A 113,831-nucleotide genomic window follows, 5' to 3' on the forward strand; every position below is an offset into this window, starting at 1 on the left:
CAAAGCGCACAAAACCCCCTTCCTTCCGGACGGCCAGCGCGCTAGAAGCGGGCCAACTGCCCAGCCGGTGGACGCCAACGCGCGCCGGCGCCGACTTGCGGAGACATCCCCCGATGAAAGCACGTGTGACCGTCACCCTGAAATCCGGCGTTCTCGACCCTCAGGGTCAGGCGATCGAGGGCGGCCTCGCCGCGCTTGGCTTCGCCGGGGTCGACAGTGTCCGCCAGGGCAAGGTGTTCGACGTGCAGCTGTCGGGCCGCGACGCGCAGGCCGCGCGCGACGATCTCACCGCCATGTGCGAGAAGCTGCTCGCCAACACGGTGATCGAGAATTACGCCATCGAGATCCTCTGAGGGGATCGCGGCCACGCACGACGACGGAGCACCCATGGACGACGACAGCGCCCGGGCGATCCGCTTTCTGCTGATCAAGGCCGCGTTGTTCATCGTTCTGCCGGCCGCGCTCGCGCTCGCCGCCGCGATCTTTCTGGTCTGACCCGTTTCCGGCCCGCGCTCCAAGGGAGACAAGACGTCATGAAGTCCGCCGTCATCACCTTCCCCGGCTCCAACCGCGAGCGCGACATGATGCATGCGCTCAGGCTCGCGACCGGTGTCGAGCCCGTCTCCGTGTGGCATGCCGACACCAGCCTGCCCGACGTCGACCTTGTCGTCCTGCCCGGCGGCTTTTCCTATGGCGACTATCTGCGCTCCGGCGCGATCGCCGCACGCGCGCCCATCATGAATGCGGTGCGCGACTTCGCGGCGAAGGGCCGCCTGGTGCTCGGCGTCTGCAACGGCTTCCAGATGCTCACCGAGGCCGGCCTGCTGCCCGGCGCGCTGATGCGCAACCAGGGACTGACCTTCGTCTGCCGCGAGGTTCTGCTGGAGACCGCCTCGACCGCGAGCCCCTTCACCCGCAACCTGACGAAGGGCGACGTCTGGCGCTGCCCGGTCGCCCACCACGACGGCAACTATTTCGCCGACGCCGAGACGCTGAAGGCGCTGGAAGACGCGGACCGCATCGCCTTCCGCTATGCGAAGGGCACCAACCCGAACGGCTCGGCCCATGATATCGCCGGCATCGTCAACCAGGCCGGCAACGTGCTTGGCATGATGCCGCACCCGGAAAACTACGTCGACAGCCTGCAGGCCTCGACGGACGGTGCCGCCTTCTTCGCCGGAATCGCCGGGGCGCTGGAGACGGCGTAGCGCTCTCCGCGGCCGCACTCCCGGAGGTCCATGCCACATGGCAAAACTCGAGCTGTCCCGCGACGAGACCACGGCCATCGCCGACTGGCTGCGCACAGCACTTGAGGAAGAGACCGGCTCCGCCATCGGCCCGTTCGAGGCCGAGACGCTGGTCGGCGCCCTGGTGCGCGACGTCGCCGGCCACTTCTACAACCGCGGCCTCCACGACGCCCGCGCGGCGATCTCCGCCCGCCTCGACGAGGTCGGCGAGATCGTCTACGCGATGGAACAGGCAAACGTTCTGGAGCGTGGGCGCTAGCCTCTCAGCCGGTCACAAAGCGGATCGCCCCCGGATCAACCTCGATCTCCAGCACTTGCGCCGCCATCGGCTCGCCGTCGAGATTGACCGCGAGGTCCTCGTCCGCCTCGACCGTCAGCCGCGTGAAGCGATGGGTGCGCGCGTAGCCCTGAAGGCCCGTCTCGCTCTCCTTCACCAGGCTGGAAAGAAGCGCCATCATGTGATCCGCGTCGGGCTTGGGAAACAGCGAGAGATCGAGCTTGCCGTCATCGACGCGGGCGTCCGCGCACAGCGCCACGCCGCCGCCGGCCAGTCGACCGTTGCCCACCGCCAGCGCCATGAACTCCCCGTCGAAGGAAAAGCCCTCGCCCGAGATCCGCGCCCGCGTGGGCGTGAGCTCGGCGAAGCGGCTGGCGCCGGCGATCAGATAGGCCGCCCCGCCCAGCAGCCGCTTGGCCCGCGGATCGGCCTCGCGGGTGATTCTCGTCACCGCCCCGGCGCTGGCGACATTGACGAAGACCCGCCCGTTGATCCGCCCGACATCGATCGGCTTTGCCGCCCCCCGGGCGCACAGCAGCAGCGCCGAGCCCATGTTGTCCACCGGAAGGCCGAGGCCGGCGGCGAAATCATTGGCCGTCCCCAGCGGCAGCACCGCGAAGGCACAGGGCGGCGCGGGCCGCGCCTCGAGTGCTGCCGCCACCACCTGATTGAGCGTGCCGTCGCCGCCACCGGCGACGACCACATCGGGCAGGTCATCGCCCTCGCGCCCGACCACCTCGCGCGCGAAACGGGCCGCATCGCCAGCATCATAGGTCACCCGCACCTCCACCCGGTGCCCGCGCCCGCGCACCGCCTCAACCGCCGCGCGCACATCCTCGCGTTGCGCCGACTTGCCATTGAGGATCAGATGCAGATGCCGTTCGTCCTGCGCCATGGTGTCCGTTTTCCTTGCTTGCGAGAGGCCGCGAAATGCCGCGGATGAATGTCTGCAATTCCATTTGTGCGCCCGGTTTGCTAAACGGGCGCATCTTCCGTTTCCGAGGTCCGAACCGAACATGATCCCCAACGACATCGCGATCACGCCCGAGCTGATCGAGGCCCACGGCCTGAAGCCCGACGAGTACGAGCGCATTCTGGCGCTGATCGGGCGGACCCCGACCTTCACCGAGCTTGGCATCTTCTCGGCCATGTGGAACGAGCACTGTTCCTACAAGTCCTCCAAGAAGTGGCTGAAGACGCTGCCGACCACCGGCGAGCGCGTGCTCCAGGGCCCGGGAGAGAACGCGGGTGTCGTCGACATCGGCGACGGCGAGGCGGTGGTCTTCAAGATGGAGAGCCACAACCACCCCTCCTATATCGAGCCCTATCAGGGGGCGGCAACAGGCGTCGGCGGCATCCTGCGTGATGTCTTCACCATGGGCGCGCGTCCCGTGGCGGCGATGAACGCGCTGCGCTTCGGCGCGCCCGAGCATCCGCGCACCCGCCACCTTGTCTCCGGCGTCGTTGCCGGTGTCGGCGGCTACGGCAACTCCTTCGGCGTGCCGACGGTCGGCGGCGAGGTCGAGTTCCACGCCCGCTACAACGGCAATTGCCTGGTCAACGCCTTCGCTGCCGGCATCGCCCGCACCGACGGCATCTTCCTCTCCAAGGCCGAGGGCATCGGCCTGCCCGTCGTCTATCTCGGCGCCAAGACCGGCCGTGATGGCGTCGGTGGCGCGACCATGGCCTCGGCCGAGTTCGATGAGACCATCGAAGAGAAGCGCCCGACCGTGCAGGTCGGCGACCCCTTCACCGAGAAGTGCCTGCTGGAGGCCTGCCTGGAGCTGATGCGCACCGGCGCCGTTGTCGCGATCCAGGACATGGGCGCGGCCGGCCTGACCTGCTCGGCGGTGGAAATGGGCGCCAAGGGCAACCTCGGTATCGACTTGGACCTCGACAAGGTGCCGGTGCGCGAAGAGCGCATGACCGCCTACGAGATGATGCTCTCCGAGAGCCAGGAGCGCATGCTCATGGTGCTGAAGCCGGAGAAGGAGGACGAGGCCAAGGCGATCTTCCGCAAGTGGGGCCTCGACTTCGCCATCGTCGGCGTCACCACGGACACGCTGCGCTTCGTTGTCCGCCACCAGGGCGAGACCGTGGCCGACCTGCCGATCAAGGAACTCGGCGACGAGGCTCCCGAGTATGACCGTCCCTGGGCGGAAACCGTGAAGCAGCCGACGATCCCGGCCTCCGAGATCGCGGAGCCTGCCGACTACGCCGCTGCCTTGCTGACGCTGGTCGGCAACGCCAACGGCGCCTCGCGCCGCTGGGTCTACGAGCAGTATGACACGCTGGTCCAGGGCAACACCATCGCCTCCCCGGGCGGCGATGCCGGCGTCATCCGCGTCGGCGACACGGGCAAGGCGCTCGCCTTCGCGGTCGACGTCACGCCGCGTTACGTCGAGGCGGACCCCTTCGAGGGCGGCAAGCAGGCGGTCGCCGAATGCTGGCGTAACCTGACGTCCGTCGGCGCGGAGCCGCTCGCGGCCACCGACAACCTCAACTTCGGCAACCCGGAGCGCCCGGAAATCATGGGCCAGCTCGTCGGCGCCATCAAGGGCATCGGCGCGGCCTGCGAGGCGCTCGACATGCCCATCGTCTCGGGCAATGTCTCGCTCTACAACGAGACCAGCGGCGAAGGCATCCTGCCGACCCCGGCCATCGGCGGCGTCGGCCTGCTGGCGGACGTGACGAAGCGCGCCACCGCCTCCTTCAAGGCCGACGGCGACGTCATCGCCGTCATCGGCGGCAATGGCACCCACCTTGGCCAGAGCGCCTTCCTGCGCGACATCCTGGGCGCGGAGAAGGGCGCACCGCCGCCCGTCGACCTCGCCGCCGAGCGCCGCCGCGGCGACTTCGTGCGCGACCTCATCCGCGAAGGGCGGGTGACGGCGGTGCATGACATCTCCACCGGCGGCCTCGCCGTGACGCTCGCCGAGATGGCCATGGCCGGCCGGCGCGGCGCGCGCGTCAAGGTCGAAGGACCGGCCCATGCCGCCCTCTTCGGCGAGGACCAGGGCCGCTACGTGCTGACGCTGAACGCCGAGGAAGCCGACAGCGTCGTCGAGGACGCCCTCGACGCCGGACTGGAGATCGCCGAGATCGGCCATGTCGGCGGACAGGATTTGACGGTTGAGGACATCCTCACCATATCCGTTGCAAAGCTCGCCGAGAGCCACGAGACTTGGTTCCCGGACTACATGGAAAAGACGCGCCAGGACTAGGCGCACGGAGCCGGCGGCCGATGAGGGCGCCGGCGGGCACAAGGACAGCACTATGGCAATGCAGGCACGCGAGATCGAGGCTCTGATCAGGGAGACATTTCCCGATGCCCGGATCGAGATCCGCGACCTCGCCGGCGACGGCGACCATTATGCCGCCGTCGTGGTGTCGGAAGCCTTTCGCGGCAAGTCTCGGGTGCAGCAGCACCAGATGGTCTATCAGGCGCTGAAGGGCAACATGGGCGGCGAGCTTCACGCCCTCGCACTGCAGACGAGCGCGCCGGACTGAGCGCCGGCCGACAGCAGGAACGAAACGCCGGACCTTGGACCCGGCGGAACGAAAGGACTGACCATGAGCATTCAGGACTGGATCAAGAACGAGGTCGGCGGCAATGACGTCGTCCTGTTCATGAAGGGCACCCCGGCTTTCCCGCAGTGCGGGTTCTCCGGACAGGTCGTGCAGATCCTCGATTACGTCGGCGTTCCCTACAAGGGCATCAACGTGCTCGAGGATGACGAGCTGCGCCAGGGTATCAAGACGTTCTCCAACTGGCCGACGATCCCCCAGCTCTACGTCAAGGGAGAGTTCCTCGGCGGCTGCGACATCATTCGCGAGATGTTCCAGAGCCAGGAGCTTCAGCAGCACTTCACGGACAACGGCATCGAAATCCGTCAGTCCGCGTAAGGCAGAGGTTAACAAATTGTTAACAAGGGGCGGGTCGCAGTCGATCCGCCCTTTTATTTTGCAATTTTTACGAACTAGGAAATTTTTGCCGAATCAGCCTAAGATGAACACAGAATGAATACCCGTTTCAGCTACCACTCAGCGGATACGGGGTAGTCCTCGGTCGTACCAGGGGTTCCCGGCACCGAAAGGATTGACAGATGCGGATCGCGAAACTCGCCGTCACCGGTATTGCGCTCAGCCTTGTTCTGGGTCTTGGGTCAATGGCTCAGGAATCGGATGCGGGCCTTCGCCGCATCTCCTGCGTCAAGCTCATGGTCTTCGCACCCGCCAACGGCATCAGCGACGCGGATACCTGCCGCGCCCATGGCGGGCTTGCCGAGGCCGGCGCCGCCGCCGCCCCCGCTGCTCTCGTCATTCTCGTGCGCAACCGGCCGGCCGGCTCCGACCGCGGCCTTACCGCAAAAACCGGATCGTAAGTCCCGCTCGGCGGTTCACGCCGGGCCGTATTTGCGCACCGCGTCGAGTGCAAGCCCCGCGCCGACGCTTCCAAACACATCGCCCTGCACCACACGCGCACCGGGAAACAGCCCGGTCAGCCGCTCGCGCACGAAGGGAATGGATGCCGAGCCGCCGGTAAGAAACACCGACGAGATCGCCTCCGCCCCGACGCCGGCCTGTTTCAGGCAGCCGGCAAGCGCGCCCTCGATGCCGCCAACGGACTGCCCGATCGCCGCGACCAGATCCGCGCAGGCCACCTCGATGTCGAGATCGGTGTCGCGCAGGGGAAACCGCAGACGGTGGAGATCCTCATCGGAAAGCGCGATCTTCGCCTCCTCCACCGCACCGGCGAGCGCGTGCCCCTGACGCTCGGCGACCAGTTCCATCAGCCGCTCCACCAGTTCGGGCCGCGCGGCATCCTGCCTCAGCGCGCGCATCCGCGTATCGACCTGCGGCGCGTAGAGAAAATTGATCCGGTGCCAGGTGGCCAGCTCGAAATAGGCCCAGTTCGGCAGGTCGCGTCTGGCATCGCGCGACGGCGTTCCGTAGCCAAGCGCAGGCATCACCGTCCGCAGGCTGAGCAGCCGGTCGAAATCGGTACCGCCGATATGGATGCCGGTGCTGGCCAGGATGTCATCACGACGGTCGGGCTTGCCGCGACGCTCCGGTGACACCCGCACGATGGCGAAGTCGGAGGTGCCGCCGCCGAGATCGACGATCACGGCGAGTTCCTCGCCCGAAACCGAGCGCTCATAGTCGAGCGCCGCCGCGATCGGCTCAAACTGGAAGGCAACGGAGCTGAAGCCGGCGGCGCGGGCAATCGCCTCCAGTTCCCCCTCCGCGCGCAAGTCGGCCTCCTCGTTGTCATCGACGAAATGCACCGGACGGCCAAGCACGACGGCATCAAGTTCCCTGCCGGCGGCGGCTTCAGCGCGGTGCTTCACCTGCCCCAGATAGAGGCCGATGATTTCCGAGAAGGTCCAGCGCTGCGCCTTGATCATGGTCTTTTCGGCCATGGTGCTGGATCCGAGCACGCTCTTCAGCGAGCGCATCAGCCGGCCTTCGACGCCCTCGACATAGGCACTCACGGCCTCCCGGCCGAAGCGGACATGCGTGTCCTCGAAAGAAAAGAACAGCGTGCTCGGCAGCACCACGCTCTCGCCCTCCAGGGGAAGAAGATGCGCAGCCCCGGCACCGTCGAGGATAGCGGCGGTGGAATTGGACGTGCCGAAGTCGATGCCGCAGGGCATTTGGGTGGTCATGGTCGGGCTCCGGAAGAAGAGGCGCCGGGGAGGGCGGCGCGAGAAACACGAAACCGGGGAAGGTGCGCCCTCCCCGGCTCCAGCGGCTGGTCTGATATGGAAGGGTCTATTCGGCGGCGAACATCGCCTGCGTCATGGCAAGGCCGGCGCCGCAAGGATCCGCGTCCTCGCGCGCATCGGCCGGCGTTGCGGAGCCTTCCGGCACAAGGCCGGCGAAATCGAACAGGCGCGGATCGTGGAGATGCGAGGGACGCACGTTCGCAAGCGCCCGCGCCATCACCGAAAGCCGCCCGGGGTGGGCGCGCTCCCACTCCTGAAGCAGCTTCTTCACCTCCGCCCGCTGCAGCCCGTCCTGGCTGCCGCACAGGTCGCAAGGAATGATCGGAACATCAAGCGCCTTGGCGAAACGGGCGATATCGTCCTCCGCGCAGCCGATGAGCGGGCGCAGCACCATGAGATCGCCGTCGTCATTGACGAGCTTCGGCGGCATGGAGGCGAGCCGCCCGCCGAAGAAGAGGTTCATGAACAGCGTCTCCAGCGCGTCCTCCCGGTGGTGGCCGAGGACGATCGCCTGGCACCCCTCCTCGCGCGCCGTGCGGTAGAGCAGACCGCGCCGCAACCGCGAGCACAGCGAGCAATAGGTCTTGCCCGCCGGGATCTTGTCCGTGACGATGGAATAGGTGTCCTCGCGCACGATCCTGTGGGCAATGCCGTGGCGCTCGAAGAACTCGGGCAGGATATGCCCCGGAAACCCCGGCTGGGCCTGGTCGAGATTGCAGGCCAGCAGGTCGACCGGCAGGAGGCCGCGCCACTTGAGATCGAGCAGGACGGCAAGCAGCGTATAGCTGTCCTTGCCGCCGGACAGGCAGACGAGCCATTTCGGCGTGGCGCCGCTCGCCTCCACCATGGCGGCGGAAGAGATCGTCTCGCGCACCTGCCGGAGCAGGCGCTTGCGCAGCTTCTTGAAGCCGACCGACGAGGGTGCATCGCGAAACAGCGCCGGACAATCGCCCTGCGGCCCGTCCATGTCGTCCCGCACGCCCGGCTCGTCGGGGGCGATCTGTACGGTCTCGAGGCTCGTCATCGCGCTGGCACCATGGTCCTTGGGGCGGAAAGTCGCGGCAACATGCCAAAGGCTGCGCGCCGAGGCAAGGACGGCCGCGCGGCCGTCCCCGTTCCCATGCTCCGATTGCGCGGCATCGCTCCCGCGACGGCCTCATCCCTCGGCGATGTACCGCCAGGCGTTGCCCCTCGCCTCCACACGGCCGACGCCCGGCCAGGGCAGATGGTAGCCGATGAGAAGCAGCCCATCGCTCGCCGCCCGGTCGAGCAGGGCCCTGCGCGTCTTCACCGCGACCTCCGGCACCTGATCCGTCGACGGCTGCCAGTCCGGCCGCTCAAAGGAGACCGCCGGATGGGTCAGTGCGTCGCCGGTGACGACGAGTTGCTCGCCGCCATCCTCGACGAGAACCGACATGTGTCCCGGCGTGTGCCCGGGAGTGGCTATCATCGTCACGCCGGAGACGACGGCGTGGTCCGCGTCGACGCGGGTGACCTTCTCCGCGACCGCGCCGAGATTGCGCTGCGCCCCCAGGGCAAAGGAATGGATCTGCTCCGGGTTGTTGGCAAGGAAGTCCGGATCCATCCAGAAGTCCCACTCCACCGCACCCATCAGGTATTCGGCGTTGGGGAACCGCTCGCTCTCGTCGAAGTCGTCGATCACGCCCCAGACATGGTCCGGGTGGCCGTGGGTGAGCACGACATGGGTCACCGCCTCCCGGTCTAGCCCGGCCTCATCGAAGCTGTCGGCGAGCTGCCCGGCCTCGGCGAAGAAGTTCATGCCGGCGCCCGTGTCGATCAGGATCAGCGCATCGCCCTTGCGGATCAGCGTGATGTTGAGAGCGCTGTGCCGCACGGCGCTGTCGAAGCCGGCGGCGGTCAGAAACGCCCCCCGCTCCTCCTCGCCGACATTGGCGGCAAGCGTCGAGGCCGGCAGCACCAGCGCGCCGTCGCTCAAGACGGTGAGCCGCGTGTCGCCAAGCGTCAGCGAGTGTGCCGCGTCCGCCGCCCGGGCGCCAGGCGCCACCAGCGGCAGCCCGGCTGTCGCGCCGCCCATGACAAGGCCGGCCCGCGCAACGAAGGGCGCGGCAAGCCCCGCCCCCAGCACCTGACGCCTTGAAACCCGCGGGTTTCCGCTTCGATCCATCCTCGACATCGCATCCTCCTCCCCGGCCTTGCGGTCGACTCGTTCCACCCATCATATTCGACTTGGCGAATATCAAAAGCCCGCATCCGTGAAAGGCCGCGCGACGCGAAACGAAAAAGGGGCGCATCCTGCGATGCGCCCCTTCGGATTTCGCTTCGAGAAGCGACAGATCAACGCGAGTAGAACTCGACGATGAGGTTCGGCTCCATCTGCACCGGATAGGGCACATCGCCCAGACCCGGAACACGCTGGAACGTCGCGGTCATCTTGCCGTGGTCGGCGACGACGTAGTCGGGAACGTCACGCTCGGCGAGCTGAGTCGCCTCGATGACGATCGCGAGCTGGCGCGACTTCTCACGAACCTCGATCACGTCGCCGGGCTTGCAACGGTAGCTACCGATGTTGACGCGGCGACCATTGACCTTGATATGGCCGTGGTTGACGAACTGACGAGCGGCGAAAACGGTCGGCACGAACTTGGCGCGGTAGACCACCGCGTCGAGACGGCACTCGAGAAGACCGATGAGGTTCTCCGAGGTGTCACCCTTCATCCGCGAGGCTTCCACGTAGGTACGGTGGAACTGCTTCTCGGAGATGTTGCCGTAATAGCCCTTGAGCTTCTGCTTGGCGCGCAGCTGCACGCCGAAGTCGGAAAGCTTGCCCTTGCGGCGCTGGCCATGCTGGCCCGGGCCGTATTCGCGGCGATTGGCGGGAGACTTCGGACGACCCCAGATGTTTTCGCCCATCCGGCGGTCAAGCTTGTACTTTACACCATGGCGCTTCGACATGCGCGGTTCCTTCGCTAAAGGCGTCTAAAGGAAACACGCCCTCCTTTCCTGCTGCCTTCCGGGCTGCAGGCGACAGGACTCCCGGCCAAACAGCGCCGGCGCGGGTGTCCACGGGTGTGTGAAATGCAAAGCGGGCCACCAAGGCCCGCAGAGCCCGGTCTGCCTAGCCCAAAGCCGGGGGTGAGTCAAACGAATGTCGCTGGAAACGGGCATTTGACCGCCCCCGGGGGGCCGCGGAATTCCGCCGCCCCTCAGCCCTCCCGCGCGAGCAGTCGGGCCAGCAGCCCGGCGAGGTCGCGCCCGTCGGTCGAGACCGCCGCGTCGCCCCCGCCCTTCCGCCTGCCGCCGACCGCTCCCGGGCCGCCGAGCACATCGACGAGACGCCGGGCAATCGCTGGCGCCGGGTCGATCCACTCCACCGGCCAAGGGGCCAGTTCGGCCAGGACATCGACCAGAAGCGGATAGTGCGTGCAGGCAAGCACCACGACATCCGTGCGCCGCCCGTCCTTCTCGACGAAACAGGGGGCAATCTCGGCGGCGATCGCCGCCCGGTCCGCGATACCGCCGGCGAGACGGTCCTCGGCGAGTGCGGCAAGTCGCCTGGAGCCGACGAGCGTCACCGCCACCTCGGAGGCGAAGCGATGGATCAGGTCGAACGTGTATTCCCGCTTCACGGTGCCCGGCGTCGCCAGCACGCTGACAAGACCGCTGCGGGTGCGCTCGGCCGCCGGCTTCACCGCCGGGACCGTGCCCACCACCGGAATGTCGAGCACGGCGCGCAGCGGCGGCAGAACCAGCGTCGAGGCTGTGTTGCAGGCGATGACCACCGCACGCGGCCGGTGCGCCTCGACAAGCCCGCGCACCAGTGCGACGCAATGCGTCGCAAGCGCCTCCGGCTGCCAGTCACCATAGGGAAACCCGGCGCAATCGGCAGCATAGAGAAGCGGAAGCTCCGGCGCTGCGGCGCGGATCGCCCGCGCCACGCTCATGCCTCCGACACCGCTGTCGAAGACCAGCACGGGCCGTCCGTCGGCCCGGTCCGGGCCGGCCTTGCCTGCGGTCTGCGGGGTGTCTGTCATGACATCCCTCCTCGCCGCCGATTGCGGCGGATGCGTGTCAGCTCTCGCCGGCCTCGCCGTCGACGCCCGCATCCTTGCGCGGTCGCGTCTTGCGGCCCTCGAGCGCGGCGATGACGCCGCGCAGGGTCTTCACCTCCTGATCGGTCAGCGAGGCCTTCTGCAGGATGTTGCGCAGGTTGCGGACAATCGAGGGACGTTTCTCGCGCGGACGGAAGAAGTTGACCGTGTCGAGCGCGCCTTCCAGATGCTCGAAGAGACGCTGCAGGTCATCCTTCGAGGCCGGGGGATTGGCCTCCACGTCGAGGCGGAACGGCAGCGCCCCGCCATTCGCCTTCACCCGCCACTCATAGGAACACACCAGAACCGCCTGGGCGATGTTGAGCGAGGCGAAATCCGGATCGACCGGCAGCGTGACGATCTCGTCGGCGAGTGCCACCTCGTCGTTGTTGAGGCCCCACCGCTCGCGGCCGAACAGGAAGCCGACCTTCGTCCCCTGGACGCCGAGGCGCACCGACGTCGTCGCCGCCTCGTCCGGCCCGCTCACCGGCTTGGCGATCTCGCGCGAACGCGCCGTCGTGGCGAAGACGAAGCCCAGATCGGCAACCGCCGCCTCGACACTGTCGAAGACCTGAACGGCGTCGATGACATGGTCGGCACGGCTCGCGGCCGCGCGGGCCTTCTCGCTCGGCCATCCGTCACGCGGATTGACGATGCGCAGGTCCGAAAGGCCGAAATTGGCCATGGCGCGGGCGGCTGTGCCGATGTTCTCGCCAAGCTGCGGTTCGCACAGGATGACGCAGGGCGGAACGGGCGCGATGTCGCGCGCGGCCGGATCGATGTTGGCATTGCGTGTCATGGCGCGCAAATAGCCCAAGCCGCGCCGTTTTTCCAGTGCCCAGAACGCAGGACATCCTCGCGGACAAACAGCGCGTGCTGTAAGCTTTTGTTACGCCTTGTCGAAGAGTCTCGCGGAGCCGGAGTTTCCGTCCCGGTCTCGACGTCCGCACAGTCTGCCACACCGCAAGGAAATCAAACATGACGACACCCGCCGCCCCTGTCTCCGTTACCGATACCGTTCGTGCCAAGTGGGGCTGGTTCCTCGCGCTCGGCATTGCCCTGGTCATCGGCGGCGGACTGATGATCGCCCTGCCGCTGGCAAGCTCTATCGCCGTGACCCTGGTCATCGCCATGGTCTTTGCCGTCGCCGGCGTCCTGCAGATCTGGCACGCCTTCTCGGTCAAGGCCTGGTCCGGATTCCTGTGGAGCATCGCCACCGGCCTGATCGCGCTGATCGGCGGCGCCGCCGTCTATTTCAACCCGCTGGTCGGCACCTTCACGCTGACCCTGGTCGTCGCCGGCATCCTGCTGGCCCAGGGCATCACCCAGATCCTGCTCGCCCTCAAGGTGCGTCCGCACGACGGCTGGGGCTGGCTGCTGGTCGCCGGAGTGATCTCGCTCGCCGCCGGCCTGTGCATCTGGTTCGAGTTCCCCTCCTCAGCGCTGTGGGCACTCGGCTTGATGGGCGGCATCGCCGTTCTCATGAACGGCTGGAGCTATATCGCCATCGCGCTCGCCGCCCGCCGGCTCTCCAGCATCTGACACACACCGCCCCGGCAGCCTTGCCGGGCCGGAGAAGATCAGGAACGGCCGTCCGCCTCGCGGGCGGCCGTTTCCGTTGCGGCGGGCGGATCGAAATCGATGGTGAACCGCGAGCCCTCCCCGGGGATGCTGTCCGCATCGAGTTCCCAGCCGTGGCGCCGCGCGATGGCGGCGCAGATCGCCAGGCCCATGCCGGTGCCCGCATAGCGCTCGCGCGGATGCAGCCGGCGGAAAGGCTCGAACACAAGTCCCTTGTGGCGCATGTCGAAGCCAATGCCATTGTCGCTGACATGAACCTTCAGCGGCTTCCCCCCCTCCGCCCTTTCCACCTGGATGCGCACATGCGGCGGACGGTCGGGATCCGCGAACTTCACCGCGTTGCCGATGAGATTCTGGAAAAGCTGCTCCAGAAAGACCGCATCGCCCGCGATCTCGCCGGCCTGCGGATCGACGTCGATCTTCGCATGGCGCTCGCGGATAAGCTCCGACAAGCTGTCGCAGACCCGCTCGACGAGCGTGTCGATGCGCACCGTTTCCGCTTCCAGCGGCCGTTCGGACGCGGCGGAATAGGTGAGAAGATTGGAGATCAGCGCCCGCGCCCGACCGGCGGAGGCACGCATCACGCCGGCCGCGTAGCCGATCATCTCCTTGTCGCCGCTTTCCACGCCCTCCAGCAGCAGGTCGCTGAAGACCGCGATCTTGCGCACCGGCTCCTTCAGGTCATGGGAGGCGAGATTGTTGAACTGGCTAAGCCGCTCGTTGGCCGCCCGCAGCTCCATGTTGGCGCGGGCAAGCTCGGCCGTGCGTTCCGCCACCCGCCGCTCCAGTTGCTCGCCAAGGCGCAGCAACTGCTGGCGCTCGCGCACGAGCAATCCCCCCATCGACGCGCCGGCGACGAGAAGGCCGATGATGAGAAAGAGCACGAGATTGACGGTCTGCCGCAACTCCTCGCGCTGCTGCGTCGCCGCCGCCAGTTGGAGCCGGTAGACGGAGGAGCGAAACGAATCGAGAATCGGCTGAAGCGCAAGGAAGTCGGCGCGGATCTTCTCGGCCATCGCCACATCGCCGGAGACCGCCTCCGCCAGCCGGTCGTCGGCAGCACGAAGGGCCGACGCCAGCGCCGACATGAGTTCGGGTGCGCCCTCGACCTCGCCGAACTCGCGCCCGGCCTCGCCTTCGTCCAGCCGGATCGCCCGGCTCCAGAGAATGTCGAAACGCGCAGAGACCTCCTCTCCATCGGCCGGGCGTCCGCCGTGGACGATGAAGGTGTCGAGCGCCTGCAGCAGATCCTGGAACTCGACGACGAGCTGGGCCGTGTACCAGATCATGCTCTGCCGGTATTCGGAGCGGTCGTCGTTGTTCTGGCCGTTGAGGATCGACAGCACGAAGAACAGCGAGCCGGTAATGATCGCCACCCCGACAAGAAGCGACAAATAGAGCGCGCGAACCCATCTCTTGCCGTGATCCATCGCGATGCGGGCCCGTGTTGCGGGCGCCGGGACGGCGCCTCCAGTTCCGGCGGAGGGCGAAAGACCCTCCGGCCGGCTGAACCTTACAGGCCGCTCCGGAACGAGAAAAGGCCGCGCATGCGCGGCCTTGCTGCAGAAAGACGGGACCCTCGCAGGGCGGAGAAAGAGCGCCTGGCCAGCGCGAACGCGTGCCTCAGGGTTTGACGATCACTTCCTTGAGCTGCCAGATCGCCCGCGAATAGTACAACTCGGAGCGCATGTCCTCGCGCGTGTCCCAGGGATAGATCACCCACAGCGGGCCGCGCTCGCGCACGCCGATAGACTTGCCGTCGACCCTGAGCGCCAGAATCATGTCGGACGAACGCGGGTCCTCCATCGGAATCTCGACCCGGTAGTCGTTGAGCGCCACGGCCTCGATCCGCGTGCCTTCGGCGCGCGCGGCGTCGAGCACGTCGCGCAACAGCGGTCCCTCGAACAGGGTGGCGGCATCCGTCCAGGGGGTATCGGCGCGAACGGAATGAATCCCCAGAGCGACCAGATCCTCGCGGGTGAAGACCACCGGCGTGCCGCCCGGCACGTTCCCGCTCACCACAAGGATCTCCTGCGCGGCGCGAGCATCGCGCGTTGCAAGCGGGGAAAGGACGAGCGTCAGGGCGAGAAAGCCAAGGAGCATGAGCCGCATCGACAACGACACGGGTGACTGCAGGCAGAGCGCGGCCTTGCGTTTCAGGGCTGGCATGACTGCCTCCTATCCGAATTCTTGACAGTATGACCTATGCGCCGAATTGCCATATCTGGCAAGCATGACGCGTCCGTCATCCTCAATCGCGTAGAATGACGAAAGGCCGACTTTGCGTTTGGCCGGCCCTTTGCTATAGGGGCCGCACGGCATTGTCGGCGGCGGTTCGCGCTGCCTGACAGGACGAGCGGAATCGGGCGCAGAAGCTGCGCACGCCACCCCAGACGCGAGGTCATCAGCACATGGCGAAGATTAAGGTTGTCAATCCGGTTGTCGAGCTCGACGGCGACGAGATGACGCGGATCATCTGGCAGTTCATCAAGGACAAGCTGATCCATCCCTACCTCGACATCGATCTGAAGTATTACGACCTCGGCATCGAGAAACGCGACGAGACCAACGACCAGATCACCGTCGACGCAGCCAACGCGATCAAGAAGTACGGCGTCGGCGTCAAGTGCGCCACGATCACGCCGGACGAGGCGCGCGTCGAGGAATTCGGCCTGAAGAAGATGTGGCGTTCCCCGAACGGCACGATCCGCAACATCCTCGGCGGCGTGATCTTCCGCGAGCCGATCATCATCTCCAACGTTCCGCGCCTGGTGCCGGGCTGGACCCAGCCGATCATCGTCGGCCGTCATGCCTTCGGCGACCAGTACCGCGCCACCGACTTCAGGTTCCCCGGCAAGGGCAAGCTGACGATCAAGTTCGTCGGGGAAGACGGTGCCGAGATCGAGCACGAGGTCTTCGACGCGCCGTCGTCGGGTGTCGCCATGGCGATGTACAACCTCGATGATTCGATCCGCGATTTCGCTCGCGCCTCGTTCAACTACGCCCTGCAGCGCGGCGTTCCCTGCTATCTGTCGACCAAGAACACCATCCTGAAGGCCTATGACGGCCGCTTCAAGGACCTGTTCCAGGAAGTCTTCGACGCGGAGTTCAAGGAGCAGTACGAGGCCGCCAAGATCTGGTACGAGCACCGTCTCATCGACGACATGGTCGCTTCGGCGCTCAAGTGGTCGGGCGGCTACGTCTGGGCTTGCAAGAACTACGACGGCGACGTGCAGTCGGACATCGTCGCCCAGGGCTTCGGCTCGCTCGGCCTGATGACCTCGGTGCTGATGTCCCCGGACGGCAAGACCGTCGAGGCGGAAGCCGCTCACGGCACCGTCACCCGTCACTATCGCCAGCATCAGCGCGGCGAGGAGACCTCGACCAACCCGATCGCCTCGATCTTCGCCTGGACCCGTGGTCTCGCCCACCGCGCCAAGCTCGACGACAACGCCGATCTGGCGAAGTTCGCCCTGACGCTCGAGCAGGTCTGCATCAAGACCGTCGAGGATGGCAACATGACCAAGGATCTGGCGCTGCTCGTCGGCCCGGACCAGAAGTGGCTCACCACCAGCGGCTTCCTCGACAAGATCGACGAAAACCTGCAGAAAGCGATGTCCGCCTGACGGCCACGCCGAGACGTGAACCCGGAAAAGGCGCCCGTGTGGCGCCTTTTTCATGTCCGCCCGGCAGCATCGGGTGGACGGATTTTCTTCCTGGAGGACACCCCGTTGCACTCGTTCACGTCATTGCTTCCGCGGATCGCGCCGGTGCGCGCGGCCCTGGCGCTTGTCGCCATGCTTGCCCTGTGCGCTTCCCCTGCCCTTGCCCAGAGCGCGCGCGAGCCCGCCCGCGGGTCGGCCGAGCGATCCGCGATCATGGACGCCATCCGGCCGCTGGTGGAGGTGCGTGTCGGCGCCCCGGTCGAGTTCGTCGTCGACCGGCTGAAGGTTGCCGGCCCCTGGGCCTTCGCCATCGTCAATCCGCAGCGCCCGGGCGGCGGGGCGATCGACCTGGCCACCACCACCTTCGCCGAGAACGCGGAATACATGGACGGCCTGACGACCTACGTCCTGCTCTATCAGGCCTATGACCGCTGGAACGTCGTCGATCAGGCCATCGGCCCGACGGACGCCTTCTGGTATGGCGACCCGCTCTATGAGCGACTGCCCGCGGGCCTCGTACCAAACTGACAGGCGAAAGCCGGACGGCACGCGCCCCCCGACGGCCTCAGGCAGGCCGGGTCCGGTCGCCCGGCACCGTGTCGTCCGGCAGATCGTCATCCGGCGTTTCTTCGTCCCGCGCCTGGGCGTCCTGCGCGCCGTCGTCCTCTCCGGAAAGGTCCGGCTGCGGGTCCTGCGCGAAAAGATCGGGCATGGTCTCCTCGACCTCCGGCATCGCCGCCTCGGTCGCGGGCTCTTCGCCGTCCCCGGCATCGCCCGCGCCTCTCCTGTCGACGGTATCGGCCTGCGCGGCGACGATTTCTTCCTCCAGCATGTCGCCCCCCGAAGCATCGCGCCGGCGCATGACCTCATCGAGAACATGGCGGGCAACCGCGGGCTTGCGCCGCATCAGGCCGCGCAGATCATGAGAGTCGAGGACAAGAAGCTGGGTCGGGCTCACCGCAGATACGGTTGCCGTACGCCGCCGCTCGGCAAGCAGGGCCATCTCGCCGAAGAACGCCCCCTCCTCAAGCCGCATGCGCGATGTCTCGAAAACCGCCTCGACCGCTCCCGAGGCGATGAAATACATGCTGTTCGCAGGCTCGCCGCGCCGACTGATGACCTGCCCGGGCGCGGCCGACTGGGCCCGCAGCAGCTTGGTGATCTCGGCGATCTCCGCCGCCTTGAGGTCCTGGAACAGCGGCACGCGCGCAACCATGCCCCAGGTGATGGCGAAGTCGCGCGAATGAATCTCGCGGGCAAAGGCGGTGGCGACGATGCCCACCGGCAACGCGAACAGCCCATAGCCGAGCAACATCACCAGCCCGCCGATCATCTGGCCGATGCGCGTCACCGGCACCACATCACCGTAGCCGACGGTCGTGACCGTGGTCAGCGCCCACCAGATGGCGGCGGGAATTGTGCCGAGGCTGTCCGGCTGAACATGCCGCTCCGCCATGTACATGGCGGTCGCCGCCACCATGACCACGCCAAAGATGATGATGAGGCTGGCGCCGATGGCATGCCGCTCGGCAAAGACCGCGTTGGCGAGCGAGCGCAGCGCGGGCGAGTAACGCGCGATCTTGAAGAACCGCGCAAGGCGCAGGAAGATCAGGACCTTGAAGTCGCCAGCGGACAGCAACGGCGCAAGCAGGAAGGGCAGAACGGCCAGCAGGTCGATGAGCGCCACCGGCTGCAGGGCGTAGCGAAGGCGCGCACCCAACGGCGTGTAGCGGCGGAAGGGCGGATGCAGGTCAGCGATCCACAGCCGCGCCAGATACTCCACGAGGAACACCGTGCCGATACACAATTCGGCAAACGCGAAGAGGTCGCCCCACTGCTTCTCGAAGTCGGGCTCGGTCTCAAGAGCAACGAGAAGCACGGCCGAGATGACGAGCGCAATCAGCAGCCGGTCCACCCAGCGTCCCTGCGCATCACCGGCGGGACCGACCTCCAGCCAGCGGTAGACGCGGCGGCGCAGGCGCTGATAGGCCGACAGCCGCGTCTCGGCAGGCCGGGCGTGGTCCGTCGGGCGGGCCGGGTCGTCCGCCGCCTCCAAGCGAGGCTCGCGACCCGGCGCCACGCGTCAGGCTCCCGCGGGGCTCGCGGCGGCCTGCAGCCCCGCCTCGATGGCCGCGAAGGCCTCATCGGCGCGCGAGGCGTCAGAGCCGCCGGCCTGGGCCATGTCCGGCCGGCCACCGCCGCCCTTGCCGCCAAGCTGTTCGGCGGCAAGGCGCACGAGGTCAACCGCCGAAATCCGGTCGGTCAGGTCTGCCGTCACCGCAACGACCACGGCCGCCTTGTTCTCCTCGCCACGGTTGACCAGCACAACCACGCCGGATCCAAGCTGGCCCTTCGCCTCATCGGCAAGCCCCTTGAGATCCTTCGGGTTTAGCCCCTCGACAACGCGGGCGAGCAGCTTGATGCCGGCGATATCCCTCGGTGCACCGGCCTCGCCGGCGCCGCCACCGCTCATCGCGAGCTTCTTGCGTGCATCGGCAAGTTCGCGCTCCAGACGGCGCCGCTCCTCGACGAGCGTAGCGACACGCGCCGCCACATCCGCAGGCGCCACCTTGAGCGCACCGGCGACGGCGCGCAGCCGCTCGTCCTGGCCGGAGAGATACTGGCGCGCGGCAGCCCCCGTCAGAGCCTCGACGCGGCGAACACCCGCCGCGACCGCTCCTTCCGAGACCACGGTAACAAGACCGATGTCACCGGTGCGCGCGACATGGGTGCCGCCGCAAAGCTCCAGCGAATAGGTCTTGCCTGCCTTGTCGCCCTCAATCGCGCGGCCCATCGACACAACGCGCACCTCGTCGCCGTATTTCTCACCGAAGAGCGCCATCGCTCCCTCCTCGATGGCCTCGTCGACGCCCATCAGGCGGGTGGAGACCTCGCCGTTCTGCAGCACGATGGCATTGGCGAGATCCTCGACCCGCTTCAGCTCCTCCGCCGACATCGGCTTGGGATGTGAAAAGTCGAACCGCAGGCGCTCGGGGCTGACCAGCGAGCCCTTCTGCGCCACATGGCCGCCGAGAACCTCGCGCAGCGCCTCGTGGACAAGGTGCGTGGCGGAGTGATTGGCGCGAATTCCGCTGCGGCGGCCTCCGTCGACCAGAAGCTCCAGCGCCACGCCGACCGCAAGCGTGCCAGACACGACCTTGACCTCATGAACAAAGAGGCCGTCGGCTTTCTTCTGCGTGCCCGTGACCTCTATCTCGACGCCCTCGCCGCGCATCCAGCCGGTGTCGCCGACCTGACCGCCGGACTCGCCGTAGAAGGGCGTCTGGTTGAGCATAACCAGACCGGTGTCGCCGGCCGCGAGCGTCGCGACCTCGGTCCCGTCGCTGACCAGCGCGGTGACAACGCCCTCGGCCGTCTCCGTGTCGTAGCCCAAGAAGTCGGTGGCTCCGAGCCGGTCCTTCAGCGCGAACCAGACCGTGTCGGTCGCCGCCTCGCCGGAGCCCGACCATGCGGCGCGCGCCTCGGCGCGCTGACGCTCCATGGCGGTGCGGAAGCCATCGGTGTCGACACCGATGCCGCGGGCACGCAGCGCGTCCTGGGTCAGATCCAGCGGGAAGCCGTAGGTGTCATAGAGCTTGAAGGCGGTCTCGCCGTCGAACTCCGCGCCCTCTCCCAGATCGGCACTCGCTTCGTCGAGCAGCGACAGGCCACGTTCCAGCGTCTTGCGGAAACGGGTTTCCTCGAGCCGCAGCGTTTCGGTGATCAACGCCTCGGCGCGGCCAAGCTCCGGATAGGCCCGGCCCATCTCGCGCACCAGCGTCGGCACCAGCCGCCACATCAGCGGATCGCTGGCGCCCAGCAGGTGCGCGTGGCGCATGGCGCGGCGCATGATGCGGCGAAGCACATAGCCGCGCCCCTCGTTCGAGGGCAGCACGCCGTCGGCAATCAGGAAGCTGGTGGAACGCAGGTGATCGGCGATCACCCGGTGGCTGGCGCGCGCGTCGCCTTCGGCCTCGACGCCGACTGCATTGACGGAAGCCGCGATCAGCGCCCGGAACAGATCGATATCGTAATTGTCATGAACGCCCTGCAGAACGGCGGCGACGCGCTCCAGTCCCATGCCCGTGTCGATCGAGGGACGCGGCAGGTCGACGCGCTCGCCGGGAAGCTGCTCGTACTGCATGAAGACGAGGTTCCAGATCTCGATGAACCGGTCGCCGTCCTCTTCCGGCGAGCCCGGAGGGCCGCCCCAGATGTGCTCGCCATGATCGAAGAAGATCTCGGAGCACGGCCCGCACGGGCCGGTGTCGCCCATCGCCCAGAAATTGTCGGAGGTGGGGATGCGGATGATCCTGTCGTCGGAAAGCCCCGCAATCTTCTTCCACAGGGCATGCGCCTCTTCGTCCTCGGAGTAGACGGTGACGAGAAGCTTGTCCTGCGGCAGTGCGAACTCCTTGGTGATCAGGTTCCAGGCAAGCTCGATGGCCCGGTCCTTGAAGTAGTCGCCGAAGGAGAAATTGCCCAGCATCTCGAAGAACGTGTGATGGCGGGCGGTGTAGCCGACATTGTCGAGGTCATTGTGCTTGCCGCCGGCGCGCACGCATTTCTGCGCCGTCGTCGCGCGCTGGTAGTCGCGCTTCTCGAGCCCGGTGAAGACGTTCTTGAACGGAACCATGCCCGCATTGGTGAACATCAGGGTCGGATCGTTGCGCGGCACCAGCGGCCCGGACGCCACGATCTCGTGACCGTTCTTGGCGAAATACTCAAGAAACGCCGACCGGATTTCGTTTACACCGCTCATGAAGCCGCCCATTGCTCGCTGGCGAAACGCGGACCCGCAGCCTCCCTGTCGGCCGCCCCTGACCCGCCTTGCGCCTTGTCTGAAGATCTTCGGCCGCTTTTATCCGCCGGGAACCGACAAGTCCAGCGCGCGCAGGACGTTCAACCCGACGTCGAAAGGCCGTGACCGGCGCGTCCAAAGCCATGGACAGGGCGCGGCTCCGTCAATGAAAACGCCCGCGGTCTCGTCTGCCGCATGTCACGGCGCGAGAACGCGGGCGCTTCGATCACAAGCCCGGACCAACCGCGAGCACGGGGCCCGCCGGCCTTACGCGATCCGCCAGACAGGGCAACGCCGGGCGATCACTCGCCGACGACGCCGTCCTCGTCCGCCTCGGTCTCCGAGAAGGGCTCGGTGATCCGCTCGGCGATGAGGCCGGCGTTCTGGCGGATCGCCAGCTCGATCTCATTGGCGATCTCGGGATTGTCGCGCAGGAACTGCTTGGAGTTCTCGCGGCCCTGCCCCAGACGCTGGCTGTTGTAGGAGAACCAGGCGCCGGACTTCTCGACCATGCCGCCCTTGACGCCAAGGTCGAGCAGCTCGCCCATCTTGGAAACGCCCTCGCCGTAGATGATGTCGAACTCGACCTGGCGGAACGGCGGAGCGAGCTTGTTCTTCACCACCTTGACGCGGGTCTGGTTGCCGACCACCTCGTCGCGGTCCTTGATCGCGCCGATGCGACGGATGTCGAGACGAACCGAGGCATAGAACTTGAGCGCGTTGCCGCCCGTCGTCGTTTCCGGCGAGCCGAACATCACACCGATCTTCATGCGGATCTGGTTGATGAAGATGACCATGCACTTTGAGCGCGAGATCGAGGCCGTGAGCTTGCGCAGCGCCTGGCTCATGAGGCGCGCCTGCATGCCCGGCAGGCTGTCGCCCATCTCGCCGTCAAGCTCGGCCTTTGGCGTCAGCGCGGCGACCGAGTCGACCACAAGCACGTCGATCGCGCCCGAACGGACCAGCGTGTCGGCAATCTCGAGCGCCTGCTCGCCCGCATCCGGCTGCGAGATCAGCAGGTCGTCGATGTTGACCCCGAGCTTGCGCGCATAGATCGGGTCCAGCGCATGCTCGGCGTCGATGAAGGCACAGATGCCGCCCTTCTTCTGGGCCTCGGCGATCGTGTGCAGCGCCATCGTCGTCTTGCCCGAGGATTCCGGGCCGTAGATCTCGACGACGCGCCCGCGCGGCAGGCCGCCGATGCCAAGAGCGATGTCGAGCCCGAGCGAGCCGGTCGAAACAGTCTGCACCTCGACGACCTGGCCCTGGCCCATCCGCATGATGGAGCCCTTGCCGAACGCCCGTTCGATTTGCGAAAGCGCGGCGTCGAGCGCCTTTGTCTTGTCCATCTTAATGCCTTCGACCAAGCGGAGTGAATTTTGCGACACAGGAGCATCCTTATTCCACGCCGGGGACGGCGTTTCAAATCGCGCGTTTGTACCATTTTTGTTCTCACCCCGCAATGCAAGCTGAAGTATTGAAACAGAACGTTGATTTGGCTCGTGTTCGAGCTTCGTTCACGTTCGGTGGACAACTTGCGTCACGCCGGAATTACGGTCCCGCCTGACAGGTGGCGGGCAGCGGGAGAATCACCGCGCCGCCACTTCCCCCCATGCCGGGCGGCGTGCGATGTAGTCGTCAGCTCGAAATCCGCTCAGGTTCCCCAGCCATGTCCGTCTGCTGCTTCGGCGCGATCCATCTCGACACGCTCGCCCACGCCACGCGCGAGGTGCTGCGGGAAACCTCGACGCCGGCGGCCTTTTCCAGCCGCCCCGGCGGTGTCGCGACCAATGTGGCGCGTGCGTTGCTCAGGCTCGGCGTGCCGGTCTCTCTTGTCGGTGCCCTTGGCGACGACGCCGAGGGGCGCACGCTGCTCGAGCGCCTCGCCGACGAGGGGGTCGATGTCCGCCCCGCAATTTGCCCCGGCGTCCCGACCGGCCGCTACATCGCCATCCATGATCCCGACGGCTCGCTGCCCGCCGCCGTCGTGGACGGACGCATCACCGACGGACTGGCCGTCGACGCACTCGACGAAGCCCTGCCGGCCGCCGCTTCGGCCCGCCTGTGGTTTCTTGATGCCAATCTGCCGGCACCGCTTCTGGAGCGGCTGGCCTCGGCCGCGGGTGAGCGGCGCCTTGCCGCCGACACCGTGTCCCGGGCCAAGGCAGGCCGGCTTCGCGCGCTGCTGCCTCGTCTTGACCTTCTCTTTTGCAACCGCGCGGAAGCAGCGGCGCTGACCGGCCACGACGAACAGGAGCCGCTTCCCGATCCGGAAGTGCTTGCGCGGACGCTGCGCGCGGCCGGGCTGCGCGCCTGCTGCCTGAGCGACGGCGCCGCGCCGCTGCTGCTGATGGAAGGCGGTGACATCGCCCGGCTCGACGTGGAGGTGGAGCCCGGCGCGGTACGCGACGTGACGGGCGCGGGCGACGCACTCATCTCCGGAACGCTTGCCGGTCTCGATCATGGCCGTGACCTGAGGGGGGCCGTTGCCGCCGGCTTGCGCGCGGCCGCGCTGACCCTGCGCTGCGACGGTGCCGTCGCCGCGACGCTGTCCTGGCCGGCGATCGCCGACGGCTGAGGGATGCGCCCGGATGGCACACCCGCGACCGCGCGCAGGCGCTCGACTCGGCCTGCCCCCGCCCCTATAAGCGCGCCTGGGAACACGTCTTGCGAATGTGACTGTGGGGAGACACCGGGGGAGAGGCACCCCGTCCGCGCCAAAGGCCGGGCGGTCCGACGAGAGGATCTGAAGAGCGCATGAGCGAAGCGGCAGAAACAGGCACGAACGCGCCCATCGTTTTCGGCGAGGAAGTGGCAGCGGCCCGCGCCGCCGGCAAGCCCGTCGTCGCACTGGAATCAACCATCGTCACCCATGGCATGCCCTGGCCGCGCAACGTCGAGACGGCCCGCCAGGTCGAAGCCGACATCCGCGCCCATGGCGCGGTCCCCGCCACCATTGCAATTCTCGACGGCGCTCTGCACGTCGGCCTTTCCGACGCGACGCTCGAACGCCTCGCCCGTGCCGAGGGCGTGATGAAGTGCTCGCGCGCCGATCTTGCCTTTGCGCTGGCCACCAAGCGCCCCGGCTCGACCACCGTCGCCGCGACGATGATGGCCGCCCACGCCGCCGGCATCGAGGTCTTCGCCACCGGCGGCATCGGCGGCGTCCATCGCGGCGCGGAGACGACATTCGATGTTTCCGCCGATCTGGATGAACTCGGGCGCACGCCGGTCTGCGTCGTCTCCGCCGGAGCCAAGGCGCTGCTCGACCTGCCCAAGACGCTCGAGGTGCTGGAAACCAAGGGCGTGCCCGTCATCGCCTATGGCACCGACGTCTTCCCCGCTTTCTGGTCCCGCGACAGCGGCCTTGCCGCGCCCTACCGGCTCGACACGCCGCAGGAGATAGCGCGGCTGATGGCCATGCGCGACGCCTTCCCGGGCCATGGCGGGCTGCTCGTCGCCAACCCGGTTCCAGCGGAAGCCGAGATCCCCGCTGGCGAGATGGCCGGCGCCATCGAGCGCGCCGTGCACGAGGCAAGCCGGCGCGGTGTCAGCGGAAAGGACGTCACGCCTTTCGTGCTGTCGTTCATCCTGGAGCTGACACAGGGCCGCAGCCTGGAAACCAACATCGCGCTGGTGCGCAACAACGCCGGCCTGGCGGCGCGCATCGCGGTCGCGCGCGCCGGCTAGAGACGGCCAGGCGGCGGCCACGTATTCGGACCGCTCGTGAATGGTGCCACCGGCGGCGCGAATGTGTTTAACTCGCCCTGGCCGCGGCGCGCCACCTTCGTCACGATGCGGTCGCGTTTGCCGTCGAAAAATCGGGCGTAACACGATTGCCACCGGAACCTGGATGCGCGTTCGCACCGCCGGGGCAGGGAAACAGAGGACGGACTATGGCGGATACGACACCTGCAACCGCGCTTTCCCCCATACAGTATCTGGACCGGGCCATGGGCGCGCTGCGCGACATGGGCCTGATGCCGGGCAGCACCGCCGAGGCGCCGATCAACGCGCTGCTTGAGAAGATCTCCGACCTTTCTCCGGACAAGATCGCCGTCATCACGCGTACGCTCGGCCAGTCGCAGACCTTCAACGAGGTGGTGCGTAACGAGATCCAGGCGATGAGCATCGGCGAGCGCTACGAGGGGATCACCGAGGCGTTCAACTCGATCCGCGACGACGCCAAGGGCATGGTCGACCAGCTCGCCGACGGCAAGATCTCCTTCATGGAGAATATTTCCAACAAGTGGCGCGACATGACGCGCGGCACCATCTCCGACCGCTTCGGCAAGATCCGCGAGACCTATCTGGACGTCGCCCGCGACACCAAGGACCAGATCGAGCGCGAGCAGCGCATCCTCGAGGCCTATCGCGACTTCCGCGGCGCACTGAAACAGGCGGAGGTTCTGGCGCTGGAAGTTCTCGGCTCCGCCTCGGACCGTCTCGACGCGGCCAAGGCCGCGCTTGAGAGCGCCAACGGCAAGGTCGAGGCCTATACCGGCGACGACGCGGCCGGCAAGGCCCGCCTGGAGCTTGCCCGCGACGAGACCATGCGCACCATGCAGGACGAGGAAAAGCGCTACCAGATCGCCAAGGACCTCTCCGACAACCTCACCATCGGCTACAACACGTCCGAGGTGATCATGGCGCGTCTGATGCAGACGACAAACGCCAAGGAGCGGGTCTATTCGCAGGCGGTCAGCTTCTTTTCCACCAACGACTCGGTGCTGACGGCGCTCAACGCCTCCTTCACCGGCCTTCAGGGGCTGCACGAATCCACCGAAACGCTCAACGCCATGAAGGAAGGTGTGTCGAAGTCGCTGGAAACGCTTGCGGAGATCGGCGATGCGGTGCAGGAAGCGGCGCTGAAAGCTGGCTATGGACCGACCGTCCAGGCGGCCGCAGTCAAGAAGCTCGTCGATTCCGTGATCAACTTCCAGGTGAACTCTCGCGAGATCATCCAGGAGATGCGGAAGATGTCGACCAAGAACTCCGAAGAGATCCGCGACGCGGTGGAGGACGGCAAGCGCCGGCTCGCCCGCCTCGCCGCCCAGGGCAACGCCCTCGGCGCCTAGGCAATGACGTCACCCGGCGGCCACCGACGGCCGCCGGGCGCTTGCGCCGACCTCCCGGCCGGCCACATATGACAAGCGAGTCCGGCGTCACCGGGTTCGCCCGACCGGCCCCAACGGGAACGAAAGCATGCCCCCCGAAAGCGCCTCCCCGACCAAGGCCCCGCTCGACGACCTGATGATGGCGATGGATGTCGTCGACACGCTGCGTCATGACGAGCGGATCGCGGTCAAGGAACTCGATTCCGACCAGCGCGACGCGCAGATGATCGAGCGGCTGCGTCAGATCTACAAGAGCCAGGGCATCGAGGTTTCCGAGCGTATCCTCGCCGAGGGCGTGGAGAACCTGAAGGCCAACCGCTTCGTCTACACTCCGCCGGCTCTCGGTTTCCAGCGCACGCTGGCGACGCTCTATGTCACCCGGGGCCGTTGGGGCAAATGGCTGGCCATCGCCCTCGCCCTTGCCCTCGCCGCCGGTCTTGCCTGGCATTTCCTCGTGGAAGTGCCCCGCCAGCGCGCGGCGCAGGACCTGCGCATCGAGCTGAGCGAAACGCTGCCGCAGACCTACGACACACTGGTCGAGCGCATCGCCGCCGTCGCCGAGGAGCCCCAGGTCGCCGAGGACGCGCGCGCCATCGCCGCCACCGGCAGGGCAGCCGCATCCACGGGCGATGCGCCCGCGGCTCGTCAGGCCGCAGATCGGCTGCGCGCGCTCGAGGCCAGGCTGCTGCAGACATTCCAGGTCCGCGTGGTCTCGCGACCGGGAACGCCCTCGGGCGTCACCCGCATTCCCCAGGCCAACCGCGCGGCGCGAAACTATTACCTCATCGTCGAGGCCATCGGCCCGGACGGGAAAGTCGTCTCCCAGGACGTCACCTCGGAAGAGGACGGCGAGGTCAAGCACGTCGACATCTGGGCCCAGCGCGTGTCGAAGGGCACCTTCGACGCCGTGCGCCGGGACAAGGAGGACGACGGCATCGTGCAGGATCCGGTGCTCGGCGCCAAGGCGCGCGGACGCCTCGAGCCGGACTGGTCGAAGCCGGTAGAAACGGGGGCGATCACCAAATGGTAGGCCAGCCGAAGACGCATGACAGGTCGAGGTGGACACGGGAATGGTGAGCGGACGGCAGACCCTGGGCTCTATCGAGCGCACGCTCAGCGAGCTTCGCCGGGAGGAAGCCTCGGTCAAGCGCACTGTCGAACTGGCGATGAGCGACATCGCCGACCTGCGCCGCGCGGAGCTCGATGCGTTCCGCGAACTGGCGCGCTTCCGCCTGCGCGACGCGGGCGAGCACGCCTTCGGCCAGCGGATCGACAAGGACGAGGCGGAGGCCCGCAAGCGGCTCGAGCAGCGCGACCTCGCGCAGTCGTCGCTGCGCGCCGAGCATGACGCGCTCACCTCCGAGATCACCGAGCTGACCGAGGCGCGGCGCAAGCTCACCCGCGACCGCGACGCGGCCAGCGACCGCCTTGATGCCATTCTGGACGAGGTCGACACACGGCTGGAGGCAAACCCCGAGTATGCCGGCCAGCGCATCCGCGCCGAAGAAGCCCGCAAGACAGCGGACGCGGCCCGCGAGAAAGCGAAGCTCGCGGCAACCGACCGCGCCGAGAAGGGTCGGGCCTACGAGCGCGACCCGCTCTTCCTCTATCTGTGGCAACGCGGCTTCGGCACCCCCGCCTACCGTCACGGCGGGCTGGTGCGCCTGCTCGACCGCTGGGTCGCCGGGCTCATCCGCTATCAGGACGCGCGCCCCAACTACGCCATGCTGGTGGAGATTCCCGAAAGGCTCGACGGCTATGCCAGCGACCGCGAGGCGGAAGCCGCCACCGAGCAGGCGCGCCTGGGGGAATTCTCCCGCAAGGTCGCCGCCGAAATCGCCGGCTCGGATCTGGCCGGCATCATCGAGACGGCGGAGACCGGCATCGAGGAAACAACGGCGCGGCTGGAGAAACTCGAGACCGAACTTGAGGACGTCACCCGCAGGGAACAGCCGTTCCTCGCCGGCGAGGATGCGGACTACCGCAGCGCCGAGGACGCCCTGCTTCGGTCGCTGCGCTCCGAGGAGCTGTCCCAGCTCTGGAAGGAGGCCCTTGCCACGCCATCGCGCGAGGACGAACAGATCGTGCGCCGCCTGCAGGACCTCGAGGCACGGATCGATCAGGCCACGGGCACGCTCGAGAGCGAGCAGCGGAGCCTGCGCGACCTTGAACGCCGGCGCGACGAGCTGGTCAAGGTAACCCGCCAGTTTCGCCGCAAGGGGTATGACACCTGGGATTCGACCTTCAACGATGACAGCCTCACCGGCGTGCTCCTCGGCGAACTGGCCAAGGGCGCATTGTCAGGTGCCGACTACTGGGCCAAGGCGGAGAAATCCCGCCGCAAGCGCAGCCGCCACGGGCGCGACATCGGCTTTCCCAGCGGCATCGGCCTGCCTGGCTCCATGGGCGGTGAACGGGGCGGCGGCTCGTTCGGCGGAGGCGGCTTTTCCGGCGGTGGGTCCTTTGGCGGTGGCGGCTTCGACACAGGTGACAGCTTTTAGGCTCCACTCCCCTCCTGAACGAACTGCCAAGGGTGCCACCTCACGCAGGGTCTGTTAACTTGCGCGGGCGCATCCTGATGGATGCCGGACCGGAAGCAGGGCCGGGCCGAAGGAACCGTTTTCCGTGACATCCGTTGTGATCGTACCGGAAGGCAGAAAATCCGCTTGTCCGATTGCATGCGCAATGCCGCAGAAGGATGGATTTGAAATGTATCTTCGATTGACCGTTCTCTTCGTCGCCGCCCTCGCTCTTGCGGCCTGCGACACAGGACGGAGAACCAGCCGCCCGACAACGCCGGACGCCCCCGTTCTGACCGTGCCCGCGGGCGCTCAGTCCCTTCGCGTGCGCGCCCAGCCGGAGACCGTGCGCCAGACCATCGTCGCCAATGCGGTCGAACGCGGCACGGCCATCGCCCAGAACCAGCCGAACATGGTGGTGCTCGAGCGCACCGTCACCCAGGCCAACCCTGCCCTCGACAGCGAGTTCGGCCCCTCCGACAACGGTCCGCGCAAGTTCCGCATCCGCGTCCGCTTCCAGGGCGCGAACTGCGACACGCTTGTCGTTCAGGACGTCGCCGTGGTCAACAACGCCGGCACCGCGCTGGAGCAGGTCTTCACGCTCACCCAGCCGCAGTACAACAACCGCGAGAGCCTGGTTGGGCTCAAGACCAAGGCCGAGGCGGCATCGACCTGCAACTAGGAAGCCCGGCCCTTATGGGCCGGACACTGTCGTTTCTTCCCCGCAAAACGAGAAAGGCCGCCGGCTGATGCCGGCGGCCTTTTTTGCTTTCTTTCGTTGTCCCGGTTCCAACCGGTTCCCATCCTCGCCCCCTTGCGCGCGGGCCGCAAAGCCCGCCGCGCATCAGCTGGACAGGACGTCCTTCACCACGGTCGCAAGCTGCTTCAGCGTGAAGGGCTTCGGCAGGAAGGAGAACTTCTGGTTCTCCGGCAGGTTCTTCTCGAAGGCATCCTCGGCATAGCCGGAAACAAAGATGATCTTGAGGTCCGGCCGGGTCTTGCGCAGCTCGCGCAGAAGCGAAGGACCATCCATCTCCGGCATGACCACGTCGGAGACGACCAGATCGACGTCGCCTCCCGTCTCTTCCATGATCTCCAGGGCTTCCGCGCCGCTCGAGGCCTCGTGCACGGTGTAGCCGCGCGAGGTCAGCGCACGGGCGGCGAAGGCCCGCACCGCCTCCTCGTCCTCGACGAGCAGGATGGTGGCCGAGCCGGTGAGATCGGTGAGCGGCGTCTGTTCGACCGGCTTCACCTCCACCTGCTCCGCCTCGTTGCGCACATGGCGCGGCAGGAAGATCCGGAAGGCGGTGCCGACATCAATCTCGCTCGAGCAGAAAATGAAGCCGCCCGTCTGCTTGACGATGCCATAGACCGTCGAAAGGCCGAGCCCGGTGCCCTTGCCCACGTCCTTGGTCGAGAAGAACGGCTCGAAGATCTTCTCCATCACCTCCGGCGTCATGCCGGTGCCCGTGTCGACCACCTCGATCAGCACATAGTCCGAGGCCGGCATGCCGCGGGTGTTGTCGTAGGAGCGCGACTGTTCCTCGTCGACGTTGAGCGTGCGGATGGTGAGATGCCCGCCCCTGGGCATGGCGTCACGCGCGTTGACGGACAGGTTGACGATCACCTGCTCGAGCTGATTGAGGTCGGCCATGATCGGCCACAGATCGCGGCCGTGCACGACGCTGAGCTCGACCTTCTCGCCCAGCAACCGGTCGAGCAGGATGGAAAGATCCGCGAGAACGTCGTTCAACGCCAGTTCCTTCGGCCGCAGCGTCTGGCGGCGGGAGAAGGCAAGCAGCTGACGCACCAGGCCTGCGGCCCGGTTGGCGTTCTGCTTGATGTTCATGATGTCCTGGAAGGACGGGTCGCTCGGCCGGTGGCTGGCCAGCAGCAGGTCGGAAAAGCCGATGATCGCTGTCAGGACGTTGTTGAAATCATGCGCGACGCCGCCGGCGAGCTGGCCGATGGCCTGCATCTTCTGCCCCTGCGCGAACTGCACCTCGAGCGCGCGCTGCGCCGTCGTCTCCAGCACGTAGACGATGGCGACGTCGCCATCCTCCTCGCCGTCGCGCACCGCCGAGACATAGACGGTCGCCGAGCGCCCGTCCTCGCGCTCATCGAGCCGAACGTCGAGCGGCAGGATCTCGCTCTGCCCGTCGGCCGCGGCGACGAGAAGCTCGCCAAGGCGCTGGCGGGAAGGCGGCGCCACGAGGTCGACCAGCTTGACGGCCGTCTCCCCGCCATCCGAGGTGCCGAACAGCCGAACGAAGGGGGCGTTCGTCTTGCGAATGTCGCCGCTGCGCGAGATCGAGGCGATGGCAATCGGCGTATTGTTGAAGAAACGCGCGAAACGAACCTCGGAGGAGCGCAGCGCCTCGGCCGAATCTTCTCCCTTGGAGCGATTCAGCACAAGTGTCCGGCTCTCGCCCGCCCGGCCTTCGGCGTCGAAGGGCACCCGGTGCAGGATGCGCACCGGCACGCCGCGCCCGTTGCGCGCGACAAGGTCCAGGTCGAAGGTCTCGCTCTTGACCTCGCCGGCACGTCCCTGAAGCGACAGCAGCAGCCCCGCCCCGTCGCCCCTGATGAAGTCGGAAAGGCGCAGGGTCCCGGCCTCGAACTGGACCAGATCGTAGCCAAGCCAATCGGCAAGCGTGGCGTTGAGATAGACCACCCGACCGCCGCCGTCGCAGGAGAAGAAGCCCGCCGGTGCATGGTCGAGGAAGTTGATGACCCGCTGCAATTCCTGGAATGAGGTTTCCTGCTCGGTGCGGTCGCCGCTGATGTCGGCAAGCTGCCAGACGGTGGCGGCCGGGCCGCGTCGTGTTCCGCCCGGCAGGTCGATCGGACGCACCTTGACCCGGTACCAGCGCGGGTCGCCGTCGCTGTGCCCGAGCGGATGCGGCAGACGGACCTCCTCCTCGCCGCTGCCTTCCTCGGCAACCGCGCGCGACAGGCGGAAGATCGCGTCGGTCGCGGACGGATCGGAGGAGAAGACCCGCTCGACGCCGCGCACCTCGGCCGGGGTCTCCGCGCCGATCAGTTCCGCATAGGCACTGTTGGAATAGACGATGCGCCCGTCGCGCTCGCAGATGAGGACGCCATCGTCGAAGGAATCGAGAAAGGCGGCCGGCAGCGGACTGGCCGACTGGCGGGCGCTGAAGCGCACAAGCCCGATGGCGCCCGCGAACAGCGAGAACACGCCGACCACGGCCAGCACCCCGAGCAGGGCAAGCACAAAGGGTTCCGCCGCATCATGCGGCAGAAACGCCAGACCCGCCGCAGCCGCCACGAGCCCGAGCGCCAGGACGATCAGAAGGCCGATGCTTCCCGAGCGCTCGGGCCGTTCCACGACCGCGCCACGGGACATCGGTTCGATCTCACTCATTCCAACCCCCGAAGGACGCCCGGTCAGGCTCCGCGCTCCCGACACTGGACGATGGACAACCGGTCACTGGCAATCAACTGCGCCAGGATCTGCGTTCCCGCATTCGATAAACGAATCCGATGACTTCCGCCACAGCGCGATACTGATCTTCCGGCACTTCCTGATCGATGTCGATGGCCGCGAACAGCGCCCGGGCGAGTGGCGGGTTCTCGACCACCGGCACCTCGTTCTCCCGCGCGAGCTCGCGGATGCGCAGTGCGATCCGGTCCGAACCCTTGGCAACGCAGATGGGCGCCTGCATTCCCTGCTCGTATTTCAGCGCAACGGCGAAGTGCGTCGGGTTGGTGACGACCACCGTCGCCTCCGGCACCGCGGCCATCATGCGCTTGCGCGACCGCTCCATGCGCAACTGCCGGATCTTGCCCTTGACCAGCGGATCGCCTTCCGTCTGCTTGTATTCGTCCTTGATGTCGCGAATGCTCATCTTCTGCTTCTCGAACCACTTCTGGCGCTGCCAGAGGAAATCGAGCGCGGCCACAACCGTCATGACCGACAGCAGGGCGATGATGAGCTGCAGCACCAGCCCGCGCACTTCCTCCAGAAGAACGCCGGTATCGCGCATGATCATCGTGTCGATCTCGTCACGCCGGGGCCACAGAACCGCGGCCATCAGCCCGCCGACGACAAAGATCTTGACCAGCCCCTTCGCGAAATTGACCAGGCTTTCGGACGAGAACAGCCGCTTGAAGCCGGCGGCGGGAGAAATCTTCTCCATCTTCGGCTTCATCCGCTCCGTGGTCCAGATGAGGTTGTGCTGAACCATGTTGCCGGCCACCGCGAGCACCAGCAGCATCAGCAGCGGCAATGCCAGAATACCGGCGATCTTCAGTCCCGTGTCGCGCCACAGCAGTGTCAGTCCGGCGCCGTCGACCGGGATTTCATGCGCATGGACCAGATACCCGCGCAACGCCGTGTAGACCCCCTCGGCCGCTCCCGGCGCCATGATCGCGATGACCAGGCCGGTGCCGAGCATGGCGAACCAGGTGGAGACCTCCTGGCTCTTGGCCACGTCGCCGCGTTCGAGCGCGTCGTCGAGCTTTTTTTGCGTGGGGTCTTCTGTTTTTTCGGAAGCGTCTTGCTCGGACATCGCCCTATCCCGCGATGAACCGGCCCAGGGCCGTTTCGAAGTGCGACAGGTACCACATCATCATCGTCACCAGCAGGGCGAAGAGCATGAGCCCGCCAATGGCGATGTTGAGCGGCATGGCGATGAAGAAGATCTGCATCTGCGGCATCAGCTTGTTGAGCAGGCCGAGACCGAAATAGAAGACGAGACCGACGACAAGGAACGGAGCAGAGATGCGCATGGCGATGCCGAAGATCTCGCCCACCATATCGGTCGCCATCTGGGCGAAATCGCCCACCGGCATCATGCCACCTGGCGGAAACAGGCGAAAGCTGTCGTTCATCGCCGCAATCGTCAGATAATGCAGGTTCGTCGCGAAGATCAACGTCACCGCGAGCAGGCTGAGGAAAGCACCGATCACCGCACCCTGCTGTCCGTCCATGGTCGGGTCCGTGGCCATGGCGAAGGCAAGGCCCGACTGGTTGGCGATGATCAGGCCGGCGATGGAAAGCGCATAGGTGATCATCCGCGCGCCCAGCCCGATGAAGAAGCCGATACCGAATTCCATGGCGAAAAGCTGAAGGATGCGCGGCATGCTCGAGGCCGCGTCGACCTGATACAGCGGCTGCGCCATGGGGAAGAACACCATCGTCAGGATCAAGGCCAGCGACAGGCGGACCCGTGAGGGGATCGAACCTTCGCCGAGCGCCGGCATCAGCATCAGCATCGTGCCGATACGTGCGAAGATCAGCATGAAGACCAGGGCGACGCCGGGAAGCATCTGGACGGAGAACTGCATGATGCTAGCCGCCCGCGATGATCAGATTGGCGACCCGTGCCGTGAAGGCAGACAGCACCTGACCCATGAAGGGCAGCGTGATCAGCAAGGTGAGGAAGATAGCCAGGATCTTGGGAACGAAGACGAGCGTCATTTCCTGGATCTGGGTCAACGCCTGGAAGAGCGCGATGACCACGCCAACCAGCAGTCCGACGACCATCGGCGGGGCCGATATGATGATCAGGGTCCAGACCCCTTCCCGCGCGATATCCAGAACTTCAGGTCCGGTCATGCTCGCATCCGTCTTGTCCGGCTCGGCCCGCAGCGTGGTCCGTCGGCATTTCGCCGTGAGCCCCGCGCGCCCGCGCTTCCGTCGCCGCGCCGGCCAGCCGATCCGCGCGGTGCGTCAGATCGGCATGCGCATGATCTCCTGGTAGGCGGAGATCACCCGGTCACGCACGGAGACCAGCGTCTCCATCGCGACCTCGGTCTCGGCGACCGCCGTCACCACATCGACCACGTTGGCCTTGCCCTCGGCAAGCGCCATGGCCTGCTGGTCGGACTTCTTGCCCTGGTCGACGACGTTTTCCACCGCCGACTTTACCATGCCGGCAAAGTCGGGGGCACCCATGGAGGTGGCCTTTGCCTGCGTATCCTGATTCGCGCCGGAAAGGGCCGACGTGATGCGATAGGCATTCGCGGCGATCGACGGGATGGACATGGCTGCGGCTCCGTTGGCTCAGAATTCTTGTGACGTGGACAGCGCCGATCAGGCGCGCAGGATCTCGAGGGTCTTCTGGACCATGCGCCTTGTGGCGCTGATGAGATTGAGGTTCGCCTCGTAGGAGCGCTGCGCCTCGCGCATGTCGACCATCTCAACCAGCGTGTCGACATTCGGCGTCCGCACGGTACCGCTCGCATCGGCGGCCGGATGACCGGGCTCATAGCGCGTCTTGAAGTCGCTCTTGTCGACCTCGACGGGCCCAAGCTCCACGACTTCCGCCTTCAACTCGCGATCGAGCGTGGCGTGGAACGTCGGGATCTTGCGCCGATAGGGATCCTCGGTCGGCGAGCGGCCGGTCGAATCGGCGTTGGCGATATTCTCCGCTATGATGCGCATCCGCCCGCTCTGGGCCTTCAGGCCGCTCGCAGCGACGAAGATCGACTTGACGAAATCCATGTCTCACTCCTTCGGACCCGGCGGGCGCAGAGACCTGCGCCCGCCCGACTCGCGGGGATTAACCGTTGCGCGACAGCGCGGTTCGGATGAGGCCGAGGCTCTTGGAATAGAGCGAAGCGACCGCCTGATAGTCGAGCTGGTTCTCGGTCACCTTCATCATCTGCTCCTCGAGGGTCACCGAGTTGCCATCCGGCGTGACCTCGAAACCGCCGACGGGCTTGACCTTCGACCCGCCTGTCTCATGCACCATCGAACCGGCCAGATGACCGGAAGAGGTTCGCGCCGTTTCGAGGCCGATGCTTCCGTGCTGCATCGCGTCATCGAAACTGAAGCTCTTGAGATCGCGCCCCTCGTAGCCGGGCGTATCGGAATTGGCGATGTTCTCGGCGAGCACGCCCTGCCGCGTCTGATGCCATTGCATCTTCGACTTCAGCATCTGGAAGAGAGGCAGGTTCGTGACCGACATGGCCGGGCTCCGTGGGCGATTTTTCGAACTAGGCAGATCCTGCCGCCCATATGGTTAACACCGGGTTAACGATTAACCGACTGGTAAGAATTGAATGGCGGATCTCCTGCGCCAGCCAGGACACCTCGGCCGCAAGATGGCAGAATGCAAAGCGATATCGGCACTTTTTGCCCGGATTCGATCCTGCTTGCAGCTTCCCTCTTTGAGGGAATCGCGCAAAACGGATAAAGAAGAGCGTTAATTGAAGGATTCGCACCGCTTGCGAAGAACCGTCACGGGCATCTTGCTCGGGCGCCTCGCAAGCGGCATGCACAAGAAGGAAGGAGGCGCCGCCCGCCGGCGCTTTCACAAACCAGGGTACGGACGCGCGCACCGGCGCCGATCCGCCGCCGAGAAGAAAAGGCCGTTGGGCATGACAAGTTGGCTGGTCGATACCTTCCAGATGGAGCCGGGCTGGGCGCGCGGCATCGGCTTCTTCATCGCCGTGATTATCGTCCTCGCGCTCATCTCCATCTTTGTCTGGGTGCTGAGACGCATCGCAAGCACGCGCGCGCTCGGCGGACGCTCTCGGCAGCCGCGCATTGCCGTGATGGATGCGGCCGCTCTCGACGCCCGGCGCCGTCTGGTGCTGATCCGGCGCGACAATGTCGAACACCTGATTCTCGTCGGCGGGCCGAGCGACGTGGTCGTCGAGCAGAACATCGTGCGCGGCGTTCCCGTTGCCCAGGCCTATCCGCGCCAGCAGAACGCGGCCTTCGTTCCGCCCCCGATGGAAACCCCGGCGGTTCCCGTCGAGCCGGCGACCGCCCCGCAGGCCGCAACACCCGCGCCCGTCCAGATGGCACCTCAACAGCCCGCGATGCAGCCGGAAGCGCCGTCGGCACGGATTGCCACGCCGCAGAGCGCGCCCGTCCGGCCCGCCGCCGCGCCGCAGGCTCCGGCTCAGCCGCGCGCGCCCGTTGCCGCGCCGACCCAGCGCCCGGTGACGCAAACACAGCAGCCGCGCGCACCGCAGCCGGCAGCGGGCGAAGCAGCCACCGCCGCGCTGCGCCGCACCGGCGCACCGCCCCCCGCCGCGGGATCGGCGGTTCCCCCCGCCGGCGCCGCCGTTGCCGGCCTGGCCCGGCGTGCGACAACCCGCGCCGACACCCCTGCGACGGGCGAGGCCAAGGCGCCCGAGCCGGCGCGCCCGGCACCGGCCGCAGAGCCGTCCTGGCGTCGCGATCCCGCTCCCATGCGCCGCACGATCACCCCGCCGTCCTCGGGACCGGCGGCCAATGCCCGCACCGCCTATCCGCACGCAAGCAATCCGGCGCGCGACGCCGACGGTGCGGAGGCTGGCGCTGAAAAGCCGGTGGAGCCGTCCACCGAGAAGCAGGACGACACCACCTCGGCGCGCGGCAGTCTCGCCGGCGTGAGCCCGACCTCCACACGCCCCGCCGCACCTGCCGCCAGCAGCTTCTCCAGCCTCGGTGGTGCATCGCGCCCCGCCCCGAAGCCGGCTGATAGCGCCCCTGCCCGCCCCGAACAGGCCACCGCGCAAGCCGCCGCCGAGGTGAAGCCCCCGGTTGCTTCCGACCACGCCCTGGACAGTTCGCTCGAAGACGCGCTTCTCGCCGAGCTCGGCAGCTCCGTCGAAAAGACAGAGCCGGCCCCCAGGCAGCCGGTGGAAGAGGAGCGGAAAGCTCCCTCCGTCACCGAGCCCGCCGCAAGCCAGGACAAGCCGGATACACCGGCCGCCGCCGCGACCGAGGCCAGCTCGGAGAAGGGCGACGACGCAACGCCGGACGCGGCAAAGGACGAAGCGGCACCCGCCCGTACCGGTCAGGCCACTTCGATGGATGCGATCGAGGAAGAGATGGCGCGCCTTCTGAGTGAAATCAGCGGACCGCGCAAATCATGAGCGAAAGCCGCGGAGCCCCGGCAGAGGGATCCGGTCCCCGGACCGGGCTCCGCGCACGCCGTATGAAGGTCGCCGCGCTGGCAATCGGGCTGGCGACCGTTGGCCTGGCCGCGCCGGCCTTCGCCCAGGACATTTCCATCGGCTTCGGCGAAGGAACCACGCTGACCGAGCGCGCGGTGCAGCTCGTCGCGCTGCTGACGATCCTCAGCCTCGCTCCGTCCGTGCTCGTCATGGTGACGAGCTTCACCCGGATCGTCGTGGTGCTGTCGCTGCTGCGCTCGGCCATCGGCCTGCAGACCGCACCGCCCAACGCCGTCATGACGTCTCTGGCGCTGTTCCTCACCGCCTTCATCATGATGCCGGTCTTTGAGACGGCCTATAACGAGGGCGTCCAGCCGCTGGTCGACGGAAACATCGAGCTTAGTGAAGCGTTCGAGCGCGCCTCGGTTCCGTTCCACGCCTTCATGCGCGCCAATGTGCGCGAAACCGACGTGCGGCTGTTCGTCGAGATGTCCGGCCAGCCAGCCCCCGCCACGCCGGAGGAGCTGAGCCTGCGCATTCTCGTGCCCGCCTTCATGATCAGCGAGTTGCGCCGTGCCTTCGAGATCGGCTTCCTGCTCTACCTGCCGTTCCTGATCATCGACCTTGTGATCGCCTCGGTGCTTATGTCGATGGGCATGATGATGCTGCCGCCGGTGGTGATCTCCCTGCCGTTCAAGCTCATCTTCTTCGTGCTGGTTGACGGCTGGAACCTGATCGCGGGAAGCCTCATCCAGAGTTTCGCCACCGGATAAGACGCGACACGCGCACGCGCCGGCCACCTTCCGGCTCTGTGCCGGGGGAGCTCAGGCCTCGGGCGGGCTTCAGGTCTTGCCGGCTGCCGCGGCGACCATGCCGCCGTCCGCGCCATTGTCGACCGTCTTGTCCTGCGGGCTCTCGAGCGGCGTACCATCATCGACGCCCGGCACGCTCGGATGCAGGTACTTGCGCTGGTATTCGGCCAGGAACACGTCGAGCGAGTCGATCCCGTTGAGGTTGTCGAGAACCGACAGAAATTCGGTGCCGCGCTCATCAGCCGGACGCGTCACGACGCTGAAGGCCTTCGCGTCCGGGCTGTTGCTCATCTTCTCCCCGAACTTCGACTGCAGCCTGCTCAGGCTGAAGGCATCGTCGGCGAGCGAATAGGCGATTGCCGCGCGCAGGATGTCCGTGCGCTCCTGGTCGGCCAGCGGCACGTCGTCGGACCAACGCCCACCGAGAAGACCTTCCAGCTGCTCGCCCGCCTCGCGCCAGCTTTGCGCCGCCCAAAGCGTGTCGGCCCGCAGCCGCTCGACATCCTCGCCGCGCATGTTGCGCACGATCTCGAGCGCAAGATCGGGGCGGCCGTTCTCCGTCAGGGCTCGCGCCTCGACGATGTTGCGCTGGCGCTCCAGCTCGCGGGGAAGCTTGGCCTGGCGGGTCTGGTTGAGAATGCGCAACGCCTTCTCCGGCTTGCGGTCCATCAGGTAGACCACCCCAAGGTCGGCAGCGACCTGAGCGCGCGCCGCGCCCTTGAGCCGGTGATCGATCTGATGGCGCAGCAACTCGCCCGCCTGGTCGAGCAGATCCATCGCAACCAGTCGGTTCGCAAGGCGACGCACCATTTCATCGCCGCGTCGTCCAACTGGCGTCATCTCGCGGAAATCGTAGAACAGCGCCAGCGCCTTGATCGGCTCCATCTTGTCGGCCCCGCCCCGCAGGAACAGGTTGCTGAAGACAGCCCCCATCTCATCCTGCAGCAGCCGTGTCGTTTCTGCTCCCGCGTTCGCCTGCAGGGCGGACTGCATCGCCTCGAAGGCCTCGCGATAGTTGCCCGCCTGCGCCTCAAGCTGAGCAAGGAACCGCAGTGTCTTCAGCTCGGTCTCGTCGCCGCGCCAGGACGTGGCGAGACCGCCGAGCTGATCGATGGCATCGGCGGTGTCGACCTCTCCGTCGCGATGACGGATGCGCAGCGCCCGATAGGTCGCCTCGGCGGCGAGCGGGCGCACGTCCGAGCGCTTGACCAGATCGAACGCGGTCAGCGCCTCGCGCGAGCGGCCGGAGGCATCGGCGATCTGGCCGCGAATGATGTCGTAGCGCGCCGCCTGCGCGTGGGTGGCAAGGCTCGGGTCGATCTCCGCGAGCACCGCCGCCGCCTGGCCATAGTCGTTGATCTCGACCATCGTCTGCGCTGCGGCGAGATTGAACTCGGTCTGGATGAAGACGGGATAGTTGCCAACGACGGCACGCCCGCGCGGCAGGGACAGGCGGGCCTCGTTCCAGTCGCGCTGCCCCGCACTGGCGATCGTCCGCCAGATCGCGGCATCGGGGCTGTTGAGAAGCGCCGGCTTGTTCAAAAAGGCAAGCGCCTCCTTCGGACGGGCGGCAAGCACCTGCGCCGCGCCCATCAGCAGGTTGAAGGTCGCATCGCGTTCGAGCAGCGGATCCTCCTCGGAGGCAAGCCGCATCAGTCCCAGCGCCTCATGCGCGAACCCGTGGGCCAGGTAGAACCGAGCCATGTTCATGCGCGGCACGCGTCGGGCGCTCTCCGGCGTGTTGGCGATGTTGAACTCCATCGCCTTGATCTTCAGCAGAAAGTCCTTGGTGTCGCTCGACATGATCTTGCCGAGGTCGATGTGGCTCGCCGCATTCGGATCAGCCGTCGGCTTGAGGACCCGCGTTCCTTCATCGAGGCTGCCATGCGACACATACAGTCCGCGCGGCCTCTCGAGCACGATCGTGTCGCCCTCCGTCGCGACCGAAAGATCGTCGGTCTTGCGCACCACGGCGACGCCATGCGCCGACATCAGAGCGTCGAATTCGACAAACCGCTGCGGCTTCAGAACACCGCGCGCCGGCCCGAAGCCGGTGACGACCGTGACCATGTCGCCAACAAAGGGATCGTGAACCTCACGAACCTTGCCGGGCTCGCGGAAAGGAATGGTAATCACGGTGCCGCCGTCGCCGCGCACCGTACGGTCAAGCGTCAGCGGGCGCGACGGCTCCAGAATCGTGTCGCCGATGGTCATGATCCAGGAACTGCCGTCGACGCCGACCGTCGCCAGCGCATCCTTGCCGAGATCGATGCGGATCGTCTGCCAGCCGTTGCCGCCGTCGCCATCGACCTCCACCGCATCGACCATGTCCGACAGAACGGAGCGCATGCCGCGTACGTCGATGGGATCGCTTGTGTCGAAAACCAGGAAGAAGCTCTGGTGACGACGGAACACAGCGGAGGAAATGCGCTCCGAGAACGGGAAGACCACACGAACCATGTCGCCGATGCGACGGGCCTCGACCGCAACGAAGCGACGGCTCTCGTCGTCATATCCCACCGGCGGACGCTCGGGCGAGGCAGCGGGCGGCGTTGACGAGGCATTAGCATCCGCCGGCGAGGCGCCACCGATCTTCGTCAGGTCGATTGCCGGAGGCAACGCGCCGCCTCCACGCGCCACGCTCTCTCCCGCGGCCGGGGCAGCAGGCGGCGCCACCATGACATCGGCGGTCGAAATCGGTGTAGCCGGAGGGGGTGCCTCGGCGACGGTCTCCGGCGCGGGGTCGGGAGCAGGCGTAGGAGGAACCGGCAGCGCCGAGGCTTCGGCGGGTGCCGGCTGCGGGGCGCGCCTGGCTGCGGCATCGCCGGCCGCCGGCGGCGCGGTCTCGATATCAGGACCGGCAACCTGGCCCGCCGGAGCCGTCACCGCCGGCGCCCTGCCCGGTGCCTCGATGACACCGGTCGGTGCGCTTGCAACACCGGCGTCGGCGTTCAGCGCCTCGTCTATTGCCGCATTCACCGGATCCTTGGGCATCTGCGGAGGCGTCACGTCGACGACATAGCTGTCGCCCTCGCGAAACGCGCGGATATCGACCGCGGGCGCAACCCTCAGAAGAAACTTGAGCTTGCCCTGATCGCTGAAGGACGTTGCATCGATCACCCCGGGGGGGAGATGCGCCTTGAGATCGGACAGATCGAGGGGGGCATCCTGATTGAAGGTGAGCTTGACCATGTCGCCCTCGCGCACGAAGGCGGAATCGAAGTTCACGTTCCAGTCGAAAGACAGCCTGGTGAACGTCGGATTCGTGCCGACGGACAGCTCGACGGTCGGCTCCTCCTGCCCCTTCAGGCGCGCCTGCTCGAGCGCGCGGGCGCGGCGGATGGCTTCCTCCGCCCGTCGGGCGAGCTCGCGCACCACGTCGTCTGGAAGACCTGGAGGCAGGCCCTGCCAGCTTGCGGGCAGAAGATCGATAAAGAGCTTTTCGCCCGCCTCCATGGTGTTCACGCGGAAGTCGCGCATCAGCGCGAAGCGGATCGCGGATCCGTCCGGGTCGCGCCGGGCAATGGAGACATACTGCGGCATGTTGACCGGCACGCTTTCGACCTGGGCCATGACCACGTCGCGAAAACGGATGCGCAGCACGCCATTAGCCGAAAGAGCGTCATACTCGGGAAGCAGCGCCCGGTCCCGGAAGGTGATGACGATCCGACCGTAGCCCTTCTCCTCGCTCGCCACGATATCGGCGTTGAGCGTCTCGGCGGAGGCTATGGCCGGAACCAGCACGAGCACGACCGCAAGGATCGAAAGAGCCGCCCGGACCGGCGACAGGCAGGCACGCCAAAGCCCCGCGGCGGCGATGCCGCCGGCGGAACGAAGTGTCTGCGTTCTCCGGCCGACTGTACTCACCGGGCTCCTCATCGCGCATGAAATGAAGCCGCATCCTATCGGCTTCGGCTTAACGCCCTCTTTAACCGATGGCAGGAAACAAGGCTCAACGCCCGACGCGGTATGGCGGCGAGCGGAGCGGACGGGACGCGTTGCGGCGCCCTCAGTTGCCCATGATCTTGGGCAGCGCCTGGGTCATAGGCGCCTCGGTCTTTTCCTCGGGCAGATGCCCGGTGACAAGCGCGACGGTGAGCCGTTCGCTGGCATCGGGTGACATCTTCGCCATGACGTCGGCAAGCTTGCGCGGCTTCATCTGACGGGTCACCTTGAGCAGGATCTCGAGATCGAGGCGGTCGAAGATGCGCGCGGCGTCCTTCGGCTTCATCGCCTCATACATGACGATGAGCCCCTTGAGTTCCTCGTTCTTCTTCTTTTCCTGCTCGTCGCGCATCGACTTGATGCTCTGCTCGAGCGCGGTCATCTCGTCGACCTTCTTCTGCAGCCGGTCCTCGGTCGCCTTGAGAAGCTGCTGGCGCAGATCCGCCTGCTTCTCGCGCTGGTCGAGTTCGCGGCGCCGGCCGGAGAGGGATTCCAGAACCTTGCGCTCGGCGATCGAGCTGCCGACCTCGAGCCCCTGTGGCAAAACCTCGCCATCGGCGCCGACCTGGCCCGCGTCGCCCTGCATCATGTCGCCGGCCGCGGAATCGAGCGGCGTCGGCGTTCCTGCGGTGGCCGCCGGCGCGCCGGCATCAGCCGAGGCAGCGCCCGCGGCGCCTGTTTCCTGCGCCATCGCCATGCCGATGGAAGTCGGATGCCCTCCGTCCAGCACGAAGGCAAGCAGCTTCACGCCCAGAAGGGCACTCGCCGCAAGCAGAAGTGTGGGAAAGAGACGCAGGCTTGTCATGCAGCCTGCTCCGCTGTGCGCTTGCGGAAGTGCTCGAGACGCGCCGTCGCCTCGATTGCGGCGGAGCGGATGTCGCTGGCCCGCATCGCAGGGGCCGGGCGCGCCGGCTCCGCCGGAGCCTGCACGGACGCGGCGGCGGCAGCGGCACTCTGGACGGGCTTCGCCGCCTCGGTGATCTGGGTGATGCGGTCAAGCACAACATTGCCCTTCGCGACCTGCTCGGCGAGATCGTGCGACATGCGCTCGGCGTCGACCAGCCGCTGTCCGAGGGTCCGGTCGGCCTCGCCAGCCGTCGCCTTGAGCCCGAGAATGGCGCGTTCGGCGATTTCCGACGCCGTGATCAGCTCGGAAATGGTGGCCCGCAGCGCTTCCTCGTCGGCACGCAGCCGCTTCAGGCGCTTGTTGAGCACGACGCAATACCCGATCGTGACCATCAGCAGCACGGCAACGAGGGTTTCGATGATCAGTCCGAGGGGCAGCGTGCTCATGTCGGATCCATTTCCTTTTGCATCGCGCGCTCGAAAGCGGCCAACGTCATTTTCGGTTTTTGCAGGCCGCGGTCGACGCGAATGGCAATCGAATCCTCGTCCTTGCCCATCGTACCCTGAGTGAGCGGGATGCCGCCGCACTTGATCGACACGGGATCGTTCGGCGACACGTCGAAAAGCAGGGTTTCCCCAACCTTCAGGTCGAGAACCCGGCCGAGCGGCACATGCGTCTCGTGCAGCACCGCATCGACGTTCACCTCGGCCGAGAAGATCTCGGTCGCCAGATGGCCTTCCCAGATCGGATCGCGGCCGAACTTCTCGCCCATGAACATCTGCAGGAGCAGATCGCGGATCGGCTCGAGCGTCGCGTAGGGCATCATGATCTCGATCTTGCCGCCCCGGTCCTCCATGTCGATGCGAAGCTCGACAAGGATGGCCGCGTTGGCAGGACGGGAGATCGCCGCGAAACGCGGATTGGTCTCCAGCCGTTCGAGATTGAAGTGGACCGGAGACAGTGGCGAGAACGCCTGCTCCATGTCGTGCATGATGATCTCGATCATCCGGCGCACGAGATTGCTCTCGATCGTCGTGTAGGGACGCCCCTCGACGCGCACCGCCGACATGCCCCGGCCACCGCCGAGCAGGACGTCGATGATCGAATAGATCAGGCTCGATTCCACCGTGCAGAGACCGAAGCCGTCCCATTCCTCGGCCTTGAACACGCCGAGGATCGCCGGCAGCGGGATCGAGTTCAGGTAGTCGCCAAAACGCACCGACGAAATCGTGTCGAGCGACACCTCGACGTTGTCCGAGGTGAAATTGCGCAGGCTCGTCGTCGTCAGGCGAACCAGACGGTCGAAGACGATCTCGAGCATCGGCAGACGCTCGTAGGAGACCATCGCCGAGTTGATCAGCGCGCGGATGCCGCTCTGGTCGGCGGCAATCGTGTCCTCGATGTTGAAGCCGAGGAGGTTGTCGATCTCTTCCTGGTTGAGGATACGGTCGGCGCCGCGCGTGGCGTTCTCGAGCTCGGGCTCGTTGTCGTCGATCATCGCCGCCCATTGGGAGGCCATGTCGTCGCCGGCGGCGACACCCTGCTCCTCCAGCGCGGCACCCCACGCGGCGGCAAGATCGTCGTCTTCCTCGCCTTCGTCGCCCATCTGCTCGGCAAGCGCCTCGCCCCAGGCTTCGTCGATGTTGTCGAGATCGTCGTCTTCGGCCATTGACCCAAAGTCCTACTGAACGAGGATTTCCTTGAACAGGACGCCTTCGACCCGCGCCGGATAGACAGCGGTGTTGATGCGTCGCAGCAGCTCCTCCTTCAACCGGAAGAGCCCAGACGAGCCCTCCAGGTCCGCCGGACGAAGCTCGCGCAGATAGACCTGGAACGCATCGAGGATGCGCGGCAGATACGGCTCGATCTTCGACAATACATCCGAGTCTGCAACCTCAAGAGCGATACGTACCTTCAGGTATGTCGCGCGACCGCCGGTCGAGAGGTTCACGGTCATCTCGGGAAGGTCGTAGAACACCGCCGGCTTCTGCGCCGGGGGAGCCTCCGCTCCCCCTTCCGCCGGCACCGCAGCCGGCGTGCCGCCGCCCAGGAAGCCGAGAAAGTAGGCCGCTCCGCCACCCCCGCCCAGGAGCAGGACCAGACCGGCCGCGGCAATGATGATCAGCTTCTTCTTGGACTTGCCACCGCCTTCGGTGGCCTCGGCCTCGGCCGCATCAGCATCAGCTGTCATCTTGCTATCTCTTCCGCTGCGCATCCCTCCCGCGCGTATGCTTAATTTCTAAAGCGGAAATGGTTAACGAGAAGTTACCAAGCCCCTGGCGTTTTGCACGACAAGGCAAATTTTGCCGCCCGGCAAGCCTACCGGCTCGAAACTGCCGTGCACGACCAGCCCCACCGAGGCGAAATCGGCAGAATTCCGCGAATCCTCAAACTGGCACGATGTCTGCTTCATGGTTAACGGCATCTGATCTGGGGAGACCAGATGCTCGCTGGGGAGCATAGGAACAAACGTCATGGAGAATTCACTCCTGATCGGACTGTCGCGTCAGGCGGCACTTCGAAACCAGTTGAATGTGGTGGCCAACAACCTGGCCAACTTGAACACCAACGGCTTCAAGGCCCAGCGGCTCCTGTTCGAGGAGTACCTGATGCCTGTGGCCGAGGCCTCGAACTTCGAGCAGCCGGACCGGGAGCTGTCCTACGTTCTCGACTATGGCGCAGCGTCGAACTTCGAGCCCGGCGACATCTCGTTGACCGGCGGCACGCTCGATCTGGCGCTTGAGGGTGACGGCTTTCTCGCCGTGCAGACGCCCGACGGTGAGCGCTACACCCGTGCCGGCTCGCTTCACCTCGACAACACCGGCCAGTTGGTGACCGCCGACGGCCTGCCGGTTCTCGGCGAGGGCGGCCCGATCGTTTTCGATGCCAACGAGACCAACCTCACCTTCGCCAAGGACGGCACCATCAGCACCTCGGCTGGCGTGAAGGACACTCTGCGCGTCGTCGCCTTCGAAAATTACCAGTACCTGAAGCGGATCGGCGACAATCTCTATTCCGGTGAAAACCCGCAGCCTGCCCAGCAGGTCCGCGTTCTCCAGGGTGCCATCGAGAAGTCGAACGTCTCCGGCGTCGTCGAGGTTTCCCGGATGATCGAGATCACCCGCAGCTACACATCGATCTCCAAGATGATGCAGGACGGCGACGACCTGCTCCGCAAGGCGATTGAACGCCTCGGCTCCCTACAGGCCTGACGGCAGCGAGAAGGAAGGATCCCACCATGAAGGCACTTCACATCGCGGCGACCGGCATGCGAGCCCAGGAGCTCAATGTCGAGGTCATCTCGAACAACATCGCCAACATGCGCACCACTGGCTACAAGCGCCAGCGGGCCGACTTCCAGGATCTGCTCTACCAGAACCTGCGCCGCATGGGCACCAACACCTCGTCCACCGGCACCATCGTGCCGACCGGCGTGCAGATCGGCTCGGGCGTCAAGACGGCCTCCACCGCCCGTATCATGACCCAGGGCAATCTCAGCGAGACCGGCAAGGACCTCGACATCGCCATTCGCGGCGAAGGCTTCTTCCAGATCCAGATGCCGGACGGCACCACCGCATACACTCGCGACGGCTCGTTCGAGCGTGATGCCAACGGCCAGCTCGTCACCGTCGACGGTTACGCCGTCGCCCCGGGCATCGTCATCCCCCAGGAAGCGCGCGACACGACGATCTCCGCCGACGGACAGGTGCAGATCATCGACGCCGCCGGCGCCGTGCAGCAGCTGGGCCAGCTCCAGACCGCCCGCTTCATCAACAAGTCGGGCCTCGAAGCCATCGGCGACAACTTGTTCCTCGAGACGGAATCGAGCGGCGCGGCCGTTGTCGGCGTTCCCGGCGAGGACGGGTTCGGCGATCTGATGCAGAAGCACCTGGAAATGGCCAATGTCGAGGCGGTCTCGGAGATCTCCGACCTGATCGCCGCCCAGCGCGCCTACGAAATGAACTCCCGCATCATCAAGGCAGCCGACGAGATGTACGGCACGACCTCGAACCTGCGCTAAGGAGGCCGGATCATGACCAGCCTTGCCACAACCGCGGCCCGCCGCATCGTGCTTGCTGCAGCCATCGTCGCGCTCACCGCCGTTCAGGCCGTTGCCGCCGGTGCGCTGCGCTCCGAGATCCGCGTCACCGGACCCGTCGTCACGCTCGGCGACTTCTTTCCCGACGCCGGTCGCCATGGCGCCACCCCGCTCTTCCGCTCGCCCGATCTCGGCACCCGCGGCAACGTCCCCGCCTCGCTCGTCGTCGAGCGTGCCCGCGCCGCCGGCTACGAGGAGGCCGACACGGACGGCCTGCGCAGCGTTTCGGTCGAGCGACTGGCCATCACCATCGGCGCCCGTGAACTCGAGGAAGCCCTGCGGGAGCGGATCGTCGAGCGCTATCCGAACGTCGACGCCAAGGCGCTGGAGGTGAATGTCGCCGGCATGCACGCTCCGGTTCTCGTCGACGCCAGCGAGACCACGCCCGTGCGCGTCGACATGCTCGACTGGAACCCGGCCTCCGGCCAGTTGCGCGCCACCGTCCGCGTTCGCGGCGAGCACAGCCGCACCCTGACTCTCACCGGCTCGGCGATGGAAACCATCGAGATCTTCACCGCCACCCGCCCGATCGACCGCGGCGCCATCATCTCCGCGTCCGACCTTGCGGTCGACCGGATGCCGCGCCAGCGCCTTGCTCCCAACCAGGTCACGGACCGGGAAACGGTCGTCGGCCTTGCCGCGCGGCGCAGCATCCAGCCGGGCCGTCCGATCTTCCGCAGCGATTTCGAGGAGCCGATCCTCGTGCGTCGCGGCGAGCGCGTCACCATGATCTACCGCGTTGCCGGCATGACGCTGACGACCGTCGGCCAGGCCATGGAAAGCGGCTCCGCCGGCACCATGATTGACATCCTCAATCTCCAGTCTCGCCGCACCATCACCGCAACCGTTCGCGGGCACGACCAGGTCGAGGTGGGCTTCTCGCCCCGCCGCCTCGCCCAGCTCCAGGAGACGAACTGATGACCTTCCGCACATGCGCCCTTCCGGCGGCACCGCGCCTGGTCCGCCCCCTCCTTGCCCTGACGCTCGCCGCGACGCTCGGCGCCTGCGGCTCGGCAGACCGGCTCGCCAACGTCGGCAAGGCCCCCGCCCTGTCGGCCATCCAGGATCCGACGACGACGGCCGGCTACCGCCCCGTGCAGATGCCGATGCCGACGCCCCAGTCGGTGCACTACAACTCCAACTCGCTGTGGCGGTCCGGCGCGCGCGCCTTCTTCAAGGACCAGCGCGCCGCCCGCGTCGGCGATATCCTGACGGTGCTGGTGACAATCTCCGACAAGGCGGAGTTCGACAACGCCACGGAGCGCAAGCGCGAGGGATCTGAGAGCAGCGGCACGGGCGGCGCCGTCGGCGCGGCGATCAACACCTTCATTCTGCCCGCCGGCACCGCCTCCGACAACATCGCCTCGGCCAATGGCGCATCCGCCTTCAAGGGCAGCGGCAAGGTCGACCGCACGGAAAAGCTGACGACAAAGGTTGCTGCGGTCGTCACCCAGATCCTGCCCAACGGCAACATGGTGATCGAAGGGCGCCAGGAGGTTCGCGTCAACTTCGAGGTGCGCGAACTGATCGTCGCCGGCGTGGTGCGGCCGGAAGACATTTCTGCCAGCAACACCATCGAGAGCGAGAAGATCGCCGAGGCCCGCATCGGCTACGGCGGACGCGGCCAGATCACCGACGTGCAGCAGCCGCGCTATGGCGCACAGGTGCTCGACATCGTCCTGCCCTTCTGAAGGGTGCGGGCAGCTCCCCTGCCCGCCTCCTCGACGCCCGAGCACTCCCCAGGCAAAGGCGTCGGAAACTCCCCAGGCCGTTTGCGCTCCCCAGGCAAGAACGGCAAGCGGGCACGGTCCCTCCGCTCCCCGGCGGGCCGTGCCCGTTGCTTTTTCCGCAACCCTCGGGAAGACGAGGGAACCTACGCGCCCATTCGTCGAAGCGCCGTCGGCTGGCTCCCCCGGTCGAGCGGATGCAGCCCGATGCGCAGGCTCGCGCAGCCGGACCGGGCCCGCTCTTCGCGCAGGGAGCGGCTGGCGGCGAACGCCGGCTCCAGGATCATCTTCCGGAACTCGGCCAGGAGCCGCTGGTCAAGCCGCGTCTTCATCTTGGCCAGCTCGGCAATCGCAAGGCGCGGCGTCATCGCCTCCTTGTAGGACCGCTTCTCGGTCAACGCGCTGTAGATGTCGATGATCGTCAGCATGCGCACCAGCGGGTTGATCGCGTCGCCCGATAGCTTGTCCGGATAGCCGGTGCCGTCGAGATATTCATGGTGCGAACGGGCGGCCGAAATCAGGATGGGATCCGTCACCCCACTCTGGACCAGTGCCTCCGCGCCGCGCTGGGGATGCAGGGTGATCAGCGCCCGTTCGGCATCCGAGAGCGCTCCGGGCTTCTCGAGTACGGCAATGGGGATGAAGAGCTTGCCCACATCGTGGAGCAGGCTGCCCTCGGTCATCAGCGCCCGGTCCGCGTCGTCAAGCCCCAGATGATTGGAGAAACTCGCCGCAAGGCCGGCCACGTTGAGGACGTGGCGCAACGTCTGGCTGTGATGCGACTGCACGGCGTTGAGCCAGGTGGCAAGCCCGTCCCCGAGCACCGCTTCGTTGATCGCCGCGCTGCAGCTGAAGAGGCCGTCGAGGCGCAGCGGCTGGCGTCGCCGCATGGCGATGCCGATGCCATTGAACAGCGTGTCCGTCGCCTTCACCGCCTTGGTGATCCCGCTTCGGAAGCTGACAAGACGCACGCTGAGATCGTGGTTCAGGATGTCGCGAATGGCCGCGCGCACATCGTCAAGCGAACGGTGGGAAGGCAGAATGCGGCCAATGCCGCTCGCCTCCGCCTGAACCACTCCGACGCGCTCGGCCGTTGGCGCGACATAGACGACATTCGCCAGCCGCCAGTCCGCCGGAATCGCCTCGCTGATGCGCGCGAGATCCTGCGGGCGCCTGAGCTCGGAATAGATCACGGCGGAGCGCACTTCACCCAGCAGCGTGCCGTCGAACTCCGGAAGCGACTGCACGACACAGGTAAAGGATGCCGCCATCGTCCGGACCAACTCGTCGGCGCTCGTGGTCGCGTCTTTCAGGATCAACACGTCGTACATGCCTGATACCCGAACCTTCCCTGACAAACCTCGTTCTTCGTTCCGGGAATGATAGACGGCGTGTGTTTTTCAATTCTTAAATGGATCCTCCATTGCGGCTTAATGGTTCCTTTCCCGAATACCCCAGGGGAAGGCAAAACACCGGAAAGGACTTAAAAAACAAAGACCCGGGCAAAACGCCCGGGCCAGGAGAAAACCCTGATAATTTTACCAAGTGCCGATCAGGGAACTCAATCGTCCCTGTATACCTTCTCACGGCGCTCGTGCGCTTCCTGCGCTTCAAGCGACAGGGTTGCAATCGGACGGGCTTCCAACCGCTTCAGAGAGATCGGCTCTCCGGTCTCGACGCAGTAGCCGTAAGATCCGTCCGCGATCCGCTCGAGGGCAGCATCAATCTTTGAGATCAGCTTGCGCTGCCGGTCGCGCGCGCGCAGTTCGATCGATCGGTCCGTCTCCGAGGACGCGCGATCAGCAATGTCAGCGTGATTCTGGTTTTCTTCCTGAAGGTTCGTCAGCGTCTCGCGACTCTCCTTCAGGAGATCCTCTTTCCACCGCAACAGCTTGTTCCGGAAATACTCACGCTGACGCTCGTTCATGAAAAGTTCGTCCTCATTCGGACGATACTCGGCATCCAACTCAACCGTCATGTTCCACTCCGGCTCCCAACTAGGCCGCGCGGAATATAGCCCTCAACCGGCCAACGGACAACGCCACCGGGCAGGAAAATACGATCAAATTTATGGCAGAATATTCAGCTAGTTACGCAGAGGATTGCGCCATTCTCGGACAAATTGGTGACATCACCTACATCGCGGATCAGTAGTGACCGAGCTTGGCGAGTTCCACCCGGGCGCGCAATTCGATCTCGTCGATGACCTGCTCGAGATCGGGATTTCCGCTGTCCTCGCGCCGCGAGAGCAGCAGCGCGATCCGCCCGAGGCGGTCGGTCGACACCTGGCCGGCCAAGAGGTCGGTCTTCAGATTCTCGAGCGTGTCGAGCAGGTCGTTTCCTCGCCGCGTGGCCTTGCGGCGACCGGTCAACGGGTCATCGACCTCCTGAAGCGCAAGCAGCCCGCCGATACCGAAGACACCACCGGCCGAGCCGGTCGCCTCCGAAGCATGCGACTGCTCGCTCGAGCCGACATCGAAAGCGCCTCCGGTTCCCCCGGCACGCTTCTTGGACTTGCCCCCCGACACGCCGGAGAGCGGGCTGTAGCCTGAGATCCTCATAAGGACGCCGATCCTGGTCGAGTGCAGCACATCATGGGCTACACAATTTTCCGAGTTGGTAAATGAAGCGTTAACACGCCGGCAATTCTTGCCGGGCAGGCCTGCCGAAAAACCGCAGGCGAACGCTAGCTTAAAAAATATATCGATAAATTTCAATGATTTGCAAAATTGCGCGCTGCCTCAAAAAAACTGGCACGCCAATCGCATTCCGCGATCATGTCACAGACCCGCACGCGGACCATTCGACATGATGCTGGCACGAACCATCCTCGCTCTGCTGCTGTCCCTCATTGCCGCGAGCCTCGTCGTCCCCTCGGCGCAGGCCGCTTCGCGCATCAAGGACATCTCCGATTTCGAAGGCATTCGCGACAACCAGCTCATCGGCTACGGTCTCGTCGTCGGCCTGCAGGGTTCGGGCGACAGCCTGCGCAACGCGCCCTTCACGCGTCAGAGCCTTGAAGCCATGCTCGAGCGCCTCGGCGTCAACACCCGCGGCTTCGACCTCAACACCAACAATGTGGCCGCGGTGATGGTGACGGCGAACCTGCCGGCCTTCTCCACTCAAGGCACGCGGATCGACGTATCCGTCAGCGCCCTTGGCGATGCCAAGAGCCTGCAGGGCGGCACGCTTCTGGTCACCCCGCTGCTCGGCGCCGATGGCGAGGTCTACGCCATCGCCCAGGGGCCGCTGGCCATCGGCGGCTTCTCCGCACAGGGCGACGCGGCCACCGTGGTACGCGGCGTGCCGACCTCGGCGCGGATCGCCAACGGCGCGCTGGTCGAGCGCGAGATCGACTTCAAGCTGGCCTCGATGACCAGCCTGCGGCTGGCGCTGCGCAACCCGGACCTGACGACGGCGCGGCGCATGGCGCTCGCCATCAACGAACTTATCGGCCTGCCGACGGCGGAGCCCCTCGATCCGGCGACCGTTCGCATCGACCTGCCGCGCCAGTTCGAGGGCAACATCGTCGACCTGTTGACCGACATCGAGCAGCTCATCGTCGAGCCGGATCTGCCCGCACGCATCGTCATCGACGAGAATTCCGGCATCATCGTCATGGGCCAGAACGTCAAGGTTTCGACCATCGCCATCGCCCAGGGCAACCTCACCGTCACGGTCGCAGAGACGCCGCAGGTGGTGCAGCCGCTGCCTTTCGCCAACGGCGAGACCGCCATCGAGCCGCGCACCAGCATCCTTGTCGACGACCAGTCCGACAACAAGCTTGCCGTGGTCCCCGAGACCGTGACGCTGCAGCAGCTCGTCGACGGGCTCAACGCCCTCGGCATCGGCCCGCGCGATATGATCTCGATCCTCCAGGCCATCAAGGCCTCCGGGGCTCTCCAGGCCGATATCGAGGTGATGTGATGAGCGCACTTTCCATCGACACCGCCCTTGGCGCCGCCCAGAACCGCACGCCCGCGGCCAGCGCCTCCTCGCTCATGAGCCAGGCGCGCGGCGAGGCCTCCGCCCGCGGCTCCTCGATCCAGGACACCACCCGCCACAGCGCGGAGCAGTTCGAGTCCGTCTTCATCAACACCATGCTCCAGTCGATGTTCGCCGGCCTTGAGGACAGCGCCGGCACCTGGGGCGGGGGCACCGGTTCCGACGCCTGGCGCGGAATGCTGGTGGAACAATATGCCGACACCATCGCCCGCTCGGGCGGCCTCGGCATCGCAGACAGTGTGCAGCGCGAATTGATCGCCTTGCAGGAAGGGTCCTGACGATGAACCTTGATACGAAGCAGATCGCGGAACTGGCACCGGAGTTCTTCTCCGGAGCAATTGCCGATGCCCGCGCGGCGGAGGCAACCTGCCGACGGCTCGAGGACGCAATGTCCCAGTTGCTGGCCATCATCGAGCGCGAGACCGAACTCGTCCGCCTCGGCAAGCTGGACGAGGCCGGCCAGCTCCAGCCTGACAAGGCAAAGCTGGTCAGCATCTACATGCGCGGTATGACCCATATCCGCGATCAGACCATCGCCCTCGGCAATCTCGCGCCCGACGCCGTCGACCGGCTGAAGCGCCGCCACACGGAGTTCCAGCCGGTGTTGCGGATCAACCTCGCGGTTCTCGCGACCGCGCGCGAGGTCGCCGACAACCTCCTGCGCAAGGTTGCCCAGGGAGCCGGAGCAACACGGGCACCGACCACCTACGGTCCCGGCGGCGCCGCCCCGCGCCCCCACGACGCTGTCGACGGCATCGCCTTCAACCGCTCGCTCTGACCAGAGCTGGCGCACAACAAAAGCCCGCCGACGCGACGTGTCGGCGGGCTTTTTCATGCACCTTGACGTTCCGCCTTCGTTCTGAAAGAGAAGAAACCGAACGAATCAGGATCAAACAGACCTCGTTAAAATTGTAACCAAATCGTTAATCTTCGATTCACTTCCATATCATATTCTGATTACGTGAAGTTCGCTTGCGGTAAAAATAAAACGCAGGATCTCTTGCAGTCGTCACGAGAAGTGGCCATGCAAATCCAAGAGAAGCGATGGCTTCAGCGAACAGACTGACGCCGGTCACCCAAGGACGGTCCCATCCGGCGCGGGAGTGTGAAAATGGAAACTGGAGCAGTAAGACCGCCCGTCTTCGTGCAGCCGCCCACGGCAAAACCTGCCGAGCCGGAAAACGCACCCGCAATCGTCACGGAAATTGCCCCCGAGAAGGCGGTGATGCCGGCCAATGACGCCCAGTCCTTGCGCCCCCGCAACGAGAACGGCTCCACGTCCGAGCAGGAGCGGCCGCAACCAGTCGAGAAGAGTGACATCAAGCGCGTGGAATACCGCGACAAGATCACCGACTCCCTCGTCTTCCGCGCCATCGACACCCAGACCGGCGAAGTCGTCCGGCAGATCCCCGAAGAGGCCCTTTTGCGCCTGCGCCGGGCCTTCGCCGCGACAACGCACCAGGAAATGACCGGCCTGGACGTCAACCGCAAGCTCTAGGCAGCAGACACGCGCGCAGCCTTTCGGCACACCCGCGACACCGCCCGCGGACCTGAACCAACTGCGCGCGGCGCATCTTGCACGCGGCCGGCCCCTCTCCGGACGATATGTCTGGCGAGCATCGAAGCAGCTTTCCCGAATCGGCTATACTCCGCGCATCTTGGCTCGACCGATCGGACTACTGGATGCCGGCTTCCTCCCCCGCGACACTCGACCTCATGCGCAAGGCGCTGCTGCTCCAGCGCGACGGCAAGCCGGCGCGCGCGCGTCCGCTCTACGAGAAGATCCTGAAGACGGAGCCCGGTAACGCCGAGGCCGCCAATCTCCTGGCCCTTTGCTTTGTCGAACAGGGCTTCCCCCGCCGCGCCATCGCCATTCTCGCGCAATTGGTCGCCCATCCCGGCGCCACCTCCCGCCACCTCGCCAATCTGGTCGACCTGGTCGCCGAGCAGGACGGCCCCGCAGCCGCCCTTGTCGTTGCCGACCGCTCCCTTGCGCACATCGACGGGGATGCCGATCTGCTCGCCCGCCTGGCGGTACTGCGTCGCGACGCCGAGGGCGCGCTGGCGGCGCTCGCCGATTTCGACCGGGCATTGCGCGCGGCGCCCGGCAACGCCGATCTCCTGGCCGACTACGCCAGAACGCTGTCCATGGCGGGCCGGCAGGCTGAGGCGGTGAAGGTCGCGGAATTCCTGCTCCAGTCGATCCCGAACCACAGGACCGCCATTCTGGTGTGCGTCGACGCGCTTATCGCGCTCGACCGCGGGGACGAGGCGCTCGCGCTTCTGCTCGAGCAGGACGAGAGCCTGTGCACGATCCCCGACGCCGCCTACCGACTGAGCCGGGCGAATGCCTTCTGGTCGAACGCCCGCTACGAAGAGGCCTTGAGCGAAAGCACCGCCGCGCTCGCCCTCGGCGCCAATGCCCCGCTTGTCCATCTGGTCCACGGCAAGACGCTGTTCAGGCTCGGTCGTTTCGATGAGGCGGTCGCTGCGATCGAGACGGGCCTGGCGCTGGAACCGGAAAACCCCAATCTCGCCTCGACCCTCGGCTTCGTCGAGGTCCGCAAGGGCAATCTCGCGCGCGGATGGGAGCTTCTCGAGACACGCTTCGCCACCGAGCTGCCCGGCCTGATCCACCGCAGCTTTGCACAGCCCGTCTGGGATGGCACGCCAGTCGCAGACGGCGCCGTTCTGCTCTGGTCTGACCAGGGCGTCGGCGATGTCTTCCGCGCCGCCACCATGCTCGAGGAGGCGGCAGCGCGCACGCCGAACGTCATCGTCGAATGCGGCCCCAAGAACCTTCCGATCCTGAGCCGAAACTTTCCCGCGCTCGTCTTCCGCGCCAATGCGCTCGACAAGGCAAGCGGGCGCTCGCCGCACGCAGACTTCGCCGCGCAGATCTCGCTCGGATCGCTGCCCCGCCTGCTGCGCCCGACGCCGGACAGCTTTCCTGACCGGGCCAGGGTCATTGGCCCTGAGCCGGAGCGGCTCGAGCGGTTCTCCCAGCTCCCCGTCTTTTGCGACGGACGTCCGGTGGTCGGGCTGTCCTGGCGCTCGCTGCGAGCAAACAAGCGCCACGCCCACCTCTATATCGGCCTCGAAAGCCTGCGGCCGATCCTCGAGCGCGACGACTGCGTCTTTCTCTCGCTGCAATATGGTGACACCGCCGAGGAACTCGACGATTTCACCGCGCGCACCGGCATCGTCATCCACCGCTACGACGAGATCGACATCTTCGACGACCTGGAGAACGCCGCCGCCCTTGCCGCACTGACCGACCTTTACATCGCCCCCGACTGCACCGGCGCGGATATCGCTGCGGTTCTCGGTGTCCCGGTCTGGCGCTATTCGGGCACAACGAGCCCGATCCTCGTCGGCGACGGAAACGCGCCCTGGTATCCCTCGACGACCATTTACGAGGTGCCGCCGGGCGCGCATGCCGACGTGCTGATGCCGCGCATGGCCGCCGACTTCGACAAATGGCGGGCGACATATCCCGGCCGCACGGCAGTCATCCCCGCCCGCCTCGCTCAGAAATAGGCCTCAAGCCGCTCCAGCGCGATCCAGAAGCCTTCGCCTTCGTTCTTGTGCCCCTGCCACACCTCGGGCACGAAGGACGCCTGCGGGCAGGTCTGGTCCAGCGTTTCGGCGAGATGGGCGAAGTCGATCTCGCCCTCGCCGATCTGAAGCCCCTCGCCGTCGACGCCTTGCGCATCGACCAGGTGCAGATGCGCCGCGTGCGGCCCGACCTCCGCCAGGAAGGCGGAGAAAGACGTGCGCGCGTGGGCACAGGCGAGCTTCGAGTGGGAGACGTCGAGGCAGACGCGCATTCCGTGCTCGGCACAGAACCCGGCAATCTCGCCACCATCCATGAAGAGATTGTGGAAGCGCTGGCCGCCGAAGTGCCAGGGGAAAGGCGGCATCGTTTGCGGGATCAACTCGACGCCCGACCCGCTGAACCGGGCCAGCGCCTCGCCGACCAGATCGTAAAGCCTCTCGCGTTCACCCGCCGGCAGGAACCGGTCCTGGGTGAAGCCGCCGACATTGACGATGACGAGCGGCCGCCCGGTGGTGTCGAAGCGCGGCGCCAACGCCTCGGTGAGACGTACGACCCGTTCGAGCTCGGTGATCGACTGCCGCCGGTAATCCGCATCGCGGCTCGCCAGATCGAGCACATGGTCGCCGGCAAAGAGCTCCGGGGCATGGACCACGACCCCGAGCGGATAGCGTTCGCGGGTCAGGAAGTCGCCCGGGTCGAGCTCCATGTCCTTGTAGCTGAGGTGAAACTCGACAAGGTCGCAGTTGGTCCGCTCCGCCAGCCGGTCGACATCGTGGAAGCGCACCGGGAGGCCGAAGGGCCGACGGAACGAATAATCCCGCGCGACAACCTCGGGCCGCTCGAGATCGGCGGGAAAGAAGGGCGCGCCCGCCGCCAGGTCGCGCCGCAGCACGACGCCGACGAGCCGGTCCCGCTGATAGGGCGGCAGACCGTTGCCGGGGCTGCGCACCGCCACGTCCGCCTCGCCGACGACCGTCCCGCTGGAAAGCGCCCGCGCGGCGACCAGGCTCTTGCCCAGTGTCTCGCGGTTCATCATTTCCCCTTGCGTGACGCGCCTGGGTTTCTGCGAGCCGAGCGCCGCCTCCACATCGCGCGCGCCGTCGACGAAGCGCGCGAACTCGTCCGGCAACAGGCTGACCCGGTGGTCGTTGCCTTCCTGGTTCCGGTCGAAGGTGAAGTGCTTCTCGACGATCGCCGCGCCGCGCGCCACCGCCGCAAGCGCGATGGCGATGCCGCGCTCATGCCCTGAATAGCCGACAGGCGCGCCGCGCCCGATCTCGGCAAGCCGGGCCATGTAGGCGAGGTTCACATCCTTCGCCGGCGCCGGATAGGTGGAATTGCAATGCAGCAGCGCATGGGAGGCGCCCTCAAGACGCAGCAATTGCACCGCATCGACGATCTCCGCCTCGCTCGACATGCCGGTCGAGACGATCATCGGCTTGCGCGTCGCGGCGATTTCCGCAAGCAGGTCGTGGTTGGTGAGGTCGGCCGAGGCGACCTTGTAGCCGCCAAGCCCGTAGCGCTCGAGCGCGGCGAGGCTGGCCCGGTCCCAGGGTGTGCACAGCGCCACCAGGCCGCGGGCGCGCGCATGATCGAACGCGCGGAAGAGATCGTCGTCGGAAAGCTGGAACCGCGCCAGCAGGTCGAGCGTGTACTGTGCGCCGAGGTCCTGCCGGTCGGCGTCGAGCCGGCCGTAGACTTCCTCCATGTCGCGCATCTGGAACTTGACGCAGTCCGCCCCGGCCGCCGCCGCCGCATCAACGAGGGCAAGGGCCGTCTCCAGGCTGCCGTTGTGGTTGTTGCCGATCTCCGCGATCAGGAACGCCGGATGCCCCGGCCCGATCTCGCGCCCGTCGATGGCAAGGCCCTGCGCGCTGCGGCTGGCGATCGCCACAAGCCGACGCTGCCGGTCAAGAAGCGGAACATATTCGATGCGCTCGGAGAACAGGTCGGCGATGTCGCTCGCGCGCCGCGCCGCCGGTGCCGAGACATATTCCCGGTTCATCGCCTCGCGCACGGGCAGGTCCAGCCTCAGCTCACGCGAGGCAAGCAGCCAGCGACGGAAGTCGCCGTCGGTCAGCACGCCCTCCAGCACCCCGCCCTGGGTCACCGCGAAGACAACGCCCTTGCGGTTGTCGCCGATCTTGTTGAGCGCATGGCCAAGCGTATCGTCGGTGAAGACCACGAAGGGCGTGATGTTGCGCTCGATGATCATGAACAGGCGTGCCTCATCAGTGCCTCGACGACAACCGCGTCGGAGAGGTCGTCAATTTCCCATGATTCGCAAGGCTGTGTCGCGAACATCGCGATCTTGCCGCCAAGCCGGTTGCCGCTCTCCAGCAACACGCTCGCGCGGGTGACGTAGATGGAGCCGGTCTCGCGATAGCGGCGCTCCGCCTCCGCGATGTCCTGGCGGCGCGGCCGGTTCATGTAATCGTAGTGGGCGCGCGGCTCCGCAGGATTGCTCCAGAAGAAGGCATGGCTCTCGCACACCGAGACGAGCGAGTCCGCCCCTTCCCCAACAAGCCGCGCCACAGCCGCGTCGAGCGTGCCGGCAAGTCTTAACGGAGAGGTCGGCTGGAGAAGCATCACCAGAGCCGGAAGGCCTTCCGGACACCAGTTCTTCAGGACGTGAAGCAGAACCGGCTCCGTCGCCGTGTCGTCGCGGGCAAGTTCGGCGGGGCGAAGCGCGGGCACCTCCGCCCCGGCCCTCAGCGCCACATCGGCGATCTCGGCACTGTCCGTGCTGACCACGACCCGGGACACGCTGCGCGCCGCCAGCGCCTGCTCGATAGACCAGACGATCAGCGGCTTGCCGTTGATCTTGCGAAGGTTCTTGCCGGGAAGCCCCTTCGAGCCGCCGCGCGCGGGAATGATTGCCAGCACGTCTTCCATCCAGATCTCTCCGCGCAGATTCGCCCTCCCCTTTCTAGCGCCGCCACGTCGGGAAGGCGACCGGTCGCAAGACCTTGATTCAAATGCCTTTCGCTACGGCAACCATGAGTTAACCTTAACCCTCGTTAACCAATTGTTTTTACATGTGATTCTGCTTTCGACGCTTATTCTGGTCCGGCAACGAGGATGCGTTGCACGTTACGGATACCAGAAAGGTACAGAAGATGAGCGTTACTCTTTCCGCTGGCGTGCGTCAGAACCTGCTGACGCTGCAGAAGACCGCCGACATGATGTCGTCGACCCAGAACCGCCTTGCCACCGGCAAGAAGGTCAACTCGGCCCTCGACAACCCGACGAACTTCTTCACCTCCCAGTCGCTTGGCTCGCGCGCCAACGAGCTGTCGAGCCTGCTCGACGGCATCTCCAACGCGACCAAGACGCTGGAAGCTGCCGACAACGGCATCAAGGCGATCTCGAAGCTCGTCGAGAGTGCTCAGTCGACCGCTCGCCAGGCTCTTCAGGATGGCGGCGCCGGCTCCGGCACCGTGGTGGAGAGCTCTTCCTCGATCTCGACCAACGGCCTGACGCCGCAGGCGGGTGAGTCGATCCAGGATCAGGCCAAGCGCCAGACCCTGTCCAACCTCGGCTTCGCCAACGGCGACACCATCACGCTGCAGTCGACCGACACGGCCACCGGCACGGTCTCGAACATCAGCATCACCGTTGGCACCACCCAGAAGGTGGATGGCACCGGCGCTGTCGCGACCGTTCAGGACGCCGTCGACGTGATCAACGCCTCGGGCGTTGCCGCTGCAGAGGTCACCGATGCCGGCAAGCTCAAGGTCACAGGCTCCGACACGGACACGCTGAACCTGTCGATCGTCGACACGGGCGGTGACGCCTCGACGGCGACCACCCAGGCGACCTCGCTGGCCGCCAGCCTCGGCTTCGGCACCAACTCCAACGTCGACCTGTCTTCCCCGGCCGACGGCGACTACACGGATGCCGGCGAAACCGCGGTGACCTTCACCGACGGCGCCACCGCCGGCGATGCCGACACCCTGTCGATCACCACCCAGGCCAACCCGGCCGCGAACTCCGCCACGCGCCAGAAGCTCGTGTCGCAGTTCAACGAGATCCTGGGCCAGATCGACAAGCTTGCCGCCGACTCCAGCTACAACGGCGTCAACCTCATCGACTCCTCCTCGTCGAAGCTCACCGTGGCCTTCAACGAGAAGCGCGATGCGACCAACAAGTCCGAGCTGACCATCTCCGGCAAGGACCTGACGTCTTCGGGCCTCGGCCTGACGAGCGCCTCGACCCTGAGCAACGACGAGGCAAACGCCGCGCTCGACTCGCTCTCGAACGCTCTGTCGACGCTGCGTGAGTCGTCCTCGACCTTCGGCTCGAACCTCAACACCGTGTCGGTCCGCAAGGACTTCACCAAGGACCTGATCAACACCCTGCAGACGGGTGCGGACAACCTGGTGCTCGCCGACACCAACGAGGAAGGCGCCAACCTTCTGGCCCTGCAGACCCGCCAGTCGCTGTCCACGACAGCCCTGTCGCTGTCCTCGCAGGCCGACCAGGCGGTGCTCCGCCTCCTCTGAGGACGGACCGAAAGCACAAGACGGGCGGCGGGATTTCCCGCCGCCCGTTTTTTTGATTCGCTTACCACATGGTTAACAAAGTCCTTGTTGTACTTGCAAAAATCAGGATCGGAACAACGGCCGGTTAACCTTAACTTAGTCATTCGGGACCTACTGTGGCGGTGAGCTTCAGAACGAAGCTTGAGTTCGAATTGGACAGCCCGAAAGGATTTCCGAATGTCCGGCATCACTCTTTCCGCTGGCGTGCGTCAGAACCTCCTGACCCTCCAGAGCACCGCTGACATGATGGCCTCGACGCAGAATCGTCTGGCCACCGGCAAGAAGGTCAACTCGGCCCTCGACAACCCGACCAACTTCTTCACGTCCCAGTCGCTCGGCGCCCGCGCCAACGATCTGAACAACCTGCTCGACGGCATCGGCAACGCCATCAAGACCATCGAGGCGGCCGACAACGGCATCACCGCGATCACCAAGCTGGTCGAGAGCGCCCAGTCGACCGCGCGTCAGGCCCTGCAGGACGGCGGCGCCGGATCCGGTACGGTCATCGAGAGCTCCTCGTCGATCTCCACCAACGGCCTTGCGCCGGTTGCAGGCGAGACGATCCAGGATCAGGCCAAGCGCCAGACGCTGGCCAACCTCGGCTTCGCCAACGGTGACACGCTGACGGTCAACACGACCAACACCGACACCGGTTCGGTCTCGAACATCAACATCACCGTCGGCACCACCCAGAAGGTGGATGGCACCGGCCCGGTCACGACCGTTCAGGACGTTCTCGACGTGATCAACGCCTCGGGCGTTGCCACGGCAGAGGTCACGGACGCCGGCAAGCTCAAGATCACCGGCACGGACAGCCAGACCGTCAACCTCTCGGTGACGGACGCGGGCGGCGATGCCTCCACGGCAACGACGCAGGCGACCTCGCTGGCCGCCAGCCTCGGCTTCGGCACCAACTCCAACATCGACCTGTCCACCCCGGCCGATGGCGACTACACGGATGCCGGCGAAACCTCGGTGACCTTCACCGACGGCGCCACCGCCGGCGATGCCGACACCCTGTCGATCACCACCCAGGCCAACCCGGCCTCGAACTCCTCCACGCGCCAGAAGCTCGTGTCGCAGTTCAACGACATCCTGGGCCAGATCGACAAGCTTGCCGCCGACAGCAGCTTCAACGGCATCAACCTGATCAACTCCTCGTCGTCGAAGCTTACCGTCGCCTTCAACGAGAAGCGCGACTCGGCGACCAAGTCGGAGCTGAAGCTGAGCGGCGAGGACCTGACGGCCTCCGGCCTCAGCATCACCCAGGTCTCCAGCCTGAGCGACTCGGAGGCGAACAACGCCCTCGACGAGCTGTCCGAGGCGCTGATCACCCTGCGCGAGGCCGGCTCCAAGTTCGGCTCCAGCCTGTCGACGGTGCAGATCCGCCAGGACTTCACCAAGGCCGCCATCAACACCCTGCAGACGGGTGCGGACAATCTGGTGCTCGCCGACACCAACGAGGAAGGCGCCAACCTTCTGGCCCTGCAGACCCGCCAGCAGCTGTCCACGACAGCCCTGTCGCTGTCCTCGCAGGCCGACCAGGCGGTTCTCAAGCTCTTCTAATCGTGAAGTACACGGCAAATATTACCGGGCGGCAAGGAAACTTGCCGCCTTTCTTCTTTACAAGAAGCCGTTTATTACTTGCAAGAATCGAAGCCCTGTGAGAATCTAATTTCATGGCACTGAAGATCGAACTTCGTCCTCGCGAGCGTTTCATAGTTGGCTCCACGGTCATCACCAATGGAGACCATCGAACGCATATCTTCATCGAGGGCAACGAGCCGATCCTTCGTGAAAAAGACATCTACACGGCTGAAACGGCGAACACGCCGGCCAGGCGTATCTACCTGGCGGTGCAGCTCATGTACCTCAACCAGGACATCGAGCGGCACAGGCAGATCTACTTCGAGCTGATCAACGACCTGATCCAGGCGGCCCCCAGCGCCATGAAGCTGGTGGATGCAATCAATAATGAGATCTTAACCGGATCTCTCTACGCTGCCCTGAGACGGGCTCGCGACTTGGTCGAGTACGAACGGGAACTGATCGCACATGCACAATCTGGCAACGGCAGCATATCAGCAAACGTCGCAGAAGACGGCAAACCCGCGTGAGCTCGAGGCAACGCTTCTGCTCAGGGCCGCGGCTCGTCTGCAGGCTGTAAAGGACGACTGGGAGGCGGATACCCCCTCCTCGCTCGACGCAGCCCTGTCCTACAACCGGCGTCTGTGGACCATCCTCGCGACCTCGGTCACCAGCAACGACAACCCGTTGCCGGTCGAGATCAAGCAGAACCTCGGCTCCCTCGGCGCCTTCATCTTCAAGCATACGCTTGACGTGATGGCCGACCCGAAGCCCGACAGGTTGACGACACTGATCCAGATCAACCGCAACATCGCTCTGGGTCTGCGCGGCAACTGATCCGCTCATGCGGCGCGCCTGGCGCGCATCACACATTCTCGCGAACGCCGGCCTCCTCCTGGGCCGGCGTTCGTGTTTCTGCAGGCCGCCTGCCCCCCGTATTCCCTGCCCCGGCCCCTCCCGACGCCTGCGGCACGGTCCAGCAGGCTCGCTCCTTCTTCTCCCCTCTCCAAAAGCAGGGGCGCAGACCATGTCCCGGCGCAAACGAAAACCGCCCCCCGGAGTGTTCCGGGAGGCGGCTGGATGTCGCGAAGAAGGCTTCCGCCGGCTTCAGAGATACTTCGACAGGGACATGTTCAACGTGATGCTGGTCGCCTGATAGCTCACCTCCAGCGAGGTTCTGAGCGTCAACAGCTTCACCGCCGCAGCATCCTTGTCGACGCCCTCGATGCCGTCGATGGCGGCATTCAGCGTGCTCTCCTCGATCTTGTAACGGCTCTTCGCATCGGCGACAGCCCGCTGGGCGGACACGAACTCCATGTGATTGGAGCGAATGCCCGATGCCTGATCGCCGTCCGGCGTCAGCCCGTTGTAGGAGCGCTTCGCCATCGACTTGTAGAATTCCTGGTTCTCCGTCGTGGAGTTGGAGAAATCGGAGGCGACGAAGGCGGCCAGCGACTGCACCACCTCCCGATAGCCGTCCTCATTCGCCCTGGCGCCGTAGCGCACGGTCAGGTTCTCGTCGATCTGGGAGCTCATGTCCGAGCGCGCGCTGGTCGAGGAATTGTCACCGGAGTACCAGGCCACGGTATCGGCCGTGCCGTCGCGCACGGTCGTCGCCGTGGTGAAGTCCACCGGAGGCCCGGCGCTCGGCACGACGCGCGCCAGCGGCTGGTAGCCCGGCGGCACCGGCGACTTCGGAGCGGTGTCGAACACCGCGTCGGAGGCCCGCATCGTCGAGGCCGCCTTCAGCTCCGTGTTCGCCACCTTGGACAGGGCGCTGTCGAGCGCCGTCTGGAAGTTCGCCGCCGTGTCGGCCGGCGTCGCTCCACGGTTGAACGTGAACTCGTTGGCCTGCTCGCCGCCGGCGACCGCCAGCTTCACCTCGGTCTGGCTGCCGTCCGGCAGGTTGACGAACACGCGGATCGCCTGCCCGGGTTCGGGCTGGCCGGTGAAATCGACATCGAGCGAAGCCGGCGGCCCCGCTGTCTGGGTCACCGTGGCGTTGGACAGGCCCGATGCGACGCTGTCGATCTTGAAGCCGAAGGGATGCGCCCCGTCCTCGGACAGTGTCACCTGGGTGCCGGCCGTCGCAGTCGTCATCCGGCCGTTGCCGAGCGCACCGAGATCGGCCTGATTGTATTCGGAGATCACCGTCTTCAGGCCGGCGAAGTTGCCGTCGCCCTCAAGGATGTAATCGAGGCTCTGGACAGGCGTCGTGTCCGCGGCCTTGCCCGAGAACAGGAACCGCCCGCCCACGTCCGTGTTGAGATGCGCCATAAACTCGCGCAGCGAGATTTCCGCCGAGGTCTGCGAGGAACTGCGGCCGTTGCTGAAGAGCTCGAAATTGTTCTGGTCGGTCGAGGCCTTCGCCTCGATGCGGATGGCCTCCAGTCGTTCGCTGGTCTTGTCGAGCGTGTCGAGACGGAGGCTCGCCAGGTCGATCGTCTGCTTGTAGACGCCAATCTGAGAAAGCTGCTGCTTGATCGACAGGTCGAGCACGCGCTCCGACCCCAGGCCGCCATATGTGGTGGCGCGCTTGCCGGTGCCGATCTGCTCCTGCAGCGTGTCCATCTGCGAACGAAGGTTGGTGAGATAAGAAACCTGCGAAGGCATCGCAAGGCTGCCATACATGTTGATCGCCATGGGTCCTAACTCCGCATCAGAATGTCATAGAGCTCGCGCACGACCTGCATCACCCGGGCGTTGGCCGCATAGGCGTTCTGCAACTGCACAAGCTGCGAGAGCTCTTCGTCCATGTTGACCTTGGACGAGCTGTCGAGCCGCGTCTTGAGATTTGCCGTCACCACGTCCTGGCCGGTCGCGGTGGCGTTGGCCTGGGAGGCCTTGCTGCTCTGGTAGGAGACCGAGGCGGTGACGAAGTCGTTGATCGTCCCCTTGAAGACGGAGTTTCTTCCGCCGATCTTGGTGCCCGGCGCATAGGCGAAATCGGTCTTCGTCAGCTTGTCGAGGATCGCCTGCGGCCGCGTCGTGTCGCCGTTCTCGACGTTCGGCGTGTACTTCACCAGAAGCGAGGGGTCGTCGAGGATCTCCTGGGAAACGCGGATGCGTGCCGCGAAGCCGGTGACGTTCGGTCGACCGTCACCGATGCCGGTAAATGGCTGGCCGTTGTCGTCGACGAAAAGAGGCAGCGCGTCCGCGGCCGTGCCGGTGCCGGAAACCGTTTCCTGCGCGGCGGCCGAGGTGATGCGCGTCGCGGCCGGCGTCGCCGCCTCCATCCGCAGCGTCGTTCCGGCCGGATTGGTGAAGTTCAGCACGCCCGCGCCGATGCGCGGATCGCCGTCGACCGCCGCCTGGATGCCGGCGGCGATGGTGCCGTAGTTGCCGCTGGAAAAATCGACGGCAAGGAAGATGTCGTCACTGTCGGAGGTCTTGGTGAGTGCCGGATCTTCCGTGCCGTCGCTGCGATAGACCGTCACCGACTTGGTGCGCCCGGTTGCCACATCCTTGACGTCGAAGGTCAGGCTGTCGCCGGGCTGCATGTTGGCGAGATCGAGCTCGTAGCCCGTCTGCGTTCCGGTCGCCGGATAGGGCGTGCCGGCCTGTTCGTGCGTCGAGAAGGCGCGCGCCATCGTCGCCGCGAGCGCGTCGAGCTGCGCCTGCGCGTCGGTCAGCGCCTCGTCGCGCATACTGACCAGCCCGAGAAGCGATCCGCTTTTCAGCGAACGCGTCGCCAGCAGGTCGATCTGGCTGCCCTCGGCGTTTTCCAGCACGATCGTGCCGACGCCCCGGTCGTTGCCATCGATGGAATAGAGCGCGTTGGCATTGATGCTGCCGCGCCCATCGAACTTCATCTTCATCACATCGACGTCGTAGAGGAGCGTGCCGCCACCCGTGTGGATGCGCACGCCGCCCTGTTCGGTCGGTTTCACCTCGATGTCGAGATAGGTCGAGAGCTCTTCGAGCAGCATGTCGCGCTCGTCCATCAGCCCGACCGGCTGTTCGCCGTTCTGGCTTGAGGCGACCACCTGACGGTCGAGCTTCTGGATCTCGCCCAGAAGATCGTTGACCCGGGTAACCTGTTCACCGATCTGCGCTTCCGTTTCCTGGCGCATCGCCTGGATTTCGGAGGACATGTCGTTGATGCGGTTGACCAGCGTCTGGGCGTTGCGCATGACGTCGAGCCGGTAGCTCTGGTCCTCGGGACCGGAAGCAAGCTGCGACATGGATGCGACGAAGCTGTTGACCCCAGACGAAATCGAGCTGGGATCCTGGATCGTGCCGAAGAGCTGGTCGAGGCGCGACGTGTATTGCTTCGCGACGCTCGAATACCCCTGCTCCGCCAGCGAGGTCCGGTACTGGGTCTGGATCGCCTTGTCGAGGAAACGGCTCATGGTCGTGGTGTCGACGCCCGTGACCCTGCCGTTGCCGTCATAGGCAACAGTCGCCGAGAGGCTCTTGCGCGTGTAGCCGATCGTGTTCGCGTTGGCGATATTGGTCGACGTCACTTCGAGCTGGCGCTGATTGAACCCCAGTCCGAGCAGAGCTGTATTGAGAGCGCTACCTAGTCCCATTGCCGTACCCGCGCCTGTCCTGGTGCACGTGTCCGCCCGGCCACGATCGGCCGGGCGGTGGAGTGATCACGCCGATCAGCGGATCATGTTGATCGCTTCCTTGAGCATCTGGTCGGCCGAGGTGACGATCTTGGTGTTCGCCGAATAGGCCTGCTGCGTCACGATCAGCTGCGAGAACTGGTCGGCGATGTCGGCATTCGATGCCTCGAGCCGCTTGCCGACGATCTTGCCGGTGGCGCCGGCGATCGGCTCGCCGGACTCCGGCGTGACCTCGAAGACACCGCCGTCGCGGCGCTCAAGCCACGCCTCGCCGGAGAACGACACGAGCGAGATCTCATAGAGTTCGCGCGTGCGGCCGTTCGAGTAGGAGGCCACCAGACGCCCCGCCTCGGACACGGTAACGCCGGTCAGGTCACCCGAGGGATAGCCGTTCTGCGTCAGCTTGGAGATGTTGGAGGTACCGTTGCTGTCCGAATACTGGGTCAGCGCGTTGGTGCCGAAGTCGAGCGTCACGTCGCCAACCGTTTCGCCGTCGACGGAAAGGTTGGTGAGCGCCATGTTGTTGCTCGCCGGAACCAGCATGCGGCCGCCGTTGGTCGTGCCGGAATCGAACTGGGCGTCGGAAACCTTGGTCCACTTCGTGGCGGTGCCGGAGGCATCCGAATCCGTCAGGTAGTAGAGCGACCAGGTGTCTTCCTGGGTGCCGTTGGACTCGAAGGTCTTCGCCCAGCGCATCTGCACGTTCACCGGCGTGCCGCTCGAGTTGTAGACGGTGATCGCCTCGCCGGCGATCGAGGAGTTCAGGAACGAAACCTCGTCATCGGCGCTGATCGTGTCGACGCCGACGATCTCGCCCACGGCAGCGGCATCAGGCGCGGCACCCGTCGAGGCCTTGGTCAGCCCGGTGGCGAGCAGATCGTCACCGCCGGCAAGCTTCGCGCTCGTCTGCGGCACCGTCGGCAGGTTGCCCTCGTAGCGGATACGGTCGGTCTGCACGGCCGGGATCACCGACGTGTCGATCGTCATGATCTCGGGAACCGAGCCGGAGACGTTCTTGGTCACCGGATCGATCGGCTGACCCATCAGGTAATAGCCGGCCTTGTTGACCAGACGGCCTTCCTTGTCGACCTCGAAGTCGCCGCGGCGCGTGTAGAGATCATTGCCGGTGAAGATCGACCGGCCGTCGACCTCGCCCGCCCGCGCCTGGACGACAAAATAGCCGGAGCCATTGACCGCCATGTAGGTATTGACGTCGACCTGCTGAAGATCGCCCTGCAGGCCGTTGGTCGCCCGCGAACTGGCGGACACGGTGCCTGCGAGCTGACCGGTCTGAGCGCCGGTGCCTCCGCCGACAAGATCCGAGAACGACGTGTCGAGACGCTTGTAGCCGGTCGTCGACGCATTCGCGATGTTGCCGGAGATGTTCTCCAGCGCGTAAGCCTGCGCGGTCAGGCCGGAGACCGCCGCATTCAATGCACCAAAAACACCCATCTGAACCTCCAGGACGCATGGATGGCCATGCCGGCGACAAATCCCTGCCGGCCTCGGCTGAGCAGTTCGCAAACCCTGTGCCAATCCGGAGAAAACACTCAACAGATTGAAAATAAAAGCTTTTCTAAAAAACCGCCTCTCCTTGCCGGCGGCAGGCGGCAGCTTTGACCAGCTCTTCCCCGGCAACAAATGCCGGCCGGGCGGCGCATCCCGGCAGGTCTTGCGCGTCTCTGGCGCGCCACCTACTGTGCCGGCGGACAGAACGGATCAGGGGAATTTCATGCGTTTCGAGGGCACCTCCGGCTATGTGGCGACCGAGGATCTGCGCATTGCCGTCAACGCGGCGGTTGCGCTTCAAAGGCCGCTTCTGGTGAAGGGAGAACCTGGCACCGGCAAAACGGTGCTCGCTCAGGAAATCGCCGATGCCCTCGGGTCCAGGCTCCTCGAATGGCACATCAAGTCGACGACCAGGGCGCAGCAGGGGCTTTACGAGTATGACGCCGTCTCGCGTCTGCGCGACAGCCAGCTCGGCGACGACCGGGTGCACGATATTTCCAACTACATCCGCAAGGGCAAGCTCTGGGAGGCCTTCGCGTCCGAGGACCGACCCGTCCTGCTGATCGACGAGATCGACAAGGCCGACATCGAGTTTCCCAACGATCTTCTCCAGGAACTCGACCGCATGGAGTTCCATGTCTACGAGACCGGGGAGACCGTGAAGGCGCGCCAGCGCCCGGTGGTGATCATCACCTCCAACAACGAGAAGGAGCTTCCCGACGCGTTCCTGCGCCGCTGCTTCTTCCACTACATCTCCTTCCCCGACACCCAGACGATGCGCCAGATCGTCGACGTGCATTTCCCTGGGCTCAAGGAGACGCTTCTCGCCGAGGCTCTCAAGACCTTCTACAATCTGCGCGATCTGCCCGGCCTGAAGAAGAAGCCCTCGACCTCGGAGCTGCTCGACTGGATCAAGCTGCTCCTCAACGAGGACATCGACCCGGCGACCCTGCGCGAGACCGATGCAAAGAAGCTCATTCCGCCGCTTCACGGCGCACTGCTGAAAAACGAGCAGGACGTTCATCTCTTCGAGCGCCTCGCCTTCCTCAATCGGCGCGACGGGCGCTAGGACGCGAAAAAGGGAGGCCGACGGGATGCGCCACAACGCCAGAGGCCGCGACAACGCGGCCCGCAGCATCCTGACCGCCGCCGCCATCGTCGCGACCGCGGTCTGCCCCGCAGCCGCACAAAGGGCGGGATCGGCCCTTTCCGACGCCGGGTGGAAGACCGTCGCCAACGGCATGCGCCATTTCACCGGCCTCACCTGCCCCGACCGCGTCGGCTCGCTCAGCCGGCTGCAGGTGCTTCCAAGCTCGGCCGACCGGGTGGCCGGCTGCATCTACCAGAGCGACACGGGCATTTCGGCGATCCTGCGCAGCCACCCGAGCGGCAACAGCGCGCAGGCCGCACGGGAGTTCGAGACCCGCTACGGCGAGGCCGGCTTCTCGCGCCTGTCCGCCACCGGCGCCGCCGCCAGCGGCATCTCCTTCAAAACCGGCGAGACCCGCAACGGCACGCGCTGCGAGACGCTCTGGCGGTTCCACGCCCGCGCGTCCGACTACACCTTGTGGATGTCCTACACCCTGCCCCAGCAGGAAACGACGATCGGCCCGCTCGTCACCGCCTTCGCCGCCCAGCTCGCCGAAAACGGGCGCTGAGAGCGCGCCTCACGCCCGTCGAGACACAAGGCGACCGAGCACGGTGCGCCCGCGCCGGCCCACCCGGCTGTGACGCCGAAGAGAGAAAACCCGGAGCCCTCGCGCCACTCGCCTTCTCGATCTGGCGCAACACCATGCCCGCTCCGCCCCGGCCGGCCCCGCATCCGTTCCAGATATCCGACCACCACTTCCACGCGCCCAGAATCAGTCGCACGCAGATCGAACTTGCGCAATGTGGCCGCGCTCGACAGCGGCATGCGCGAGCAGGCCGAGGCAAGGAGGAGCACGGCGGACAGTCAGGCCGCACGGACCAACGAAGACGGCTTGACTGACAGCTTGCGCATGGCGAAGTCCGTTTCCCCAGGTCTGAAAAACTCGATTGACAGAAAATAATTATTGTAAAACAATAAATTTGAAAACCAGAACATGAAGGAAACTGAAATGACCTCCAACCACATGCCCAACGATGCACGCCGTATGGCCCGGATCATCCGCATGAGTCGTGCCATGGCCTGGGTGACGCTCGCCGTTGCGGTCGGCCTGCCGCTCGCTCTGGCCATCACTGCGGTCGCCGACCCTGCGGGGTTTGACCGCTGGCTTGTCGACGCCCTCTCCGCCGGCAGCGGCACCATCCTGACCCCGACCGCAAGGATCCTCTGCATCGCGCTCGGCGTCATCCCGCTCACGCTCATCGTCACTGGTCTCCTCATCCTACGCCGGCTTTTCCTCGGCTTCGCGCGCGGCGCCGTGCTCGTCCCCGAAAGCGGACGGCGGCTGAGGCGCATCGGGGTCATCGTCGCCCTGCTCGCTCCGGTGACCATCGTAGCCGGCAGCCTCGCAAGCCTTGCCGCGAGCTGGGCGAATGCTCCGGGCAGCCGCGAGCTTGCCGTCGGCCTCTCCGGGAATGACGTGCTTGCCGTAATCTCCGGCGCGCTTCTCGTGGTGCTCGGCTGGACACTCGAGGAAGCCGCGCGAATTGCGGACGAAAACCGTCAGTTCGTGTAAGGAGGCCGCATGGCGATCATCATCAACCTCGATGTCATGCTGGCCCGGCGAAAGATGCGCTCCCGCGAACTTGCCGAGCGCATCGGTATCACCGAGCAGAACGTCTCGCTGCTCAAGTCGGGCAAGGTGAAGGGCGTGCGTTTCGAAACGCTCGAGCGCATTTGCGAGGTGCTCGACTGCCAGCCGGGCGACCTCCTGGAATACCGTCGCGCGCCGGAAGACGCCGACGCCTGAGCCGGCAGCAAGCGTCCGCATTCCGCACGACGCGCCGCCGCGCATGTGATTGAATGGCGGCGCAAGCTCCTCCCCCGATCTCTAGCCGGAGCCCTCGATGCTGCGACTGATGCTCTTGCGCCACGCCAAGTCGGACTGGACGGCGGATGCGCCCTCGGACTTCGAACGCCCGCTCAACGGACGCGGACGCGCCGCAGCGCCGATTGTTGGCGCCCACATGCGCCGCCACGGCCTGGAGCCGGACCGCATCCTGTGTTCGCCAGCCCTGCGCACCCGCCAGACGCTCGACCTCATTCTCCCGCATGTGGGCGCCGCCGCGCCGCTCGACATGCCCCCGGCGCTCTACGACGACGGCGACCTCGATTATCTCGAGGTGATCCGCGCGCTTGGCGGTGATGCCCGCTGCCTGCTGGTCGTCGGCCACAATCCGGCGACACAGGAGACGGCGCTGGAGCTTTCCGGTCGCGGCGAGGAGCGCCTGCTCCACACCATCGCCGGCAAATACCCGACCGCCGGCCTTGCCGTGATCGACATCGACATCGACGACTGGCGGAGCCTGAAGCGGGGAGACGGACATCTCGTCGCCGTCGCCCTGCCGCGCCACCTGAACGAGGCGTCCGAGCTCTCGGCCATCGGCCCCGCCGACTGAGCCGCGCCCCCGCCTTCCCGGCGTTCCGCTTGCGCTGCCCCGCCATCCTCCCCACATGGCGGCACGGAGACGATACGTGACGCAAGACAGCTTCCTTACCCGCATGGCCGACGAGCTGCGCTACTCCTTCGACAATCTGTCGGAGACGGTCGGCGATCTCGGCACCCCCACCGTACGCCTCGGCGTCACCGGCCTGTCGCGCGCCGGCAAGACGGTGTTCATCACCGCACTGGTGCATAATCTCGTCAACGGTGGCCGGCTGCCCCTGTTCGAGGCGGCGGCGGGCGGGCGCATCGCCGGCGCGCATCTCGAGCCGCAGCCCGACGACGCCGTCCCCCGCTTCGACGTTGAAACCCATGTCGACACCCTGCTGAAGGAGAGGCTGTGGCCGCACTCGACGCGCCAGATCGCCGAACTGCGGCTGACCATCGACTATGCCTCCGCGAGCTTCTTTTCGCGCACCCTCGGGCGCGGAAGGCTCCATCTCGACATCGTCGATTATCCGGGCGAATGGCTGCTCGATCTGCCGCTCCTTTCCAAGGACTTCAGGGCTTTCTCGCAAGAGGCCGTCGAGCTGGCGCGAAAGGGCGGTCGCGAGGAGATCGCCCGGCCGTTCCTCGAGGCCCTGGCCGCCGCCGACCCCTTCGCCGAGGCGGAGGAGACCACCGCGCGGGCCCTCGCCGACCGCTTCAAGCGCTACCTCGCCGCCTGCCGGGAAGACGAGCGCGCGCTGTCGATGCTGCCTCCCGGGCGCTTCTTGATGCCGGGCGACATGGAAGGCTCCCCCGCACTCACCTTCGCCCCCCTGGACCTCGGCGAGGAGACGCGCGCCATCCCTCCGGGCTCGCTCGCCGCGATGATGGAGCGGCGCTATGAGAGCTACCGCAAGCACGTCGTGCGCCCGTTCTTCCGCGACCACTTCGCCCGGCTCGACCGGCAGATCGTGCTGGTCGACGCACTCGGCGCGCTCAACGCGGGCGCCGAGGCGCTCGCCGACCTCGAGACCGCGCTCACCGAGATCCTGCAGGCCTTCCGCCCGGGGCGCGTCTCGCGGCTGTTCTCGGTCTTCACCCGGCGCATCGACCGCATTCTCTTCGCCGCCACCAAGGCGGATCACCTGAACCGCGCCGACCATGACCGTCTCGAAGCGGTGCTGCGCCGCCTCGTCGCCCGGGCCATCGAGCGGGCCGAATACGGCGGCGCAAAGGTGGACGTGCTGGCGCTCGCCGCGATCCGCGCCACCCGCGAGGCCACCCTCACCCACGGCGGCGAGGAGATGCCGGCGATCCTTGGCACGCCGCTTGCCGGCGAGCGCGTCAACGGCGAAACCTATGACGGCAAGACCGAGATCGCCCTGTTCCCCGGCGACCTGCCGGACGATCCCGAAACGCTGTTCACCGGCGAGACGACGGTGGACGCGGGCGTGCGCTATGTCCGCTTCCGTCCGCCGGAGCTCCAAAGAACGGCGGAGGGCATGACCCTGTCGCTGCCGCATATCCGTCTCGACCGCGCGCTCCAGTTCCTGATCGGAGACCATCTGGCATGACCGAAAAGCCGAGCTCACCCGGCCAGCGCCGCCCGCGACGCCCAACGGCCGTGCGCCTCGACACGGCCCGCATCGCCGACGCGGCCGACGACGGCGGCGCCGGCTTCGACGAGCCTTACGTGCGGCCCAGCGCCGATCCCGACGCACTTCCCGTCGTCGTCGCTCCCCCTCCGGCAACAGGCGGGATCCGCTGGGGGCGCTGGCTTGCCGCCGGCCTCGGCGGCCTCGTGTCGCTCGCCGTCGGCCTGTCGGTCGATGCGTTGATCCGCGATCTTTTCACCCGCACCGACTGGCTCGGCTGGCTCGGCGTGGCGCTTGCCGCGCTGGCTCTCGTCGCCGCGCTCGGCCTGACCGTCCGCGAGATCATCGGCATCGCGCGCCTGCGCCGCATCGACGAAACCCGAACCGCACTGGCGAAGGCTGCGGAGGCCGACGATCAGGACGCCGCCCGCACCGCCCTGCGCCAGATGCTTGAGCTCTATCGCAACCGACCGGAAACAGCGCAAGGGCGCGCCGCCGTTGCCGCCCATCTGCGCGAGGTGATCGATGGCCGCGACCTCGTGCGCCTGGCCGAGCGCGACCTTCTGACACCGCTGGATGCACGCGCCGTGCGCATCGTGCGCGACAGCGTCAAGCGCGTCTCGGTCGTCACCGCCATCTCGCCGCGCGCCATCCTCGATCTCGCCGTCGTGCTCGTGGAGAACCTCCGGATCATGCGCCGCCTCGCCGTGCTCTATGGCGGCAGGCCCGGCTTCCTCGGTTTCCTGCGGCTTGCCCGCCATGTCGGCGCCCATCTTGCGATGACCGGTGGCATGGCTGCCGGCGACAGCCTCGTCTCCCAGCTTCTGGGCCACGGCGTCGCCGCCCGGCTTTCCGCCCGCCTCGGCGAAGGTGTGATCAACGGCATGCTCACCGCCCGCGTCGGCATCGCCGCCATCGCCGTCTGTCGCCCGGCCCCCTTCGTCGGCCACGGCGGGCCGACGGTCTCCGACGTCATGGGCGAGATGTTCCGCTCCGATCCGGAGGCGAAGGCCCTGCTGGACAGCGCCTCGGGACGGGCAGCCGCTTCGACGGCAGGACAGCCCTCGAACCGCAACTAAAAATAGTATTTTTTGACTAAACGTATTTTTAATAGTAAATTTGCGAAATCAGGAAAATTCCTCTGCGTCACTCTATGCAGCCCTGATGCAACAGATCTTTTCAGTGAAAAGGATTTTCAAGATGGCAACATGCGATGCCGGTCACGGCTGCTCCATTTCCTGTAGCAACGGGTGCGGAGCCATTTACAACCATGGCACGGGCCAATGCTCCAAGTGGTGCGAGGCATCCGCGACAAAGCTCGACCCGAAGGAGCTCGACGGGACATTCAGCATCGAGGTCAACGACATGTCGGTGTCCGTTCTCGCCTCGATCCTCGGCGAGAAACTGCTCGGCGACCGATACGCGACGCTTGCCGGCGCTGACAAACGGGTCTCCTTCAAGTTGGAGTCCACCGACCTGGGCAAGATGCTGACGTCCCTCTCCTGAGGGCCGCGTGCCCGGTCCCGATCAGCGATCGGGCACGCCACGACCGAAGCAGGCCTGGCCGGAACGCCAAGCCGCTGGTCTCGGCCGGCAGGCTTTTCTATAATCGCTCCATGTTCATCACCTTCCTCACGAATCTGCGCGGCGCCGGCGTCCCGGTCTCCCTGCGCGAGTACCTGACGCTGATGGAAGCGTTGCAGGCGGACCTGGCCGGCAAGCAGGTGGAAGATTTCTACTTCCTCGCCCGCGCGCTTCTGGTGAAGAACGAAGCCAATCTCGACAGGTTCGATCAGGTCTTCGGCCAGACTTTCAACGGTCTGGCGCTTGGCGAGGCGATCGAGGCGGAGGACCTTCCCGAGGAATGGCTGCGCAAGCTTGCCGAGAAACACCTGACGGCGGAAGAAATGGCAGAGGTCGAGGCGCTCGGCGGCTTCGACAAGCTGATGGAAACCCTGCGCAAGCGCCTGGAGGAGCAGAAAGGACGACACCAGGGCGGCGGCAAGTGGATTGGCACCGCCGGCACTTCTCCCTTTGGCGCCTATGGCTACAATCCGGAAGGCGTACGCATCGGCCAGGACGGCAGCCGTCACCGGCGCGCGGTCAAGGTCTGGGACAAGCGCACGTTCCGTGATCTCGACGACACGGTCGAACTCGGCACCCGCAACATCAAGGTCGCGCTGAAGCGCCTGCGCCGCTTCGCCCGGCAGGGCGCGGCGGACGAGCTCGACCTCGACGGCACGATCCGCTCCACCGCCCACAAGGGCATGCTCGACATCCACATGCGCCCGGAGCGGCGCAACGCGGTCAAGGTGCTGCTGTTCTTCGATATCGGCGGGTCCATGGACGACCATATCCGCGTCTGCGAGGAGCTGTTCTCGGCCGCGCGCACCGAGTTCAAGGTGCTGGAGTACTTCTACTTCCACAACTGTCCCTACGAATACGTGTGGAAGAACAATGCCCGCCGCCACGCGGAACGCATTCCGACCCTGGAGCTGCTCAACAAATACGGACCCGACTACAAGCTGATCTTCGTCGGCGACGCCTCCATGAGCCCCTATGAGATCGCCTATGCCGGCGGCTCGGTCGAACACTGGAACGAAGAGGCGGGGGCCGTCTGGATGCAACGGCTGACGCAGCAGTTCCCTCGATCCGCCTGGCTCAATCCGGTCTCCGAACGGCACTGGTCCTACACCCACTCGATCCAGATGATCCGCGAGCTCATGGACGGCCGCCACTACCCGTTGACCCTTGAAGGCCTTGATGAGGCAATGCGCGATCTCGTTCGCTGAACGCGGCCAGACATCTTTTTTATGGTGCAGCGCATTTTTTTTCGCGCGGAGCGGGAAGCTAAATAATTAAATCATATGGCATATTTCACGCCGGACAGCGCACGGTAAACGGCGTCACAAAACCCTGATAAAACTAACTATTCAATATTAACTTCAGCGTAAGGGATCCCGCACATTCTGCCAATATGCCCCAAGGTAAGAGAGTGGCGCGATCATGGTCTCCCTGAGAATTTCACAGAAAATCCCCCTTCTCGTTGCGTCGGCTGTCGCAGCGGCAACCATCGTGACGAGCATCGTCGGCTATCAGGCCTCGCGCTCACATCTCTATGACGCCTCTCTCGAAGCGATGCGCTCGACCGTGTCCTCGCGACAGGCCGAAGTGGAGAGCTATCTCGCCAGCATCAGGGAAGACATCGCGCTCACCTCGGAAAATGCTGCGGTGCACGACGCTCTGCGCGCGTTCCAGGACGCCTATCTGGCAAGCGCACCGAGCAAGGAGCGCGGCAACGAGGCCCTGCGACGCGCCTATATCGACGACAATCCGAACCCGCTCGGCGAGAAGCACAAGCTGGACGCAGCGGCCGACGGCAGCGACTACAGCCGGATCCACGCCAGCTTCCACCCCTGGTTCCGCGACTATCTCGAGCGACGCGGCTATTATGACATCTTCCTCGTCGATGCCGCAGGCGACGTCGTCTACACGGTGTTCAAGGAAGCCGACTTCGGCACAAACCTGCTTGCCGGCGAATGGAAGGACACCGACCTTGGCGCCGTCTTCCGCCAGGTGCGCTCGGCCCACTCCATCGACGACTTGGCATATGCCGACTTCGCACCCTACGCCCCCTCCAACGGTGCGCCGGCCAGCTTCGTCGCCGCACCGATCCTCGACGCCAAGGGCACCTTCGAGGGCGCGCTGGTCTTCCAGATGCCGATCGACCGCATCAACACGATCATGACCCGTTCCATCGGACTGGGCGAGACCGGCGAGACCTACATCGTCGGCGAGGACCACCTGCTGCGCTCGGAGAGCCGGTTCCGCAAGGAAGGCGATCCCACCACCATCCTGGCGCGCAAGTCCGACACCTCTTCGGTGAATGCGGCGCTGGCCGGCGAGAGCGGCGTCGCCGTCTCCACCGACTACCGTGGCGCAGACGTTCTGGCCTCCTACACGCCGCTGACCTTTGTCGGCACCAAATGGGCACTTATCGCCGAGATCGATCTGGCCGAGGTCGAGGCACCGATCAACCGGATGGCCTGGCAGTTCCTCGTCATCGGAGGCCTCGTCGTGTTCGTCATGGCGCTGGCCGGCTTCTTCTTCGCACGGACCATTTCGCGCCCGATCGGCCGGATGAGCGGCGTCATGCGCTCCATTGCCGGAGGCAACCTCGAACTCCAGGTTCCCGATACCGGGCGAGCCGACGAGATCGGCGAAATGGCCGGCGCCGTGCAGGTCTTCAAGGACAACGCCATCGAGGTGAAGCGCCTCGAGGCCGAGCAGGCAGCAGCCGAAGCGCGCGCCGCCGAGCAGGCCCGCGCGGCGCGCCACAAGCTCGCCAACGACTTCGAGAACGCCGTTGGCGGCATCGTCGGCACCGTCGCCTCCGCGGCGACGGAAATGCTGGCGGCGGCACAGACCCTGTCGAGCGCGGCGAGCGACACCTCCGAGCGCTCGACCGTCGTTGCCTCGGCGGCGGAGGAGGCCTCCTCCAACGTCCAGGCCGTGTCCGGCGCTGCCGAGGAGCTGACCAGCTCGATTGCCGAGATCAGCCGCCAGGTCGAGGATTCCCAGTCGATCTCGCAGATCGCGGTGGAGAACGTGGGAAGCACCAACGAGAAGGTCGGCACGCTCACGATCGCCGCCACCCGCATCGGCGAGGTCATCGCCCTCATCACCGACATCGCCGAGCAGACCAACCTGCTGGCGCTCAACGCCACCATCGAGGCCGCGCGTGCAGGCGAGGCCGGCAAGGGCTTCGCGGTGGTCGCGGCCGAGGTGAAGAACCTCGCGACGCAGACGGCGCGGGCGACCGAAGACATCAACGACCAGGTGAAGGGCATCCAGAGCTCGACCCGCGACACCGTCACCGCGATCGATTCGATTGGCGAGACCATCGAGCAGATGCGCGCCGTCGCCACCGCGATTTCCGGTTCGGTCGTCCAGCAGGGTGCGGCGACCCGCGAGATCGCCGGCAACATCGAGCAGGTCGCGATGGGCATGTCCGACGTCACGTCGAATATCTCGACCGTCAATTCCGCCGCACAGGAGACGGGTGCCGCAAGCAGCCAGCTCCTGGCCTCGGCGAACGAACTCTCTGGCCAGGCGGAAATGCTGCGCAGCGAGGTGGATCGCTTCCTTTCGGAGGTCCGCGCCGCCTGAAGAGAGGGGGCCGCGGGCCGCAAGGCCCGTCGCCCAAAAGGCTCCAAAGTCCCTTGTCTACTGCCTCCCAAACTTCAAAGGCCGCCGGCTCCTGCCGTGCGGCCTTTTTTTTTCGTTCGCGCGCGCTTTTCCGTTCGCGGTGTGGCGCGAGACGCCCGGTTTCAGGCGCCAGCGGTCAGGAGGCCTCGGCGTCGATGTCCTGGCGTGCGCCCACCCTCAGCAACATCGTGCAGCGCACGAACGGGCCTTCGTTGACGCCGCTGCGGTGCTTGAGCAGGAAGGTGATCACCTGGCTCTCGCCCTGCACCGTCTCGGCCACGACCTCTTCGGCCGGCGGCGTGCAGATCACCCGCTTGTGACGCTGGCGCGCCTCGTCCATGAAGACGGTCGAATGGGGCTCGTAGCCTTCCAGATGCGACCCCGGCCCGACGACCAGTGCACCGTCGGAGGCTTTGCAGTCGAACAGCGGGGTCGAGATCACCAGGCTTTTCGTCGAGCAGTCGCCCTTCGGCAGATAATAGTCCGCCTCCTGGTGCCAGGGCAGGTTCAGCCGCTTTTCGTCGGCGGAAAACCGTGTCGGCAGGTCGATGCGCAGGTGCGGGAAGGCGGTGACGAGATCCGCCTCACGGCAGCCCACGAGATCGGCCGCGAAACCTCGCATCGGTGCCGAGGCGACGATCTCCGCGAAAACGTCGGAGGCGACGAAGGCGTCCTGGGTCTCGGCGGCAAGCTGGCCTCCAGCCTCCCGGTCGTCGATCAGCGCCCGCGAGAACGAGGCCCGATCGTGCGTGCCCGTGTGCGCGTAGAGAAATCCCAGGCTCTGTCGGATCGCCGCCTCGAGCCCGCCGGCCGCGACCGTGAAGCCGGCCGGAAACCGCGTCAGGAACGTCATCTCACTCCCCCTTCACGCAATAGGCCGCCATCGAGGCGCAAGGCACCCGACGCAGGCGCAGGGACCCGAGGCCGAGCGTCTCGCGCACCGCAATCGTCTCGCCTGGATAGTCGGGATGATTGAGCTCGTCGAAAACCACCACCGCGCCGCGCGCCATGCGATCCCAGGCAAGCTCGAGAACGTCCCTGGTCGGCTTGTAGAGATCGAGGTCGAGGTGCAGCAGGGCAATCGTCGCCGCCGGCTGGCGTTCCAGATAGTCTTGAAACGTCTCGGAAATATCGCCGCGCACCAGCTCCACCTTGGCGATGTTGCCGATCATCCGGTTGCCGTCGAACTGACGGATCGCCTCGCTCAAGAGTTCATGGGAATCATACGCAAGCCCGCCCTTGCGCATGTGCGCCGCCCCCGAGGAGAGATCCTCCTTCGACGGTTCGGTAAATCCCTCGAACGTGTCGAAGCCGACAATCTTGCGGGTGTAGTGATGCGGTTCGAAGATCGACGAGAAATGCGCCATCGCCATCAGGAAGTTGCCGCCAGCGACGCCGCACTCGACGATATTGCCCGGCAAGTCCTTGATCAGGTTCCAGTATTCATGGGTCTCCAGAAACCGCGTCACGGCCTGGCGGGTGCTGAAGACCGGCATCATGTCGACAAGCCGATGGGCCGGGATGTCGCCGCCGTCGAGATAGGCCGCCCGCTCCTCGTACCAGGAAAGCTGCCGTTCCGTGTTGCGGTTCTTCTCGATGTTCTGAAGCGTCGATTCCATCGCGATTTCCTGCGGCTCTGCTGGTTTGGGCAAAGCCTAGCCGGAATTCGTTAACCATGTTCCAATCCCGTGCACTCAGCTTGCCACCGAGAAACGCGCCGTCGCCGGATCGCACGCGTAGAGCGGCTGCAGCTCCGTTGCCCTCGTCGCCAGTTCCGCAACGCTGTCAATGATGTAGCCGACCGTTGCGTCGTCGCAGAGATATCCGAGATTGAGCCGGCACCAGCCCGGCTTCTCGATCTCGCGCCCCGCGGCAATCGCCCCGCGCAAGGCCTCGGAGGTCTCCTGGTCGATATCGAGCAGCCGATGCGCGTAGGGACCGGCGCAAGCGCAGCCGCCGCGCGCCTGGATGCCATAGTGATCGCTCAGCATCCGCGTCACCAGTTGCTGGTGGATATACCCGCCCGCCGGATCCTTCACCCGGAAGGAGAAGATCGGCAGTCGTCCGCGCTTGTCGCACGCCAGGATCTCCAGTCCAGGAACCTTGTCCCAGACGGAAAACGCCCGCTGCGCCAGCGCCTTGTCCCGCGCAACGATGGTCTCGCAGCCAACCGCCTGCTTGACGAGAAAGGCCAGCGCGGCACGGATGTCGCCCAGCATGTCGGGCGTGCCGGCTTCCTCGCGCGCGGTGAGCGAGGTGGAGTAATCCTCCCCCCAGGGCGAAACGAAGGAGACCGTGCCGCCGCCCGGCCAAGCCGGCCGCACGCGGCGCACCACCGCCTCGCGCAGGGCGAGAATGCCGGACGCCCCCGGACCGCCCGGAAACTTGTGCGGCGAGATGACGACCGCGTCGATCTGCGCGTCGGGCGCCGGACGCATGTCGATGGGCAGATAGGGCCCGCCACCGGCGTAGTCCCATACGGCAAGCGCCCCGTGTTGCTTCAAAAGACGTGTGACTTCAACAACATCCGTCTCGATGCCGGTAACGTTCGAGGCAGCCGAGAAAGCGCCGATGATAAGCGGCCGGCCGGACGCGGACCCCAGCACGCGTTCGAGCTCCTGCATGTCGGGCCCGCCGCCTTCCGCCTCCCCGACCTCGACAACATCCGCCCCGCTCTCGCGCCAGGGCAGGATGTTGGAGTGATGCTCGTAGGGACCGTGGACAACCAGCGGACGCAGGCCCCCTTCCCACAGCGCCGGCGAGATCCCGGCCTCGGGGATAAGCAGGGCAACGAGACGGTTTATCCCCGCGGTTGCCCCTGCCCCGGCAAAAATCACGGATATCCCCGGCCCGGCGTTCAACTCCCGCGCTATCACCGCACGCGCCTCGGCCCGCGCCCGCGTCATGAACGCTCCGCAATGCGAGGCCTCTGTATGGCTGTTGGCATAGAACGGCAGGATGTGCCCGGCGATGAAGGCCTCGACCTGGGCAAGCGCGCGGCCGGAGGCCGTGTAATCGGCGTAAACCAGCTTGCGCCGTCCGAAAGGCCCGTCGAATTCCATCCCCTCGCCGATGAGGCCGGCACGCAGCGCCGGCATCAGGGCCTCGCCCTCCGGCAGGCTTTCGGTGAACCGCGACAGGATCATGATCTATTCCCCGACTGTCCCCGCCGGGAGCCGGAGGGGCACTGAACGAATCTCGAGCTTTATTTTCGAAATTTTGCCTTGTCGGGAGCCTGATTTTGGTCTTTTTGACGCGAAATATGGCTTTTTCGATGTAGCAATGATCGACAAAATGACAAGGAGACGGGGATAATGATCGACCAGTTCAACGCGGCCATCTTGCGCCTGCTCCAACGCGACGGCGCGATCACCCAGCGCGTCCTCGCGGAGAAGGTGAACCTGTCGGCCAATGCCTGCTGGAACCGGATCCAGGCGCTGAAGAAGGCCGGCGTCATCACCGGCCAGAGCGCCCGGCTCGACCGCGAGAAGCTCGGCCTCGACCTCGTGGTGTTCATGATGGTGCGCACCCGGCACCATTCGCTGGACTGGCTGACGCGCTTCCGCGCCCATGTCTCGACGATCCCGGAAGTGATCGACTTCTTCCGCATCGGCGGCGACTACGACTACCTGCTGAAGATCGTCACCCGCGACATGGCCAGCTACGACGCAGTCTACCAGAGGCTGATCGCCGGGGTGGAACTCGATTCCGTCACCTCCTACTTCGCCATGGAGGCGATCGAGGAGCAGCGCCCGCTGCCGATCCGCGAGACCGCCTGACATACCCCGAACGCCCCTCATCCCTTCCCGCACCTGCATCCCGCACCGCGTCTCCCTTGCTCGTCGGTCACACCGCGCCCTTGCTCGTCCGTCGCCCCCTCCCTCGCTCATCCGCCGCCTCGGGCTTGACCCGGGACCCAATCCACGTCGCGGTTGACGCAGCGGCGGCTGGTTCGCCGGAGCTATCCGCAGGCCCGGAGCTCACGTCGCCGGCGCTCCGGGAACGAATGGGCCCCGGGTCAAGCCCGGGGTGACGGCGGTAGAGGGGCGATGTTGGTGAGGCGACAGCAGCGGCCGGGCGGGCGCGGTGGTGAAAGTCCTGTACCTCGCGTTCGGCGCAGCCGCCTCAGGGGCCGGCGAAATAGCGACCCGGAGTGACGCCGAAGGCCTTCTTGAAGGTGGCGACGAAGGCGCTCGGCCCCTCGTAGCCCAGCCGGTCGGAGACCTCCCCGACCGGCAGCCCCTGGCCGAGCCATTCCACCGCCTTCATCAGCTTTGCCTGCTGTCGCCAGGCGCGGAAGGTGAGCCCTGTCTCGGAGGAGAAATGCCGCTCGAAGGAGCGCAGCGAAAGGCTGGCCCGCACGGCGAGGTCGCCGACGGAGAGCCCGGCGGCCGGATCCTCGACCAGCGGCGCCAGCGCGGCGCGCAACCGTTCCGCCTCCGGCATTGGCAGATGCAGCGGCGCGACCCGCGAGGCGGAGATCTGGTCGACCAGAACGGCGGCGAGGCGCGCCGTCGGCCCGTTACCGACATAGTCCGGCGCCGCCTTCATGAAAGCCAGGATCAGCTCGCGCAGCAGCGCCGTCACCTGCACCACGAAAGGCGCGCCCGGCAACGCCGGCAGGCCGTCCACCCGCATGTAGAGAAAGCGGACCTCCGTCTCGGTGTGATAGGTCGAAGAATGGGTCACGCCGGGCGGAATGAAGATCGCCCGTTCCGGCGGCACGACGAAGCTGCCCGCCTGGGTCGTCACCGTCACCGCCCCGCGCTGGATGTGAAACAGCTGCGCCCGCGCATGCGCATGCGGCGTCGTCACCGTCCCCGCCCCTTCCGTGCCCACATAGGAAATGATCGGATCGGGATGCTCCTCGGGGAGCTTTTGAAGGCGGGCGGGGTGGATCATGGCCAGACCTTGCGCAACCGGGAAGCACCGGCTCGGTGCAGATCCCGACGTTTCACCGACATATTTTGACAAAATGACGATAACACGCAAATGCCGGTCCGGGCTATGAAAAGGCACGTCAATGCCGTCCGGCCCGGCGGGTTGATCGCGAAACGCGGCAGGCCAACGGCAAGCGGAGCGCGCAGGCAATGCCGCTCCCCGGGGCGACGGCCGACAGCGCCGCCCTGGCCCAGTGTCTCGCGTTCAGCTTTCGCGGGGCCACCTCTTTCGGGGGGCCCTCTTGCGCGCCCCGCCCCGCAGCGACGGGTGACGGCAGAAAGTGTTTTCCAGGGCGCCCGCCACGGCGTCTTTCCGACCAGTGTTCAAAGCGGATTTCGACAACGACCATGACAGCCCCCCTGCCCCCCACCGCTCCCGAGGTTCGTTCCGGCTGGCGCTCGCCGCTGATGCTGTTGATGATCATGGCCGGCGCGATGCAGCTTTCCTTCGCTGCCTGGTGGAACCTCATGAACAATTTCGCCGTTCACGAGCTCGCCTTCACCGGCAAGGAGATCGGCATCCAGCAGTCGATCCGCGAGATCCCCGGCTTTCTCGCCTTCACCGCGATCTATGTGCTGCTGCTGATGCGCGAGCAGACGCTGGCCTATGTGTCGCTGGCGTGCCTGGGCATCGGCGTGGCGGCGACGGGGTACTTCCCGACGCTGTGGGGCTTCTATCTCACCACCCTCGTGATGTCGGTGGGCTTCCACTATTACGAGACGATGAGCCAGTCGCTGTCGCTGCAGTGGCTGCCAAAGGAAACGGCGGCCGCCGGAATGGGCAAGATCCTGTCCGTCGGTGCCTTCGCCCAGCTCATCGCCTATGGCATGATCTTCGTCGCCTGGAAGACCTTCGAACTGGAGTTCTCGACCGTCTTCCTGATCGCCGGCATGCTGACGCTGGTGGTCGTCGCCTTCCTGCTCATCGCCTTCCCGCAGTTTCGCGAGGGTGTGCCCCAGCGCAAGACGCTGGTGCTGCGCCGGCGCTACTGGCTCTATTACGCACTGACCTTCATGGGCGGTGCCAGACGGCAGATCTTCACGGTGTTCGCCGGCTTCCTCATGGTCGAGCGCTTCGGCTACGAGGTGCACGAAGTGGCGGGCCTGTTTCTGATCAACGGCGTCTTCAACATGCTGCTGGCGCCGAAGATCGGCTCATGGATCGGCAAGGTCGGCGAGCGCACGGCGCTGACGGTGGAATACATCGGGCTGATCGCCGTTTTCCTGACCTATGCCTTCGTCACCAACCCGCATCTGGCCGCCGGCCTCTACGTGATCGACCATGCCTTCTTCGCGGTCGCCATCGCCATGAAGACCTATTTCCAGAAAATCGCCGACCCGGCCGACATCGCCCCCACCGCCGGCGTCGCCTTCACCATCAACCACATCGCGGCGGTGTTCATCCCCGCCCTCTTCGGACTGATCTGGCTGGTGTCACCGGCCGCCGTGTTCCTGATCGGTGCGGCCATGGCCTGCGTCAGCCTGGTGCTCGCCCGGCTTGTCCCACGCGACCCGGACGAGGGCAACGAGGTCGCATGGCCCGGCCGCGGCAAGCTCGCCGCCAGCCCGGCGGAATAGGCGCGCAAACCCGCGAGGCGAGCTGGCGGACGCCGGCTCGCCGCACTGCGATGCGGTCGCGATGTGGGGTGAGATGCCGTCGCCGTCTTGTGCCGGCAGCGCATGGTGCTGGCAAAAAGCGAAGGGCGCTGGCGGAGGAATTTCCGCCGCGCCCGTTCTCGCGACAATCAGCCCCTTCCCAAGACAGTCGGTCAGGGCACGTCAGTCAGGGCATGGCCTGGAGCGGCGCACGGGCGTGCTCCAGGCCGCGTGTCAGGCCTGGCGCTCGGGAATGCGCACGACGAGGCCGTCGAGCGCGTCGCTCATCTTGATCTGGCACGAAAGCCGCGAGGTCGGCTGGACGTCATAGGCGAAGTCCAGCATGTCCTCTTCCATCGGCTCCGGCGAGCCGGTCGCCGCAGCCCAGGCATCGTCGACATAGACATGACAGGTGGCGCAGGCGCAGGCACCGCCGCATTCCGCCTCGATGCCCGGCACCATGTTCTTGATGGCATTCTCCATCACGGTGGTTCCGACGGCGGCTTCGACGGCGGTCTCGGAGCCATCGGCGGTGATGTAGGTGATCTTCGGCATGGGATGCTGTCTCGGCTGGGTGCGGTGAAAGTGTCCGTGGTCGACTTGCCGGGATCCTGTGTCGGACCGGTCGCCTTCGACATACCCTCTCACTGAAAAACGTCAAGCAGCGAGACCTCACTGCGACATGCGCACGCGTCCTGCCGTCACTCGGCGTCGAGCGTCATGGCGATGAAATCGCGGGCCTCGTCGAGCGCCACGTTGAGCGCCGAGGCGTCGCCGGCCTTGCCGCCGCGAAGGGCCGCCTCCATCGTCTCCGCCGCCTCGGCCACCTTCCAGGCGCCGATGCCTCGGGCCGAGCCCTTGATGGTGTGAACCGCCCTGGCGCGCTCGGCCGGGTCGCCCTCCTCGCCGAGGCGATGGCGAAGCTGCTCCGCCTGACGGGCGAAAAGGCCGAGAACCTCGCGCGCGAGGTCGCGGTTGCCAAGCGTGTGGCGGTCGAGATGGACGAGATCCAGCGGCTCCCCGTTCATCGTTTCGCGCGCCACGGCGGGCTCCGCCGCCGCGTGCTCGTCCTCCGCTGCAAGCGGCTGTGCCGTTCCCTGAGCCATAGCCGAATTCTCCTTCGGTCTCGGGTCGCAACCGGCATCAGGTCTAGCCCGCCGGCAGGCACAAGGATCGGCAAAAACCACGAAACCGGGGTTAAGGCACCCGGATTTCCCCGAACGCCCGCCAACAAAGTGAATCTTTGGTTAATACGCATTCAGACATTTTCACGAGGTTCGCTCCGGCGCGAAGCCCCCGTGCCAGCACATGGACGCAGCGCTGTCCGCGAGCCGCCCCCCGCGGCAGCCGTGCACGCCAGGCGGCGCGGCGTGCGGCGATTTGCCTGCCAGACGCACGCCTCCCCCACCGTTTGCCGGCGCACGAGCCGAATGGGCGGGATCAGGTTGGAAAACCAAGGCTCTGCCGGTTTGACGGGCCTGCGGTCGTGGCCCCTGATACCGCCACCCAGGGCCAGTTTCAGTCGAAAGGCAGCGGCCTGGCGCCCGCCTTGCCAGGCCCGGGCACCCGCCACGGCGCCTGGTCCCGAGGCGGCGGACGCCCCCGGCGCAGCGTCGTTTCACGATCTTCCGGTGGCCTCCGGCGGGTGTCCCGGCGGCCCCGGAGACCGCCTTCCAGCTCCCGCTCTTGGCGTCCATCCCCTTGGACTGACTCTGCAAATTCTTGTTCGCCAGTCTGGATTGTGTCATTAGCTTTAAGGGTGCGGCAAGTTTGGGAGACGTATGCCTTGCGCCAGAGGCCGGCGCTGGCACCCATATCTCCCGACGTTCCGATCCCGGCGCGTTGATCGGGATGCCCAGCCGCGCATGGTATGGCGGCGCGTGTTCTGCGCCGTACCATCCGATGTGTAACGAGTACGGACGCGAGGCGAAACAAACATGGCACATCCCCCGAAGGCGAAGGACCCGGCCGAGGCCGCCCTCAGTGCTGTCGAGGAAGCGCTGAAGATCGATTTCGGCGACACGGCGGCGAGCGGCGAAACCGCCTCCGGCGGCAGCGCCCAGCGCAACGAAGGCGCGCGACCGACCGCGTCGTCGTCCGATGCCGGCGATGCGTCCGACAGCGACAACCGTCGCGGCAACGGCCGGCGCGGGCGCGGCGGCAGCCGCCCCGGTTCGGCCGCCAACGACGACCGGCGCACGATCGGAAATCTCATCTACGCCTTGCAGCGGCGCCCGACCTCGGCGCCCTTCTGGTTTGCCTTCGCGCTCTCGATCCTGTGGGTCGCCGGCGGATGGTGGCTCGCCTCGGCCGCCTTCTCCTCCGACCTCGCCGCGGTGCAGACCACCGGCGACATCCTGTCCTCGCCCTCGCTGCTGATGTCGAGCGTCGCGGTCATCGTGCCTGTGCTCTTCTTCTGGGCAATGGCGCTGATGATCTACCGCGCCCAGGAGATGCGCATCGTCGCGCGCGGCATGACCGAGGTGGCGCTTCGCCTCGCCGAGCCGGAAGACGTCGCCAAGGAATCGATCCTCAGCGTCGGCCAGGCCATCCGCCGCGAGGTCGCCGCAATGGGCGACGGCATCGAGCGCGCAATCGCCCGCGCCAGCGAGCTTGAGGTTCTCGTGCACAACGAGGTGTCCTCGCTCGAACGCTCCTACAATGACAACGAACTGAAGATCCGCTCGCTCATCGACGAGCTCGTGACCCAGCGTGAGGCGGTCGTTTCCAACGCCGACCGTGTCCGCGACACGATCTCCGGCGCGCACGAGGGCCTCGCCGCGCAGCTCGCCGAGACCTCCGAGAAGATCAGCCACATCGCCGATTCCGCGACGGACCGCCTGACCGGCGCCATCGACAGCCGCGTCTCCGACTTCACCGGCGCCATCGACGGGCGCGTCAGCGAGCTGACCGGTGCGATCGACGGCCGCGTCTCCGAGCTGACCAGCGCCATCGACGGCCGCGTCGCCGAACTCAACGGCTCCATCGGCGGTCGCGTCTCCGAGCTCCACAACGCCATCGACAGCCGCGTCAGCGAGCTCAACGCCACGGTCGACGGCCGCGTGCGCGAGATTGCCGAGACCTTCGACACCGCCGGCAGCCAGCTCGTCGACACGCTGACCAACCATGGCGACAGCTATGTCGAGCGCCTGACCGGAACCGGCGAGATGCTGGTGGAGTCCATGAACCGGACCGGCCACGAGTTCACCGAGACGCTGGTGACCCGCGGCGCGGAGGTCAACGACCGTTTCGCGACCACCGCGACCGGCTTCATCGACACGCTGACCAGCCGCGGCGACGAAATCACCGCCAACCTGTCGCTCACCGGCGGCAAGCTGATCGACACCATCACCACCCGCACCGACGACCTGCTGTCGACCCTCGACACGCGCGTTTCCGGCCTCGACAGCTCGCTCGCCGAGACCGGCGACCGCGTCGTGGAGAGCATCTCGCTGCGCGGCCAGGAGGTCACCGACACGATCTCCGTCAAGGGCGCGGAAATCGTCGAGACGCTGTCCTCGCGCACCAACGAAGTCGCCGAGATCCTGCGTGGCACCGGCGAGTCCATCGTCGTCGACCTGTCGCTGCGCGGCGGCGAGATCGCCTCGAAGCTGGACGAGACCGCCGGCAGCCTGACCGAGACGATCACCGTGCGCGGCACCGAGCTTGCCGACCGCCTCGGCTCCGTCGGCGACAAGATCCACGAGGCCATCACCATCAACGGCGAGGCGCTGGACGAACGTCTGGCAAGCCGCTCGCGCGAGATGGCCAACCTCATCGACGGCCAGGCACAGAACTTCCGGTCCGCGCTCGAAAGCGCCTCGACCGAGATCACCGCCTCGCTCGAGAGCCAGACGTCCGGCTTCGCCCGCACGCTGGCGGAAACCGGCACCGAGCTTGCTCACCTCATCGGCTCGCGCGGCGAGCGCGTCGCAGGCGAGCTGACGGCGATCGGCGATCGGCTCGACGCCACGCTGGACGAGCGCGGCGGCGCGCTGCAGCACGGCGTCTCCGTCTATCTGGACCGCATGGAAGGGCTCATCGGCGAACGCGGCGAGAAGCTCGTGTCCTCCTTCGAGCTGCGCACCGCCGAACTCGGCGAGACGCTCGACGGACGCATCGAATCGCTCAACACCACGCTCGACCTGCGCGCCGGCGCCATGGCCGATTCGCTCGACACCCGCATCCAGGGTCTCGACACGACGCTGGCCGGCGGTCTCGAGGCGCTCACCGCCTCGCTCGACAGCCGCGCCGGGTCTCTGGCCGAAACGCTCGACAGCCGCATCAAGGGCTTCGACACGACGCTGACCGGCGGCATCGAGACACTGACCTCCTCGCTCGACAGCCGCGCCGGCTCTCTTGCCGAGACGCTCGACAGCCGCATCCAGGGCTTCGACACCACCATCACCGGTGGTCTGGAGCTCCTCACCTCCTCGCTCGACAGCCGCATGAAGAGCTTCGACGCGACGATTTCCGGCGGTGTGGAGACGCTCACCAGCTCGCTCGACAGCCGCACCGGCTCGCTCGCCGAGACGCTCGACAGCCGTATCGAAGGCTTCGACACGACGCTGGCCGGCGGTATCGACCGTCTGTCGACGACGCTCGAGGCGCGCACGGGCCAGTTCGAGACGACCCTCAACGAGCGCACCGTGGCGCTTTCCGATCTGCTCGAGGACCGCTCCCAGGCGATCACGCTCAAGCTGTCGACCAAGGTCGACGAGGTCGGCGAGACGCTTGGCAGCCGCGCCGAGGAGATCGGCAACAGCCTGTCCGAACGTTCGCGCATCATCGGCGAGAACATCGAACGCCATCTCTCCACGTTCGAGAGCACCATCGGCGAGAAGGTCGAGCTGGCGGCCGTGTCCATGTCGGACAAGGCCGAGCATCTGGCCAACACCATGTCGGTCGGCACCGAGCGTATCGACCAGGCGCTTGACGCCCGCGCCCGTCAGATCAGCGAGACGCTGATCGCCCGGACCCGCGAGATCGCCTCTGCCTTCGTCGAAGGCCAGGGCGAAATGTCAAAGGCACTGGACGAGCGCCTCACCGACGCCGGCCAGGTGCTGTCGCGCCAGAGCCAGGATCTCACCGACACGCTGTCCGACCGGATCGCGGAGATCAACGTCTCGCTCGGCTCGAAGGTCTTCGAGGTCGCCGAGACGCTGGACAGCCGCTCCGCGGAGCTGGAGCGCGTGCTGGCCGAGCGGCTTGCCGCGATTTCCGGCACGCTGACCTCCGAGAGCGACCGCGCCCGCGATCTGCTCGCCGAGGTCATGACCGAGGCCGGATCCACCATCGAACGCCTGTCCGGCACGCTGTCGGGCGAAAGCGGTCGCCTGCAGGAGATCGTCGAAACGACGCTTGGTGCGGCGACCGAGAAGCTCCAGGGCGAGGGCACCCGCCTGCGCCAGATCGTCCTCGGCTCCGTTGGCGAGGCCCGCGGCACGCTGCAGGCCGAAAGCGAGAAGGCGGCCGACATCATCGTCCAGTCGCTCACCGAGGCGACCGGCACCATGGCCGGCGAGGGCGAGAAGATGCGCGCCCTGCTCGTCGAGGCGGTCAGCGAGGCGGCCCGTTCGCTCGCGGCCGAAAGCGAGCAGGCCCGCACGGCCTTCCTCGGCAGCCTGTCGGAGATGAGCGGTGCGCTCGGCGGCGAAAGCGAGAAGGTCCGCGAGGACCTGACCCGCACCGTTGCGGAAGTCACCGGCGCCCTGGCCAGCGAAAGCGAGCAGGCCCGCATGGTCCTGGCCCGCACCATCGAGGAAATCGGCAACATGGTCTCCGGCGAGGCCGACGGCGTGCGCTCGCGCGTTGCCGGCGCCGTGCGCGAGGCGGCTGACCTCCTGTCGGAGCGCGGCAACGCCGTGGCCGAGGATCTCATCGCCCGCGCCGACCAGCTCAACGCTGCTCTCGAAGCCCGCTCCGGCAAGCTTGCCGAGCTCATCGGCACCGACGGCAACGAGCTTGTCGCCAGCATCGAGGAACGCGCCCACGGGCTCACGACCCGTATCGCGGAGATCCACGAAGCCATCCTCGACGCGATCACCGTCAAGGGGCGCGACGTTACCGACGGCTTCGCCCGCACCGGTCTCGACGCCACCCGCAAGCTGGTGGAGGCGGGCGACCAGCTCGTCGCCACGCTCGACGAGCGCAGCACGTCGGCGGCCGACATCCTCCACCGCACCCGTTCGGAGCTGGAAATCGAGATCAGCGGCCTGCTGAATCGTCTTACCGAGTCCAACGGCCAGCTCTCCGAGGTGGTCGCCAACGCCGGTGAGAACCTGGGCAGGATCGAGACCTCGCTGTCGCGCAGCGCCGGCGAGTTCCGCACCGCCATCGACCGCGCCGTCACCGACACGACCGCCTCGAGCGGCACGCTCAAGGAGCAGACCTCGGTGCTGCGCGAGGTGTCCGACACCGTGCTTTCCGACATTTCCTCGCTGTCGACCCGGCTCGAGGAGCATGGAAAGATGCTGTCCGACGCCGCCCGCAACCTCGAGGAGACGAACCGCGACGTGGAAAGCCGCGTCGGCGAGCGCAAGACCGCCATCGAGGATGTTGCCGACACGCTGCTGGCCAAGACCGAAGCTGTCGACAGCCTGATGCGCGGCTTCGCCGGCCAGCTCGAGCAGATGCTCGAGGCGGCGGACGACAAGAGCCGCGACGTCACGCAGCAGCTCACCGCTGCCGCCGAGGCCGCGACCCGCGCCGTCACAGAGCAGTTCGAGTCCATGCGTCTGTCGGCCGGCCTTGAGGGCAAGAAGGCCCGCGAGGAAGTCCGCGCCGCCCAGGACGAAGTCGTTGCCGAGATGTCGAAGACCCTGTCCGACGCATCCGAGCGCTTCACCGAGGCGACCACCCGCATGCGCGACGTCGCCCGCGACGTCCATCGCGAACTGGAGAAGACCCGCAGCGAGCTGAAGCGCGGCATTCTCGACCTGCCGGAGGAGGCCGAGCAGTCCGCTTCCGCTCTGCGCAAGGTGGTGAGCGAGCAGGTCCGCGCCCTGACCGAGCTGTCCGAGATCGTCTCGCGCCAGTCGACCACACTCGACACCTCGCGTGCCGGAGAGCGTACGCTTGCAACGGCCGCCGTGGCCGCCGCACCACGCGCCGAGCCCGCACCGGCACCGGCCCCCGCACCGACGCAGCGCGCGCCGGCCGCCAAGGCCCAGGCCCCCGCCTCCGCTCCGGCCCAGCAGCCGCGCGGCGAGCTTCGCGGCGACATTCGCCGCAAGACGCTGAGCGACTTCGAGCCGGCCGGCCGCCAGTCGGGCGGCGAGCGCGCCGCGCCGCAGCAGGGCAAGGGCTGGGTCAGCGACCTGCTTCGCCGCGCCTCTCAGGAGGAAGCCGGCGACGAAGCGGCGGCGGAAGCCCGCTCGCCGCTGCAGATGGTCGAGTCGCTCAACTCGCTGTCGATCGACATTGCCCGCGCGATCGATCACGAGACGTTCATCGACCTGTGGGAGCGCTACAAGCGGGGCGAGCGGCATGTGTTCACGCGCCGTCTCTACACGCTGCAGGGCCAGCAGACCTTCGACGAGATCCGCCAGAAGTACGCGCGTGACGCGGAATTCCGGGGGGCGGTCGACCGCTACCTGAACGACTTCGAGCAGCTTCTGGCCCAGGTCTCGCGCAACGACCGCGACAACATCATGAGCCAGACCTACCTGACGTCGGACACGGGCAAGGTCTACACTATGCTCGCCCACGCAAGCGGCCGCCTCGACTGAGGCAACCGCCTGCGGGAAACCGCAGTCTGAAACACGACGCGGGCGCGGCCGGAAACGGGCGCGCCCGCTTCCGTTTCAGCCTTCCACGGCGCGAGGAAGCAGGAAAGTCACAGGGCATCCTTGCGCAGCCACCCGGAAGCCACTGAAAATACAGCCCCCTGGTCGCTTGCGTGGCCTCACGGCCACGGTTCGGGCAAACTTGCCCTATAGTTGTGCAAGCAGATGATTCCGCTGTTCAGCGGATCACACCGCCGAAAGCCGCTGCCCATGCTCGAAACGCTGAACCTGGTGATCCTGATCTCCGCCGGTCTCGTGGCCGTGTCGGTGTTCACGTCGCTGGTCAGCTTCCGCATCGGCGCCCCGCTGCTGCTGGTCTTCCTGCTGGTCGGCATCGCCGCCGGCGAGGACGGGCCGGGGGGCATCGCCTTTTCCGACGCGCGCGCGGCCTATTTCATCGGCTCCATCGCGCTTGCCATCATCCTGTTCGATTCGGGCTTCCGCACCCGGATGGGAACGCTGAAGCTCGCCGCCGCCCCGGCGCTGGTGCTGGCGACCGTCGGCGTCGGGCTGACCGCAGGGCTGGTCGGCGCCGCCGCGCACTATCTCTTCGGCTGGCCCTGGACCGACGGCCTGCTGCTCGGGGCCATCGTCGGCTCGACCGATGCGGCCGCCGTGTTCTTCCTGCTTCGGGTCGGCGGCGTGCATCTGCGCGAGATGATCTCGGCGACGCTGGAAGTGGAATCGGGATCGAACGATCCCATGGCGATCTTCCTCACCATGACGCTCGTCGGACTGATCACCGCCGGGACGGTCGATGTCGATGCGGGTCTCGGCGCCGATCTGGCCAAGGAGCTGGTGCTCCAGATGGGACTTGGCCTCGTCGCCGGCCTTGCCGGCGGATATGCCATCGTCCAAATCGTCAACCGGATCGGGCTCGAGCCGGCGCTCTATCCGATCGTCGTTCTGGCGCTGGCGCTGGCGCTGTTCGGCGCAACCTCCCTTGCCGGCGGCAGCGGCTTTCTCGCCGCCTATGTCGCCGGCATTCTGTGCGGCAATGTGCGCATCCGCCAGCAGCCGGCGCTGAAGAACTTCCAGGGAGGCATGACCTGGCTCGGCCAGATCGGCATGTTCGTGACACTGGGGTTGCTTGCCACCCCATCCCAGTTCGGCGAGGTCGCCCTGCCCGGGCTCAGCCTCGCCCTGATCCTGATCTTCGTCGCCCGCCCGGTCGCCGTCTGGCTCTGCCTGATGCCCTTCGGCTTCACCCGCAGCGAGATTGCCTTCGTTTCCTGGGTCGGCCTGCGCGGCGCGGTCTCCATCCTGCTGGCCATCCTGCCGCTGGTCGGCGGCCTTCCCAATGCCCAGGAAATCTTCAACGTCACGTTCCTGATCGTCCTGACATCGCTGATCCTGCAGGGCTGGACGATCCGCCCGATCGCCAAGCGGCTGAAGCTGACGGTGCCGCCGCGCATTGGCCCGGTTGAGCGCATCGAGCTGGAGCTGCCCGGCGGACAGGATCACGAGCTTGTCGGCTACACTGTCAATCAGGCCAGCGCGGTGGCGCGCGGCGAGCGCATTCCGCGATGGGCACGACCGGTGCTGATTCTGCGTGACGGCCGGCCACTGCGCCTGCAGAAGGCCGGCAAGCCGCAGCCTGGCGACCGGATGTACATCCTCGCCACCGGCCGCCAGGTGCCCGTCCTCGACTCTCTCTTCGCCGGCGCCGCCGCCGAGGGGCACGATCCCGCGCTTTTCGGTGACTTCGCCCTAGACCCGGACGCCCGCCTTGCCGATCTCGGCGCCATCTACGGCTTCCGCGTCGAGAAAGCGGACGCCGAACGTTCGGTGCGCGAGGTGCTCGCACGCGAGCTCGGCGACGACATCGAGCCGGCCGACCGGGTCGCCTATGGAGACATCGACCTCGTCGTGCGCGATATCGACGATGACCACGGCATCACCGCCGTCGGACTGGCGGTCGAGCATGTCGAGCCCGACGAGCCGGTGCTGCCTTTCTTCTTCTCCCGTCAGGACATCGCCGGTGCGGCACGCAGCATCGCGCGCAGGGTCAAGCGCCGGCGCGGCCGCGCCAAGGTCATGGCGCGGCGCAAGGCAAGCTACGACAAGCCGGTTCCGGACGACCATGGCGACACCGCGCGGATCGCCGGCCCTACGCCCGCTCCGGCGGCGCGGCCGGAAAGCGAAGCCCGCACGCGGGAAGCTCCCGACAACCCGGCTTCACAGGAGAAGCCGGCGGAGGCGGAAGCGGAGACGGGGGCCGGGCGGGACCAGGAAGAGCCGGACATCTATCGCGGTCCGCTGTCCTGAGACGACCGCCCTCGCGCCGATGGATCGCGGTTTGCTCCGCGGTCGGGCAACCGCAAGGTCACGGCCTGAAAAGCGGTCCTTGCCCCTTGCTTCCGCCGACCTTGCCCCCCTTGCGGGAACGAGCGGATATGGCGTCGCACCCGCAAGAGGCCCTTATTTGCCCTTCTTGCCGAAACGCTCCTTGAGCCCTTCGCACGGATCGCCGCGCGCCACGCCGGGCGTGAACCAGACGAAATCGTAAGGCGCGGCCGTCTCCCTGCTTCCGCCGGCATAGGCGGCCGGGTCGTCCTCGCCCTCGCGCACCTCGACGAAGGCGAGCGAGACCGAGGAGGCCTCGGCCAGGCGCGCGGAAAGATACCAGGGCACGCCGAGATCGCGGCGCGTGTGCCCAGCCCCGGCAATCAGCACCGCGCCGGCATCGCCCCTCTCGTCGGCGGCGATCATCGCCTCGGCAAGCGTCGCGTCGCGAAGCCTCTGCACCAGGAGCAACGGCCTCAGGCTCTCGCGCGGCATCAACGCACAGTGGCTCTCGAACAGCGTGTCGAGCATCTCGGCTTCGGCTGCCTCACCAAGCGGCCGGTCGAGCGCAAGCCGCCCGGCCCGCTCCGCGCCAAGCGCCGCGATCCCCTCACCCGCCACGGCGCGACGCTCCGGCTTCGGCGTATCGGCGGCGACAATGGCAAGCCCCTTGCCGATGGCGACCTCCAGAACCGGGCGGTAGATCCCGTAGTCGGGCCAGCCGAGATCGGCCCAGCCGACCGCCGCGCCAAAGCCCTCCGCTGTACCGCCGCCGGCGAGATAATCCGCCACCTTGGGGGCGAGATCGCGCGGCAGCATCTCGAAGACGACCGCCGGCTTGCGGGAACGGGATGCCTGATCGAGCAAATAGGCCTGGAGCCTGTGGTGGTCGGGATTGTCATGCGTTTCGCCAAGCAGCACGAACCGCGCATCGGCAACCGCCTCGTCCACCACCCGCGGCGCAACGAAGGCGCCTTCGCGTGTCGACCAGATCCGGCCGGCGAGCGGATGGTCGTGCCCCGGATCCTGGGTGAAGGCCGGCGGCCCCTCCGCCAGGGCCGGGGCGAGCGACACCAGAAAGGCAAGCGTTGCAAGGACGGGTGTCGTGGCGGGCTTCATCGTCTGTCGCATCCTCTGACCGGCAACCGGCTCGACGCACCCTGGCGGTGCGGCGATTCCAGCTGGACCATAGGCGAGAACCCGCGCCCATGCACGAGCGCCGGCGCTGACGCGCGAAACAACGCAGGAAGACGTCGACGGGCAAAAGCCTCAGTTGGCGCTCAGGTTCTCCACCGCCAGGGCGATGCCCTGGCCGCCGCCGATGCACATGGTGACAAGTCCGTAGCGTCCGCCGGTGCGTTCCAGCTCATAGAGTGCCTTGACCGTGAGAATGCAGCCCGTCGCGCCCACCGGATGGCCCAGTGCGATGGCGCCGCCGTTGGGGTTCACCCGGTTGGAGGGCAGGCCAAGCTCCCGCATGACCGCGCAGGCCTGGGCGGCAAAGGCCTCGTTCGACTCGATCACGTCGAAATCCGCCGCCGTCAGGCCGGTGCGCTGGAACAGTTTCTGCACCGCCGGGATCGGGCCGATGCCCATCACATCCGGCTCGACGCCGGCGTGGGCATAGCCGACCAGGCGTGCCATCGGCTTAAGCCCGCGCGCTTCCGCCTCGCTTCGCTCGGCCAGAACCACCGCGGCCGCGCCATCGTTGATGCCGGAGGAATTGCCGGCCGTGACCGACCCGTCCTTGCGAAAGGCCGGCCTGAGGCCGCTCAAGGTCGCGTGTCCTGTGTCGGGTCGGGGATGCTCGTCGGTATCGAAGCGTGTCATCGTTCTGCCGGCCTGCACATCGATCGGCAGGATCTGATCGACGAAACGCCCGTCGCGAATGGCCAGGTCCGCCCTGTGCTGGCTGTCGACCGCAAGCGCGTCCTGCGCCTCCCGGCTGATGCCGTAGCGCTCCGCGACATTCTCGGCGGTGATGCCCATGTGGCCTCCGCCGAAGGGATCGTTCAGTGCGCCGAGCATCATGTCATGGAAGGGCGCGTCGCCCATCTTGACGCCGAAGCGCGCGCCAGGAACCGCATAGGGCGAGCGGCTCATGGACTCCGCCCCGCCCGCCAGCGCGAAATCCGCATCCTCGAGCAGGATCGCCTGCGCTGCCGAAACGATCGCCTGCGCGCCCGAGCCGCACAGCCGGTTGACCGTCAGCGCCGGGGCTTCGGCGGGAATGCCCGCCTCCACCGCCGCGACACGGGCGAGATACATGTCTCTCGGCTCCGTATTGATGACATGGCCGAAGACCACCTGGCCAACATCGCCAACCTCGATCTTCGCCCTGCGCACGGCCTCCGCGGCGACTTTCGCACCCAGCGTCGAGGGGGGAACGGACTTGAGCGAACCTCCGAAGCTGCCGATGGCGGTGCGCACACCGGACAGAAAAACAACTTCACGCCTCGACATTCCGTTCACTCCACGCAATTGGCAAAAAGCCAGCGGGAGCGTATCCGCCGCTCCACCTTGCGTAAAGGGAAATACCAATGTGCTTTCCGCGCCACGCCCGGCTGGCGAACCGCTAAAAACGTTTCTAGACTGCCCCGGGTTCGGGCTTCGGATGGGGTGGGGCAAGATGGCATCGGGGAAGATCAAACAACTCTTCAGCCCGCGCGACGACGCGCTTTTTCCAATCACGGTCGAAACGGTTCATGTCGCTGTGGGCGCATCGGTCACCGCCGGTGACGCCCTGCTGACCTTCCGCACGGCGACCGAAAAAACCCTTGTCATGCGCACGCCGCTCGACGGCGTCGTCGAGACGATCGGCGCGGGTACCGGCGACATGCTGGCGCGCCCGCGCGTGCTCGTGACGGTCGCGCAGCACGACGAAGCGCCTGCGGCGCCGGAACAGGCTACGGCGACGCCCGCCGCCAATCCGGGCGAAGCGAGCGCCCCGGCCGGCGAGATGACGCTGGGCGACTGGGAAATCTCCGATCCCGACCCTGTTCCCACGGCGGCAAAGGCAGCGCCACGCGACACCGCCGCGCCGCAGGAGACGACCTCGCCAGGCGCGCCCGCCGCGAGCGCGAGCGGATCCGCGCGAAAGCCGCTCGTCGCCGCAATCGCGGTAGTGGCCGCGCTCGGGCTCGGCTACGTGGTGTTCGCCCCCGCTCCAAGCTCCCCGCCTGAAGCCGCGCCCCAGACGAAGACTGCCGCCCCCGCCACCAGCAAGCCAGCCGCTAAACCGGCCGCGCAGCCGGCCTCCTACTCCGGGCCGCTGTCGCGCGCGCGCATGCTGGCGCGCGACCTTGGCGACAGGACCCTCGGCTGGGCCTCGCAGGGAAATCTCCTCGGGCATGGTATTTTGCGGATAGAGAAGGATGGCGCGCCCAGTTCCTGCCCGGCGGTTCTGATTTCCAAGCGCTATGCCATCTTCTCGCGCATGTGCCTTGATCCGAAGGCCTCCTCCAACCAGCGCGAGGAGGGAGCGCACGCCTATTTCGAAACGATCCGCCCCTTCCGCGCGCGCAGCGGCAAGGACTGGAAGGAAGTGTCGGGCTTCTGGAACATCTGGCAGCTCGATGTGAAGGCGCTTCATTTCTGGAAGGACGAGGTCGTCGACGGCTCGCCATCCTCGATCGGCGTCGCCGAGCTCGCGGAAACCGCGCCGGGGGGGATTGGCTTCGCCGGGCACTGGCGCATCACGTCGCAGAGCGCGCCGGGAACCCTCGATTTGCGCAGCTACGCGGCCTTCGAGCCCAGCAAGTACTACTCTGGCGGCGTGACCTGCCGGTACTGGCTGCACCACAACGCCAGCCGCGCCGACGACACCAAGGGGCTTCCCCTCACTGTCGACCCGGACTGCGAGGACGTCATCGACATCCGCTCCGGCGCGTTCGAGGTCCGCTATACCAACGGCAAGGACTATCTCGGCGGCTTCTTCAGGATCGGCGCGCGCGACGGCAAGCCCAGCATCTTCGCCGTGTCGTTTTCCAAGAGCGACGACGCGATCATCCGTGGCGCCAAGGACGGCAAACTGCCGGGAGGCTGGATCACGATCTCACCGACCGAGCGACACAAGCCCGACGACATGGCCCGCTTCCTCCTGGCGAACCCGTGCAGCGACGGTCCGACCGAGTTCAACGTCATCGCAACGGACACAAAGACGGGAGACAAGTTGCACACGCGCTTCACTCAGCCGAGCCAGACCTATGGCTGGAGCAAGGCGGACATCGGCCGGAAATTCGACCGGATCGCCATGAGCGAATTCGAAGGCTCAAAGCGCTTCGGCACCAGCAGGGTCACCTTGAGGGACAAGACCTTCGACGCGCTGGAAGTGCCCAACAAGCCCGGCTTCAAGATGCTGATCGAAAGCGAGTGCCTTTTCTGACGACCCCGGAACGCGACCGTCACCGGTCGTGCGCGAGGAGGCGTCCGACCAGCCCCCGGCAGAAGGATGCCTCCGGCGGTGTGTCGAACAGGATGCGATAGACGACCGGGGCCACCAGATGGTCGATCACCGCCTCCGGATCGGGAAACGCCTCGCCCCGGTCGCTGGCGCGCGCGGCGATGATCGCGATCTGCTCGCGCACCATGCCGCAGCACTGCGCCGCCCTGCCCTCCGCCCGGCTGGCCAGCACGTCGCGGATCAGGTCGCGGCCCAGATCGGAGGCCATCTCGTCGCTGTATTGCTCGATCCAGACCGTCAGGTCCGAGACGGCCGATCCCGTGTCGACAGGCCCGGCGTCCGGGCGGATCCGCTGCACGGCGACATCGGCGAACAGCTCCTGCAGGTCGCCCCAGCGACGATAGATCGTCGAGGGCGTCACACCGGCCTTCGCGGCAATGGCGGGCACAGTGACGGCCGCGCGCGGCATCGTCGCCAGCAGTGCCTCCGTCGCGGCGTGGACAGCAGCCTGCACGCGCGCGCTGCGACCACCCGGACGCACACCCGAGACGACCGCTCCCGCCTTCCTCGCCTGGTCTTCGCTCACCGCCAACCTCGTTTGCATCCAGCCGAAATGCGCCACGGACACCTCGTGTCCGAAGCCGGGCCTGACAAGTCGCCCCACTAACGCAAATAATTTGCGTTTAACAGCATCCTCGCCTACACCTAACGCAACAACTTTGCTTTAAGGTGCAACACCCCACATGTCCAGCCCGATGCCCCCCTCCGCCATGGACCGTCCCGTGCCGCCCGCTGCCAGGAGCGGCCAGAGCAGGCAGACGCTTCTGGCCTTCACGCTGACGCTTGCCACGATCTACGCCGCCGCCGGCGCGCCAACGCCGATCTATCGCATCTATCAGGAGCTCTGGCAGGTCAGCCCGGTGCTGATCAGCCTGATCTTCGCCGTCTACGCCTTCTCGCTTCTTGCCGCCCTGCTCATTGCCGGATCGCTGTCCGACCATCTCGGCCGGCGTCCGCTTGTCCTTGCCGCGCTGGCTGTCCAGATCTGCGCCATGTCGACCTTCCTGATCGCCGACGGCCCCTACTGGCTTCTGGCGGCGCGCATCCTGCAAGGCGTGGGGACCGGGCTTGCGGCCAGCTCGCTCGGCGCCGCGATCGTCGATGTGGATGAGACCAACGGCCCGACCATCAACAGTCTCGCGCCGATGATCGGCATGGGGCTCGGCTCGCTCGTCTCCGGCGCGCTCGTCTCCTTCGCTCCCGCCCCGACACTTCTCGTCTACGCGCTGATCCTGTCGCTCAACGCCCTGCAGGCGGTGCTGGTGTGGCGCACGCGGGAAACGGTCATCCGCCGCCCCGGCGCACTCGCCGCGCTCGATCCGCGCATCAGCGTTCCACCGGCGGCACGACGCACCCTGCTGCACATCACCCCCTTCAACGCCTCGCTGTGGACCCTCGGCGGGTTCTTCATGTCGATGATCCCGAGCGTCGTCGCCCAGACCACCGGCATCGAGACGCCTTTCCTCGGCGGGCTCATGGCCTCGATGCTGATGCTCTCCGCCGCCAGCGCCGTCTTCACCCAGCGCGGCCGCTGCATTGCCCGCCTCGCCGACATCGGCGCCGCCGGCATATCGCTGGGCGTCATCACCCTGGTCGCAGGTGTCGTCCTCGGCGAGATCGCCGCGCTGGTCGCCGGAACGCTGCTCGCCGGCTTCGGCATGGGGGCAAGCTTCTCAAGCAGTACCCGCGCCCTGCTGCCGCTCGCCGCCCCCGAGGAGCGCGCCGAACTTCTGGCCGCCTTCTATGTCGAGTGCTATCTGGCCTTCAGCCTCCCGGCAATCGCCGCCGGCTTCCTCGTTCGCAATCTCGGCTTCGTTGCGACGGCGGAAATCTTCGGGGCCGTCGTGCTTGCGCTCAATCTCTCCGGCTACCTGCTGCTGCGGCGCTCGCACGCCTTCGCCCGCCCCTCCCTTTGCCCTGCCGGTTAGTCGGGCGCGCATCGCGGCTGCTGACGCCATGCTGTCAGCAGCCTGCCCCTAGAAGGAAGCGACCGCCCCACCCCGGGGCCGGACCATCCCTTCAAGGAGCTGACATGAGCGAAAGATGCCTCGAACTCGTCGTCTACACCGTCCGCGACGCCGATGACGCGACCCGCATCCGTCGGGAGGCCATGGGCCACATCAAGACCATGCCGGGCTTCATCTCCTGGACGGCGGTACGCGGCTGCGAGGACGACGCCACCTTTGCCGATCTGGCCGAATGGCAGAGCCTGGCCCATGCGCAGGCCGCCGCCGAGACCTTCGTCAAGGACGCCCGCTTCGCCGACTTTCGCGCGGCGATCAGCGGGATGATCCACATGAGCCACTTCACGACGGATGCGTCCGTCGCCGTCTGAACCGGAAACGCACATGCGAAAAGACCCGCCCCGGCAAGCCGGAGCGGGTCCCTGTTCATTCAGATGCGGCACGATCGATCCGGCCCCACAGGGCCGGACCGGGGCTCACTTCATCGTCGGGATGGAGAACTCGGCGCCGTCCTTCAGGCCCGACGGCCAGCGCGAGGTCACCGTCTTCGTCCGCGTGTAGAAGCGGAAGGCGTCCGGGCCATGCTGGTTGAGATCGCCGAAGCCGGAACGCTTCCAGCCACCAAACGTGTGATAGGCCAGCGGCACCGGGATCGGCACGTTGATACCGACCATGCCGATGTTGATGCGGCTGGCGAAATCGCGCGCCGTATCGCCGTCACGGGTGAAGATCGCCGTGCCGTTGCCGTACTCGTGGCTCATCGGCAGGTCGAGCGCCTCCTCGTAGGTCTTGGCGCGCACCACCGACAGCACCGGGCCGAAGATCTCGTCCTTGTAGATCGACATGTCCTTGGTGACATTGTCGAACAGGCAACCGCCCATGAAGTAGCCGTTCTCGTAGCCCTGCAGGGTGAAGTCGCGGCCGTCGACGGCAAGCGTCGCGCCTTCCTTCACGCCCTGATCGACGAGGCTCTTGATCCGGGCCAGCGCCTGGGCGGTGACGACGGGACCGAAGTCGACGTCATTGCCGGCCGTGTAGGGGCCGATCTTCAGCGCCTCGACGCGCGGGACAAGACGCTCCATCAGCGCGTTGGCGGCTTCCTCGCCAACCGGCACGGCAACCGAGATCGCCATGCAGCGTTCGCCGGCCGCGCCGAAGCCAGCGCCGATCAGCGCGTCGGCGGCCTGATCCATGTCCGCATCCGGCATGATGATCATGTGGTTCTTGGCGCCGCCGAAGCACTGCACGCGCTTGCCGTTGGCGCAACCGCGCGAATAGACGTACTCGGCAATCGCGGTCGAGCCGACGAAACCGACGGCCTGGATCGTCGGATCGTCGAGAATGCCGTCGACGGCCTCCTTGTCGCCGTTGACGACGTTGAGAACGCCCGCCGGCAGGCCGGCCTCGAGCATCAGCTCGGCCAGCATCATCGGCACGGACGGATCGCGCTCGGACGGCTTCAGGATGAAGGCGTTGCCCGCGGCGATGGCCGGGCAGAACTTCCACATCGGGATCATCGCCGGGAAGTTGAACGGCGTGATGCCGGCAACGACGCCAAGCGCCTGACGCATCGAGTACATGTCGATGCCCGGGCCGGCGCCTTCGGTGAACTCACCCTTGAGCAGATGCGGCGCGCCGATGCAGAACTCGGCGACCTCAAGGCCGCGGATCACGTCGCCCTTGGCGTCGGGGATGGTCTTGCCGTGCTCGCGCGACAGCGCCTCGGCCAGCTTGTCCATGTCGCGGTGCAGGAGGTCGACGAACTTCATCAGCACGCGGGCGCGGCGCTGCGGGTTGGTCGCGGCCCAGCCCACCTGTGCCTCGGCGGCATTGGCGATGGCCGCGGAAAGCTCCGACTGGCTCGCCAGCGCGACCTTGGCCTGAACTTCGCCCGTCGCCGGGTTGTAGACGTCGGCAAAACGCCCCGAGGTGCCCTCGACATGCTTGCCGCCAATGAAATGTCCGATTGTCTGCATGGGTCGTCTCTCCCTTTTTCCGCCCCTCGGGAACCGCGCGGCGTGCGTATCGCCGCTGTCTTTCCCGGGTCCGGTCCTGCCAGCCGCCGGAAGCATAGCCGGGCGCGCACTGGCGAATCCACCCGCAGGACAGGCGACACCGTGCCGCGCTCCTCCGGTCACCCTGTTATTGCCTTTAATAATTGTACTAAGCAACAGTATGAATGCCGCATCCGTTGTGCGAAAATTATAGTCGATGACCTGCAATGCGGAGACGCCGACGCCATGAACTGGGACGACACGCGCATCTTCCTGGCAGTGGCGCGCACCGGGCAATTGCTTGCCGCGGCCAGGGCTCTCGGGCTCAACCACGCCACCGTCGCCCGCCGGCTGTCGGCGTTGGAGGAGGATCTCGGCGTCAAGCTCGTCGACCGGCGCACCACCGGCTCGCTGCTGACGCCCGCCGGCGACCGGTTTCTCGTCACCGCCGAACGGGTCGAGGCGGAAATGCTCGCGGCCCGCACCCAGATCGGTGGCGCGGATGTCGCTGTCGCCGGCAGCGTGCGCATCGGCGCGCCCGACGGCTTCGGCGTCGATTTCCTCGCCCCCCGGCTCGGCCTTCTGACCGAGCGCCATCCGGACCTGACATTGCAGCTCGTGCCGGTCTCGCGCGCCGTCTCCCTGTCCCGGCGCGAGGCGGATATCGCCATCACCGTCGAGCGGCCGGACCATGGCCGGCTCGTCGCGCGCAAGCTTGTCGACTATACGCTCGGCCTCTACGCCACCCGCTCCTATCTCGAGCGCGCCGGCGTTCCGCGCAGCCCGCAGGAACTCAAGGGCCACGCCCTCGTCGGCTATGTCGAGGATCTCGTCTACTCCGCCGCGCTCGCCTATGCCGACGAAATCGACCGCGACTTCCGCCCGCGCTTCGAGATCGCCTCGGCACTTGGCCAGGTCGAGGCGGTGCGCGCCGGCGCCGGCATCGGCATCCTGCATTCCTTCATCGCCCGGCGCGATCCCGACCTCATCCCCGTGCTGCCGGAACGCATCATCCGCCGTAGCTACTGGCTGGTGCTGCACGAGAGCGTGCGCGATGTCGCGCGCGTGCGCGCCGTCGCGGACTTCATCGCCGAGGAGGTCGAGAGGACCCGGGCAAGCTTCGCCTGATCCCTTGGTTCGGCTCAGGCGAAGCGCCGGGCGCCGACAACGCAGGCGACGACGAAGACGGTGACCCCGATCATCGACGGCACCACCGGCTCGTTCAGCACGAACCCGGAGAGCAGCAGTCCGAAGAACGGCTGAAGCAACTGCAACTGGCCGACGCCGGCGATCCCGCCGAGCGCGAGGCCGCGATACCAGAAGAAGAAGCCGACCAGCATCGAAAACACCGACACATAGGCCAGGCCGAGCCAGGCCGGCGCGGCAATTCCGGCAAGGGTCTGCGGGTGCGCGACAAGCGCCAGCGGCGCCATGACCGGAAGAGCGAGCACCAAGGCCCAGCAGATCACCTGCCAGCCGCCGAGCCGGCGCGAAAGGCGCGCGCCTTCCGCGTAGCCGAACCCGCAGACGAGGATCGCCGCCAGCATCGGCAGATCGCCGGCGAGCGAGATCCGCGCATTCTGCCACAGCGCGAACACCGCCACCGCCAGCGCCCCCGCACACGAAAACAGCCAGAACAAAGGACGCGGCCTCTCGCCTCCCCGCAGCACGCCGAAGAGGGCGGTCGCAAGCGGCAACAGGCCAATGAAGACCACGGAATGGGCGGACGTGATGTGCTCAAGCGCCATCGCCGTCAGCAACGGAAAGCCCACGACAACGCCAAGCGCGACCAGCACTAGCGGACCAAGGTCGCCGCGCGCCGGGCGCTTCTCGCGCAGCACCGCAAGCAGCGTCGCGGCAAGCAGTGCCGCCAGCACCGCCCGCGCCGAGGTGAGAAAGAGCGGAGAAAACCCTGCAACGGCGACACGGGTCGCCGGCAACGAGCCGCTGAAGATGAGCACGCCGAGGAGACCGTTGCCCCAGGCGGCGAGAGGTGACTGCATGATCGCGCTCCTGTCCGTCCCGTCCGGTGTGGCGCGATTGGGCTGGCGGAGACAGCAACAGATCAATACAATTCATCCAAACTGTACTGCACTCACTCCCCATACACCCGGGAAGCAAGATGACGCCCCCCACCCGTACGCAAGAGGTGATGGCGGCAATCCGCCGCCGGATCGAGGCGCGAGGCCTGACGCCGGGCGAGCGCCTGCCCTCGATCCGCGCCTTCGCGGCGACGATGCACGTCTCGCCGTCGACGGTGGTGGAGGCCTACGACCGGCTCGCGGCGGAAGGACTGATCCAGGCCCGGCGCGGCGCGGGGTTCTTTGTCCGCGACACGCCGCAGCCCCTGCAGATCGCCGCCGCCGGCCCCCGCCTCGACCGGGCCATCGATCCCTTCTGGGTCTCGCGCCAATCGCTCGACGCCGATCCCGCCCTGCCAAAGCCCGGCTGCGGCTGGCTGCCGGCGGACTGGATGCCCACCGCCTCGCTGCGGCGCGCACTGCGGGCGCTGTCACGCGCCGACGATGAAGTGCTCACCGATTATGGCTCCGTTCAGGGGCCGGCCGGGCTACGCCGCCTGATCGCGCGCGCGCTCGGCGAGCAGGGTCTGGAGCTGCCGCCGGACAGGATCCTGCTCACCGGCTCCGGATCCCAGTCGATGGACCTTATCTGCCGGCTGCTGCTGCGTCCCGGCGACACGGTGCTCGTCGACGATCCCTGCTATTTCAACTTCCAGGCGTTGCTGCGTGCCCATCAGGTGCGCCTCGTGCCGGTTCCCTACACGCCACAAGGACCCGACATCGCCCGCTTCGAGGCGGTGCTCGTTGCGGAAAAGCCGCGCCTCTACCTGACCAACTCGGCGCTGCACAACCCGACCGGCGCGACCATCTCGGCACAGATCGCGCACCGGGTGCTGACGCTGGCCACGCGCCACGACCTGACAATCATCGAGGACGACATCTTCGCCGAATTCGAGCCGGAGCCCTCGCCGCGCCTGGCAAGCCTTGACGGCCTCGAGCGGGTGATCCGCATCGGCAGTTTCTCAAAGACGCTCTCGGCGTCCATGCGTTGCGGCTATATCGCGGCGCGGCCAGACTGGATCGCCGCGCTCGTCGACCTGCAGGTGGCGACAAGCTTTGGCGGCCCGAGCCCGATGGCGACACAGCTCCTGCACGCGGCGCTCGCCGATGGCGGCTACCGCAAGCACATGGCGGCGCTGCGAGCCCGGCTGGCGCGCGCGCGCCGCCAGACCGCGACCCGCCTTGCCGGGCTCGGCATCACCCCCTGGCTCCTGCCGCGCGGCGGGTTCTACCTGTGGTGCCGGCTACCGGAGGGGACGGACGCGGCAGATGTCGCCCGCGCGGCGCTGCGCGAGAACATCGTGCTGGCGCCGGGCAACGCCTTCAGCGTCACCCGGTCGCTTCCCGACTTCATGCGCTTCAACGTCAGCCAGATGGGCGGGCCGGAGGTCGATGCGGTGCTTGCCCGCGCACTTGCCCAGGCACATCGCGTTCAGGCACACCGCGCCTAGCCAGACCGCGCCTGCCTGGCGGCCTTGCCTCAGACCTCGACCCACCCGCCGGCCTCGAAGGCGCGCGCGGCGGCATCGACGGTGCGCTCGATCTCCAGCCCTTCCTCGAAACCGATGGTGACGGAGGGCTCCCCCGCGATCCGCCTCAGAAGTTCCCGGCACTCGATCACCTTGAGATCGTTGAAGCCGAGCCCGTGTCCGGGCGCCGGCACGAACCGGTCGTAGGGCGGATGCGCGGGGCCGGCGAGAATGCGCGAGAAGCCCTGGCGCGCCACCGGCCCCTCCGCCCTGTAGAGTTCCACCTCGTTCATCCGCTCCTGATCGTAGACGATCGCCCCTTGCGAGCCGAACACCTGCACGGCGATGCGCCCCTTGCGCCCCCAGGCGGAGCGGTTGAGCAGCAGGCTCGCCTGCACCCCGCCGGCAAAGCGCAGGAGCACATTGGCCATGTCATGGGTCTCGACCGCGCGGGCACCGTCTGCGTCGGGGCGCGTTGCGAAGGGTCTTGCCATGTCGCAGAAGACGCGCTCCGCCTTGCCGAAGAGGCGATGGGCGAACGACAGCGGATGTACGCCAAAGTCATCGAGCGCGCCGTGTCCGGAACTCGACGCGCTCTTCCAGTTGAAGGGCGTCGCGGGATCGGCCATGAAATCCTCGTCCATCTCGGCGCGAAGCTGGAACGGCGTGCCGATGGCGCCCCCGGCGATCATCGCCTCGATCTCGCGAAACATCGGATTCTGGATGTAATTGTAGCCGAGGATCGCCACCCGCCCGCTTTCTCGCGCGGCCCGTGCCATGGCACGCGCATCGGCAAGCGCCGGCGCCATCGGCTTTTCGCACCAGACGTGCTTGCCAGCCTCAAGTGCGGCAATCGCCATTTCCGGATGAAACTGGTTGGGCGTGGTGATCGAGACGACATCCACCGCTGGATCGGCGACAAGCATCCGCCAGTCCGCGCCCGCGCGCTCAAAGCCGAGAGCCGCCGCCCGCTCCCGCGCCAGATCCTCGTTCACTTCGCACAGCATCTCCAGTCGCGGCCGCGCCACATCCCCGAAGACAGCCGCGACCGCATTCCAGGCAAGCGCGTGACACTTGCCCATGTAACCGGTTCCGATGAGGCCGATACCGAGCGGACGCCCGCCCTCATTGCGTGTCATGCGCCCCTCCCAGGCCCGTTGCGTTGCGCGCCCCGGCAATTCACCGGCCGGCGCGCCAGTGCATGAAACGCGAATTCCATATTCTCGTCAATATGGAACGAATGTTCCTTTTTAGTCTCCCCCGGCAGAGCCACATGCCCGCGCCGTCGCGACGAATCCGGCCGCCAGCGCGTCGCATGCAACACGGATCCTGCGGCTTGCGGGCAGTTCGCGACGGGTGGAGGAGAGCCGGTTCATATGCGCTTGCGTCTCCGTTTCACGAAGTTTGGCTGTCAGAACCGGCAAGGACGCATATATTGCTTTGGTCAGGCTGATGCCCGACGTCCACTGCCCGGGAAGCCGAGATGACCAGCCCGCCCCCGAACGTCCTCTTCTGGGACCGCGTCGCAGAGAGATACGCGGCGCGCCCGATCAAGGACGTACCCGCCTATGAGGCGATGCTCGACGCGGTGCGCTCCACCCTGCGGCCGTCCGACAACGCCCTCGAGCTCGGCTGCGGCACCGGAACCACCGCGATCAGGCTCGCACCCTGCGTGGCTCAGCTCACCGCCTCGGACCTGTCGCGCAGGATGATCGGCATCGCGGGGCAAAAGCCCGCGCCGCTCAACCTCACCTTTCGCCATGCCGACGCCGCCGACCGGATCGAGGGCGCCCCCTTCGATGCGGTCATGGCCTTCAACCTGCTTCATCTGGTCCCAGACCTCGACGCGGCACTCGCTGCTGTCGGCAGCCAGCTCAAGCACAGCGGCAGGTTCATCTCCAAGACCCCTTGCCTGGGCGAGGTGTCGCTGCCGCTACGCCTCGTCGTGCGGGCCATGCGCGGTGTCGGACTCGCGCCCCCCGTCGCCTTCCTCACGGCGCCTGCGCTCCGCCAGGCCTTCGAAAAGGCCGGGTTCGAGATCGTCGAGCACCGCGTCTTCGGGAAAACGCGGGCCATCCACTATTTCGTCGCACTGAAATCCTGAACCGGGCCTGCCCGCTTGCACTGACGAAACATGAATTCTATGTTCCGCCAGATATGGAACATACATTCCTGAATCGACCCATTCTCCAGCAAGGGAGGCGTCCGTGCTTTCAATCGCCGTCATCGGGGCGGGACGGATCGGCCAGATCCACGCCGCCAATCTCGCCGCGCGCGCCGCGGAGGTCGGCGACGTGCGTCTCGCCGGCATCTCCGACGCACTCGAGGACGCCGCGGGCGCGCTGGCCGGCCGCCTCGACGCGCCCGTCCTGTCGCTCAAGGAGGCGCTCGAGGGCAACAGCTCCGACGCCGTTCTGATCGCCTCCCCGACGGACACGCACGCCGATTTCATCGAGCGTGCGGCGCGGGCTGGCAAGGCCGTCTTCTGCGAGAAGCCGGTCGACCTCTCGTCGGACCGCATCGAGCGGGTCATGGAGGTGGTCAAGGGCACTGGCACGGTCGTCTTCATTGGCTTCAACCGGCGGTTCGATCCGAATTTCGCCAGCCTGAAGGCGCGGATCGACCAGGGGCGCGTCGGCGCTGTCGAACTCGTGACGATCCTCTCGCGCGATCCCTCCCCGCCCCCGGTTTCCTACATCGCACGCTCCGGCGGCCTGTTTCGCGACATGATGATCCATGACCTCGACATGGCTCGCTTCCTGCTCGGCGAGGAGCCGATCGAGGTTCACGCGGTCGGCTCCAGCCTCGTCGATCCGGCGATCGGCGAGGCCGGCGACGTCGACACCGCGGCCGTCCTGTTGAAAACGGCGAGCGGTCGCATCTGCCAGATCTCCAACTCGCGCCGCGCCACCTACGGCTATGATCAGCGTGTCGAGGTGCATGGCGCGCTCGGCCTCATCAGGGCCGGCAACCAGCACGAGACCACGGTGGAGCTGGCGACCGGCGAGGGCATCACAGCCGATCCGGTGCAGAACTTCTTCCTGGAGCGCTATGCCGCCGCCTACCGGCTGGAACTGGCCGCCTTCATCGCGGCGGCGACCGGCCAGGGTGCGCCGAAGCCCGATCTCGAGGACGGGTTGCGCGCCCAGCGCCTGGCCGACGCGGCCACCGAGGCGGTTCGAACCGGCCTGCCCGTCCGCCTTTGAAACGCGCAACACTCGCGCCATGAAAAAGGCCCCGGCGAGGATCCGCCGGGGCCTTTTTCATGGCCACATTGAAGGCGCTCGCAATTCCGTGCTTCAGGTGTCGCCGCGTCGCAGCTCGGCCGCCGCGACGCACAGCGCCATCGCCAGGCACAGCGTGCCCGACAGCGAGCGGAACGCGCCGAGATCCGCCTCCACCACCTCGATCACCGCCTTCGCCGACTGAATCAGCGGGGAGAAGGGCGAGTCCGTGACGGCAAGCACCGGCACGCCCCGCGCCGCCGCCTGGTTGGCCACATCCACCGTCAGCGCCGTATAGGGCGTGAAGCTGACCACGATCACCAGGTCTTGCGGCCCGGCCGCATGGGCCTGCTCGGGACCGAGCGAGGCAAGATTGTCGACAAGGACCGCCGGCATGCCGAGCTTCGACAGCGCATAGGCCATGTAGGAACTCACCGGGAATGCCCGGCGCTGGCCGACCAGGTAGATCACCCGCGCCCCCGCCATCAGCCGCGCCGCCTTGTCCATCGCCTCCGGCGACAGCGTGTTGCGCAAGCGCAGCAGAGAGGCGACCGCCGTGTCGACGAAATCGGAAAACAGCGCCTGGGCATCGTGATTGTCGCCGGACCTCCGGCGCAACACCTCGAGCCGCTCGTCGTAATCCGGCCAGCGCTCGCGCAGCCGGGCGCGGAACACGTCCTGGAATTCCGAGAACCCCTGGAAGCCAAGCGACTGGGCAAAGCGCACCAGCGTCGAGGGCTGCACGTCGGCCTGTTCGGCGATCACCGCCACCGTTCCGAAGGTGACATCGTCCGGCCTGTCCACCGCGAAGGCGGCGACCTGCGCCAGTCGCTTGGGCATCGACGGCCGGCGCTCGATGAGAAGCGCCCTCAGGCTGTCATAGTCGCGCGGCGGTCCTGCATCCTCGCTCATCGAGCATTCCTTCCGGTCGATGGACACATGCCGGGAGCGCCCGCGTTCAGCGGCCCGGCCTCCAGTTCAAGGGTGCGTGCGGCCGCGTCACGCGACAACAGACCGGCGCCACCCGATTTCAGCTTGACATTGCCTTGCTGTAAATGGAATAAAAATTCCATATATAAATTTTTGGAACATGTCATTCTGAATTTTCCGGACCGACAGCGCGGCCTCCCCGGGAGAGGGGGCGGATGCCGGTCAGAGGAGGACAGTCGACCGCGACGAATGCCGCGGCGATGAAACACCCGCCTGGAGGAACAGGGGCGGGAAGACCCGCGTCCGGCCCGCCGGGCGTGGCGACAATCGGACATTGGGAGGAAGATCATGAAGCGTTTGTTCACCAGCATGCTCACCGCCGCCGCGGCGGTCGGGTTCATCGCCGCTGCCGGCACCGCGCCGGCCGCAGCCCAGGACGACATCAATATCATTGTCGTCAGCCACGGTCAGGCCTCCGATCCGTTCTGGTCGGTCGTCAAGAACGGCGTCGCCCAGGCCGGCAAGGACATGGGCGTTTCCGTCGACTACCGCGCGCCGGAGACCTTCGACATGGTGGCGATGGCCCAGCTCATCGACGCCGCCGTCAATCAGGAGCCGGCCGGTCTCGTCGTCTCCATTCCCGATGCGGACGCGCTTGGCGATTCGATCCGCAAGGCGGTCTCCGCCGGCATTCCGGTCATCTCGATGAATTCCGGCTCGGATGTCTCCGCCGGCCTCGGCGCGGCGCTTCACGTCGGGCAGGAGGAATATGACGCCGGCAAGAAGGCCGGCGAGAAGCTGAAGGAGATGGGTGGCAAGAAGGCGGTCTGCGTCAATCACGAGGTCGGCAACGTCTCGCTCGATCAGCGCTGCGAAGGCTTTGCGGAAGGCTTCGGCGGGGCGGTCAGCGTGCTGCCCACGACCAATGATCCGGCCGAGATCCTGTCCAAGGTGAAGGCGGCGCTCGCCTCCGACGGCGACATCGACACGGTCATGGCGCTCGGCGCCGGTCTCGCCGGCGAGCCGGCGGTGCAGGCTGTCAAGGACAGCGGCCTCGTCGGCAAGGTCAATGTCGCCACCTTCGACCTTTCGGCCAACTTCCTGCAGTCCGTCGCCGACGGCGACGCAGCCTTCGCCATCGATCAGCAGCAGTACCTGCAGGGTTATCTGCCCGTCGTCTTCCTGGCGAACAACGCCCGCTACGGCCTCATGCCCGGCGGCAACGTGCCTTCCGGCCCGAACCTGATCACCAAGGAAAAGGCCGCCCAGGTCGTCGAGCTTTCGGCCAAGGGCATCCGCTGACGACAGCCTTGCTAAGCGGGCGCGCGCTGCCATGCGCGCGCCCGCCGCATTGCGAGACAGGCGGCCGGCGGCAACGCCACGCGCGCTCCGCCGGCACGCCCCCAGCTCCACAATCGTGAAAGGCACGTCGTCATGAGCGACGGACTGACGCAAGACCCGCCGCGCCGAGAGACCGCCGACGAGCGGCTCCGGCAAACGGGCCTGATCACGCGGCTGCTGCGCCGCCCCGAACTCGGCGCCCTGGCCGGCCTCGTTCTTGTCACCCTGTTTTTCATGCTGACGGCAAGCCCGGCGATGTTCTCGCTGGCCGGAGTGATGAACTTCATGGCTCCCGCCGCCCAGCTCGGCATTCTCGCCATTGGCGCCGCCCTGCTCATGGTCGGCGGCGAGTTCGACCTGTCG

General features: G+C 66.5%; 100 protein-coding genes and 1 pseudogene (1 of these 101 cut by a window edge). 55 read left to right on the top strand and 46 right to left on the bottom strand.

The features are described from left to right. Nucleotides 1-113 precede the first annotated feature (113 nt). Genes purS through ACN0WF_RS00590 form a run of 4 tightly spaced genes read left to right on the top strand, consistent with a single transcriptional unit; the run spans nt 114 to nt 1,506 of the window. On the top strand, nt 114-353 hold the full coding sequence (gene purS / locus ACN0WF_RS00575) for a phosphoribosylformylglycinamidine synthase subunit PurS (RefSeq protein WP_417770818.1): 240 nt from the start codon (nt 114-116) through the stop codon (nt 351-353). Nucleotides 354-387: 34 nt separating this feature from the next. Beyond that, nucleotides 388-495: a phosphoribosylformylglycinamidine synthase-associated small membrane protein gene (locus ACN0WF_RS00580; protein WP_417770819.1), complete on the top strand. Its 108-nt coding sequence runs from the start codon at nt 388-390 to the stop codon at nt 493-495. A 38-nt stretch (nt 496-533) separates the two neighbouring features. Then, entirely contained in the window at nt 534-1,208 is a 675-nt protein-coding gene (gene purQ, locus ACN0WF_RS00585) for a phosphoribosylformylglycinamidine synthase subunit PurQ (RefSeq protein WP_417770820.1), read from the top strand. A 37-nt stretch (nt 1,209-1,245) separates the two neighbouring features. Then, nucleotides 1,246-1,506, top strand: a complete 261-nt coding sequence (locus ACN0WF_RS00590) for a DUF2164 family protein (RefSeq protein WP_417770821.1) — start codon at nt 1,246-1,248, stop codon at nt 1,504-1,506. Nucleotides 1,507-1,510: 4 nt separating this feature from the next. On the opposite strand, the gene yegS is transcribed toward ACN0WF_RS00590, so the two are convergent. Further along, entirely contained in the window at nt 1,511-2,419 is a 909-nt protein-coding gene (gene yegS / locus ACN0WF_RS00595) for a lipid kinase YegS (protein WP_417770822.1), read from the bottom strand. A 121-nt stretch (nt 2,420-2,540) separates the two neighbouring features. On the opposite strand from yegS, the gene purL reads away from it, so the two are divergent. The 4 genes from purL to ACN0WF_RS00615 all read left to right on the top strand — a co-directional run bounded on the left by purL (nt 2,541) and on the right by ACN0WF_RS00615 (nt 5,909). After that, nucleotides 2,541-4,748, top strand: coding sequence for a phosphoribosylformylglycinamidine synthase subunit PurL (purL, locus tag ACN0WF_RS00600; RefSeq protein ID WP_417770823.1), 2,208 nt, complete (start codon nt 2,541-2,543; stop codon nt 4,746-4,748). Between the two features lie 52 nt (nt 4,749-4,800). Continuing rightward, a complete protein-coding gene (locus ACN0WF_RS00605; protein WP_417770824.1) occupies nt 4,801-5,034 on the top strand; it encodes a BolA family protein in 234 nt (77 codons plus the stop codon). 63 nt (nt 5,035-5,097) lie between these two features. Next, nucleotides 5,098-5,430: a Grx4 family monothiol glutaredoxin gene (grxD, locus tag ACN0WF_RS00610; protein WP_417770825.1), complete on the top strand. Its 333-nt coding sequence runs from the start codon at nt 5,098-5,100 to the stop codon at nt 5,428-5,430. Nucleotides 5,431-5,630: 200 nt separating this feature from the next. After that, nucleotides 5,631-5,909, top strand: a complete 279-nt coding sequence (locus ACN0WF_RS00615) for an antitermination protein (RefSeq protein ID WP_417770826.1) — start codon at nt 5,631-5,633, stop codon at nt 5,907-5,909. Between the two features lie 15 nt (nt 5,910-5,924). Here ACN0WF_RS00615 and ACN0WF_RS00620 read toward each other — a convergent pair whose 3' ends face one another. From ACN0WF_RS00620 to ACN0WF_RS00645, 6 genes are all read right to left on the bottom strand, one after another. Continuing rightward, complete coding sequence (locus ACN0WF_RS00620) at nt 5,925-7,193, bottom strand: Hsp70 family protein (RefSeq protein WP_417770827.1); 1,269 nt, start codon at nt 7,191-7,193, stop codon at nt 5,925-5,927. 106 nt (nt 7,194-7,299) lie between these two features. Then, on the bottom strand, nt 7,300-8,220 hold the full coding sequence (gene ttcA, locus ACN0WF_RS00625; RefSeq protein ID WP_417771204.1) for a tRNA 2-thiocytidine(32) synthetase TtcA: 921 nt from the start codon (nt 8,218-8,220) through the stop codon (nt 7,300-7,302). A gap of 189 nt (nt 8,221-8,409) precedes the next feature. Next, the gene (locus ACN0WF_RS00630) at nt 8,410-9,408 is read right to left on the bottom strand and encodes an MBL fold metallo-hydrolase (protein ID WP_417770828.1); all 999 of its coding nucleotides are present in this window, start codon (nt 9,406-9,408) and stop codon (nt 8,410-8,412) included. A gap of 161 nt (nt 9,409-9,569) precedes the next feature. Beyond that, nucleotides 9,570-10,187: a 30S ribosomal protein S4 gene (rpsD, locus tag ACN0WF_RS00635; protein WP_417770829.1), complete on the bottom strand. Its 618-nt coding sequence runs from the start codon at nt 10,185-10,187 to the stop codon at nt 9,570-9,572. 251 nt (nt 10,188-10,438) lie between these two features. Beyond that, nucleotides 10,439-11,266, bottom strand: coding sequence for a glutamate racemase (gene murI, locus ACN0WF_RS00640; protein ID WP_417770830.1), 828 nt, complete (start codon nt 11,264-11,266; stop codon nt 10,439-10,441). A gap of 37 nt (nt 11,267-11,303) precedes the next feature. Next, complete coding sequence (locus ACN0WF_RS00645) at nt 11,304-12,122, bottom strand: RNA methyltransferase (RefSeq protein ID WP_417770831.1); 819 nt, start codon at nt 12,120-12,122, stop codon at nt 11,304-11,306. Between the two features lie 179 nt (nt 12,123-12,301). On the opposite strand from ACN0WF_RS00645, the gene ACN0WF_RS00650 reads away from it, so the two are divergent. Continuing rightward, complete coding sequence (locus tag ACN0WF_RS00650; RefSeq protein WP_417770832.1) at nt 12,302-12,865, top strand: HdeD family acid-resistance protein; 564 nt, start codon at nt 12,302-12,304, stop codon at nt 12,863-12,865. 38 nt (nt 12,866-12,903) lie between these two features. On the opposite strand, the gene ACN0WF_RS00655 is transcribed toward ACN0WF_RS00650, so the two are convergent. Both ACN0WF_RS00655 and ACN0WF_RS00660 read right to left on the bottom strand, forming a co-directional pair. Next, complete coding sequence (locus ACN0WF_RS00655; protein WP_417770833.1) at nt 12,904-14,334, bottom strand: sensor histidine kinase; 1,431 nt, start codon at nt 14,332-14,334, stop codon at nt 12,904-12,906. A gap of 193 nt (nt 14,335-14,527) precedes the next feature. Then, nucleotides 14,528-15,073: a molybdopterin-dependent oxidoreductase gene (locus ACN0WF_RS00660; protein ID WP_417770834.1), complete on the bottom strand. Its 546-nt coding sequence runs from the start codon at nt 15,071-15,073 to the stop codon at nt 14,528-14,530. Nucleotides 15,074-15,315: 242 nt separating this feature from the next. On the opposite strand from ACN0WF_RS00660, the gene ACN0WF_RS00665 reads away from it, so the two are divergent. Both ACN0WF_RS00665 and ACN0WF_RS00670 read left to right on the top strand, forming a co-directional pair. Beyond that, on the top strand, nt 15,316-16,530 hold the full coding sequence (locus ACN0WF_RS00665) for an NADP-dependent isocitrate dehydrogenase (protein WP_417770835.1): 1,215 nt from the start codon (nt 15,316-15,318) through the stop codon (nt 16,528-16,530). Nucleotides 16,531-16,674: 144 nt separating this feature from the next. Further along, nucleotides 16,675-17,097: a hypothetical protein gene (locus ACN0WF_RS00670; RefSeq protein WP_417770836.1), complete on the top strand. Its 423-nt coding sequence runs from the start codon at nt 16,675-16,677 to the stop codon at nt 17,095-17,097. 37 nt (nt 17,098-17,134) lie between these two features. On the opposite strand, the gene ACN0WF_RS00675 is transcribed toward ACN0WF_RS00670, so the two are convergent. The 4 genes and pseudogenes from ACN0WF_RS00675 to recA form a co-directional block, all read right to left on the bottom strand. Next, nucleotides 17,135-17,785: a cyclic nucleotide-binding domain-containing protein gene (locus ACN0WF_RS00675; RefSeq protein WP_417771205.1), complete on the bottom strand. Its 651-nt coding sequence runs from the start codon at nt 17,783-17,785 to the stop codon at nt 17,135-17,137. A gap of 93 nt (nt 17,786-17,878) precedes the next feature. Further along, nucleotides 17,879-18,649: pseudogene (locus tag ACN0WF_RS00680) on the bottom strand (ion transporter); the annotation flags it as partial. Between the two features lie 3 nt (nt 18,650-18,652). Further along, nucleotides 18,653-21,331, bottom strand: a complete 2,679-nt coding sequence (gene alaS, locus ACN0WF_RS00685) for an alanine--tRNA ligase (protein ID WP_417770837.1) — start codon at nt 21,329-21,331, stop codon at nt 18,653-18,655. 341 nt (nt 21,332-21,672) lie between these two features. Further along, a complete protein-coding gene (gene recA, locus ACN0WF_RS00690; RefSeq protein ID WP_417770838.1) occupies nt 21,673-22,758 on the bottom strand; it encodes a recombinase RecA in 1,086 nt (361 codons plus the stop codon). Between the two features lie 281 nt (nt 22,759-23,039). On the opposite strand from recA, the gene ACN0WF_RS00695 reads away from it, so the two are divergent. The 6 genes from ACN0WF_RS00695 to ACN0WF_RS00720 all read left to right on the top strand — a co-directional run bounded on the left by ACN0WF_RS00695 (nt 23,040) and on the right by ACN0WF_RS00720 (nt 29,688). Then, nucleotides 23,040-23,948, top strand: coding sequence for a PfkB family carbohydrate kinase (locus tag ACN0WF_RS00695; protein WP_417770839.1), 909 nt, complete (start codon nt 23,040-23,042; stop codon nt 23,946-23,948). Between the two features lie 179 nt (nt 23,949-24,127). Then, nucleotides 24,128-25,060, top strand: a complete 933-nt coding sequence (locus ACN0WF_RS00700; protein WP_417770840.1) for a pseudouridine-5'-phosphate glycosidase — start codon at nt 24,128-24,130, stop codon at nt 25,058-25,060. A gap of 206 nt (nt 25,061-25,266) precedes the next feature. Beyond that, a complete protein-coding gene (locus tag ACN0WF_RS00705) occupies nt 25,267-26,448 on the top strand; it encodes a cell surface protein (RefSeq protein ID WP_417770841.1) in 1,182 nt (393 codons plus the stop codon). A gap of 127 nt (nt 26,449-26,575) precedes the next feature. Next, complete coding sequence (locus ACN0WF_RS00710; RefSeq protein ID WP_417770842.1) at nt 26,576-27,517, top strand: DUF6384 family protein; 942 nt, start codon at nt 26,576-26,578, stop codon at nt 27,515-27,517. 40 nt (nt 27,518-27,557) lie between these two features. Next, complete coding sequence (locus tag ACN0WF_RS00715; RefSeq protein ID WP_417770843.1) at nt 27,558-28,988, top strand: hypothetical protein; 1,431 nt, start codon at nt 27,558-27,560, stop codon at nt 28,986-28,988. 208 nt (nt 28,989-29,196) lie between these two features. Continuing rightward, nucleotides 29,197-29,688, top strand: a complete 492-nt coding sequence (locus ACN0WF_RS00720; protein ID WP_417770844.1) for a hypothetical protein — start codon at nt 29,197-29,199, stop codon at nt 29,686-29,688. Nucleotides 29,689-29,850: 162 nt separating this feature from the next. Here the strand turns inward: ACN0WF_RS00720 and cckA are convergent, their stop codons facing one another. From cckA to flgB, 7 genes are all read right to left on the bottom strand, one after another. After that, a complete protein-coding gene (gene cckA, locus ACN0WF_RS00725) occupies nt 29,851-32,394 on the bottom strand; it encodes a cell cycle histidine kinase CckA (RefSeq protein ID WP_417770845.1) in 2,544 nt (847 codons plus the stop codon). Nucleotides 32,395-32,467: 73 nt separating this feature from the next. After that, the gene (gene flhB, locus ACN0WF_RS00730) at nt 32,468-33,541 is read right to left on the bottom strand and encodes a flagellar biosynthesis protein FlhB (protein ID WP_417770846.1); all 1,074 of its coding nucleotides are present in this window, start codon (nt 33,539-33,541) and stop codon (nt 32,468-32,470) included. Between the two features lie 4 nt (nt 33,542-33,545). Beyond that, a complete protein-coding gene (fliR, locus tag ACN0WF_RS00735) occupies nt 33,546-34,319 on the bottom strand; it encodes a flagellar biosynthetic protein FliR (RefSeq protein ID WP_417770847.1) in 774 nt (257 codons plus the stop codon). A gap of 4 nt (nt 34,320-34,323) precedes the next feature. Next, nucleotides 34,324-34,590, bottom strand: coding sequence for a flagellar biosynthesis protein FliQ (gene fliQ / locus ACN0WF_RS00740; protein WP_417770848.1), 267 nt, complete (start codon nt 34,588-34,590; stop codon nt 34,324-34,326). Between the two features lie 114 nt (nt 34,591-34,704). Beyond that, nucleotides 34,705-35,019 (bottom strand): flagellar hook-basal body complex protein FliE, encoded by a 315-nt coding sequence (gene fliE, locus ACN0WF_RS00745; protein WP_417770849.1) that lies wholly within the window; start codon nt 35,017-35,019, stop codon nt 34,705-34,707. Between the two features lie 48 nt (nt 35,020-35,067). Beyond that, nucleotides 35,068-35,478 carry a flagellar basal body rod protein FlgC gene (gene flgC, locus ACN0WF_RS00750; RefSeq protein ID WP_417770850.1) on the bottom strand — a complete coding sequence of 137 codons (411 nt, stop codon included), beginning with the start codon at nt 35,476-35,478 and terminating at the stop codon, nt 35,068-35,070. Nucleotides 35,479-35,536: 58 nt separating this feature from the next. Continuing rightward, on the bottom strand, nt 35,537-35,944 hold the full coding sequence (gene flgB / locus ACN0WF_RS00755; RefSeq protein ID WP_417770851.1) for a flagellar basal body rod protein FlgB: 408 nt from the start codon (nt 35,942-35,944) through the stop codon (nt 35,537-35,539). 412 nt (nt 35,945-36,356) lie between these two features. Between flgB and ACN0WF_RS00760 the strand changes: the two genes are divergently transcribed. Continuing rightward, nucleotides 36,357-37,847, top strand: coding sequence for a flagellar biosynthetic protein FliO (locus ACN0WF_RS00760; RefSeq protein ID WP_417770852.1), 1,491 nt, complete (start codon nt 36,357-36,359; stop codon nt 37,845-37,847). 62 nt (nt 37,848-37,909) lie between these two features. Then, nucleotides 37,910-38,641: a flagellar type III secretion system pore protein FliP gene (fliP, locus tag ACN0WF_RS00765; RefSeq protein WP_417771206.1), complete on the top strand. Its 732-nt coding sequence runs from the start codon at nt 37,910-37,912 to the stop codon at nt 38,639-38,641. Between the two features lie 69 nt (nt 38,642-38,710). On the opposite strand, the gene ACN0WF_RS00770 is transcribed toward fliP, so the two are convergent. The 5 genes from ACN0WF_RS00770 to ACN0WF_RS00790 all read right to left on the bottom strand — a co-directional run bounded on the left by ACN0WF_RS00770 (nt 38,711) and on the right by ACN0WF_RS00790 (nt 45,663). Continuing rightward, nucleotides 38,711-42,547, bottom strand: a complete 3,837-nt coding sequence (locus tag ACN0WF_RS00770) for a hypothetical protein (RefSeq protein ID WP_417770853.1) — start codon at nt 42,545-42,547, stop codon at nt 38,711-38,713. A gap of 142 nt (nt 42,548-42,689) precedes the next feature. Beyond that, entirely contained in the window at nt 42,690-43,430 is a 741-nt protein-coding gene (locus tag ACN0WF_RS00775) for a MotE family protein (protein WP_417770854.1), read from the bottom strand. Further along, the gene (locus ACN0WF_RS00780; protein ID WP_417770855.1) at nt 43,427-43,918 is read right to left on the bottom strand and encodes a DUF6468 domain-containing protein; all 492 of its coding nucleotides are present in this window, start codon (nt 43,916-43,918) and stop codon (nt 43,427-43,429) included. Before ACN0WF_RS00780 ends, ACN0WF_RS00775 begins: the two co-directional genes overlap by 4 nt. Next, nucleotides 43,915-45,141 (bottom strand): flagellar motor switch protein FliM, encoded by a 1,227-nt coding sequence (fliM, locus tag ACN0WF_RS00785; RefSeq protein ID WP_417770856.1) that lies wholly within the window; start codon nt 45,139-45,141, stop codon nt 43,915-43,917. The genes ACN0WF_RS00780 and fliM overlap by 4 nt, the downstream gene beginning before the upstream one ends. Nucleotides 45,142-45,153: 12 nt before the next feature. Next, the gene (locus ACN0WF_RS00790) at nt 45,154-45,663 is read right to left on the bottom strand and encodes a flagellar basal body-associated FliL family protein (RefSeq protein WP_417770857.1); all 510 of its coding nucleotides are present in this window, start codon (nt 45,661-45,663) and stop codon (nt 45,154-45,156) included. A gap of 283 nt (nt 45,664-45,946) precedes the next feature. Between ACN0WF_RS00790 and flgF the strand changes: the two genes are divergently transcribed. From flgF to flgH, 4 genes are read left to right on the top strand one after another with little or no spacing between them, the layout of a single operon-like run. Further along, nucleotides 45,947-46,684 carry a flagellar basal-body rod protein FlgF gene (gene flgF, locus ACN0WF_RS00795; RefSeq protein WP_417770858.1) on the top strand — a complete coding sequence of 246 codons (738 nt, stop codon included), beginning with the start codon at nt 45,947-45,949 and terminating at the stop codon, nt 46,682-46,684. A 26-nt stretch (nt 46,685-46,710) separates the two neighbouring features. Then, nucleotides 46,711-47,493 carry a flagellar basal-body rod protein FlgG gene (gene flgG, locus ACN0WF_RS00800; RefSeq protein WP_417770859.1) on the top strand — a complete coding sequence of 261 codons (783 nt, stop codon included), beginning with the start codon at nt 46,711-46,713 and terminating at the stop codon, nt 47,491-47,493. A gap of 12 nt (nt 47,494-47,505) precedes the next feature. Next, entirely contained in the window at nt 47,506-48,489 is a 984-nt protein-coding gene (gene flgA, locus ACN0WF_RS00805) for a flagellar basal body P-ring formation chaperone FlgA (protein WP_417770860.1), read from the top strand. Beyond that, nucleotides 48,489-49,262 carry a flagellar basal body L-ring protein FlgH gene (gene flgH / locus ACN0WF_RS00810; protein ID WP_417770861.1) on the top strand — a complete coding sequence of 258 codons (774 nt, stop codon included), beginning with the start codon at nt 48,489-48,491 and terminating at the stop codon, nt 49,260-49,262. The genes flgA and flgH overlap by 1 nt, the downstream gene beginning before the upstream one ends. A 182-nt stretch (nt 49,263-49,444) precedes the next feature. Here flgH and ACN0WF_RS00815 read toward each other — a convergent pair whose 3' ends face one another. The 3 genes from ACN0WF_RS00815 to ACN0WF_RS00825 all read right to left on the bottom strand — a co-directional run bounded on the left by ACN0WF_RS00815 (nt 49,445) and on the right by ACN0WF_RS00825 (nt 51,859). Beyond that, the gene (locus tag ACN0WF_RS00815; protein ID WP_417770862.1) at nt 49,445-50,629 is read right to left on the bottom strand and encodes an HD-GYP domain-containing protein; all 1,185 of its coding nucleotides are present in this window, start codon (nt 50,627-50,629) and stop codon (nt 49,445-49,447) included. A 230-nt stretch (nt 50,630-50,859) separates the two neighbouring features. After that, nucleotides 50,860-51,276, bottom strand: a complete 417-nt coding sequence (gene dksA / locus ACN0WF_RS00820) for an RNA polymerase-binding protein DksA (protein ID WP_417770863.1) — start codon at nt 51,274-51,276, stop codon at nt 50,860-50,862. A 169-nt stretch (nt 51,277-51,445) separates the two neighbouring features. Beyond that, a complete protein-coding gene (locus ACN0WF_RS00825; protein WP_417770864.1) occupies nt 51,446-51,859 on the bottom strand; it encodes a flagellar assembly protein FliX in 414 nt (137 codons plus the stop codon). 247 nt (nt 51,860-52,106) lie between these two features. Here ACN0WF_RS00825 and ACN0WF_RS00830 point away from each other — a divergent pair, with 247 nt between their 5' ends. The 5 genes from ACN0WF_RS00830 (at nt 52,107) to ACN0WF_RS00850 (ending at nt 56,843) form a co-directional block, all read left to right on the top strand. Then, nucleotides 52,107-53,225, top strand: a complete 1,119-nt coding sequence (locus tag ACN0WF_RS00830; RefSeq protein WP_417770865.1) for a flagellar basal body P-ring protein FlgI — start codon at nt 52,107-52,109, stop codon at nt 53,223-53,225. Continuing rightward, nucleotides 53,225-53,581 (top strand): rod-binding protein, encoded by a 357-nt coding sequence (locus ACN0WF_RS00835; RefSeq protein WP_417770866.1) that lies wholly within the window; start codon nt 53,225-53,227, stop codon nt 53,579-53,581. Before ACN0WF_RS00830 ends, ACN0WF_RS00835 begins: the two co-directional genes overlap by 1 nt. 2 nt (nt 53,582-53,583) lie before the next feature. Then, complete coding sequence (locus ACN0WF_RS00840) at nt 53,584-54,081, top strand: flagellar protein FlgN (protein WP_417770867.1); 498 nt, start codon at nt 53,584-53,586, stop codon at nt 54,079-54,081. A gap of 333 nt (nt 54,082-54,414) precedes the next feature. Next, nucleotides 54,415-54,801: a flagellar protein FlaG gene (locus tag ACN0WF_RS00845; RefSeq protein ID WP_417770868.1), complete on the top strand. Its 387-nt coding sequence runs from the start codon at nt 54,415-54,417 to the stop codon at nt 54,799-54,801. Between the two features lie 185 nt (nt 54,802-54,986). Beyond that, nucleotides 54,987-56,843, top strand: coding sequence for a tetratricopeptide repeat protein (locus ACN0WF_RS00850; protein WP_417770869.1), 1,857 nt, complete (start codon nt 54,987-54,989; stop codon nt 56,841-56,843). Here ACN0WF_RS00850 and ACN0WF_RS00855 read toward each other — a convergent pair. Together ACN0WF_RS00855 and ACN0WF_RS00860 are read right to left on the bottom strand one after the other, a co-directional pair. Continuing rightward, complete coding sequence (locus tag ACN0WF_RS00855; RefSeq protein ID WP_417770870.1) at nt 56,834-59,077, bottom strand: N-acetylneuraminate synthase family protein; 2,244 nt, start codon at nt 59,075-59,077, stop codon at nt 56,834-56,836. The two genes, ACN0WF_RS00850 and ACN0WF_RS00855, sit on opposite strands and share 10 nt — an antisense overlap. Then, entirely contained in the window at nt 59,074-59,757 is a 684-nt protein-coding gene (locus ACN0WF_RS00860) for an acylneuraminate cytidylyltransferase family protein (protein WP_417770871.1), read from the bottom strand. Before ACN0WF_RS00860 ends, ACN0WF_RS00855 begins: the two co-directional genes overlap by 4 nt. Nucleotides 59,758-59,981: 224 nt before the next feature. On the opposite strand from ACN0WF_RS00860, the gene ACN0WF_RS00865 reads away from it, so the two are divergent. From ACN0WF_RS00865 to flaF, 4 genes are all read left to right on the top strand, one after another. After that, the gene (locus tag ACN0WF_RS00865) at nt 59,982-61,367 is read left to right on the top strand and encodes a flagellin (RefSeq protein ID WP_417770872.1); all 1,386 of its coding nucleotides are present in this window, start codon (nt 59,982-59,984) and stop codon (nt 61,365-61,367) included. A gap of 216 nt (nt 61,368-61,583) precedes the next feature. Further along, the gene (locus ACN0WF_RS00870) at nt 61,584-62,972 is read left to right on the top strand and encodes a flagellin (RefSeq protein WP_417770873.1); all 1,389 of its coding nucleotides are present in this window, start codon (nt 61,584-61,586) and stop codon (nt 62,970-62,972) included. A 113-nt stretch (nt 62,973-63,085) separates the two neighbouring features. Next, complete coding sequence (gene flbT, locus ACN0WF_RS00875; protein ID WP_417770874.1) at nt 63,086-63,523, top strand: flagellar biosynthesis repressor FlbT; 438 nt, start codon at nt 63,086-63,088, stop codon at nt 63,521-63,523. Then, nucleotides 63,462-63,830: a flagellar biosynthesis regulator FlaF gene (gene flaF, locus ACN0WF_RS00880; RefSeq protein WP_417770875.1), complete on the top strand. Its 369-nt coding sequence runs from the start codon at nt 63,462-63,464 to the stop codon at nt 63,828-63,830. The genes flbT and flaF overlap by 62 nt, the downstream gene beginning before the upstream one ends. Before the next feature lie 270 nt (nt 63,831-64,100). Here the strand turns inward: flaF and ACN0WF_RS00885 are convergent, their stop codons facing one another. The 3 genes from ACN0WF_RS00885 to ACN0WF_RS00895 all read right to left on the bottom strand — a co-directional run bounded on the left by ACN0WF_RS00885 (nt 64,101) and on the right by ACN0WF_RS00895 (nt 69,016). Further along, nucleotides 64,101-65,636 carry a flagellar protein gene (locus tag ACN0WF_RS00885; RefSeq protein WP_417770876.1) on the bottom strand — a complete coding sequence of 512 codons (1,536 nt, stop codon included), beginning with the start codon at nt 65,634-65,636 and terminating at the stop codon, nt 64,101-64,103. A gap of 5 nt (nt 65,637-65,641) precedes the next feature. Continuing rightward, nucleotides 65,642-67,525 carry a flagellar hook-associated protein FlgK gene (gene flgK / locus ACN0WF_RS00890; RefSeq protein WP_417770877.1) on the bottom strand — a complete coding sequence of 628 codons (1,884 nt, stop codon included), beginning with the start codon at nt 67,523-67,525 and terminating at the stop codon, nt 65,642-65,644. A 75-nt stretch (nt 67,526-67,600) separates the two neighbouring features. Beyond that, nucleotides 67,601-69,016 (bottom strand): flagellar hook protein FlgE, encoded by a 1,416-nt coding sequence (locus tag ACN0WF_RS00895; RefSeq protein WP_417770878.1) that lies wholly within the window; start codon nt 69,014-69,016, stop codon nt 67,601-67,603. A 280-nt stretch (nt 69,017-69,296) separates the two neighbouring features. On the opposite strand from ACN0WF_RS00895, the gene ACN0WF_RS00900 reads away from it, so the two are divergent. The 10 genes from ACN0WF_RS00900 to ACN0WF_RS00945 all read left to right on the top strand — a co-directional run bounded on the left by ACN0WF_RS00900 (nt 69,297) and on the right by ACN0WF_RS00945 (nt 79,355). Next, nucleotides 69,297-70,142: an AAA family ATPase gene (locus ACN0WF_RS00900; RefSeq protein WP_417770879.1), complete on the top strand. Its 846-nt coding sequence runs from the start codon at nt 69,297-69,299 to the stop codon at nt 70,140-70,142. A gap of 25 nt (nt 70,143-70,167) precedes the next feature. Then, on the top strand, nt 70,168-70,731 hold the full coding sequence (locus ACN0WF_RS00905; protein WP_417770880.1) for a hypothetical protein: 564 nt from the start codon (nt 70,168-70,170) through the stop codon (nt 70,729-70,731). 426 nt (nt 70,732-71,157) lie between these two features. Next, nucleotides 71,158-71,736: a DUF2975 domain-containing protein gene (locus ACN0WF_RS00910; protein WP_417770881.1), complete on the top strand. Its 579-nt coding sequence runs from the start codon at nt 71,158-71,160 to the stop codon at nt 71,734-71,736. A 9-nt stretch (nt 71,737-71,745) separates the two neighbouring features. Next, a complete protein-coding gene (locus ACN0WF_RS00915; protein ID WP_417770882.1) occupies nt 71,746-71,970 on the top strand; it encodes a helix-turn-helix domain-containing protein in 225 nt (74 codons plus the stop codon). Nucleotides 71,971-72,067: 97 nt separating this feature from the next. Continuing rightward, nucleotides 72,068-72,619, top strand: coding sequence for a SixA phosphatase family protein (locus tag ACN0WF_RS00920; protein WP_417770883.1), 552 nt, complete (start codon nt 72,068-72,070; stop codon nt 72,617-72,619). A 103-nt stretch (nt 72,620-72,722) separates the two neighbouring features. Next, nucleotides 72,723-74,165, top strand: a complete 1,443-nt coding sequence (locus ACN0WF_RS00925; protein ID WP_417771207.1) for a YcjX family protein — start codon at nt 72,723-72,725, stop codon at nt 74,163-74,165. After that, nucleotides 74,162-75,265, top strand: a complete 1,104-nt coding sequence (locus ACN0WF_RS00930) for a YcjF family protein (protein WP_417770884.1) — start codon at nt 74,162-74,164, stop codon at nt 75,263-75,265. Before ACN0WF_RS00925 ends, ACN0WF_RS00930 begins: the two co-directional genes overlap by 4 nt. Nucleotides 75,266-75,386: 121 nt before the next feature. After that, nucleotides 75,387-75,692 (top strand): hypothetical protein, encoded by a 306-nt coding sequence (locus ACN0WF_RS00935; protein ID WP_417770885.1) that lies wholly within the window; start codon nt 75,387-75,389, stop codon nt 75,690-75,692. A 110-nt stretch (nt 75,693-75,802) separates the two neighbouring features. Beyond that, nucleotides 75,803-76,978 carry a vWA domain-containing protein gene (locus ACN0WF_RS00940; protein ID WP_417770886.1) on the top strand — a complete coding sequence of 392 codons (1,176 nt, stop codon included), beginning with the start codon at nt 75,803-75,805 and terminating at the stop codon, nt 76,976-76,978. Between the two features lie 214 nt (nt 76,979-77,192). Continuing rightward, nucleotides 77,193-79,355 (top strand): methyl-accepting chemotaxis protein, encoded by a 2,163-nt coding sequence (locus ACN0WF_RS00945; RefSeq protein ID WP_417770887.1) that lies wholly within the window; start codon nt 77,193-77,195, stop codon nt 79,353-79,355. Between the two features lie 175 nt (nt 79,356-79,530). On the opposite strand, the gene ACN0WF_RS00950 is transcribed toward ACN0WF_RS00945, so the two are convergent. From ACN0WF_RS00950 to ACN0WF_RS00960, 3 genes are all read right to left on the bottom strand, one after another. Then, nucleotides 79,531-80,247 carry a phytanoyl-CoA dioxygenase family protein gene (locus ACN0WF_RS00950; protein WP_417770888.1) on the bottom strand — a complete coding sequence of 239 codons (717 nt, stop codon included), beginning with the start codon at nt 80,245-80,247 and terminating at the stop codon, nt 79,531-79,533. 1 nt (nt 80,248) lies between these two features. Further along, complete coding sequence (locus ACN0WF_RS00955; RefSeq protein ID WP_417770889.1) at nt 80,249-81,013, bottom strand: TylF/MycF/NovP-related O-methyltransferase; 765 nt, start codon at nt 81,011-81,013, stop codon at nt 80,249-80,251. Between the two features lie 75 nt (nt 81,014-81,088). Next, complete coding sequence (locus tag ACN0WF_RS00960) at nt 81,089-82,540, bottom strand: aminotransferase class V-fold PLP-dependent enzyme (RefSeq protein WP_417770890.1); 1,452 nt, start codon at nt 82,538-82,540, stop codon at nt 81,089-81,091. 168 nt (nt 82,541-82,708) lie between these two features. On the opposite strand from ACN0WF_RS00960, the gene ACN0WF_RS00965 reads away from it, so the two are divergent. Then, nucleotides 82,709-83,173, top strand: a complete 465-nt coding sequence (locus ACN0WF_RS00965) for an Lrp/AsnC family transcriptional regulator (RefSeq protein WP_417770891.1) — start codon at nt 82,709-82,711, stop codon at nt 83,171-83,173. Nucleotides 83,174-83,519: 346 nt separating this feature from the next. Here the strand turns inward: ACN0WF_RS00965 and ACN0WF_RS00970 are convergent, their stop codons facing one another. Beyond that, nucleotides 83,520-84,296, bottom strand: coding sequence for an AraC family transcriptional regulator (locus tag ACN0WF_RS00970; protein ID WP_417770892.1), 777 nt, complete (start codon nt 84,294-84,296; stop codon nt 83,520-83,522). 386 nt (nt 84,297-84,682) lie between these two features. On the opposite strand from ACN0WF_RS00970, the gene ACN0WF_RS00975 reads away from it, so the two are divergent. Next, nucleotides 84,683-85,912 carry an MFS transporter gene (locus tag ACN0WF_RS00975; RefSeq protein WP_417770893.1) on the top strand — a complete coding sequence of 410 codons (1,230 nt, stop codon included), beginning with the start codon at nt 84,683-84,685 and terminating at the stop codon, nt 85,910-85,912. A 252-nt stretch (nt 85,913-86,164) separates the two neighbouring features. Here the strand turns inward: ACN0WF_RS00975 and ACN0WF_RS00980 are convergent, their stop codons facing one another. Together ACN0WF_RS00980 and ACN0WF_RS00985 are read right to left on the bottom strand one after the other, a co-directional pair. Then, nucleotides 86,165-86,485, bottom strand: coding sequence for a 2Fe-2S iron-sulfur cluster-binding protein (locus ACN0WF_RS00980; protein WP_417770894.1), 321 nt, complete (start codon nt 86,483-86,485; stop codon nt 86,165-86,167). Between the two features lie 146 nt (nt 86,486-86,631). Then, entirely contained in the window at nt 86,632-87,036 is a 405-nt protein-coding gene (locus ACN0WF_RS00985; RefSeq protein ID WP_417770895.1) for an Hpt domain-containing protein, read from the bottom strand. A gap of 831 nt (nt 87,037-87,867) precedes the next feature. Here ACN0WF_RS00985 and ACN0WF_RS00990 point away from each other — a divergent pair. Then, the gene (locus ACN0WF_RS00990) at nt 87,868-93,660 is read left to right on the top strand and encodes an antitoxin (protein WP_417770896.1); all 5,793 of its coding nucleotides are present in this window, start codon (nt 87,868-87,870) and stop codon (nt 93,658-93,660) included. 267 nt (nt 93,661-93,927) lie between these two features. Beyond that, entirely contained in the window at nt 93,928-95,985 is a 2,058-nt protein-coding gene (locus tag ACN0WF_RS00995; protein ID WP_417770897.1) for a potassium/proton antiporter, read from the top strand. A gap of 153 nt (nt 95,986-96,138) precedes the next feature. On the opposite strand, the gene ACN0WF_RS01000 is transcribed toward ACN0WF_RS00995, so the two are convergent. After that, nucleotides 96,139-97,122: a ChaN family lipoprotein gene (locus ACN0WF_RS01000; protein WP_417770898.1), complete on the bottom strand. Its 984-nt coding sequence runs from the start codon at nt 97,120-97,122 to the stop codon at nt 96,139-96,141. 150 nt (nt 97,123-97,272) lie between these two features. Next, entirely contained in the window at nt 97,273-98,466 is a 1,194-nt protein-coding gene (locus ACN0WF_RS01005; protein WP_417770899.1) for an acetyl-CoA C-acyltransferase family protein, read from the bottom strand. On the opposite strand from ACN0WF_RS01005, the gene ACN0WF_RS01010 reads away from it, so the two are divergent. After that, nucleotides 98,420-100,387, top strand: coding sequence for a hypothetical protein (locus ACN0WF_RS01010; RefSeq protein WP_417770900.1), 1,968 nt, complete (start codon nt 98,420-98,422; stop codon nt 100,385-100,387). The genes ACN0WF_RS01005 and ACN0WF_RS01010 overlap by 47 nt on opposite strands. Before the next feature lie 19 nt (nt 100,388-100,406). Here the strand turns inward: ACN0WF_RS01010 and ACN0WF_RS01015 are convergent, their stop codons facing one another. Next, nucleotides 100,407-100,991 (bottom strand): TetR/AcrR family transcriptional regulator, encoded by a 585-nt coding sequence (locus ACN0WF_RS01015; RefSeq protein ID WP_417770901.1) that lies wholly within the window; start codon nt 100,989-100,991, stop codon nt 100,407-100,409. A 157-nt stretch (nt 100,992-101,148) separates the two neighbouring features. Between ACN0WF_RS01015 and ACN0WF_RS01020 the strand changes: the two genes are divergently transcribed. Together ACN0WF_RS01020 and ACN0WF_RS01025 are read left to right on the top strand one after the other, a co-directional pair. Beyond that, entirely contained in the window at nt 101,149-102,393 is a 1,245-nt protein-coding gene (locus ACN0WF_RS01020) for an MFS transporter (RefSeq protein WP_417770902.1), read from the top strand. A gap of 104 nt (nt 102,394-102,497) precedes the next feature. Further along, nucleotides 102,498-102,800, top strand: a complete 303-nt coding sequence (locus ACN0WF_RS01025) for an antibiotic biosynthesis monooxygenase family protein (protein ID WP_417770903.1) — start codon at nt 102,498-102,500, stop codon at nt 102,798-102,800. Between the two features lie 105 nt (nt 102,801-102,905). Here ACN0WF_RS01025 and ACN0WF_RS01030 read toward each other — a convergent pair whose 3' ends face one another. Next, nucleotides 102,906-104,405: a CoA-acylating methylmalonate-semialdehyde dehydrogenase gene (locus ACN0WF_RS01030; protein WP_417770904.1), complete on the bottom strand. Its 1,500-nt coding sequence runs from the start codon at nt 104,403-104,405 to the stop codon at nt 102,906-102,908. 264 nt (nt 104,406-104,669) lie between these two features. Between ACN0WF_RS01030 and ACN0WF_RS01035 the strand changes: the two genes are divergently transcribed. Continuing rightward, a complete protein-coding gene (locus tag ACN0WF_RS01035; protein ID WP_417770905.1) occupies nt 104,670-105,551 on the top strand; it encodes a LysR family transcriptional regulator in 882 nt (293 codons plus the stop codon). A 14-nt stretch (nt 105,552-105,565) separates the two neighbouring features. Here ACN0WF_RS01035 and ACN0WF_RS01040 read toward each other — a convergent pair whose 3' ends face one another. Next, entirely contained in the window at nt 105,566-106,426 is an 861-nt protein-coding gene (locus ACN0WF_RS01040) for a DMT family transporter (RefSeq protein WP_417770906.1), read from the bottom strand. A gap of 119 nt (nt 106,427-106,545) precedes the next feature. Between ACN0WF_RS01040 and ACN0WF_RS01045 the strand changes: the two genes are divergently transcribed. Continuing rightward, the gene (locus ACN0WF_RS01045) at nt 106,546-107,955 is read left to right on the top strand and encodes a PLP-dependent aminotransferase family protein (protein ID WP_417770907.1); all 1,410 of its coding nucleotides are present in this window, start codon (nt 106,546-106,548) and stop codon (nt 107,953-107,955) included. A 29-nt stretch (nt 107,956-107,984) separates the two neighbouring features. Here the strand turns inward: ACN0WF_RS01045 and ACN0WF_RS01050 are convergent, their stop codons facing one another. Then, entirely contained in the window at nt 107,985-109,112 is a 1,128-nt protein-coding gene (locus ACN0WF_RS01050) for a Gfo/Idh/MocA family protein (RefSeq protein ID WP_417770908.1), read from the bottom strand. A 344-nt stretch (nt 109,113-109,456) separates the two neighbouring features. Here ACN0WF_RS01050 and ACN0WF_RS01055 point away from each other — a divergent pair, with 344 nt between their 5' ends. Both ACN0WF_RS01055 and iolG read left to right on the top strand, forming a co-directional pair. Continuing rightward, nucleotides 109,457-110,077 (top strand): class I SAM-dependent methyltransferase, encoded by a 621-nt coding sequence (locus tag ACN0WF_RS01055; protein WP_417770909.1) that lies wholly within the window; start codon nt 109,457-109,459, stop codon nt 110,075-110,077. Between the two features lie 103 nt (nt 110,078-110,180). Next, nucleotides 110,181-111,179 carry an inositol 2-dehydrogenase gene (iolG, locus tag ACN0WF_RS01060; RefSeq protein WP_417770910.1) on the top strand — a complete coding sequence of 333 codons (999 nt, stop codon included), beginning with the start codon at nt 110,181-110,183 and terminating at the stop codon, nt 111,177-111,179. Nucleotides 111,180-111,272: 93 nt separating this feature from the next. On the opposite strand, the gene ACN0WF_RS01065 is transcribed toward iolG, so the two are convergent. Continuing rightward, complete coding sequence (locus ACN0WF_RS01065) at nt 111,273-112,109, bottom strand: MurR/RpiR family transcriptional regulator (protein WP_417770911.1); 837 nt, start codon at nt 112,107-112,109, stop codon at nt 111,273-111,275. A gap of 366 nt (nt 112,110-112,475) precedes the next feature. On the opposite strand from ACN0WF_RS01065, the gene ACN0WF_RS01070 reads away from it, so the two are divergent. Both ACN0WF_RS01070 and ACN0WF_RS01075 read left to right on the top strand, forming a co-directional pair. Then, entirely contained in the window at nt 112,476-113,429 is a 954-nt protein-coding gene (locus ACN0WF_RS01070; RefSeq protein WP_417770912.1) for a sugar ABC transporter substrate-binding protein, read from the top strand. A 132-nt stretch (nt 113,430-113,561) separates the two neighbouring features. Beyond that, nucleotides 113,562-113,831, top strand: the beginning of a protein-coding gene (locus ACN0WF_RS01075) for an ABC transporter permease (protein WP_417770913.1). It continues 855 nt past the right edge of the window; 270 of the gene's 1,125 nt are visible here — the first part of the coding sequence; its start codon is at nt 113,562-113,564; its stop codon lies off the right edge, out of view.

The sequence above is a fragment of the Stappia sp. genome (genome assembly GCF_048268045.1).
GTDB lineage: Bacteria > Pseudomonadota > Alphaproteobacteria > Rhizobiales > Stappiaceae > Stappia.

Coding starts and splice junctions, on each gene's coding strand:
- ACN0WF_RS00855 (WP_417770870.1), bottom strand. CDS start 59,077: ATGATCATCGAGCGCAACATCACGCCCTTCGTGGTCTTCACCGACGAT.
- ACN0WF_RS00910 (WP_417770881.1), top strand. CDS start 71,158: ATGAAGGAAACTGAAATGACCTCCAACCACATGCCCAACGATGCACGC.
- ACN0WF_RS00780 (WP_417770855.1), bottom strand. CDS start 43,918: ATGAGCACGCTGCCCCTCGGACTGATCATCGAAACCCTCGTTGCCGTG.
- ACN0WF_RS00720 (WP_417770844.1), top strand. CDS start 29,197: ATGTATCTTCGATTGACCGTTCTCTTCGTCGCCGCCCTCGCTCTTGCG.
- ACN0WF_RS01005 (WP_417770899.1), bottom strand. CDS start 98,466: ATGTCGAGGCGTGAAGTTGTTTTTCTGTCCGGTGTGCGCACCGCCATC.
- flgK (WP_417770877.1), bottom strand. CDS start 67,525: ATGGGACTAGGTAGCGCTCTCAATACAGCTCTGCTCGGACTGGGGTTC.
- ACN0WF_RS00870 (WP_417770873.1), top strand. CDS start 61,584: ATGTCCGGCATCACTCTTTCCGCTGGCGTGCGTCAGAACCTCCTGACC.
- ACN0WF_RS00825 (WP_417770864.1), bottom strand. CDS start 51,859: ATGAGGATCTCAGGCTACAGCCCGCTCTCCGGCGTGTCGGGGGGCAAG.
- ACN0WF_RS00940 (WP_417770886.1), top strand. CDS start 75,803: ATGTTCATCACCTTCCTCACGAATCTGCGCGGCGCCGGCGTCCCGGTC.
- purL (WP_417770823.1), top strand. CDS start 2,541: ATGATCCCCAACGACATCGCGATCACGCCCGAGCTGATCGAGGCCCAC.
- ACN0WF_RS01025 (WP_417770903.1), top strand. CDS start 102,498: ATGAGCGAAAGATGCCTCGAACTCGTCGTCTACACCGTCCGCGACGCC.
- ACN0WF_RS00895 (WP_417770878.1), bottom strand. CDS start 69,016: ATGGGTGTTTTTGGTGCATTGAATGCGGCGGTCTCCGGCCTGACCGCG.
- cckA (WP_417770845.1), bottom strand. CDS start 32,394: ATGAGTGAGATCGAACCGATGTCCCGTGGCGCGGTCGTGGAACGGCCC.
- ACN0WF_RS00605 (WP_417770824.1), top strand. CDS start 4,801: ATGGCAATGCAGGCACGCGAGATCGAGGCTCTGATCAGGGAGACATTT.
- ACN0WF_RS00980 (WP_417770894.1), bottom strand. CDS start 86,485: ATGCCGAAGATCACCTACATCACCGCCGATGGCTCCGAGACCGCCGTC.
- ACN0WF_RS00865 (WP_417770872.1), top strand. CDS start 59,982: ATGAGCGTTACTCTTTCCGCTGGCGTGCGTCAGAACCTGCTGACGCTG.
- ACN0WF_RS00955 (WP_417770889.1), bottom strand. CDS start 81,013: ATGGAATCGACGCTTCAGAACATCGAGAAGAACCGCAACACGGAACGG.
- ACN0WF_RS00840 (WP_417770867.1), top strand. CDS start 53,584: ATGAACCTTGATACGAAGCAGATCGCGGAACTGGCACCGGAGTTCTTC.
- ACN0WF_RS00620 (WP_417770827.1), bottom strand. CDS start 7,193: ATGACCACCCAAATGCCCTGCGGCATCGACTTCGGCACGTCCAATTCC.
- ttcA (WP_417771204.1), bottom strand. CDS start 8,220: ATGGACGGGCCGCAGGGCGATTGTCCGGCGCTGTTTCGCGATGCACCC.
- flaF (WP_417770875.1), top strand. CDS start 63,462: ATGCACAATCTGGCAACGGCAGCATATCAGCAAACGTCGCAGAAGACG.
- flhB (WP_417770846.1), bottom strand. CDS start 33,541: ATGTCCGAGCAAGACGCTTCCGAAAAAACAGAAGACCCCACGCAAAAA.
- ACN0WF_RS00835 (WP_417770866.1), top strand. CDS start 53,225: ATGAGCGCACTTTCCATCGACACCGCCCTTGGCGCCGCCCAGAACCGC.
- ACN0WF_RS00905 (WP_417770880.1), top strand. CDS start 70,168: ATGCGCCACAACGCCAGAGGCCGCGACAACGCGGCCCGCAGCATCCTG.
- ACN0WF_RS00970 (WP_417770892.1), bottom strand. CDS start 84,296: ATGATCCACCCCGCCCGCCTTCAAAAGCTCCCCGAGGAGCATCCCGAT.
- ACN0WF_RS00925 (WP_417771207.1), top strand. CDS start 72,723: ATGGCCGACGAGCTGCGCTACTCCTTCGACAATCTGTCGGAGACGGTC.
- ACN0WF_RS00645 (WP_417770831.1), bottom strand. CDS start 12,122: ATGACACGCAATGCCAACATCGATCCGGCCGCGCGCGACATCGCGCCC.
- ACN0WF_RS00965 (WP_417770891.1), top strand. CDS start 82,709: ATGATCGACCAGTTCAACGCGGCCATCTTGCGCCTGCTCCAACGCGAC.
- ACN0WF_RS01010 (WP_417770900.1), top strand. CDS start 98,420: ATGGCGGTGCGCACACCGGACAGAAAAACAACTTCACGCCTCGACATT.
- fliE (WP_417770849.1), bottom strand. CDS start 35,019: ATGTCCATCCCGTCGATCGCCGCGAATGCCTATCGCATCACGTCGGCC.
- ACN0WF_RS01030 (WP_417770904.1), bottom strand. CDS start 104,405: ATGCAGACAATCGGACATTTCATTGGCGGCAAGCATGTCGAGGGCACC.
- ACN0WF_RS00830 (WP_417770865.1), top strand. CDS start 52,107: ATGATGCTGGCACGAACCATCCTCGCTCTGCTGCTGTCCCTCATTGCC.
- ACN0WF_RS00990 (WP_417770896.1), top strand. CDS start 87,868: ATGGCACATCCCCCGAAGGCGAAGGACCCGGCCGAGGCCGCCCTCAGT.
- ACN0WF_RS00665 (WP_417770835.1), top strand. CDS start 15,316: ATGGCGAAGATTAAGGTTGTCAATCCGGTTGTCGAGCTCGACGGCGAC.
- ACN0WF_RS00975 (WP_417770893.1), top strand. CDS start 84,683: ATGACAGCCCCCCTGCCCCCCACCGCTCCCGAGGTTCGTTCCGGCTGG.
- ACN0WF_RS00900 (WP_417770879.1), top strand. CDS start 69,297: ATGCGTTTCGAGGGCACCTCCGGCTATGTGGCGACCGAGGATCTGCGC.
- ACN0WF_RS00660 (WP_417770834.1), bottom strand. CDS start 15,073: ATGCCAGCCCTGAAACGCAAGGCCGCGCTCTGCCTGCAGTCACCCGTG.
- ACN0WF_RS00700 (WP_417770840.1), top strand. CDS start 24,128: ATGAGCGAAGCGGCAGAAACAGGCACGAACGCGCCCATCGTTTTCGGC.
- ACN0WF_RS01065 (WP_417770911.1), bottom strand. CDS start 112,109: ATGAGCGAGGATGCAGGACCGCCGCGCGACTATGACAGCCTGAGGGCG.
- ACN0WF_RS01020 (WP_417770902.1), top strand. CDS start 101,149: ATGTCCAGCCCGATGCCCCCCTCCGCCATGGACCGTCCCGTGCCGCCC.
- ACN0WF_RS01070 (WP_417770912.1), top strand. CDS start 112,476: ATGAAGCGTTTGTTCACCAGCATGCTCACCGCCGCCGCGGCGGTCGGG.
- murI (WP_417770830.1), bottom strand. CDS start 11,266: ATGACAGACACCCCGCAGACCGCAGGCAAGGCCGGCCCGGACCGGGCC.
- purQ (WP_417770820.1), top strand. CDS start 534: ATGAAGTCCGCCGTCATCACCTTCCCCGGCTCCAACCGCGAGCGCGAC.
- fliR (WP_417770847.1), bottom strand. CDS start 34,319: ATGCAGTTCTCCGTCCAGATGCTTCCCGGCGTCGCCCTGGTCTTCATG.
- ACN0WF_RS00850 (WP_417770869.1), top strand. CDS start 54,987: ATGCCGGCTTCCTCCCCCGCGACACTCGACCTCATGCGCAAGGCGCTG.
- ACN0WF_RS00945 (WP_417770887.1), top strand. CDS start 77,193: ATGGTCTCCCTGAGAATTTCACAGAAAATCCCCCTTCTCGTTGCGTCG.
- ACN0WF_RS00655 (WP_417770833.1), bottom strand. CDS start 14,334: ATGGATCACGGCAAGAGATGGGTTCGCGCGCTCTATTTGTCGCTTCTT.
- ACN0WF_RS00675 (WP_417771205.1), bottom strand. CDS start 17,785: ATGGTTGCGCGCGTGCCGCTGTTCCAGGACCTCAAGGCGGCGGAGATC.
- flgG (WP_417770859.1), top strand. CDS start 46,711: ATGAAGGCACTTCACATCGCGGCGACCGGCATGCGAGCCCAGGAGCTC.
- grxD (WP_417770825.1), top strand. CDS start 5,098: ATGAGCATTCAGGACTGGATCAAGAACGAGGTCGGCGGCAATGACGTC.
- ACN0WF_RS00715 (WP_417770843.1), top strand. CDS start 27,558: ATGGTGAGCGGACGGCAGACCCTGGGCTCTATCGAGCGCACGCTCAGC.
- fliP (WP_417771206.1), top strand. CDS start 37,910: ATGAAGGTCGCCGCGCTGGCAATCGGGCTGGCGACCGTTGGCCTGGCC.
- purS (WP_417770818.1), top strand. CDS start 114: ATGAAAGCACGTGTGACCGTCACCCTGAAATCCGGCGTTCTCGACCCT.
- ACN0WF_RS01040 (WP_417770906.1), bottom strand. CDS start 106,426: ATGCAGTCACCTCTCGCCGCCTGGGGCAACGGTCTCCTCGGCGTGCTC.
- rpsD (WP_417770829.1), bottom strand. CDS start 10,187: ATGTCGAAGCGCCATGGTGTAAAGTACAAGCTTGACCGCCGGATGGGC.
- flbT (WP_417770874.1), top strand. CDS start 63,086: ATGGCACTGAAGATCGAACTTCGTCCTCGCGAGCGTTTCATAGTTGGC.
- flgF (WP_417770858.1), top strand. CDS start 45,947: ATGGAGAATTCACTCCTGATCGGACTGTCGCGTCAGGCGGCACTTCGA.
- ACN0WF_RS00705 (WP_417770841.1), top strand. CDS start 25,267: ATGGCGGATACGACACCTGCAACCGCGCTTTCCCCCATACAGTATCTG.
- ACN0WF_RS00760 (WP_417770852.1), top strand. CDS start 36,357: ATGACAAGTTGGCTGGTCGATACCTTCCAGATGGAGCCGGGCTGGGCG.
- ACN0WF_RS00815 (WP_417770862.1), bottom strand. CDS start 50,629: ATGTACGACGTGTTGATCCTGAAAGACGCGACCACGAGCGCCGACGAG.
- ACN0WF_RS00930 (WP_417770884.1), top strand. CDS start 74,162: ATGACCGAAAAGCCGAGCTCACCCGGCCAGCGCCGCCCGCGACGCCCA.
- ACN0WF_RS00790 (WP_417770857.1), bottom strand. CDS start 45,663: ATGACAGCTGATGCTGATGCGGCCGAGGCCGAGGCCACCGAAGGCGGT.
- ACN0WF_RS00915 (WP_417770882.1), top strand. CDS start 71,746: ATGGCGATCATCATCAACCTCGATGTCATGCTGGCCCGGCGAAAGATG.
- flgC (WP_417770850.1), bottom strand. CDS start 35,478: ATGGATTTCGTCAAGTCGATCTTCGTCGCTGCGAGCGGCCTGAAGGCC.
- ACN0WF_RS00995 (WP_417770897.1), top strand. CDS start 93,928: ATGCTCGAAACGCTGAACCTGGTGATCCTGATCTCCGCCGGTCTCGTG.
- ACN0WF_RS00710 (WP_417770842.1), top strand. CDS start 26,576: ATGCCCCCCGAAAGCGCCTCCCCGACCAAGGCCCCGCTCGACGACCTG.
- ACN0WF_RS00630 (WP_417770828.1), bottom strand. CDS start 9,408: ATGTCGAGGATGGATCGAAGCGGAAACCCGCGGGTTTCAAGGCGTCAG.
- ACN0WF_RS00920 (WP_417770883.1), top strand. CDS start 72,068: ATGCTGCGACTGATGCTCTTGCGCCACGCCAAGTCGGACTGGACGGCG.
- ACN0WF_RS00860 (WP_417770871.1), bottom strand. CDS start 59,757: ATGGAAGACGTGCTGGCAATCATTCCCGCGCGCGGCGGCTCGAAGGGG.
- fliQ (WP_417770848.1), bottom strand. CDS start 34,590: ATGACCGGACCTGAAGTTCTGGATATCGCGCGGGAAGGGGTCTGGACC.
- fliM (WP_417770856.1), bottom strand. CDS start 45,141: ATGGCCGAAGACGACGATCTCGACAACATCGACGAAGCCTGGGGCGAG.
- flgH (WP_417770861.1), top strand. CDS start 48,489: ATGACCTTCCGCACATGCGCCCTTCCGGCGGCACCGCGCCTGGTCCGC.
- ACN0WF_RS01035 (WP_417770905.1), top strand. CDS start 104,670: ATGAACTGGGACGACACGCGCATCTTCCTGGCAGTGGCGCGCACCGGG.
- ACN0WF_RS01055 (WP_417770909.1), top strand. CDS start 109,457: ATGACCAGCCCGCCCCCGAACGTCCTCTTCTGGGACCGCGTCGCAGAG.
- ACN0WF_RS00845 (WP_417770868.1), top strand. CDS start 54,415: ATGGAAACTGGAGCAGTAAGACCGCCCGTCTTCGTGCAGCCGCCCACG.
- ACN0WF_RS00580 (WP_417770819.1), top strand. CDS start 388: ATGGACGACGACAGCGCCCGGGCGATCCGCTTTCTGCTGATCAAGGCC.
- alaS (WP_417770837.1), bottom strand. CDS start 21,331: ATGAGCGGTGTAAACGAAATCCGGTCGGCGTTTCTTGAGTATTTCGCC.
- flgA (WP_417770860.1), top strand. CDS start 47,506: ATGACCAGCCTTGCCACAACCGCGGCCCGCCGCATCGTGCTTGCTGCA.
- ACN0WF_RS00695 (WP_417770839.1), top strand. CDS start 23,040: ATGTCCGTCTGCTGCTTCGGCGCGATCCATCTCGACACGCTCGCCCAC.
- ACN0WF_RS00960 (WP_417770890.1), bottom strand. CDS start 82,540: ATGATCCTGTCGCGGTTCACCGAAAGCCTGCCGGAGGGCGAGGCCCTG.
- ACN0WF_RS01000 (WP_417770898.1), bottom strand. CDS start 97,122: ATGAAGCCCGCCACGACACCCGTCCTTGCAACGCTTGCCTTTCTGGTG.
- ACN0WF_RS00950 (WP_417770888.1), bottom strand. CDS start 80,247: ATGACGTTCCTGACGCGGTTTCCGGCCGGCTTCACGGTCGCGGCCGGC.
- ACN0WF_RS00615 (WP_417770826.1), top strand. CDS start 5,631: ATGCGGATCGCGAAACTCGCCGTCACCGGTATTGCGCTCAGCCTTGTT.
- ACN0WF_RS00985 (WP_417770895.1), bottom strand. CDS start 87,036: ATGGCTCAGGGAACGGCACAGCCGCTTGCAGCGGAGGACGAGCACGCG.
- ACN0WF_RS01045 (WP_417770907.1), top strand. CDS start 106,546: ATGACGCCCCCCACCCGTACGCAAGAGGTGATGGCGGCAATCCGCCGC.
- ACN0WF_RS00885 (WP_417770876.1), bottom strand. CDS start 65,636: ATGGCGATCAACATGTATGGCAGCCTTGCGATGCCTTCGCAGGTTTCT.
- ACN0WF_RS01050 (WP_417770908.1), bottom strand. CDS start 109,112: ATGACACGCAATGAGGGCGGGCGTCCGCTCGGTATCGGCCTCATCGGA.
- yegS (WP_417770822.1), bottom strand. CDS start 2,419: ATGGCGCAGGACGAACGGCATCTGCATCTGATCCTCAATGGCAAGTCG.
- flgB (WP_417770851.1), bottom strand. CDS start 35,944: ATGTCGGTCACGAACCTGCCTCTCTTCCAGATGCTGAAGTCGAAGATG.
- ACN0WF_RS00650 (WP_417770832.1), top strand. CDS start 12,302: ATGACGACACCCGCCGCCCCTGTCTCCGTTACCGATACCGTTCGTGCC.
- ACN0WF_RS00935 (WP_417770885.1), top strand. CDS start 75,387: ATGGCAACATGCGATGCCGGTCACGGCTGCTCCATTTCCTGTAGCAAC.
- ACN0WF_RS00775 (WP_417770854.1), bottom strand. CDS start 43,430: ATGACAAGCCTGCGTCTCTTTCCCACACTTCTGCTTGCGGCGAGTGCC.
- ACN0WF_RS00590 (WP_417770821.1), top strand. CDS start 1,246: ATGGCAAAACTCGAGCTGTCCCGCGACGAGACCACGGCCATCGCCGAC.
- dksA (WP_417770863.1), bottom strand. CDS start 51,276: ATGACGGTTGAGTTGGATGCCGAGTATCGTCCGAATGAGGACGAACTT.